The organism is Ferrovibrio sp. (assembly GCF_046297595.1).
GTDB lineage: Bacteria > Pseudomonadota > Alphaproteobacteria > Ferrovibrionales > Ferrovibrionaceae > Ferrovibrio.
Map to the genome: position 1 here is coordinate 660,361 of NZ_JBKBHT010000001.1, position 112,213 is coordinate 772,573.

The window sequence follows — 112,213 nt, forward strand, 5'->3', positions numbered from 1 at the left end:
CCGCACCCGGCTTGCAGTGTCCCGGTCCTGCCCCCATATCGGAGGACGTGGTTACCGATCCTATCATCGATCCCAATCCGCCCGCCTACCAGCTGCCGGCCGATCCGGCTCGCCTGCGCCTGGAGCAGCCGCGCCTGGCCAAACGCTTCTGGCGCAAGCTGAAACGCGTGCTGGGTCACCTGCCTTTCGCCGAAACCTTCCTGGCTGCCTATTACGCCGCCATCGATCCGAAAACGCCGCTGGGCGCCAAGGCGATCCTGCTGGGCGCGCTGGGGTATTTCGTCGTGCCGCTGGACATGATCCCCGACATCTTCGGCGCCATGGGCTATGGCGACGACCTGGCCGTGATCCTGGCCGCGATCCGCGCGGTGGAGACCAGCATCACCGAACGCCATCGCGACAAGGCGCGCGAGCGGCTCGAAGCGTTGCGTAAAGCCCCATGAGAATGGCGAGCCGCTTCTGCTAGTCTGGACGGCATGCGCCACCCCCTCGTCATCCTGCTGTTCCTTGCCGCACCCGCCGCGGCGCAAGCCCCCCCGGCCCCGCCGCTGCATTTCGAGGCCGGCACAGTGCTGGCCGGCGGCCATGTGCTGCAATCGGCCGTGACCCTGCCGGCGACAAGCGGGCCGGTGTCGCTGGCGGTACAGGACGGCAGGCTGGACTGGAGCATCCGTGTGGAGAATGGCGAGACGCGTTTACTCGACGACGCCGGTCGCTGGGCCGCGAAGGCCGAGTATCACCGCCTCATGCGGGACGGCAGCGCGGTCTGCCAGATCTACCAGACCACCATCTCGCCGGAATGGGCCCTGCAGGGCGGCGATAGGTCTGGCCGCGCCGATTACAGGCCGGCCGACGATCGCATCTACAGCTTCCGCGACGTGCCCTGCCCGTGACCGCATCCCCTTCGACTTATTCGCTTCCAGCAAACATGTTGTCGGGCACGAGATCAGGCGTAAGCGACCCATCCGCGCCACGTGAAAGCGGCATAGAACATGGTTATATCCGAAAAGCCTGCATCGCGAAGAATGGCTTCGTCCTGCTCGGGAGCAAGCATCGGCAAATGCGCGTCCAATGTCGCGATCATCTTTTCAACCTGTGCGGAATCGGCGCCTGCCTCGCGAGCGAAAGCGCCGTAACGCGACAACCAAAGGAGACGCGCGTCGCCACTCTGCGGAAAGCTGGAATGCGCCGCCACAAACGGAGCGCCGGGCTTTAGTCGTCGACGAAGCTCAGCGAGCGTGCGTCTGCGCTCTTCAGGCGCCAGGAAGTGCAGAGTCAGAAGGCAAGTCGCGGCGTCAAACGGGCCTTCGGGGGCATCATCGATATATCCCTCGCAGAACATAACGCGTGCCGCATCCTGACCGAGTGCGCGCCGGGCCTCGCTGAGCATGGCACCGGCTGGATCGACGCCGACAAAGGTCCAGTTCGGCTGCATAGTCGCGAAGACCCGCAACTCAAGACCGCCGCCAGCCCCCAGTACCAGCACACGAGCATCTTTGGGAGCACGCTCCGCCAGCAAAATCGCGGTCATGCGGTGCAGGTCGGTAATAGCCGGGACGAACCGCTGGGGGCCGTCACTGTAGCGACGCGCATGCTCGGGATCATTAAAGGATGCAAGCAGCGTCTGCATCGCACCGTTATCCGGCATGAACCCTCTCCAGATCGTAAGATTGCTTGCGATTGGCCAGTCGATTGCGAAAATCGTCGCTGAGCTGCCCGAGCGACACAGAGGCGAAATGCGACAACAACATCGCTTCGGCTTCATCGAAGGCTCGGCCCAGCGCGGCGTTCACCGCCTGCTCGATGAGGCAGCCGGGTGTTTCAGTCCTATTGCCAATCGCCAGGAGCGAAGGCTCGCCGAGTGCCTCGTAGACATCTCGCAACGTGAGCTTCGAGAGGTCGCAGGCAAGCATCCATCCGCCGCCATGCCCTTTTTCGGAATGCACATAGCCGCGCTCTCGTAGCCCCGCCATGATTCGGCGTATCACGACCGGGTTGGTCTGCATCGCTTTTGCAAGCATTTCGGAGGTCGCTGGCGCATCCCGGTGTGCCATATGCAGCAGCACATGAAGCACACCCGACAATTTGCTGTCTCTTTTCATGTAACTTATAATATTACATGAAAAGAGACGCGTCAACTTCCAGCACCAAGCTGTTTGCCGGCGCCGCTAGGCCGATGGGGACGCTTCCGACAAAAAAGACAAGACCCGCCCCCTGACGCGGGGACGGGCTCTGAACTCAACACCGCGGCTGATGCTTAACGCGCCGGATTGAGGATCACGCTGCCCGGCGGCGCCGTCGCCGGAGCAGGCTGCACCACATAGGTGCTACCCTGCGGTGCCGGCTGCACAATTACCGTGCCACTGCTGCCCGGCGCCACGGTCGTCCCCGTCGGCACCGGCGCGGGCACCACCATGGCCGTCACCTGCTCCAGTTCGACATGAATGTTGCTGGTGGGCGAGCCCTTGGTCAGCACGGCGTAGAGCTTCGCATTGCGGTACAGGATGCGGCCGCCCTGCTCCACCCAGGCATTGACCACATAGGTGGCCTGGGGGTTCACGTCATTGAGTGTGTAGGGCAGCGCGAACTGCGTCACGCCGGCGCTGTTGGGCAGGATACGCTGTTCGGCCACCACCTGCGGATAGGACTGGCCTTTGGAAATATCCTCCAGCCGCACCACCACCTGCGAATCCGCCGGCAGGATCAGCCTTTCGCGATAGGATACCGTGCCGGTGACGGCATTGCTGCGCGATGCGCAGGCCCCGACCGCCGACAACGCAATGGCGGTGGCGGCAATGCCGATGAATGAACGACGCGCGATCATGTGTCTTCTCCTCACAAGCCAGGGGGGCGCCGGAGACGGCAGTATCCTGCGCACCATCGCGGGATGGCGCGGCGGTCGGCTGTCTGTGATCCGGTCGGAGAAGAAACGCGCGAAATGCCGCGCGGTTCCGGCTTTAAAGATAGGCGATCAGGCGGCCGCCGATGATGGCCCCGCTCCAGGCCAGCAACGACACCACGGCGCCGAGCTTCGCGGCCAGGGTCACTTCCCCCCGCTGCACCAGGCCGCGCCATGGCCCGAGATGGAACAATGCGATGTTAACCAGACCGATGGCGATACAGGCCAGTTTGGCCTGGAAGGCCGGGTTGGCGGCGATGCTGGTGGCTTCGGTGACAAACAGCAGGAATCCGCATGGAACCGCGATAGCCAATCCCAACGCCGAGAGCGGCACGACCAGGCGCGCGAATGGCTCGATGGGCAGTCGCCGGCCGAGGCCCAGCACACGCAGATCGAAGCCCAGGATGCTGCCGACCAGAACGACGAAGCCGAAGATGTGCAGGATCTCGACGGCAGGATAGAGCAGCAGGGACTGGCGCATCTGCACCCCCAGCCCCGACTGTTCCAGCGCGACCAGCCAGGGATGCGCGTCAGATCCCGCGTGTTCCATGGGAGGAATTACCGCAGCTCGACGGTGACGCCGTTATGGGTGATGCGCTCGGCGCGCATCTCGTTGGCGTGCGTCTTGCTGGCATAGCCCACCGCCACCAGACGATCGCCCACCTTGATCTCGGCAATCGCCTTGCCGCGATTGGCCATGCGCGAGGGCGGCGACAGGATCACATGCCAGACCTTGCCATCGGCCTTCAGCATCAGCTCACCATGGGGATTGTCGGGGTTCACCTTTTCCACGATGCCGTCCAGGGTGAGCGTCTTGGTGGCATCGTAGGAGCCCCAGCCATGATGGGCCCAGGCCAACGGTGAAAGGCTGAAACCGATGGCGGCCAGCCCGGCGGCAAGCAGGAAACGGCGATGCAGCATGATTTCCTCCATTCGCACCATCATACCGACGATCTAGGTCGGCCCCGGACATAAAAAAGGCCCCGGCAGTTGCCCGCCGGGGCCATGTTTTTTTTACGACAAACCGCTTACTTGGCGCTGTCGGCGACGGTGTAATCCGCGCCTGTCTTGTCCCTCAGCTCCTCAAGCGACACGCCGGGGGCACGCTCGATCAGGGTCATGCCGCCCTTCTTCTTGTCGATGGTGAAGACGGCAAGGTCGGTGATCACCATGTCGACCACGCCGGCCCCGGTAAGCGGCAGGTCGCATTTCTTCAACAGCTTCTTCTCGCCGTCCTTGGAATTGTGCTCCATGACGACGACGACGCGCTTGACGCCAGCGACAAGATCCATCGCACCGCCCATGCCCTTGACCATCTTGCCCGGGATCATCCAGTTGGCCAGATCGCCATTCTCGGCCACCTGCATGGCGCCGAGGATGGAGAGATCGATATGGCCGCCGCGGATCATCGCAAACGACTGGTCGGAGCCAAAGAAGCTGGAATGCGGCAGTTCGGTGATGGTCTGCTTGCCAGCATTGATCAGATCGGGGTCTTCCTCGCCCTCGTAAGGGAAAGGACCCATGCCGAGCATGCCGTTTTCCGACTGCAGCACCACATCGACGCCGTCGGGAATGAAGTTCGACACCAGCGTGGGAATGCCGATACCGAGATTAACATAGAAGCCGTCCTTCAGCTCTTTCGCTGCGCGGGCGGCCATTTCATCGCGGGTCCAAGCCATGATCTTGCTCTCCTTCTGGCTCAGCCGCGCTTACGCACGGTGCGGTTTTCGATGACTTTGTTATACGGCGCGCCGCAGATGATGCGCTGCACGTAGATGCCCGGCGTATGGATCTGGTCCGGATCGAGCTGGCCGGGCTCGACCAGTTCCTCGACTTCCGCCACCGTGATGCGGCCGGCAGTGGCCATCGCGGGATTGAAGTTCCGCGCCGTCTTGCGATAGACGAGGTTGCCGGCGGTGTCGCCTTTCCACGCCTTGACCAGCGCGAGGTCGGCGACCAGGCCGGTTTCCATGATATAGCGCTCGCCGTTGAAGATGCGCTCTTCCTTGCCTTCGGCGATCAGGGTGCCCACACCGGTCTTGGTGAAGAAGGCCGGGATGCCGGCACCGCCGGCGCGGATACGCTCGGCCAGCGTGCCCTGCGGGTTGAATTCGAGTTCCAGTTCGCCGGCCAGATACTGCTGGGCGAAGATCTTGTTCTCGCCGACATAGGACGAGATCATCTTCTTCACCTGGCGGGTGGCGAGCAGCTTGCCCAGGCCGGCGCCGTCGACGCCGGCATTGTTCGACACGCAGGTCAGGTCCTTGGCGCCGCTTTCCAGCAGCGCGTCGATCAGCCGTTCCGGCAGGCCGCTGAGGCCGAAGCCGCCGCACATGACCATGATGCCGTCGCGCGTGATACCCTCGAGCGCGGCCTTCGCATTCGGATAAACCTTGTTCATGCCCTCTTCCTAGACCTTGGGTGCAGGGTTCAAGTCCCTGAAACGCGGGGACATTAACCGCGTGTCCGCCCCCCGGCAACGCCCGACTTGACGCCGGGGCGGCCGGCTGGCAATTTGTTGGGGATATGAACAAAACCCGCCGGCTACACACCCTCCTTCTTAGCTGCCCGATCCTGTAAGCAGGGTCGGGACGTCGCTAAGCGTGTGTGTTGTCGAACCAGCCGGTCGGTTGTCATGTCCATCCAGTTCACCTCAAAAATCATTGGTTTCCAGCGCCCCGCCACCTGCGCGGCCGCGCTCCTGACGCTTCGACTGCGACTTACCAGCGGCCGCTGAACAGCGGGCCTCTGTCAGCGGCCGTGTAACGGCCCCATCCCATATCGTCGAACGCAATTCCCTTTCGCCTCAGGAGCGAAGCCATGAACAAGATGAATTTCCATAAATACCGACCCTTCCAGCCGGTGCCCCTGCCCGACCGGACCTGGCCGAACAAAACCATCACCAAGGCGCCGGTCTGGTGCAGCGTCGACCTGCGCGACGGCAACCAGGCCCTGATCGAGCCGATGGGGCCCGAACGCAAGCGCCGCATGTTCGATACCCTGGTCAAGCTGGGCTTCAAGGAAATCGAGGTGGGTTTTCCGTCTGCCTCCGACACCGATTTCGCCTTCGTGCGCGAGATCATCGAAAGCAAGGCGATCCCGCAGGACGTTACCATCCAGGTGCTGACCCAGTGCCGGCCGGAGCTGATCACCCGCACATTTGAAGCCCTGAAAGGGGCTCGGCGCGCCATTGTCCACTTCTACAATTCTACCTCGACCTTGCAGCGCCGCGTGGTGTTCGGCCTGGACCAGGCCGGCATCACCAAGATCGCCACCGACGGCGCGGCGCTGGTGAAGCAGCTGGCCGATGCCGCGCCGGAAACCGACTGGGTGTTCCAGTATTCGCCGGAAAGCTTCACCGGCACCGAGATCGATTATTCCATCGAGGTCTGCGAGGCCGTGATGGACGTGATCAAACCCACCCGGGAGAAGAAGATCATCCTCAACCTGCCGGCCACGGTGGAGATGAGCACGCCCAACATCTATGCCGACCAGATCGAGTATTTCCTGCGCAAGGTGAAGAACCGCGACTGCATTATTTTAAGCCTGCATCCGCATAACGACCGCGGCACCGGCGTGGCGGCCGCCGAACTGGGCGTGATGGCTGGCGCCGACCGCGTGGAAGGCACCCTGTTCGGCAACGGCGAGCGCACCGGCAATGTGGACGTCGTGACACTGGCGATGAACCTGTTCAGCCAGGGCGTGGACCCCGAACTGGATTTCACCGACATCACGTCGGTTGCCCGCACGGCGGAATACTGCAACCAGTTGCCGGTGCATCCGCGCCATCCCTATGTGGGCGAACTGGCCTTCACGGCCTTCTCCGGCTCACACCAGGATGCGATCAAGAAAGGCATGGCCGCACAGGCCCAGCGCAATGACGGAGTCTGGGAAGTACCTTACCTGCCGATCGACCCGGCCGATGTGGGCCGCGCCTACGAGCCGGTGATCCGCATCAACAGCCAGTCGGGCAAGGGCGGCATTTCCTATGTGCTGGAAAACGACTATGGCCTGGAACTGCCGCGTCGGCTGCAGATCGAGTTCAGCCAGGTGATCCAGCGCATCGCCGACGGCACCGGCAAGGAGATCAGCCCGCAGCTGATCTGGGACACCTTCGAGACCGAATACCTGAAGCAGCCAGCCGGCCGCTTCCGGTTCACCGGCCACCGCACCCTGCCCGATCCGCACAAGAGCGAACAGCGCAGCCTGACCGCCAGCATCAGCGATGGCGGCAAGGCCATCGAGCTGCAGGGCCAGGGCACCGGCCCGATCGATGCCTATATCGACGCGCTGGGCCGCCATGCCGGGGTGAGCATCAACCTGGTGGATTACCGTGAGCATGCCATCGCACCAAGCGCCAGCAATGGCGGTGCCTCGTCGGAGGCGGTGGCTTATGTGGAGGTCAAGCGGGCCGATGGCTCGACCATGTTCGGCGTTGGCCGCGACCGCAACATCGTCGCCGCCTCGCTGAAGGCGGTGACCTCGGCGGCCAATCGCATGCTGGCGGCGTGATCGCGAGTCGCCACCGCAATTTGCCCAATATCAAGGAGGGGGAGCCCGCAACTCCCCCTCTTTGACTCACGTCAAAGACGGATCGGCCCCGGACTCCTACCACGCGGACAATCCTTTCCCCGTGCAGGAGCGATTGCCGTGATTGCTGTCCAGACGCCGCTGCGCCGCTTCCTGCTGCTGCCCGGCAACCGCCACCTGACCGAAAACCTGTTGAACGCGCTCAGCGCCGTGCTGGTGCGCCGCCATGGCGCGATGCTGGAACGCCTGGCCGATTTCGCCGACGCCGCCTGCCTGGTGGTGCCGCAGGACCTGCCCATGGCCTTCCTGATCACGCTGCGAGCGCCGCCGCTGGCGCCGCGCCTGCAACTGGTCGATCCGGCCAGAATGGATACAGCCAGGGTAGAAGCGCCACGCGCCACCATCCGCGCCGACATCGCCACGCTGTTTGAACTACTGGAAGGCCGCATCGATGGGGACGCGCTGTTCTTCTCGCGTGACCTGACCGTGGAAGGCGACATGGCAGTGGTGGTGGCCCTGCGCAATGCCGTCGACGATGCCGGCATCGACCTGATTGCCGACGCGACTTCGATGCTTGGCCCCTTCGCTGCGCCGGCCGAACGGCTGGGCCGCAGCATGGCCGGTTTTGCCGCACAATTGCAGCGGCGCTTCAGTCCTGCAGGGGGACGCATGGCATGAGCATGGCACCCCTTGAACTGGCCCCTCTCGAACTGGTTTGCCCGGCCGGCACGCCGGCCGCCCTGCGCGATGCCGTCGATGCCGGCGCCGATGTGATCTATTGCGGTTTCCGCGACGAGACCAACGCGCGCAACTTCCCCGGCCTGAATTTCAGCCGGCCCGAACTGCGCGACGGCATCGGCTATGCACATCAGCGCAGGCGCGAGGTGTTCGTCGCCATCAACACCTATGCCGCTGCGGGCAACCAGGCCGCCTGGCACAGCGCGATCGACGACGCGGCCGCCCTGGGCGCCGATGCGGCGATCATCGCCGATATCGGCCTGCTGGATTACGCCGCCCAGAAGCACCCGGATCTGCGGCTGCATCTGTCGGTGCAGGCGGCGGCCTCTCATGCCGATGCGATCCGGTTTTACCACGAGGCCTTCGGCGTGCGCCGCGTGGTGCTGCCGCGCGTCCTCACCGTGGCCGAGATCGCGCAACTCACACGCCAGATTCCGGTCGAGACGGAAGTCTTCGCCTTCGGCGGCATGTGTCCGATGGCGGAAGGGCGCTGCTCGCTGTCGTCCTACGTGACCGGCCAGTCGCCCAACCGCCAGGGTGTATGCTCGCCGGCCAGCCATGTGCGCTACGAGCAGCGCGGCGAGGCCCTGGTCTCCAGTCTGGGCGGTTCGACCATCAATGTCTTCGACAAGGGCGAGAAGGCCGGCTATCCGACGCTCTGCAAGGGCCGCTTCAGCGTGGGCAGCTATGCCAGTTACCTGTTCGAGGAGCCCACCTCGCTGAGCACCGGCGAAATCCTGCGCGACCTGGCCGCCGCTGGCGTGAAGGCCCTGAAGATCGAGGGGCGGCAGCGCGGCCGGGCCTATGTGGCCGAAGTGGTGCGGCAGTTCCGCACGCTGGTGGACGGGCTGGCGCGCGATGAAACCCCGAGCGCCGCTGTGGCGGCTTTGCGCCAGTTGGCCGAGGGCCAGCAGGATACCTCGGGCGCCTACCGGAAGGGCTGGCGATGACAGGCGATATTGCGGCGAAACTCGTGCTCGGCCCGGTGCTGTTCCACTGGCCGGCCGAACAGATGGCGGATTTCTATGCCCGCATCGCCGATGAGGCCGAGATCGATATCGTGCATCTGGGCGAGATCGTCTGCTCCAAACGCGCGCCCTTTTTCGATCCCTTGCTGCCCGACCTGATCGAGCGGCTGCAGCGCGGTGGCAAGGAAGTGGTGCTGGCATCGCGCGCGCTGGTGATGAGCGAACGCGAGACGAAGATGACGGCGACGCAGATCGAGGGCGCCGAGGAAACCGGCTTCATGGTCGAGGCCAACGACCTGGGCGCGGTGCGCCGCTTGGCCGGACGCCGGCATGTGATCGGCCCGTTTGTGAATGTCTATAATGAGGGCACGTTGGCCTATCTGGCCCGGCAGGGTGCGGCACGGGTCTGCCTGCCGCCCGAACTGCCGGGCACGGCCATCGCAGCGCTGGCCAAGGCATCGGATGTGCCGCTGGAGGCGCTGGTTTTCGGCCGCATGCCGCTGGCGATCTCGGCGCGCTGTTTCCATGCCCGCGCCCATGGCCTGCACAAGGATTCCTGCCGCTATGCCTGCGGGGCCGACCCCGACGGCCGCACGGTGAACACCCTGGATGGCGATGCCTTCCTGGCCATCAACGGCACCCAGACCCTGTCGCAGACCTGCCTGAACCTGAGCGGTGAAATCCCCGGCCTGCTGGCGGCCGGCATCCGGCATTTCCGCCTGTCGCCCCAGAATCTGGACATGGTGGCCGTGGCGCGCCTGTTCCGGTCCGTGGCCGAACGGCGACTGGACGCCCCCGCCGCCACCGCGCAGCTCAGCCTGCTGGCGGGGGATCTGCCGTTTTCCAACGGCTTCATCCATGGCCGCGAAGGCCGCGCCCTGATCGAGGCCCGGTTCGGTGTGCCCGACCGCGACCAGGGCGCGGCCTGATCGCTGCCTAATATTTTTGCAAAAAGCCGCGATTTGGGCAGCGAGGCCGCCCATTGGCTTCCCGCTGCGGTCGAGGGCGGGCTAAAGTGGCTGGCGACTCGCCGGATGCAACCGGCACGCTTCTTGAAGGGATGGCCGGGCGACGACGCGCCGCGCGGGAAACGACCGGTTTGCGGCCAACAATGCTGAGGAGTGACACACATGAAACTGGTCATGGCAGTCATCAAGCCATTCAAGCTCGACGAGGTCCGCGAGGCGCTTACCAGCCTCGGCGTCGAAGGCCTGACCGTCACCGAGGTGAAGGGGTTCGGCCGGCAGAAAGGCCATACCGAGATTTACCGCGGGGCGGAATACGCCGTTAGCTTCCTGCCGAAGGTCAAGATCGAGGTGGCGGTGAAGTCCCCCCTGGCCGACCGCGTGGTCGAGGCCATCCAGAATGCCGCCAAGACCGGCCAGATCGGCGACGGCAAGATCTTCGTGGTCGACCTGGAGAAGGCCCTGCGCATCCGCACCGGCGAAACCGACGACGACGCGCTGTAAGGCGCGCCCAAACATTCAGTTCCCTGACGATGGACCCGGCTGCAGATTCTGCGGCCGGGTCCATCTTTTCAGAGCCGGCTTTATCAGAGCGAGAAGACCAACTCGTCGTAGGTGATGCCCTTGTCGCCGAGCAGCTTGAGCACGGTTTCGATGCCGGCCTGCATGCCCTGCTTGCGGTCTTCGTATTTGTTCTCAATGGCGAGAAGCTGGCCATAGAGCCCGGCAGCGGCCTCCACCGCCTTGCGGTCGGGCGTGCGCCGGCTGGAGTGATAGCCGACGATCTGACCCTGTGGATCGAAGCTGGGCGTGACATGGGCGAAGACCCAGTAAAAATCGCCGCTCTTCGCCATGTTCTTCACATAGGCGAAAATCTCGTTGCCCTTACCGATGGTTTCCCACAGCAGCCAGAACACGCAGCGCGGCATGTCGGGGTGGCGCAGGATGCTATGCGGCGCATTGATCAGCTCATGCTCGGAATAGCCGGACACACGCACGAAGACATCATTCGCGTAGGTGATACGCCCGCGCGGGTCGGTCTTGCTGACGATGATCTCCTCCTCGCCGAAGAAGATCTCCTTGTTGGTCGGCACCCTGTCGTACCTGGTCATGCGGGTCCTGCGGATTGCAATTATTCAATTATTGCAAATTACGGGCAGGCGGCCCACCGCCAATTGATGCAGATCAAGTGAAACCGGCGAGGCAGGGTAGAATTACGGCGCCCTCAGCTATCGCGCCGCATGGCCTCGATCAGCCGGCTGACATTCAGGCGATACATCTTCACGAAGCTGTCGGCCTCGCCGCCCGGCGGCGAGAGGGCATCGGAATAGAGCCGGCCGCCGACCTTGACCCTGGCCTCTTTGGCGATCTGTTCGATCAGGCGGGGATTGACCACATTCTCGAAGAACACCGCCTGGATGCGCTGGCGCTTGATCTGCCGGATCAGCCGGCCTACGGCCTCGGCCGAAGCCTCCGATTCCGTACTCATGCCCTGGGGGGCCATGAACTCGATCTGGTAACGGTCGGCCAGATAGCCGAAGGCATCATGCTGGCTGATCGCCTTGCGATGGGCCTTGGGCAGGCGGGCGAATTCGGTGGCGGCCCATTGATCGATCTGCTTCAACTGCGCCGCATAGGCCATTCCGCGCGCCCGGTAATACTCGGCATTGGCCGGGTCGGCGGCAGCAAGGCCGTTGGCAATGTTGGCCACATAGGCCTGCATGCGCTGCAGGTCGTGCCAGACATGGGGATCGTCCCGGGCATCGTCATGATCGTCATGGTCGTCATCGGGCGCACCGCCTGGCCCGTGCGCATGACCATGACTGTGACCATGATGATCGCCGAGCTGGCGCGGCCTGATTCCCTCCGCGGCGACGATACGCCGGCCCTTGAAGCCAGAAGCCGCCACCAGCCGGTCGAGCCAGGTCTCGAAATTCAGGCCATTGGCGACCAGCAGGTCCGCACTGGCCACGGCGCGGGCATCGGCGGGGCTGGGCTGATAGACATGGGCATCCCCCATGGCCGGCACCAGCGTGGCGACGGACACCTTCTCGCCACCGATCTCGGCCACGATGTCGGCCAGGATGGAGAAGCTGGCGATGGCTTTCAGCTTCGGCGGCGCGGTCTGAGCCTGCACCGGCGCGGCCAGGCACAAGAAGACAAAGAGCGCGGCAAGCAGGCGGATCATGTCAGGCCTCCAGATGGCGCCGCTGGCGCCAGTGCAGCATCAGGCCCTGCGGCCCCAGGGCGAGCGACAGCAGATAGCCGCCGCCGGCGAACAGCACGATGGACGGGCCGGACGGCAGGTCGGCATGGAAGGACAGCAGCAGGCCGCAATAGCCGGATACTGCCGCGATCAGCACGGCCACCGCCATGGCGGAGATCAGCGAACGGCTCCAGTAGCGCGCGGCGAGCCCCGGCAGCATCATCAGGCCCACGGCCATCAGGCTGCCGAGTGCCTGGAAGGCGGCCACCAGGTTGACCACCACGAGGCCTAGGAACACGAAATGATACAGCGCGCCGCCGCCGCCTACGCTGCGCAGGAATTCCGGGTCGAACCCATCTGCCAGCAGCGGACGGTAGATCGCGGCGAAGATCAGCATGGTCAGGCTGGCCACCGCGCCGAGCAGCAGCAGGGCGGCTTCATCCACCGCCAGCACCGAACCGAACAGGATATGCATCACATCCACCGCCGAACCGCGCGTGGAGATCAGCGTGACGCCGAGCGCCAGCGCGATCAGGTAGAAGGCCGCGAAACTGGCATCCTCGCGCTGGTCGGTGGCGCGTGTTGCCGCGCCGGCGGCCAAAGCCACGATCAGGCCGGCGACGATGCCGCCCAGGCTGATGGCGGGCAGAGAAAAACCGGCCACCAGAAAACCCACTGCGGCACCGGGCAGGATGGCGTGGCTCATCGCCTCGCCGAACAGGCTCATGCGCCGCAGCATCAGCACCACGCCAATCGGTGCGCCGCTTAAGGACAGCGCAAAGCAGGCCACCAGCGCGCGCCGCATGAAGGCGAACTCGGCGAAAGGGGCGAACAGGAAATCGACTATGGCGGCGCTCATGCGCGGCTCCGGTGAGCAGGCGGAAAAGGATCAGGCCGCGTGGCCGTGATGACCGGTATGGTCGTGATGCCCTGAATGGCTGTCATGATTGTGGCCGGTATCGCAGAACGGCGCGGTGTCGTCCCAAGATTCGGCCATGCGACGCGCGGCCAGCTGGTTCTCGGGGGTCAGCACCTCGTCGATGCGGCCCCAGGCGATCAGCCGCCGGGCCAGATAGAGCGCCTCGGGGAAATGCTGTCGGACCAGGTCGAAATCGTGCAGCACCGCGATCACGGTGCGCTTTTCGCCATGCCAGCGCTGCAACAGAGCCAGAAGATCAGCCACCGTGCGGGCATCCAGCGCATTGAAGGGCTCGTCCAGCAGGATCACGCGGGCATCCTGCACCAGCACGCGGGCGAACAGCGCGCGCTGGGCCTGGCCGATGGAGAGCGTGGCGAGCGGACGCTGCTCGAAGCCTTCCAGACCAACAGCCGACAGCGCCTCGCGCGCCGCCCGGATACCATCGCGCCCGATATGACCGAAAGCGCCGACCCGCTGCCAGTGGCCGAGCAGCACGACTTCCAGCACCGAAATGGGATAGGCGCGGTCCAGGCTGGCCTGCTGCGGCAGGAAGGCGATGTCGCGCGGTTTCAATGGGCCGCGTTCGATGCTGCCATCGGCGACGGGAAGCTGGCCGACGATGGCCTTCAGCAGGGTGGATTTCCCGGCCCCGTTGGGTCCAACGATGGCGGTGAGCGATCCGGTGGTGAACCGACCGCTGACATGATGCACCGCCGGATGCCGGTCATAGGCCACGGTGACGTTGTCGAGACGGATTTCCCCGGCAGGAGCAGAAGCGATCATGCGGTTCAATCCATCGCCATGGCCCACCAGATCGCGGCCCAGAGGGCAGCGATCAGGGGCAGCAGGGCAACCATGCGCATCCACCACGACGCGGTGAGTACCGCGATCGGCAGATCGGAAAAGATTAGGCGGCGCTGCATGGGGAGCGGTTCCAAGTAGACGTTATTATATAACATACAATCCATTCACCGCACGTCAACCCCGATGCCCTAAACCGGTCACATTCGGCTGCCACACCGGCCGCGCCGGTCGATCCCGCCGGCCCACGAATCCTTGAAAGAAAAAGCAGTATCCTTAGCGCCATGGCCCGCCAGTCCCGCCCATCCAAAACTACGGCCAAAAGTTCGGCCAAGTCCAATTCGGGCAAAACCGGGCCCGCACGTTCCGCAGCCGGCCGCAAACGGCGCCCACGGCCCGGCTTTCTGGGGGCGGGCCTGTTCGGCCGCCTCTCCCGCCTGGCCCTGCTGGTCGGAATCTGGGGCATGGTTGCCGGCGGCGCGCTGTTCGCCTGGTATGCCTATGACCTGCCGGATTTCGACGAGCTTTATATTGTCGAGCGGCGCAGCTCGGTCACGCTCAAGGCCGCCGACGGCATGGTGCTGGCCACCTATGGCGACCTCTATGGCGAACACCAGGCACTGAAAGACCTGCCCCCTCACCTGCCGCAAGCCCTGATCGCCACCGAGGACCGCCGTTTTTACAGCCATTTCGGCATCGACCCCATCGGCCTGGCGCGCGCCACCCTGGCCAACCTGCGTGCCGGCCGCGTGGTGCAGGGCGGCTCGACGCTGACGCAGCAGCTGGCCAAGAACGTGTTCCTGGAGCGCGACCGTACGCTGAAGCGCAAAGTACAGGAACTGATGCTGGCCTTCCGGCTGGAGCAGCGCTTCACCAAGGACCAGATTCTGGAGATGTATCTCAACCGCGTCTACTTCGGTGCCGGCGCCTATGGCGTGGAGGCGGCGGCCCAGCGCTATTTCGACAAGCCGGCGACCAAACTTTCGCTTGGTGAGTCCGCCATGCTGGTCGGACTGCTGAAGGCGCCGTCGAAACTGGCGCCCACCGGCAATATCAAATCTGCCCAAGCGCGCGCCGCGCAGGTGCTGCGCAACATGGCCGATGCCGGCTTCATCACGATCGAAACCGCCGAGGCCGCGATCGCGAAACCAACACAGCTTGCCCGCTCGCGCCTGCCCCTGCCCAATGCACGGTATTTCGCCGATTGGGTGATCGAGGAAGTGTATCAGCTGGTCGGCCGCGACCACGCCGACCTCACGGTCTACACCACCATGGATAGCCGCCTGCAGGGTGGCGCCGAGCGCGCCGTCGACAGCCTGATGGACCGCGACGCACAGAAGCTGGATGTGGGTCAGGCGGCCCTGGTGGCACTGGCGCCCGATGGCGCGGTGCGCGCGATGATCGGCGGTCGCGACTATCTCGACAGCCCCTTCAACCGCGCGACGCAGGCACGCCGCCAGCCCGGCTCGGCCTTCAAGCCCATCGTGTTCCTCACCGCGCTGGAACAGGGCATCACGCCCGACGACCAGTATGTCGATGGGCCGATCGAGATCGGCAACTGGAAACCGCGCAATTACGACGGCCAGTATCACGGCACGATGCCTCTGCGCGAGGCGGCGGCCCGCTCGATCAACACCATCGCCGTGCAGGTTTCCGAGCGCGTCGGCCGCGACAAGGTGATCGAAACGGCGCGCCGGCTGGGCATCACCAGCGACCTGAAGCCGCATCCCTCGCTGGCGCTAGGCTCTTTCGAAGTCGGCGTTCTGGAACTCACCGCCGCCTACGCGGCTTTTGCCAATGGCGGCTATGCCGTGCAGCCCTATGGCGTGATCGAAGTCCGCGACCGCAACAACGCCGTGCTGTTCCGCCGCGATACCGGCGGCGCATACGCCCACATGATCGCACCGGAACCGCTGGGCGAGTTGAACGAGCTGTTGCGCGGCGTGATCGCGACGGGAACCGGCCGTGCCGCGCAGATCGGCCGGCCGGCGGCGGGCAAGACTGGCACGACCTCGGATTACCGCGATGCCTGGTTCGTCGGCTACACACCCGATCTGGTGACTGCGGTATGGGTCGGCAATGACGATAATTCGCCGACCAAGAAGGTGAGCGGCAGCGGCTTGCCGTCGCAGATCTGGCGCAGCTTCATGACCGATGCCCTGAAGGGCCTGCCAGCCAGCGAATTGCCGCAGGCCCCCAGCCAAAACTTCAGCCTGCCTTCGCTGTGGGACCGCATCATGCGCCAGTTCGGCAGCGCGCCGGCAACGGCCTCTCCCGCTTCGGTTCCGCCGCCGCCGCGCACGGTGATCGAACCCGCCGCGCCACCACCCGCGACATCGCAGGGCGAACCGCAGATGATCTGGCAGGTCGGCCCGCAGCCGGTGCAGCGATGAAACATCAGTTTATCTTCCTGTTGGCAGGATTGCTGCTATTGCCGCCAGTGGCGCGGGGAACGGAAAACGCAGTCAACCAGCAGGTTGCCATCACCTCGCGCGACGGCTCGGTTCTGGCCGGGACGCTGACCCTGCCTGCCGGGATCACGTCTCAGGTGCCTGGCCTGGTGCTGATCCAGGGCAGCGGACCGACCGACCGCGACGGCAACCAACCGCCGATCCTGCGTACCGATCTGCTGCGGCAGATCGCCGATGGACTGGCGCAGAAGGGCGTCGCGACCCTGCGTTATGACAAGCGCGGCATGCATGCCAATGCCGGCGGTCGACCGGCCAGCCAAGACGACTATGCCGAATACTTCAACTGGGGCCGGTTCGTCGACGATGCCTATGCCGCCTATGCCTTCCTGCGCGCGCAGGATGGCGTAGACCCCGGCAAGGCCGGGCTGTTCGGTCACTCCGAAGGCGGACTGATCGCCATCGATCTGGCAACCCGCCTTGTGGAAGGGGAAAGGCCGCAGGCCCTGATCCTGGCGGCGGCACCGGGGCGCCGCATGGACATCATCGTCCGCGAGCAGTTGGCCCGCCAGCTCAGCCCTCAGGTCAAGCCCGGCCAACGCCGTATGCTGCTGGCCGACAACGACCGCGCGCTGAAAGACATCCGCGAAACCGGCCAGATTCCCGAGCGATTGCCGACGGCGCTGCGCGGCCTGTATCCGTTATACAGCGGTCCTTATTGGCAGGCTCTGCTGAAACTGGAGCCGGCAGAAGCCATACAGCGCTATGCCGGTCCCGTGCTGCTGATCCAGGGCGATGCCGATACCCAGATTTCAGCCGAGCGCGATGCGCTGACGCTGGATGCCGCCCTGCAGAAACGCCAGCCCGACGATCACGCGCTGATCATCCTGCCGCGCACCAGTCACGCTCTGAAACCACTGGAAAACGACAAGGATCCTGGCTTCGAGGGCGAGATCGATCCTGGTGTGATCAGCCGGATCAGCAGCTGGCTGCTGGGGAAACTGGAAAAATAAATCACGTCTAGGCGGCCTGTCGCCGCACGACCAGAAGCCATGACAGGAATGTGGCCAGGCCCATGCCGGCCACCGTCCAACTCAGCGGCAGGGCGGTTTCGTTTAATGCATGGCCGACGAAAATGCCGGCGGCGGCGCCGACACTCATCTGCACGAAGCCCATCAGCGACGCCGCGCTGCCCGCCATCTGCGGAAAGGGCTGCAGTGCCCCGGCCTGGCCCTGCGGCATGGTCAGGCCCAGTCCCATGGTGAAGATCATCATCGGTCCGATCAGGCTGAACCAGTGCCAGTCCAGCCCGTTGGCCCAGGCCCAGCTCTGCAGCAGCGCCATGCCGCCGCCACCCAGCGCGCAGCAGGCCGCGCCCACGCCCAGCATGCGGTCCACGCCGAGCCGCAATGTGAGACGCGTGCCGATGAAGCCGCCGCACAGATACCCGAACACGATCAGCGAGAAGCAGTAGCCGAACACGGTCTCGCCCACACCGAAAACACGGCTGAGCGTGAACGACGACCCGGAGATGAAGGAGAACATCCCGCCATAGGAAAACGCCACGCAGAGGACATAGCCGCGATAGCGCGGATGACGGGCCAGGCTGGCGAAGTTGCGCAGCATCGGCCGTATCTGGGTGGCGGTGGGGTTGCGGCGCTGGTTGCTCTCGGCCAGGAAGATCAGCACGCAGATCCCCAGCAGGCTGCCGACCAGGGCCATGGCGATGAAATTCGCCTGCCAGCCGAACCAGGCATGCAGGTAGCCGCCCAGGATCGGTGCCACCGCAGGCGTTAGCCCCAGCACCATGGCCATCATCGACAGGGCCCTGGCCGCATGGGCGCCCTCGAACAGGTCGCGGGCGATGGCGCGCCCCAGCACCACGCCGGAACAGGCACCGAGCGCCTGCACGAAGCGCCAGCCGATCAGCCACTCGATGCTGGCGGCGAAAGCGCAGCCGATCGAGGCGAGCGTGAACAGGGCGATGCCAAACAGCAACGCCGGCCGGCGGCCGAACCGGTCGGAAACCGGGCCGTAGATCAGCTGCGTGACGGCGAAACCGGCGAGGAAGGCGCTGAGCGTGAGTTGCACCGCGGCCGCATCGGTGGCGTAGATCGTCGCCAGGGCGGGCAGCGACGGCAAATACATATCGGTGCTGAGCGGGCCGAGCGCGGTGGCACAGCCCAGCAGGATCACCAGCGCCGTCGAGTCACGCGGCAACGGGCGCATATGGCTCAGCCGTGAAGATGCAGGGCTGCGCCATGGCGGCGCAGCCAGGTGCGCGCCGCCCGCAACTCGCCTTCGCCGCCCAGCAACTGCGCACAGAGATGCCAGAAGGCGACGCTGTGATCCATGTGTTTCAGATGCGCCACTTCATGGGCGACCAGATAGCGGCCGATCGGCGGCGGCGCCAGCAGCAGGCGCCAGGAGAACGACAGGTTCCCGTGGGCCGAGCAGCTGCCCCAGCGGCTCTGGGTGTCGCGCACGGTGATGCGCCGTACGCTGAGCCCGATTCGGTCGGCCATTTCCCTAGCGGCAACCCCGAATTCCTCGCGGGCGCGCCGCTTCAGCCAGTCGCGCAGGCGTCGTGGCAGGTGTTCCGCCTGGCCGGTCACGTGGATTTCATTGCCCTCGATCCAGACCCCGCCGCGGGCAGCCGGCCGGTGCCGGATGATGTGCGGCGCACCATAAAGCGGCAGGCTGGCGCCATCCTGCCAGGGCAGGATTTCCGGCCGTTCCTCCTGCCGCGCCAGGATCCAGTCGACCTGCTCGGTCACGAATTTCTGGCCGGATTTCAGGCTTGCGCGGGTCGGCAGGACCAGGACGACCGCTCCGTCCCGGGGCATGACCCGGAGCAGCATGCGCCGGGCCCGCGAGTCGCGCTTGACCAAAAAGGGGAAACTGTCATTCCCGACCGTCAGCCGGTCGGCACCGATTTCGATTGTTTCAGAATAAGGCTTGGTCAACGCCCGGTCCTTGTCATATAACCGTAACAATTCTTACGCATGAACGTCATCGTAAGACACATAAAAAAGTCGGCCCTCCCGACTCTTGGGGTGGATTTCTTTAGCATTGGAGACAGCACAATGAAATCGACAGGGAAACTCGCGCGCCTTGCGCTCGCGCTGCTTGCCGGCACCGCCGTCATGGCGACCGGCTTCACGGCGCAGGCCCAGGGGAACCGCATTGAGATTCAGTGGTGGCACGCGATGACCGGCGCCCTGAACGAGCGGGTCAACGAAATCGTCGCTGGCTTCAACAAGGGCCAGGACAAGTACCAGCTTGTTGCTGTCAACAAGGGCAGCTATCCGGAAACCCTGACCGCCGCCATGGCCGCCTTCCGCGCCGGCAAGGGCCCGCACATCGTGCAGGTCTTCGAGGTCGGCACCGGCACCATGATGGCCTCGCGCGCCGCGATCAAGCCGGTCTATGAACTGATGGCCCAGAACGGCTACAAGTTCGATCCGGGTTCCTACATTTCGGCCGTGACCGGCTATTACAGCACCTCGGACGGCAAGATGCTGTCCTTCCCGTTCAATTCCTCCACGCCGGTGATGTATTACAACAAGGATGCCTTCCAGAAGGCCGGCCTTGACCCGAACGCTCCGCCGAAGACCTGGCAGGAAATGGAGCCGATGCTGAAGAAGCTGAAGGCTTCGGGCAGCACCTGCCCGTTCCAGACCAACTGGCAGACCTGGGTGCAGCTGGAGAATTTCTCCGCTCTGCATAACGTGCCGTTCGCCACCAAGTCGAACGGCTTCGACGGCTTCGATACCGAGCTGAAGTTCAACAGCCCGCTGCATGTGCGCCACATCACCAACCTGGCCAATTGGATGAAGGAAGGCTTGATGGTGTATGGCGGTCGCAAGAACGAGGCGAATGCCAAGTTCGTGTCGGGCGAATGCGCGATCCACATGGAAAGCTCGGCCGGTTACGCGACCTTCGCGCGCGGCGCGAAGTTCAAGTGGGGTATTTCCATGCTGCCCTATTACAGCGACGTGCAGGGCGCGCCGCAGAACTCGATCATCGGCGGCGCCTCGCTGTGGGTTCTGGGCAAGCACAAGGCCGAAGACTACAAGGGTGTGGCCCAGTTCTTCGACTACCTGGCCTCGACCGAGAACCAGGTCTGGTGGCACAAGAACACCGGCTACCTGCCGGTCACGCCGATGGCCTATGAAGCCACCAAGCAGCAGGGCTTCTATACCGCCAATCCGGGTACCGACACCTCGGTGCAGCAGATGATGCTGAAGACCCCGACCGGCAACTCGAAGGGCCTGCGCCTGGGCAACTTCGTGCAGATCCGCGACGTGATGGACGAAGAACTGGAAGCCGTCTGGTCGGGCAAGAAGTCGCCCAAGGAAGCGCTGGACGCTGCCGTGGAGCGTGGCAACCGCCTGCTCCGCCAGTTCGAGCGCGACGCCAAGCGTTCGTAATGGGTTAACTGTCCCTCAAACGGAAGCCCGCGCCTTGACTCTTTAAGGCGCGGGCTTCTTTTATGGCGCCCCATGGAAAAACGAGTCGTCTTTCACAACCGGTTCCTGCCGTATCTGCTGGTCGCCCCGCAGATCGCGATCACCGTGATCTTCTTCTTCTGGCCCGCCAGTCAGGCTGTCGTGCAGTCGGTGCTGCGCGAGGATGCTTTCGGCACCAGCAGCTACTTCGTCGGGATGGAAAACTTCGCCGCCCTGTTCGAGGACGACTACTACCTGAACTCATTCAAGATCACCGCGCTGTTCAGTACGCTGGTCACCACGCTTGGCCTAAGCATCTCGCTGGTGCTGGCCGTCACAGCCGACCGACTGATCCGCGGTGCGCTCGTCTACAAGACCCTGCTGATCTGGCCCTATGCCGTCGCACCGGCCGTCGCCGGCGCGCTGTGGGGCTTTGTCTTCCTGCCCGGCCCCGGCGTGTTCGCCTGGCTGCTGGCCCAGGCCGGCGTCGACTGGAACTTCCATCTCAATGGTGGACAGGCGATGTTCGTCGTCGTGGTCGCTGCTACCTGGAAGCAGATTTCCTACAATTTCCTGTTCTTCCTTGCTGGCCTGCAGGCGATTCCGAAATCGCTGATCGAGGCAGCTGCCATCGATGGGGCCAAGCCGTTCCGCCGGTTCTGGACGATCATCCTGCCGATGCTGTCGCCGACGCTGTTCTTCCTGATCGTCGTTAACGTGGTCTATGCCTTCTTCGAGACCTTCGGCGTGATCCATTCGCTGACCCGCGGCGGTCCGGCCAAGTCGACCGAAATCCTGGTCTACAAGGTCTGGTATGACGGCTTCGAGGCCCAAGACCTGGGCGGTTCAGCCGCCCAGTCGGTGATCCTGATGGCCATCGTGATCGGCCTGACCGTGGTTCAGTTCCGCTATATCGAACGCAAAGTGCATTACTGATGATCGAGCGTCGTCCCATAGCCGATGCGGTCGGCCACCTGATCATGCTGGCCGCGATCTTCATCGTCGCCTTCCCGATCTATCTCGCGGTGATCGCGGCCTCGCACACGATTCAGGACGTTTCGCAGACACCGATGCCGCTGCTGCCCGGCGCCGAACTGCTGACCAACACCGCCCGAGCCCTGTTCGACGGCCCGCAGCTGGTCGGCGTTAGCGGTGCCACGCCGGCCATCGTGCTGCTGATGAACAGCTTCATCATGGCGATTTCGATCGCGGTGGGCAAAATCATCATCTCGCTGCTGTCGGCCTTCGCCATCGTCTATTTCCGCTTCCCGCTGAAAAATTTCTTCTTCTGGATGATCTTCATCACCCTGATGCTGCCGGTCGAGGTGCGCATCATCCCGACCTACAAGATCGTTGCCGATCTGGGCCTGCTGGATACCTATACCGGCCTGATCCTGCCGCTGATCGCCTCGGCCACCGCCACCTTCCTGTTCCGGCAGTTCTTCATGACCGTGCCGGATGAGCTGGTAGAGGCCGCCCGCATCGACGGCGCCGGCCCGATGCGCTTCTTCAAGGATGTTCTGGTGCCCCTGAGCCGCACCAGTATCGCCGCCATGTTCGTGATCCAGTTCATTTATGGCTGGAACCAGTATCTCTGGCCGCTGCTGATCGCGTCCGACTACAAATACCAGACCATCGTGCTGGCAATCGGCCGCCTGATCCGCGCCCCCGATGCCTTCTATGAGTGGCCGGTGATCATGGGCATGGCCGTACTGGCCCTACTGCCCCCGGTTGCCGTGGTGGTGCTGATGCAGCGCTGGTTCGTTAAAGGTCTTGTTGAAACGGAAAAGTGAGCGCCCGTCATGGCGAAGGTGACGCTGAAAAGCGTGAAAAAGAATTACGGCCCGGTGAAGGCCATCCATGGCGTCGACATGGAGATCAAGGATGGCGAGTTCATCGTCATCGTCGGTCCGTCGGGCTGCGGCAAATCCACCCTGCTGCGCATGATCGCCGGCCTGGAAGCGATCACCGAGGGCGATATTCATATTGGCGACCGCGTGGTCAACAATATCGAACCGGCCGAACGCGATATCGCCATGGTGTTCCAGAACTACGCGCTGTATCCGCATATGAGCGTGTACGAGAACATGTCCTACGGCCTGCGCATCCGGGGCATGAGCAAACACGATATCGAAAAGCGCGTGCAGCGTGCCGCCGAGATTCTGCAGCTGCAGCCCTACCTGCAGCGCAAGCCGCGCGAACTGTCAGGCGGCCAGCGCCAGCGCGTCGCCATGGGTCGCGCCATCGTGCGTGAACCCAGCGTGTTCCTGTTCGACGAGCCGCTGTCGAACCTCGATGCCAAGCTGCGTGTGCAGATGCGACTGGAGATCAAGCGCCTGCATCAGCAGCTAGGCGTCACCTCGATTTACGTGACGCACGACCAGGTCGAGGCCATGACGCTGGCCGACCGGTTGGTGGTGATGAACCAGGGTCGGGCCGACCAGATCGGCTCGCCGCAGGAAGTTTACAACCATCCCGCCACCACCTATGTCGGTGGCTTCATCGGCTCGCCGGCGATGAATTTCATCAAATGCCGGATCGAGGGCAGCCAGGCCAAGCTGGCCGACGCCGTGATCCTGCCGCTGCCGGAAGGCTGGTCGGTGCCGACCGGGGACTACACCCTGGGCATCCGGCCGGAAAACCTGCGCATCGCCCGGGCCGGTGAAACCCCGCATGTGATGCTGGATGTCGACGTCGCCGAGGAACTGGGCGCAGACACCCTGCTGCACGGCAAGATTTCCGGCGAGGAAATCGTGGTGCGTGTTCCCAGCCATGCCGGCTTCCACGACCATTCCCGTCCGGGTCTGGTGGTCGATATCGCGCGACTGCATCTGTTCGACCGCGAGAGCGGCCTGCGCATCGCCACGCCGGCCTGAGGCCTGCCTCAGTATACGTCGATGGTGCCGGTATAACTGTCGGACCGGATCAGGTTGGGCCTGGCCTCTTCCGCCGTGCGGCTCAGCGCGCTGCAACTGTAGGTGACCCGCACCGGCGAGGCCAGGGAACAGGAATACAGGTCCGTCACGTTCCGCTTCAATTGCGGATCGCTGCAATGCCGGCGGACCAGCGCGCGGACCTGCTCCGCCGTGTGCAGGGTGCTGTTGTAGCAGACCGAGAAATACGGCCGGCCGGTCAGCGGGTCGTTGGCCGTCAGGCTGTCACCCCGTTCGTATACACCCTGATCCCCGGGCAGAAAGCGGCCGAGGTAATACGGCTCGGATGCCGTACCCGAGCAGCCGGCCAGCATCGCGGCAAGACTGAGGCCGCTAAGGGCGGTGAATGCAGGGGCGGCACGCATGGCCGCAGTTTGCCGCGCGGCGTCCCGGACCGCAAGGCCGGCTCCTGACAAAGTACGCATGTTTCAGGCATAATCAGGCTGCATATTCGGTCGCCGGCCAACTGGCGCGGGCTTATTCGAGGACAGCATGACCTGGCAAGGCGTACCGGTTGTCGTGACCGGCGGTATGGGATTTATCGGCTCCAATCTGGTGCATCGGTTGGTGGGCATGGGCGCCACGGTCACCGTGATCGACCGCGTTCTGGCACAATATGGCGCCAATCCCTACAACCTGTCGGGCATGGCGCCGCCGGTGCGACTGATCGAGGCCGATATCGGCGACGAAGCAGCGGTGACGCCGGCGCTGGCCGACGCGGCCTGCGTCTTCAACCTGGCGGGCCAGACCTCGCATATGGATTCCATGCAGCAGCCGCTGGAAGACCTGCGGCTGAACCAGGAAGCCAACCTGCGTTTCCTGGAGGCCCTGCGCCGCACCAATCCCACGGCCCGCGTGATCTTCAGCTCGACCCGGCAATTCTACGGTCCGCCGCAATACCTGCCGGTGGACGAGAAGCATCCGATCGCGCCGCCGGATATCAACGGTATCCACAAATATGCCGCCGAGGCCTATCACCTGCTGTTCGCCCGGGTTTACGGCCAGCGCATGACCGCCTTGCGCCTGACCAATGTATTCGGCCCTCGGATGCGCATTCGCGATGCCAAACAGACTTTCCTCGGCATCTGGGTCAAACATGCTCTACATGATACCCGCTTCGAGGTCTGGGGTGGCGAGCAGAAGCGCGACTTCACCTATGTCGAGGACATGGTGGACGCCTTTCTGGCCGCCGCACAGACCGACGCCACCATCGGCCATGTCTACAATATCGGCGGCTGCCCATCGATCTGCCTGCTCGACCTGGCCGACCTGCTAGTACGAACCGCAGGCAGCGGCGGCTATGACCGCCGCGAATTCCCGGCCGATCGCAAGAAGATCGATATCGGCGACTACGTTGCCGATGACAGCGCCTTCCGCACCGCCACTGGCTGGCAGCCGCGCCACAGCCTGGCCGAAGGCCTAACCAAGACTCTGGATTTCTATCGCGCCCATGGGGCGCATTACCTGTGAGCCACAGACGATGATTCCGCAGACCAACCCCAAAGCCGCCTATCTGGCCCAGCGCGACGCCATCGATGCCGCCATCGCCCGCGTGCTGGAAGCCGGCTGGTATATCCAGGGTGAGGAAGTGGCCGCCTTCGAGCGGGAATTCGCCGCCTATACCGGCAGCAAACACGCCGTCGCGGTGGCCAGCGGCACCGACGCCCTGATCGTTGCCCTGCGCGGCATGGGGGTCGGACCAGACGATGCGGTGATCACCGTGTCGCATACGGCCGTCGCCACGGTGGCTGCCATAGAACTGGCCGGCGCCACGCCGGTGCTGGTGGATATCGACGATTACTGGACCATGGCGCCCGCCGCTTTGGAAGCCGTGCTGAAAGGCTGGCCGAAACAGACGCCCAAACCCAAGGCCGTGATCCCGGTACATCTCTACGGCCAGCCGGCCGCCATCACTGATATTGCCACCATCGCAGAGCGGCACGGCCTGATCCTGCTGGAAGACAATGCCCAGGCCCATGGCGCGACACTGAACGGCCGCATGGTCGGTCGCTGGGGCAAGGCCGCGGCCTATAGCCTGTATCCGACCAAAAACCTGGGCGCCATCGGCGATGGCGGCATCATCACTACGGACGACGATGCGCTGGCCGAAACGCTGCGGGCCATGCGCGAGTATGGCTGGCGCGAACGCTATATCAGCGGCATCGCCGGCATGAACAGCCGGCTCGATCCCCTGCAGGCCGCCATCCTGCGCGTCAAGCTCGGCAACCTGCCGGCCGACACGGCGCGGCGCCAGGCCATCGCCGCGCGCTACACTGCCGGCCTGGCCGACCTCGATGGCCTGGGATTGCCGGCCGTGCGACCGGGCGCGTCACCCGTGTACCATCTCTATGTGGTGGATGCCGGCGCACGGCGCGACGAACTGCAGGCGAAACTGAAGGAACGCGGTGTGGGTACGCTGATCCACTACCCGGTGCCGGTGCATCTGCAGCCGGCCTACAAGGGTCGCGTCGCTCTGGGCCCCGGCGGCCTGCCGCGCACCGAACGGGCCGCGAAAAGCGTTCTGAGCTTGCCGCTCTATCCGCAGCTTGGCGACGCCGAGGTGGATACGGTGATCGCGGCCGTGCGGGAGATCTGGGGCTGAGCCGGGTTCAGGCCGCCAATAATCAGGCGGAGCGTGTGATCAGAAAAACCCCGGCGCAGACCAGGGCTATGCCGCCCAGCTTGGCCGGCGTGAGCGCCTCGCCATAGAGCCAGAAACCGAGCAGGGCCACCAGCACGTAGGACAGCGATACGCTGGGGAAGGCGATCGAGACCGGAATTTTGCGCAGGGCCAACATGTAACAGACGGCGGCGGCGAAATAGAGCGCAAGGCCAATGATCGATTGCGGCGAAAGGAATTGCTGCAGCAGCGTCTCGCCGCTGGCACCAGCCTTCAGCAGGATCTGACCAGCGACACCCAGCAGGATGCCCGCGGCCAGGGCAACATAGAACCAGGTCATGATACGCCCTTCTCTTCGCCGGCCCGCGCGTTGCGTTCGACGTCACGGACGATGAATTGCGGTTTCCTGTTCACGGTGAGGAACAGACGGCCGAGATATTCGCCGACCAGGCCGAGCATGATGAGCTGCACACCTGCCAGCAGCAGGATCGCCGCCATCACCGAGGCATAGCCCTGCGGTGTGCGGCCGAACAGCGCCTCGACCAGGATGATGAGGAAAACCAGCAGTCCGAGGCCGGCCATGACAAAGCCGGTGAGCGTACCGATGCGCAGCGGCATGACCGAGAAATTGAGGAACATAGACATGAACAGCCGCACCAGGCGGCGGATCGTGTAATTGCTGCGCCCACCGGCGCGCGGCAGGTGCTGCACCTGCAGTCGGCCGATCTTCTGGGTCACCTGCATGATCAGGCCATCCACATAGGGGAATGGCCCGGTATGGAGCAGGATGTTGCGCGCGGTAAACGCGCTCATGCAGCGGAAACTGGACAGATACAGGCCCTTGGGCTTGTCGAGCAGGAAGTCTGCGCACCAGTTTGTGAACCGGCTGCCCAGGTTGCGCCAGGCGGCATGCTGCTTTTCAGCATAATAGGTGTAGACGACGTCGTAATCGTTATCCCTGGCATATTGCCAGAGCCGTACGACTTCCTCGGGCGGGTTTTGCAGGTCGTCGTCCATGTTGATGATATAGGCGCCGCGCGCGTGGCTCAGGCCGGCCATCACCGCATTATGCTCGCCGAAATTGCGCGCGAGATTCACCACTGTCAGCGCCACCTCGTTGCGGCGGCAGAGCTCGCGGCAGACCTCCAGCGAATTGTCGGGGCTGCAATCGTTGACCAGCACGATCTCATGCCCGCCGGGCACGTCGAGCTTGGCCAGTGCCTCCACCAGAGTCGGCACGCTTTCGGCGCCGTTATAGACCGGCACGACGATGGACAGGGCAAAGGCCGGCGAAAAGCTTTCGGAGACTGTGGCGGCGGGATGGTTCATGACGTACGGGCCTCGACCCAGACCGAACCGCCGAAGGGCAGCCGGAGGCCATGGCGAGCCAGGCGGCGTTCGGCAGCGGTAACAGCTGTGAACAGGCTTTCCTGCCAGGCGGGGAAAGGCCGCACGTCGCTGGCGGCCTCGTCCTGCCCGGCCATCAGCCGGTGCAGCAGCATTAGCGGAAACAGCAGGCTGTTCCAATAGCCGCAGGCGATGCGGCCGAAACCGGCCTCCTGGACCAGTCGACGTGCCTGTCCAGCCGTATAGCGACGGACATTATGGACATGACGGTCATGGGCAGAGGCCAGCCATTGATAGGCCGGCAGGTTGAGCAGCAGCAGCCCATCGGGCTTCAGGCAGCGCCGGAACTCAGCCAGCGCAGCAACCTGGTCGACCCCGGCATGGCACAGCACGTCGGCGCTGACCACCGCGTCGAAGGCCTCGTCGGCAAAAGGCAGCGCGTTCACCGAGCCGGTCCGGACCGGCAGGCCGGTCTTGGCTGCGGCGATGGCTGCGGCCTCGGGGTCGAATTCCAGGCCGAACAAGGCAAGGTCAGGCCTGGCGGCCTTCAGGCGGGCCAACAGCCCACCGGTGCCGCAGCCCGCATCAAGCAGCCGGCTGCCGGCGGGAAGCCCGCCCGTGGCTCCGGCCGGGCCAAGGCGGTCGGCCAGCCCGGCATGGAGGGCGCGGTACCACCACATGGTATCCTCCAGGGTCGCCATCCGGTGGTATTCAGCCCGCTCCATTCGCCCCTGCCGGTTTTCCAATTGCTTTATAGTTAAGCGAATGATTTACCAAGTCGGCCCTAGCATCCGCCAGTCCGGAAATACACCCCTACGCCCATCATGAGCCAGTCTTCCCCGACGACAGAGGCGATCCAGCGCCGCGGCCTGGACTGGCCGCGCCTGCTCCACCTGCTGGTCCTGGCGGTCTGCACGGCCTGGATCGGCGGCTATTTCTTCCCGCCGATCAACCATGACACAGCCGTGCTGCTGTATATCTCGAAGGTCTGGCTGGGCGGCGGCAAGCTTTATGTCGATGCCATCGACATGAACACGCCACTGGTCTTCGTGGTCCATCTGCTGCCGGAGGCGATCGCCAGCGTCACCGGCCTGCCCGGCACCACAGTTCTGATCGCCCTGCTTGGCTTAGGTATTGCCGCCTCCTTCATCACCTGCCGCTGGGTGCTGGCCGCCAGCCTCGATCCCGCCCATGCCACCGCGGATGCCCTGCTGCCCTTGCTGCTGTTGTTCCTGCTGATCGTCTATCCCAACGACATGTTCAGCCAGCGCGAACACATCATGCTGGTGCTGACCATGCCCTACCTGCTGGTGGCCAGCGGGCGCGCCGATGGCGAGGCATTGTCGAACCGTCTGAAGATCGCCACCGGACTGATGGCGGGTTTCGGCTTCGCCATGAAGCCGTATTTCCTCGGGATCCCGCTTTTCGTCGAACTTTATGTCGTCAGCCAGCTTGGCCTGCGCCGCAGCCTGGCCGATCCCGCGCCATGGTCGGTCTTCGCGGTCTGCGTGGCACACGCGCTGTTCGCCGTCATCGTCACGCCGGAATATTTCACCGTCGCCCTGCCGCTGGCCCAGAGCTTCTACAGCGAGGTGAGCCAGAACAGCATCCTCGACCTAGTGCTCAGCGCCAATCTGGGCCCCCCGACCGCCATCCTGCCGCTGCTGGCCATCGCCGCCTTTCTGGCGATGCGCTCGCATCTGGCCCGTGTGATCTGCCTGGCCGGGTTCGGCGGTCTGCTCTCGGGCTACGCCCAGGGCAAGGGCTGGTCCTATCATGCCCTGCCCGCCCAGGCCCTCACCCTGCTGCTGGCCGGCGTGATCATCGCCCATGTGATGGATCATGTGGTGTGGCCGAAACGCGGCGATAGCCGGCCGGCCAAGCTGTTTGCCGCCGCCCTGATGCTTCTGATCTTTTACCAGGAAGGCCTGCACAGTCGACCATTCTTCAAGCAGATCGAATACCCAGAATCCGAATTGAAGCGCCTGATGCATGCGGTGAAGCAAGAACGGCGCAACGACTACATCCTGGTGCTGTCGCCCGGCATCTATCCGCATTTCCCGATGCTGAACTATCTGAACATGCGCATGACTATGCGCTTCGAGAGCATGTGGATGGTGCAGGGTGCCTATGCCGGCTGCGAGGAATTGGCGCCGCTGTACAACCCGCCGGACGCGATGAGCGCCGCCGAATCCTTCGTCTTCCGCAGCGTGGCCGAGGATTTCTATAAGAAGAAACCCTCGTTGCTGATCATCGACAATGTCGCCGGCATTCCGCGCTGCCAGGGCGACACCTTCGATTATCTGGAATATTTCTCGCGCAATCCGCTATTCGCCAAGCGCTTCGAGGATTACGAAAAAGCGCTGGACCTCGGGCGATTCACGATCTATCGCCGCCGCGAAGACGTCAAATAATCAGACGTGGAAACTCTCGCCGCAGCCGCAGCGGCCCTTTTCGTTCGGATTGCGGAACACGAAACCCGATTGCAGCTTGTCTTCCGACCAGTCGATCTCGGTGCCGAAGATATACATCTGCGCCTTGGGCTCGATCAGGATCGTGACACCCTTATCCTCCACCACCTCGTCGAATTTCTCTTTTTCAGTGGCGTACTGGATGTCGTAGGAGAAACCCGAGCAGCCCTTGGTCTTGATCGCGATGCGCAGGCCGATCACCGGCTTGTCGGATTGCGCGATCAGGGCGCGTACGCGCTCCGCCGCCGCATCGGTCAGGGTGACGGGCTTGAAGGCCGGACGGGCCGGCGGGGTTGCCATGTCTGTGCTCGCCATCGCGGGCAGCTCCTTACATAATCCCGAGTTCCAGCCGGGCCGCTTCGGACATATGCTCCGGCGACCACGGCGGATCCCAAACTACATCGACGGTCACCTCGCCGACGCCGTCGATGGAGCGGGTCTTCTGCTCCACCTCGGCAGGCATCGACTGGGCGGCCGGACAATTCGGCGAGGTCAGCGTCATCTCGATCTGGACGTCGCGGGCCTCGTTGACCTCGACCTTGTATATAAGGCCGAGTTCGTAAATGTTAACCGGAATTTCGGGGTCGTAGACGGTTTTCACCGCCTCGACCACCTGCTCCCGCAAGTCTTCCAGGCTGGCAGGGGCATCCTGCTTCTTGGCTTCCGCGCTCATCACCCGAAAATCTCCCTGACGCGCTGCAGACCGGCGCAGAGGGCATCCACCTCCGCCCGGGTATTATACAGACCAAACGAGGCCCGCACCGTGGCCGGCACGCCGAACCGCTCCATCAGCGGATGGGCGCAATGCTGGCCGACGCGCACGGCAATGCCTTCGCGGTCGAGAATGGTGCCTATATCGTGGGGATGGATGCCTTCCAGCACGAAGGAGATCACTCCGGCCTTGTCTTTTGCATTGCCGATGATGCGCAGGCTGTTGATCGCCTGCAGCCTCTCGGTGGCATAGACCAGCAGGTCATGCTCATGGGCCGCGATGGCCTCTAGGCCGATCGACTGCACATACTCGATGGCGGCGCCCAAACCAACGGCTTCGACGAAGGCCGGCGTGCCGGCTTCGAACTTGTGCGGGATGTCGTTGTATTCGGTCTTTTCGAAGGTGACCGACAGGATCATGTCGCCGCCACCCTGCCAGGGCGGCATCGCCTCCAGCAAGGCGGCCTTGGCATAGAGCACGCCGATGCCGGTCGGGCCATAAAGCTTGTGGCCGGTGAAGGCATAGAAATCGACATCCAGCGCCTTCACGTCGACATGCATATGCTGCACGGCCTGGCTGCCGTCGATCAGAACCTTGACGTCCTTCTCGTGCGCCACGCGCACCACGTCGGCCACCGGCACGATGGTGCCCAGCGTGTTGGAGACATGAGTGATCGCCACCAGCTTGGTCCTGGGGCCGATCAGCTTAACGAATTCGTCCCAGATCAGCTCGCCGGCATCGTTCACCGGCGCCACCTTGAGCACGATGCCGATGCGGTCGCGCAAAAGCTGCCACGGCACGATATTGGCGTGATGCTCCATATGCGAGATCAACACCTCGTCGCCGGCCTTCAGGAAAGCCTGACCCCAGCTATAGGCGACCAGATTGATCGCTTCGGTGGCATTGCGGGTGAAGACGATTTCCCGGCTGTCGGGCGTGCCGATGAAACGCGCCACGATATCGCGCGCCTTCTCGAACTGATCGGTGGCCGACTGACTCAGGCTGTAGATACCGCGATGCACGTTGGCATAGGAATGCTCCAGCAGGCGCGTCATGGCATCGATCACCACGCGCGGCTTCTGCGCGCTGGCGCCGCTGTCGAGGAAGACCAGCGGCTTGCCATAGACCTTCTCCGCCAGGATGGGGAAATCGGCGCGGATGCGATCAATGTCGAAACCGGCGGCGGGCTTCACGGCCGCGAGTGCGGTCATGGCCGGCCGCCTTTCTCCTGGGCCAACCAGGCCTCGACGAAGGCCTCGACATGGTCGCGCAACGCGCCTTCCGGCACGGCCGATACGATCTCATAGGCGAAGCCGCTGAGCAGCAGGCGGCGGGCCTCGGCGACGGGAATGCCACGGGCCTGCATGTAGAAAAGCTGCTGCGGGTCCACATCGCCGATGGAGGCGCCGTGGCTGCATTTTACGTCATCGGCCAGGATCTCGAGCTCGGGCTTGGTGTCGATCTGCGCCCGGTCGGCCAGCAGCAGCGTGCGGCTGAGCTGCTGGGCGTCGGTTTTCTGGGCATGCGGGGCGACGCGGATGCCTCCCTGGAACACCGCATGGCCTTGCTCGTCGACCACATGCTTGAACAGCTGGTTGCTGCGGCAGTCGGGCAAAGCGTGATGCAGATGCAGGGTATGATCGATATGCGCCGTGCCGTGCACCAGCACCAGGCCTTGAATATCGACTTCGGCATTGCTGCCGGCGAATTCGACCCGCAATTCATGGCGTGCGATTTTGCCGCCGGCCTGCACCGAGACATGGGCATAGCGGGCATCCGCACCCACCGACACACGGCCGAGGGCCGCGTGATACGTGGCGACAGTCTCACCCTGTAGGCGGATATGCGTAAGCTTCGCGCCCTCGGCCAGTTCGATGCCGGCTACGATGTTGCTCCAGCCGGCCTCGGCCGAACCGGCGTCGCGATAGCTTTCCACCAGCACGACTTCCGACTTTCGGCCCAAGCGCACCATATGCCGCAGGTTGACCAAAGCCGGTGCCCCGAATGCAACCAGTTCGACCGGGCGATCCAGCACCACGCCATCATCGACCTGCAACAGCAGACCGTCGCTGGCGAAGGCGGCATTGAGTTCGGCCAGGGCGGCGGCGCGGTCGTCGCCCGCCGAGGCCAGCACCGCCGGCAGTTCGGCTCCAGACTGACTGAGCGGCAACAGCCGCACCCCCTTGGGCAGGCCGGCCAGCTTCGAGGTCGCCGCGTCAAAATGGCCATTGACGAAAACCAGGCGGAAGGCGTCGGCCCTGAGCGCGGCAGCCTTCAGGCGCGCCGCATCCACGCTGCCTTCATTGGCAGGCTTCGGCGGCACCTGCCGCTCCAGGCCCGTCAGGCTGGTGAATTTCCAGGTTTCCAGCCGCGCGGTCGGCAAGCCATGACGCAGAAAGCTGTCCAGCGCGGCCCGACGACGCGCACTCACCTCGGGCAGGGCGGCGCCGGGCAGGCTGGCCGCCGCGGCCCGGTGGGCGTCGCTGAGACGGTCGATGAAAGACGGAGCGGACATCGGCGATCCCTCAGGCCGCATCCGCGACGATATCGGCATAGCCCTTGGCCTCAAGCTCGAGCGCCAGTTCCTTGCCGCCAGTCTTTATGATCTTGCCCTTGGCCAGCACATGCACAACATCGGGCACGATATAGTCCAGCAGGCGCTGGTAATGCGTGATGACCAGAGCGGAACGTTCCGGACTACGCAGGGCATTCACGCCTTCGGCCACGACCTTCAGCGCATCAATGTCGAGGCCCGAATCCGTCTCGTCCAGGATCATCAGGCTGGGTTCCAGCATTAGCATCTGGAACACCTCGTTGCGCTTCTTTTCGCCGCCCGAGAAGCCGACATTGACGGCGCGCTGCAGGAATTTCTCGTCCATCTGCAGCTGCTTCATCTTAGCCTTGGCGGTCTTGAGGAAGGTCATGGCGTCCATGTCGGCCAGGCCCTTGTGCTTGCGCACCGCATTCACCGCCGAACGCAGGAAAGTGGCATTGGCCACGCCCGGAATTTCGACCGGATACTGGAAGGCCAGGAAGATGCCTTCGCGGGCACGCTCTTCCGGATCCATCTCCAACAGGCTCTGGCCGTTCAGCAGGATGTCGCCCTCCGTGACCTCGTAACCGTCGCGGCCGGCCAGCACATAGGACAGGGTGGATTTGCCCGAGCCGTTCGGGCCCATCACCGCATGAATCTCGCCCGGTTTGATAACCAGGTCGATGCCGTGCAGGATTTCCTTGCCGTCGACTTTGGCGTGCAGGTTCTTGATCTCAAGCATGGGGGCAGGTCCTTGTGTATTCTTTTTTCGCTCAGCCGACCGAGCCTTCGAGGCTGACGCCGAGCAGCTTCTGCGCCTCGACGGCGAATTCCATCGGCAGCTTCTGCAGTACTTCCTTGCAGAAACCGTTGACGATGGTGGAGACGGCATCCTCCTCGGACAGGCCGCGCTGGCGGCAGTAGAAAAGCTGGTCGTCGGAAATCCGCGAGGTGGTGGCCTCGTGCTCGACCTTGGCCGAGCGGTTCTTCACCTCGATGTAGGGAACGGTATGGCCGCCGCAGCGGTCGCCGATCAGCAGGCTGTCGCATTGCGAGTAGTTGCGCGCGCCGGCAGCGCCCGGCATCACGCGCACTAGGCCGCGATAGGTATTCTGCGCCTTGCCGGCCGAGATGCCCTTGGAAATGATGGTCGACTTGGTGTTTTTGCCCAGGTGGATCATCTTGGTACCGGTATCGGCCTGCTGGGCATTATTGGCAACCGCGACGGAATAGAATTCGCCCACGCTGTCGTCGCCCTGCAGGATCACACTGGGATATTTCCAGGTGATGGCCGAGCCGGTTTCCACCTGGGTCCAGGAAATCTTCGACCGCGCGCCACGGCAGGCGCCGCGCTTGGTGACGAAATTGTAGATGCCGCCACGACCTTCCTTGTCGCCGGGATACCAGTTCTGCACAGTGGCGTAGCGGATTTCCGCATCCTCCATGCAGACCAGCTCGACCACGGCGGCATGCAGCTGGTTCTCGTCGCGCATCGGCGCCGTGCAGCCTTCCAGGTACGAGACATAGGCGCCCTTGTCGCAGACGATCAGGGTGCGCTCGAATTGGCCGGTCTTGGCCTCGTTGATGCGGAAATAGGTGGAGAGTTCCATCGGGCAGCGCACGCCCGGCGGCACGTAGACGAAGGAGCCGTCGGAGAACACCGCCGAATTGAGCGTGGCATAGAAATTGTCGGTGATCGGCACCACTGAGCCGAGATATTTCTGCACCAGATCGGGATGCTCGCGCACGGCTTCCGACATCGAGCAGAAGATGATGCCAAGGTCTTTCAGCTTTTCCTTGAAAGTGGTGGCGACCGAGACGCTGTCGAACACGGCATCCACCGCCACGCCAGCCAGGATTTCACGCTCCTTCAGCGGGATTCCCAGCTTCTCGTAGGTGGCGAGCAGCTCTGGATCGACCTCATCGATGCTTTTCAGCGTCTTCTTTTTCGGCGCGGCGTAGTAGTGGATATCCTGGAAGTCGATCTCGGGATAGCTGACCTTGGCCCAGGACGGTTCGCCCTTCTCTTTCGCCATGCGCAGCCAGGCGCGATAGGCCTTCAGTCGCCAGTCGAGCATCCATTGTGGCTCACCCTTCTTGGCCGAGATGAAGCGCACGGTGTCTTCGCTCAGACCCTTGGGCAGGATTTCGGATTCGATGTCGGTGACAAAGCCGTACTTGTATTCGCCGGCCAGGCTTTCGACGGTTTCGATGGTTTGGGCATTGGCAGCCATGGGGCAGCTGTCCTTCGTTACTCGGCGTTGTCGGTCACGCCCGCATCCGCACGCGGCGGATAGGGGCCGAAGAAATCGTAGGGCCGGGCCAGTTCGGCCAGGGTCACGCTTTCCAGCGCGGTGCGGATGGCCGTGTTGATACGGTTGATGCCACGGCGCGACACGCAGAGATTCTCACGGTCGCAGGCGCTGGGCTGGTGGTTGCTGGAGCATTGCGTCAACGCGATAGGGCCATCGAGCGCGGTGACGATGGCAGCCACCGAGACGTCCCCGGGCTTGCCGGCCAGACGATAACCACCGCGGGCGCCGCGCTGAGACGAGAGCAGGCCGGCCCGAGACAGCCTGGCCATGATCTTGGCAACCGTCGGACCCGGCAGGCCGGTAGCCGCGGCCGCGTCGCCGGCGTTATGCACGCCGTCCGGTTCGGCCGCCACATGGGCCATCACCATCACGCCGTAATCGGCCAGGCGGCTCAGACGCAACATGTTGCAAATCCTTCGCAATTACGAAACCAGACCGGATCGGTCTGATTCCCCGGCGGCAAATAAGACCATTCCGGTCTGGTTTGCAAGATGATTTCCGGAAACCGGAAGTCAAGGCGATGTGGGCGGACTTTAAACCCGTTTTAAGGGCTGCCGGTGCAAAGGTTAATATTCCCGGATCTTCGGAGGTGGCAGTGAATCGTAAACAACGGCGGGCACAGGCAAAAATGGCCAGTACACCCAGTCCGGCGGGGGCCCCGCCGGCAACGGGGCAAATGGAAGCCAACCGCCTGAACGATCAGGCGCTGCGGCTGCATGCCGCGGGCCGCACGACAGAGGCGATCCCCCTGCTGCGCCAGGCCATCACCCTGAATGGCCGCCAACCCCTCTATCACAACAATCTGGGCGAATTGCTGCGCCTGAATGGCGATGCCGATGCGGCCCGCGCCAGTCTGGCCCAGGCCATTGCCCTGGCACCGAACTATCCCGAGGCCCATAACAACTACGGCAACCTGATGGGCCAAGTCGGCGACCTGGATGCCGCCGTCAAAGCCTATGAAACCGCGATCCGGCTGAAAGCCGATTACGCCGAGGCCATGAGCAACCTGGGCGCTGCACTGATCAACCGGCATGACCATGCCGGAGCGGTCGCGATCCTGCGGCGGGCCATCGCGCTCAATCCAGGCATCGCCATGTTCCACAAGAATCTTGGCATTGCACTGACAGCATTGGGCGATGTGACCGGCGCCGAAGCCGCCTTCAAGGCTACCTTCGAGGCACCCGTCAAACTGCCGGGCGACAACGTCGAACTGATGATCGCCTTGGGCGACGTGCAGCGCTACAACGGCGATATCGAAACCGCCCTGCACTGGTATCACCGCGCCTGGCAGACCAAGCCCGGCGACGGTGAGGCGCATATGCGCTATGCCGTGGCGTTGATGGTGAAAGGACAGTATCGCGAAGCCTGGCCGCATTTCGCGGCACGCTGGAGCCTGGCCGATACGGAGGTCGACAAGCGCCCCTTCACCCAGCCGTTCTGGCGCGGCGAAAACCTGCCGCCGGATGGCAAGATGCTGCTGTTCACCGAACAGGGCGTGGGCGAGTCGCTGGTGCTGTGGAGCCTGATGCCGGAACTGCAGCAGCGCAGCATCGCGCCGGTGGTGGAATGCGATCCGCGCATGATCCCAATTCTGCAGCGCAGTTTTCCCGGCATCGAGACCTATGCCCGCACCAACCCGCCCCATGCCCGGCTGCGGGAACCCGATCTTGTCGTGCAGGCCACGTTGTTCGACCTGGCCCAGGTTTTCCGGCAATCGCCGGCCGATTGCACCGGTGTGCTGCCGCTGCGGGCCGACATGGCGCGCGCCGAGGCCCTGCGGGCGCGATACCGCGCCGGACACGATGGCCCGCTGGTGGGCCTGGCCTGGCATTCCGCCAATCCGAAACTGGGTGCGCCCAAATCGGCCCAGCTTGCCGATTTCGCGCCGTTCCTCTCCCTGCCCGGCTATCGCTTCATCGACCTGCAATATGGCAACCGCGCAGCCGACCGCGCAGCCCTGAAGACTGCCTGCGGCGCCGAACTGCTGGTCGACGCGGAAATCGACCAGCTCAAGGACCTGGATGCCTTCGCCGCCCAGGTGGCGGCCATGGACATTGTGATCACCACCAGCAACACCACGGCCCACATGGCCGCCGCGCTAGGCAAGCCGACATGGGTGCTGCTGCACAAAGGCATTTCGCCGCACTGGTACTGGGGCCTGGAAGGAGAAACCACGCCCTGGTATCCGACGGCCCGGCTGTGGCGCCAGCCGGCGGCCAATGACTGGCGCGGCCTGGCAGAATCCGTGGCCGCGGAATTGAAGCGGACCCCACTCTCCACTACATCTTAGCGGCCATGGATTCCACGCTACATCCCGCCGCCGAGCCAGCCATCCCGCTGGAAACCGCTTTCCGCGCCGCCATGCGCCGGCTGGCCGCCACCGTGACGGTGATTTCCACCCGTTCCGAAAGCGGCCTGCGCCACGGCATGACGGCCACGGCGGTCACCTCGGTTTCGGCCAATCCGCCTGCCGTACTGGCCTGCGTGAACCGCTCGGCGGCTTTGCATGCCCAGCTCGGCCTCGGCCGGCGGATCTGCATCAACCTGCTGCATTGCAGCCAGCAACGCCTGTCGGAAGTCTTCAGCGGCGCGCTGGATGGCGAGGCGCGGTTCTCGGAAGGGGAATGGCTGAGCGATTCCGACGGCGTGCCCTATCTGGCCGATGCACAGGCAAATATCTTCTGCGAGGTCGAGGCGCTGCATGCCTATGGCACGCATTCGGTCTGCATCGGGCGTGTGGTGCGGGTGGAATGCCGTTCGGATGTGGCGCCGCTGGTCTATCAGGACGGCGCCTACATGTGCACCGGACCGCTGGTAACCCCGCAGGAATAATTTCAGGAATAGAGCGCAACTGTACGCAGCAGGCGGCGGAATTCGTCCACGACCTGGCGTTCCACCGTCTCGTTCAGCGCCACCGCGCTGCGCAGCTTGCGCGGCCGCAGTGGCACCACCTGCGCCGCCGCATAGGCGGCTGGCCTGGTCGCCGGGCTGTCGGGCAGCCGTCGCGGGCGTGGCGGCAAGGGCGTGACCTTGGCGGCAGGCCGCGGGGCAGGTTGGGCCTTGATCTCGGGCAGCAGCGGTCCGAGTTTCAGTTTCGGATGCTGCTTGAAGCCCGCCGAGGCATAGACGGCGATCTGCAGCTTGCCATCGGGCATTTCCTCGATCAGCAGCAGATTGGGAAACCGCGCCGCGAGCAGTGCATAGGTCTCGTCGGCCAGGAAACTCGGCTCGGGAACCGCGCACCAGCGTTTCTGTGCCTCGAAACCCAGCGGCCGGCCATGGGCGCGGTAGAGCCGCTGCATGGCGTCGGTGAAGGGACCATCCTTGTGGAAGACCACCACGATCTGGCGATGCACATCCTGCGGATTGTGGCGACGGCAGACCAGCAGGGCCAGTTCATCGGGCCGCGCACCCAAGGCTGCGGCCGCGCTGAAAAAACCCAGCACGGTACCGGCCGCCCGCACATCCTGGGTCAGGAAGCCGAGGCGGTCGGCATGGGGCAGCGTGCCGATGGGGCTGAAGAAGCGCGGTTGCAACGTCATGCCGATATCCTAGCCGCTTCCCCCGCCCGCGTCTTTGGTTAACCGCCGAACAGGCGGGCGAACCAGCCGTAACGCCAGCCGGCGATACCCACGGCGACTACCAGAGCGAGCAGCAGATACCAGCCCCAGGGCTGCCGCTTCTCGGCGAAGGGATCTGTCAGGGCGCGTTCTGAGCCGGGCGGCAGTTTCGCCAGCTGCGTCAGGCTGCCGCCGAAGGGGATGTTGATGAGCGCGCGTGCGTTCACCGCCCAGCCATTGGCATCCAGCAGCGGGCCGAGATTCCGCTGGCGCAGCTTCATCGCCGCGATCACCATCGAGGGGCCGGAGATCAGCAACAGGACGCCGATGATCGCCAGGGGAATCTGCCACCAGGCCAGATTGAGGAAACCGGTGACCACCGAAGCCAGCGCGGTGCCGATGGCGCCGATGGCGAGGCCAATGGCGGCGAAGATGCCGGCAAATTTGGCGACATCGAAGGCCGGCGGCGGCGGTGCGGCGGCGGCCGGTGCGGCGGGCGCGCCGCCCAGGGCCTGGCTGCCGGTTTCCAGCAGTTTCTGGGTCATCTGCGTTTCGCTCGCCTTGCTGCGTGCGGCAGCGAATTTTTCGATCTGCTCGCCGATGAATTTGCCCACCTTCTTGAACGGCAGCCAGAACGCCTCGCGGATGCTGATCGGATGGCTGACGATCTTGACCACCACGGCATCCCAGTCGCGGCCCTGGCGGTCGTAGAACACACCATTGCGACCGACCATGAGCTGGTCTGCATCGCCGCCGGTGATGGCGGCAGCGATGGTCATCTTCTCGTTGCTGCCACGCCGCACGCAATCGCAATAAAGCAGATAGATGCGGCTGAGCGTGGCCAGCGTGGCATGCCTGGCAGGGTCCTCCACCCGGATGCAGAGGTCGCAGGAACGGCCATCGATATAGAGCGTGCCGACCTGGAAGATCGCCTTGCCGCGCCGCGTGTAGAAATCGCGGAAGGAAATGAAGTTGTTCAGGAGCGGCACCAGGTCGCGCAAGTATCGCGCCAGCGTCTCGACGGCGGCGATAGCCTCGAATTCCGGTGCCAGCGCGGCATCGGCCGCGATCAGCGCCGCCACCTTCTCCTTCACGCCGGATGCAGCGATCTCACGCACCCGGGCGGCACCCAGTTTCTCGACCAGCCCGCTCTGCTTGCGCGCCAGCCAGCCGATGGCCGGGCCGAGACGAGCCTGCAGGTCGCGCCATTCCGCCTCGTTCAGCATCTCGCGCGGACCGAGCAGGGGCAGCACCGTCGCCTCGCGCAGCTTTGCCACCGCATCGGCCCAGGCCGGATTGACGCCGTCCCGCAACGGCAGCGGACGTTCTGCCGCAACGCGCGCCAGTGGGAAGGCTGCGACGGCCGCAGCCCCGGCCGACAGATTGCCATCGGCTATGGCCGCAAAATCCACGGCATCGGCATTTAGCGCGGCACCGGCCTGCGGATCGTAGGCCGCCAGGCGGCAGCGGAAAAAATAATCGTCGGCCTTTGCCGATACTGCCTGCAAGGCCTCGACGGCCGGCAGTGTCGCCTCGCCGAGCGGCAGAATTTCCGGCTTCGCATGGGCCTCGTCCCACCAGGCGAGATAGGCATCGATAGCAGTGAAGAAGGCTTCCGCCTCCTCCTTGCTGATTCCGGTCTCGCCGCCACGATCGGGCCTGGCGCCAGCCAGCGCCATGATCTCCTTGAGTACCGCGACTGTCTCCGGCTCCTTCGCCGCGCCGGGCGGCACGATGCCGTCGCCATTCAGCGTGGTGCCGGCCAGGATGCGCTGCACATCGGCAGCATCCTCGGGCGTGATTGCTGCCGCGCCGGGTCTGCCGATATTGGTGAGAATGCGTTTTGCCGAAGCAAGGATGCGGGCGCCTTCGGCATGGCTGTCGTCGATCAGGGCCAGCGGCAATTCGGCATGGCCGGCGAACAGCGCATCGGCATCGCGCAGCAGACCGCAGACCCAACGCACGGCTTCCAGCAATTCAGGCACACGGATACGGCCATCATGGTCGCTGTCGATCAGGTCGAGCGTGCGACGGTCGAACTCGACGCTGCCGGTGGGGCAACTCAGGGCCAGCCAGAGTTTCTGGTCGAGTTGCGACAGGTGGCGCAGGTCTTCTGCTGTCTCGATGCGCACCTGATCGAAACCGCCGGCACGAAAAAAGCGCCAGCGATGGCGTGGCGATGCGGTGTCGTTGTCCTGGGCTGCCATGGCGTTCCTCATCCTGCGGTGGTCAAGGCGGCCTGCTTGTCCCCCTTTGATAATATTAGCGGCTGTGGGCAGCCCCGACGAGGCCGATCCAGCCGGAACGGGAGACGAACGAAACTAGGGTCTGGCCATGATGGCGCCGAACCTGCTAGCCATGCTGCGGACAGGGGGAGTGGAATCCGATGCTGATCAATTGCGTCGCTTATCGCCAGGGCGAGAAACTGGCCGACCTGCCAATCCAGAAGATCAGCGATTATATCGGCCGGCCCGACACCGTGGTCTGGGTCGCGCTCAAGGACGCCACGCATGACGAGCTGGCCGAGATGCAGACCGAATTCGGCCTGCATGACCTGGCCGTCGAAGATGCCCAGCACGGCCATCAGCGCCCCAAGATCGAGGAATACGGCGATTGCCTGTTTGTGGTGATGCAGCTGCTGACCATCGTGAATGGCGAGCTGGAAGTGGGCGAGGTGGATGTTTTCGTCGGTCGCGACTTCGTGCTGTCGGTGCGCAACCGCAGCAGCCAGACCTTCCTGGGCGTGCGCGACCGCTGCGAACGCGAGCCGGAACTGCTGAAGCTGGGCTCGGGCTTCATCCTCTACGCCCTGATGGATGCGGTGGTGGACCGTTATTTCCCGGTGATCGATGCCTTCGAGACCGAGCTGGAAGAGATCGAAGACCAGATCTTCACCAAGGGCGCGGCAAGGCAGAATATCGAGCGGCTGTATGATCTCAAACGCAAGGTGATGCAGCTCAAGCACGCCGTGGCGCCACTGATGGAAGCGGTTTCCAAGCTGCATGGCGGCCGGGTGCCGCGCGTCTGCGGCAGCATGCAGGAATATTTCCGCGATGTTTCCGATCACCTGGTGCGCATCAACGCCTCGATCGACAGCATCCGCGACACCATCGGCACCGCGATCCAGGTGAACCTCGCCATGGTGACCATCGAGGAAAGCGAAGTGAACAAGCGGTTGGCGGCCTGGGCCGGCATCTTCGCCGTGGCCACCGCCTTCGCCGGCATCTGGGGCATGAATTTCGAATTCATGCCGGAACTGAAATGGCAATATGGCTATCCCGCCGCGTTGCTGGTGATGGGCGGCATCTGCGGCCTGCTCTACTGGCGTTTCAAGAAGAGCGGCTGGCTGTAAGCGGGATTTGATTCGGCAGGTGGAGGAAAAATGGTGGGCGCACCAGGGCTCGAACCTGGGACCCGCTGATTAAGAGTCCTGACAGGGCTACTTTCCCAACCGCTTGACGTTGCTGCGAAGTATTAAGTGCCCCAGCAACTTAGCGCAAGAACAGGATCGCGTTCGTTGTCACTCAAGTTCACTCGCTCTCACCTGTGTCCGACCCGATTTCGGACACAGGACGGACATGGCGCGACAAAAACTGAACGAACAGCTCGTCAAAAAGCTGGCTCCTCCCCAGAAGGGGAACATCCGAATTCACGACACCGACGTGGTCGGCTTCGCGGTCAGGATTACGGCTCAGTGCGCCGTCAGTTTCGTGCTGAACTACACGGTCTCTGGCGTGGAGCGGCGGCTCACACTTGGCAAGTGGCCGGCATGGTCCGTCACGGCTGCCCGAGACGAGGCGAAGAGGCTCCGGCGCCTAATCGACCAGGGCCACGACCCAATGCAGGAGCGAATTGAGCAGCGGGAAGCCGTTACGGTAGCCGAGTTCTGGAAGCGGTACGAAGAGGAGCATGGCCCTAAGCTGGCCGACAAAGGGGCCAAGGATCTGGCCAGGATCGGTTCACAGATCCTGGTCCCACGGCTGGGGACGCGGAAACTCCGCGACATTAAACCGACCGACTGCGACGAGTTGCATCGCTGGGTCAGCCAGAATAAGGGCCAAGTTCGCGCCAATCGCGTCCTTGTCCAGTTGCGACATGCCTTCGGACTGGCGATCCGATGGGGATTGATCGACAAGAATCCCACCATTGGCTTTCACCGCCATGCTGAACGAGGAAAGAACCGCTTTCTCTCAGCAGATGAGCTGAAGCGGCTCAATCCGGTCCTGGACCAGTTCCACAATCAGACTTCAGCGAACGTCATTCGGCTGCTGATTCTAACGGGCGCACGGCGCTCAGAGGTGTTGGGAGCGCGATGGCATGAGTTCGACCTTGAAGCCGGCGTATGGAGCAAACCTCCCACTCGAACCAAGCAAAAGCGGGAGCATCGCGTTCCGTTGTCGGCGCCCGCGGTACAGGTTCTAGCCCGCATGAAGCAGGACCGTACATCGGAGGAGTTTCTGTTCCCGACCACGAAGGGAGACGGCTGGAAGACTGAAATAGATGTCCACTGGCAGGCTATTCGGGAAAAAGCCGGATTAACTGACGTTCGGATGCATGATCTGCGACACAGCTTTGCAAGCTTTGCTGTTTCGAGCGGCTTGTCCTTGCCAGTCATCGGCAGCTTGCTGGGACATAGCCAGGCTGCAACAACGATGCGGTACGCCCATCTGCATGACACTGCGCTGCGCGCTGCCGTCAATGTGGTAGGGCGTCAAGTCGTAAATCGCAAGATCACACGTAAGTAAATTGAGATGAACCGGATTTCACCAAAGCTCAACGATACGATTTTCGCCCTCGTTCAGAGGCCCTAACGTTCAGCCATCGCAATCAGTCAAGGAGCCTCTGCGATGGACAAACTGAACTACTACTCCGCCGACGAACTGGCCCACCTTCTTGGCGTGAGCCTCTGCACGCTATGGCGTTGGCATGCGCGGCGCATTGGCCCCGCCCGTACCAAGGCCGGGCGACAGGTCTTCTACCGGCGCGAAGCAGTGGAAACCTGGCTGAAGCGCAACGAAACGGCAGAGGTGCGTTGATGCCGACATGCCTTGAGTTCATCGCGAAACTACGGCTGAACCAAATTCCAGGTCATATTGTCGGCTTAGAACTACCTTCCAAGACTACTTTTTCGTTTCCCTCTAACGAACTCAATCGGCTCGCCGAACGCGCAGAAGCCGTTGGGCTTACGTCCCAGATCTACTACGCGCCCGGAATCCAAGCTGTAGCTCCGGGACCGAGGCAGCGGGGAGGCTCAGCAAGCGTCTGCGGAATTCCGGGGTTCTGGTGGGATGGCGATATTCTTGGTCCCGGGCACAAGCAAACGGCTTTGCCGACTGAGAAGCAGATAAAAGGCTTCATTATCTCTCTGCCGATGAAGCCGTCTGCGGTCGTATGGACTGGGGGCGGAGTCCATTGTTACTGGTTATTTGAAAAGCCGTGGGTATTCAGCGATGAAGCAGACCGCCAAAAGGCTGCCGCCATGCTGGCTGGGTGGCAGCGTCGCATCATCGAACTGGGAAGTCGGCACGGCTGGAAATTTGATTTCACCGGCGACCTGGCGCGAGTTCTGCGGTTACCTGGAACTTGGAATTTGAAGATTCCGGGCCAACCCCGTCCTGTGACTGTTGAATACTGGAGCGACGAAAATGCGCTACAGCATTGAGCAGTTTGTGCCCCATCTCGCGGCCTCAGAAACTCCGAAGCGGAAACAGACGGGTAAAGCTCAGCACACCGAAAGGCGCGGGCCTGACGACGGCCAATCAGCCAAAGGATTGGAGCACTGTGCCTACATCAAACGAGTTTGCATCGACGGCGCAGCAAGCCTTACTGAACCAGGCTGGAAAGCTTTGGCTACGCTCTTGTCCAAGTGTGACGACGGCCGAGAGTTCATGCATAAATGGTCGGCTCCATACTCAGGGTACGACCCCGAAGAAACGGACGCCAAGTTCGATCACGCCGCCAAGTATGGCCCGGCTACCTGCAAGCGGATTGCGGACGAGCTGGGCGGTACAGAACACTGCGCAGGTTGTCCCTACGCAGGGAAGATTCGCTCCCCAATCCAACTCACTGATCCAGTTGTGCGGTTGAGTTGCCGCTTTGCTTACGTCATTTCGACAGGGGAGTTTGTCGAGCTATGAGCAAACTTCGACTATCGAAAGAGCAGTTCGGCGACCTGTTTTCCGGAGAGATCAAAAACAGTGCCGCCCCAAAAAAGCTCTTGAACTATGACAGGGTAATTCGGGCCATCGATTTCGTGTGTGAGCCGGGAATGAGTAGAATCGTTGAACGCCCTGATGGCACCTACATCAACAACTGGGTAAATGATGGAGCTGCGCCGGTCGAGGGCGATCCGTCAATGGGCTTGCAGCATATTGAATACCTCGTTCCCGATGCGTCTTATCGCAGATATCTGATCCAAGCTCTTGCGTACTTGATCCAGAATCCCGGCAAGCGGCTCCGCTTTGTAATCCTCATTACCGGCAAGCCGGGAACTGGAAAATCCCTGCTCGGTCGGTTGATGAAGTTGATCATTGGTCCGAGCAACTGCCGCGAAGTCTCAACCGAAGAACTGCGCTCCGGGTTTCAAGATTATATCGAGGGCGTATTGCTCTTGATTGTCGAAGAACTTATGGCAGCAGGGCGCCTCGAACTCGGCAACACGCTGAAGTCCCAGATCACGGCTGACGAGCAATGGGTGAACATTAAAAATCAGCGTCCGCGTAGAGTAAAAGTTCTATTTAGTGGCCTTGCGTTCTCGAATCACAGACATGCCATCCACGTTGAGCCAGGCGACCGTCGATGGTTTGTGATCGACAGCCCTGCGGAACCAAAGGAGCCGGCCTACTACACCGTCCTAGCCGATTGGATTGAACAGAATGCCGGTGTCTTCCGGCGACACCTCGAAACCGTAGATCTGACGGGCTTCAATCCGGCAGCACCGCCCCCAATGACAAATGCAAAGGCGGAAATGATCGAGGACAGCCGAACGCCTATGGAGTGGGCCATCCGCCACATGCTGACTGAGGGTGTGTCTCCCCTCGACGGTGATGTCGTCACCCTGGAGGCCGTCCTACAGGCTGTGCGGCAGGACGTGCCCAGGGCAACCACCCAGGCGGTTTTGGGCGTCCTGAAGGGCCTGGGAGCGGCGAAGCTACCCCGCATCCGGCTGGGCCAAGGAATCCAGGTTAGCCCCTGGGCGATCCGGCGCCCAGAACTGTGGCTCCAAGCCACGCCGGAAGCCATCCGGGAGGCCCTACAGGGGCAACGGAGGGTCGCCTGATGACATACAGGCTGGAAAGATGGGATGACGCCCCGCCCCTCGTACAGGTGAGTGAGTGTGCAGGGTGTCAAAACCTCTTCCCTAATTTCTCTCTATCCCACCTCTCACGCTCCTACTTCCTATTCCATTTTTTCTCTCGCGTAGTTTTTTGGGGATGCACACCTGCACACTCACTCACCCCTGAATGGGGTTGTTATTACGACGTTAAGAAATTCCGGGCGGGCCGATGAACAAGAAAATGGTCCCTATCGCCCTTCGGAACCTGAATCGAGATTTCTCGCCCTGGTGCTGGATTACCAGCTTCGAGTTGTCGGCAATGACTGACCGCAGCCTGGTCAGTCTTCGCAACTGGCGCCTAAGAGGCACTGGGCCGGAATGGTCCCGAGATCAGAAAGGGAAGGTTTGGTATCGGCTGGCTGATGTTTTGAGTTGGGCGAGCGATGGCCAGAAAACACCCGATGAAATTATCGATGACTTCCTGCACCGCTCACCCGAGTTCGCCGAACTAACCGAGGGACTTGGAAAAGAACATATGATGGCATCGCATCGTAAATGGCTTGGGCGCCCAGATCCGGATCTGGTGCCTCCCTCTCAGAAGTTCGCCCTCAAGTCGTGCTCCCCTATCCGCATGGAGAATCCCTGATGTACATGAACCCAACGACATGGCCTGCCGAGACTTTAAAAGCTTTCAATTTCAAAGCTTCAAGCCCTTTAATACCCGTGGCCGAGAGCTACCAAGCCGATAACTATGACACTTGGGCCAAATGCCCTCGTTGCGGGCGGTATCACCTGCATACCGCTGAGGAATACACACAAGGATTACTTGCAGCAAAGTGCGAAGCTGACGATCCGCTCATCAACCCTAAAATTCCTCCATTCTATTTCATCCACATCGAGGGGCTTGCCACATCTGCCGATGTGGCCCGCTTCCTGAAATTCACAGCCAAGCGCAAACGCGAAAGCGATGCCGGTCGAAAGTCGCTCGCCAAGCAAGAAGCCTTCCGGCTGAAGATCGAAGCCAGCAGGAGGAAGTGATCATGGCCCGCAAACGTGTCATCCTGCATGGCTACCTCGCCGATCTATACCGAGGGCCACTTCCAGAATTTGAGGCCGAAAGTGCGGCCGAAGCGATCTATGCCTTCACCATGCAAACCAAGGCGCTCAATCCCAAGCCGGGCCAGCAACGGCATTGCGTCCGCGTGGTAGGCTTTGAGGACCCTGGCCTGCTTTTCCATCCGACCGAGGTCGAGGACATCCATCTGGTCCCGGACTTCTCCGGGGGCGGAGGCGGTAATGGCGGTTTCTTCAAGATCGTGCTGGGAGCTGTGTTGGTCGTCGCCGCGTTCGCCTCAGCAGGAGGGAGCCTCGCCGCAATGGTGAAGGCCGGGGCGCTGAGTGGAACCGGCCTCCTCACGAGCCTGGGCATGAGCCTGATGCTAGGAGGCGTGATGGAACTGATCTCTCCAGCGCCAAAACGAGACACCGGAGGGATAGGCCCGCAGGCAGATGTGCCAGCTTCAAGATACCTGGGCGCCCCGAAGAACACGGTGAAGATCGGAACCCGCATCATCTTGGCCTACGGACGCAACCAAGTTTACGGTCATTTCCTTAGTTTTGATATCAACGCCAAGCAGATCCCGACGTAAGAATTTGACGGTGTGATTCCGGTCGCACTGAAACTTACGAGGGGGTTGCATAAATGCGTATTCTGATGGCTTGCGCCTTCGGTCTCAGCTTGGCTGCCTGCACCACCGCTGAGCAATCGGACGTATATGTTGCTGGCTTTACCGCCGCCAACGCCGGACCTCGGCACACGGTCATAGTCGATGGCAAGGTAGTTCGCGTCTATGGCTATGACGGCAACAAATACGACGCCTATTCAGTCGATGGCCTGGATGTCAGCAGCATCAAACTCAAGAGGCGGTACATCAGGGCCATTGAGCAGCACAGCGGCTGCAAGGTGGTCGAAGCTGAGTTCCAGATTCAGATGCCGATTTTGCAGACCGAGGTTAAGTGCTGACGATATCACAAAGTGGGAATACATACGTATGCAAATGGTTAATCCCGCCCTGCTGTGCGGTTGAATAGGTCCTCATTTACTTTGCGCCAACTGGTAGTATAGGACTCTTTGGGGCGGCAGATTGTAGGGTGGGGGCCCGCGGGATTGAACGACAATAAGCATAACGCAAGCGCATCAGTTACCGGATATCTGTATCAGTGCCGATACGCGCTACTGGCAGGCTTGCGGGCCATACCAGCCACACCTGAACTACAATTATCTATCGAGAAATTTGACGACGTTGCATTTGAAAACGCGGGCGAACCCGTCCAGTTGATCCAAACAAAACATCACATTGGAAGCTCGGGAAGCCTCACGAATGCCAGCACTGATCTATGGAAAACTCTCCTCATTTGGGCGAATAAGGTGGCCCAGGATGGAGATGCAGTTCTCCGTACAAACTTCTTACTCATAACGACAAGCACAGCACCAACTGGATCTGCTGCCTCCTATTTAGGAATACAAGGTCGCGATGAATCGCGAGCCGATGATCTACTGATTGAAACTGCCAACACTTCCACTAATAAAGACAATGCCAACGCCTACGCAGCATACAAGGCTTTGCCTCTGGACATTCGGTTGGCTCTGCTCCGAGCCATCCAGATTTTGGATAGCTCACCAAATATATCGGATTTATACGATGAGATCGTCCTGGAACTGCACCATGCAGTGAGCCGTGAGAACATCCACAAGCTTGCCGAGCGGCTTGAGGGATGGTGGTTCAACATCGTTATTGCCGCACTCTCAGGAAACAATACACCAGTATCAGTGTTGGCAATCGATCAACGATTGGATGACTTACGAGAGGAGTTCAAGAAGGCTTCGTTGCCGGTAGATTATGCTGGCGCAGTGCCATCGCCCGAGGTCGTTGCTGAATTAGACAAACGCCCTTTTGTACGACAGTTGCGCAAAATCGAAATTGGCAGAAGCCGCGTTGAATACGCAATTCGCGACTTCTACAGGGCTTCCGAACAGCGGTCCCGTTGGCTTCGAGAAGACCTAGTTGATGGAGAAACTCTCTCAAACTATGAGCGGCAACTCATCGAAGCTTGGCAGCCCCGCTTTGCCTCCATGATTGAAGAATTACCGAATCCGTGCGATCCGAACGTCAAAATCCAAGCTGGAAAAATATTGTATAAGTGGGTGGAAACAGAAGCTGACTTCCCTTTGCGCTCCGTCCGAGAGCGGTTTCTAACACACGGCAGCTATCACATCTTGGCCAATAACAATACGGTGGGATGGCATCCTGACTACACGTCCACCACAAAGCCCGACGACTCAGAGGATTGACAAGGATGCGCCTCTGGTCGGATCGCGTTACTGAAGAAATCAATCTATTCAACCCCGCATTCTGCTCAACGCTACTGATTGAAGCCGTTGAGAAGTACAACAAAAGGGCGCCGCAGACATTTCCGTTCGCTTTGTCATTCTTGGTGCTGCCTATCGTACTTCATCGCGGCACACGCTCATCTCTGCCTCGCTCAACTGTTACCTCACTATTGTCTTGGGTTCAGGACAACAAAGAACAGTTGGTAGATTTTTCCAGCAGAGTACAGCGGCTCGATCAGATCACACGAGAGACTATTACCTTTGCTATTCAGCATGAGGCGTTGAAGTTTGATAATGGAGCATCTCTGATTACAGGAGACGGTCGGATGGGAATTACGCCTAAGCGGACTCCCCTGTTTACTGAGGAAGCCAAAGAATGTACCGAGCGGGCCGGCTTTCTCGGTAGGTGGTTTGCAAGCGCCGGCACAACAGCAACGATATTTTCTGCATGGGGAATTAGACCGTGAGCCTGCAAATTCTGAAGCTGGTGCTCTACAGCCATCGCGGAGAAATCCGTGAATTAGAATTTACCCCAGGTGCATTAAATATTCTAACTGGCGCATCCCAGACAGGTAAGTCCGCGATCATCGATATTATCGATTACTGCACAGGCAGAACCGAGTGCAATGTCGCCGATGGCGTCATTAGAAAAAAAGTATCCTGGTATGCGATACTGTTTCAACTTGGGGAAGGACAGATCTTTATAGCTCGGCGCAATCCTCAGCCGGGAGAGAAAACAAATCCCGATGTCTTTATGGCGCGCGCAAGCATCATCGACATCCCTTCAATCGAGCAACTCGTAAAAAATACTACACTTAACGCCTTGGAGAAGTTTCTTAGCGCCATAGTGGGCATAAGTGAAAATGAGCATCGCCCAGAGCATGGCACGCGGGAGCCGCTGGAAGCGAATTTTCGGCATGCACTGCTGCTGTCGATACAAGATCAAAATGACATCGATAGCCGGACTCGACTGTTTCACCGTCAAGGAGAGGATTTTATAAGCCAAGCAATTAAGGACACGCTTCCATACTTTATTGGCGCCATAGATGAAGACAGGCTGCTAAAGCAATCTCAGCTTGATCAGGCTAGACGCCGATTGAGGCAACTTGAAAGACAGCTCAGAGAGATTGAGATTTCAGATAAAACAACATACCCGCGTGGTCAGCTTCTTCTAGATGAAGCTAGGCAACATGGCTTAATCAGTGAGCGAATAGTCGCCATTGATTACGAGACGTTGATTTCAGTTTTAGGCCGCGCGGTCAGAGACTTTCAGGTTCGTGATAATTTAGGGATGATCGACGGTGAAGATCTGTTAGCTGAGTTACGCGCAGAGCGTCAAAGATTGAGATCAGAAGCAGAAAAAGTCACCGCCGAAATACGCGCTACACGCACGTTCACTTCGGACACTACTAGCTATGAACGTGAAGCGAAGGAGCAACGAGCAAGATTAAGCGCAGTTGGTCTGTTTAAATCTCACGAACACGACCCGAATGATTGCCCCCTCTGCAATAGTCCACTAACCAATCCGCCACCTCCCGTAAGCGAAATAAATCGATCGCTTAGAGACTTAAGCCAGCAATTGGAGGCGGTCGAGGCTGAGAACCCGCGGCTGTTGACCCGCCTAGCAGCTTTAAATAAGGAGGAGGCCAGACTGCAGGAACTCCTACGGGAGAACCAAGCTTCTATTTCCGCACGGACACGGGAAAACGAAGTTATCCGCGCGCAGCAGGAGAGCTTCATTATGCAGGCTCGAACTGCAGGAAAAATTACGCAGTATCTTGACACAATTTCTGCTGCCGAAGGGGAGTCATCGCTAAAACAAGCGGTTGAAAGCTTGAGAATTAGAGTCGCCAATTTGGAGCGTGAGCTTGACCCCGACGCCATCAAAGAGCTTCTTAATACCTTCCAGAATATCATTGGAAGATATATGACAGAGTACTCCGAAGCATTGGAGTTGGAACACCAAGGCAGTCAACTAAGACTGGATCTAAAAAACCTCACCGTTATTGCAGACACTTTGGATGGCCCTGTCCCACTCTCTCGGATGGGAAGCGGAGAGAACTGGGTTGGGTACCATATTCTGGCCCACTTGGCTTTGCACAAATGGTTTAGGCAAAAAGGGCGCCCTGTTCCAGGATTCATCGTTTTCGACCAACCATCGCAAGCACATTACCCCCCAGAACAAGATGCTGAGGGATCGCTGGATGGACTTAGCGATGAGGACCAATCGGCGGTGCAGCGCCTTTTCAAGCTAATCGCGGATGCAGCAAAGGAAATGACACCCAATCTGCAAATTATCGTACTGGACCACGCCGATTTAAAGCACGAGTGGTTTAGTGACGCGGTGATCGAGCGGTGGCGGCGCGGCACCAAACTGATCCCGGAGTCTTGGCTCAGCTAAGCCGACTCCGCTCTCCGACTTTGGTCCTCCCAAAAATCGAAAAAATTTCTGGGAAAAAAATCGCGAACTATCGCCGCCTGGTTCTTTGTTATTACTCAGAATATCGTGGTACCCTTCTGCTAGGGCACTCATCCCCACCTGATAATGTCGAGTTGTCTCTGAACTTCTCACATTGGGGGATGACAAATGGAAAAGACCACTCAACCGAAGAAGCGGAAGCAGAACCCGCTCTACCAACAGCGCAACGAAGACATCCGGCATCGCAGCCTCGTCTTGGGGCAGTCGGACGCTGACATAGCGGTGGCATGGGGGATGAGAGAACACACGGTTCGCACCGTGCGCTGGGAGCTAGGCATCCGATCTTCCCCAGCAGACGCCCCGAAGAACCTAAACAAGCGTTGCCATCGGCTAATGACGCCGGTCTCAACACTCCATCAGCAGATCGGCGTGAAGCTCGACGCCCACCGGAACTTTGTCGCCAAACAAGCACCCGTAGAGTTCTCGCATCAGATGCGGATGAGCTATATGCGGCTTCGGAAGATGGAGCTGGGAGCTTGGGACTTCACTCTGTCCGAACTGATCAAAATCGCGGACACGGTCGGCATCCCTCTTGAAGAACTTGTCCGCCAGGCGAATCATCCGACATGGGAGCCGCCGAAGCAGACACGCAAGGTTTCCACCCATTAAGCAGGCGGACACGGGACGGACACAGGAAGAGCGAGAAGAGTGGGCGGCTGACTTAGGTACCGCTAAGTGCTTTCGCGATCAGGAGGAAAATGGTGGGCGCACCAGGGCTCGAACCTGGGACCCGCTGATTAAGAGTCAGCTGCTCTACCAACTGAGCTATGCGCCCATTTTTCCTCTGGCGACGCAGGGCCGCCGAAAGCCGCGTGAAAATATCCGGATTCGCCGGAATTGCAAGCGCTTCGGGCTGGGGAAAAAGATTTTTCCGGTCAGGGGTTTAGCCTGTCCTTGCCGAGCCTCGGCGGGGCCGATGGCTACAGCCCGCTCATATGGCGGGGAATCTCCACGTCGCGGTGGACATAGACGTTGATCAGCAGCCCCAGCCCCACCATCAGGGTCATCATCGCCGTGCCGCCATAGGAGACCAGCGGCAGCGGCACGCCCACCACCGGCACCATGCCCGACACCATGGCGATGTTGATGAACACGTACAGGAACAGCATGGTGGTGAGGCCGCCGGCCAGCAGGCGGCCATACTGGCTGCGCGAGCGCAGGCTGATGGCATAACCATAGGCGATCAGCAGGATGTAGAGCGCAATCAGCACCAGGGCGCCGATCAGGCCGTGCTCCTCGGCCAGCATGGTGAAGATGAAGTCGGTCTGCTTTTCCGGCAGGAAGCTCAGATGGCTCTGGGTCCCCTGCATGTAGCCCTTGCCGGTGAAGCCGCCCGAGCCGAGCGCGATCTTGGATTGCAGGATGTGGTAGCCCGAGCCGAGCGGGTCTTCCTCGGGATTCATGAAGGTGAGCACGCGTTTCTTCTGGTAATCGTGCAGGAAATTCCAGGCCAGCGGCAGCGCGGCGCCGCCGGCCGCAATCACGGCGATGAATTTCCAGGCGCGCACGCCGGCGAAGAAAAACACCGCGCCCGACGAGGCCAGCAGCAGCATCGCCGTGCCCAGGTCGGGCTGTTTCATCACCAGTCCCACCGGTACCAGCACGATGGCCAGCGGGATGAACAGCCAGCGGATGCGGCCGACCTCTTCGTAGGACAGGCCGTGGAAATAACGCGCAAGCGTCAGGATCAGGGCGATCTTCATGATTTCGGACGGCTGGATATGGAAAACGCCGAGGTCGAGCCAGCGCTGCGCTCCCATGCCGACCCGGCCGAACAATTCCACGGCCACCAGCAGGACCACGCCGATGGCATAGACGGCATACGAAAGCCGCATCCAGACACGGATGTCGGTGACCGCGATGGTCACCATGATCACCAGGCCGATGGCGAAACGCACCATCTGCCGGTCGGCCCAGGGATCGATATCGCCGCCGGCGGCGGAATACAGCGTGGCGAAACCCGTGCTGGCGATCAGGGTGATCAGCAGCACCAGGCCCCAGTTAATGTCGCGCAGCTTGCGGCCGAACGTGAGGTCGTTGCCCCGGCTGGACCAGTGCGGCATGTCAGCTGCCTCCCCTGGCCGGCGCCGCCGAGGCCGTGGTGGGACCCGGCGGCGTACGCGACTTGCGCGAGGGGTCGAGGCGCTGGGTTTCCAGCATGATGTCGCGGGCAATCGGCGCGGCCGCCTTGGACCCGGAACCGCCATGTTCGACGATCACCGCGCAGGCATAGCGCGGCGCCTGGATCGGCGCATAGGCGACGAACAGCGCGTGATCGCGCTCCTCCCACGGCTTCTCCTCGTTCTTGCGCACACGGGTCTCGCGTTCCTGACGGCTGATGCGACGCACCTGGCTGGAGCCGGTCTTGCCGGCCATGGCATATTGCGCCAGCGTGATCCGTGCGCCGGCGGCCGTGCCACGCGGCGGCGAGGTGACGCGAATCATGCCCTCCAGAACCTGATCGAGATGCTCGCGCTTCAGGCCCACATGCGGCCAGCGCTGGGCCGCCATGCGCGGGTCAGTCGCCGGGCCCAGGACAGAATCCTCGCGCACGATACGGGGCGAAACGGCATAGCCGCCATTGGCCAGCCGCGCCGCCATTACGGCAAGCTGCAGCGGCGTTGTGGTGACATACCCCTGTCCGATGCCGATCACCAGATTCTCGCCCTGTGCCCAGGGCTGGCCCAGCACGGCCTGTTTCCAGGCCCGCGTCGGGATCAGGCCCCTGCGCTCGCCGGTCAGGTCCACGCCCGTCGGCTCGCCCAGGCCAAGCCGCTTGGCCATTTCCGCCACCTTGTCGACGCCGGTACGCCGTGCCGCCTCGTAGAAATAGACGTCGCAGCTTTCCTCGATGGCCGACACCAGGTTCATCGTGCCGTGGCCACCCTTCTTCCAGCAATGGAAGGTGTTGTTGCCGAATTCCATGTGGCCGGGGCAGAAGACGCGGGTATCGGGCGTGATCGTGCCGGCCTCCAGCGCCGCCAGACCCACCAGCATCTTGAAGGTAGACCCGGGCGGATACTGGCCCTGGATCGCCTTATTGATCAGCGGTTTGTATTTGTCGCCATTGAGCTGGCGCCATTGCGCCTGGGTGATGCCGACATTGAACCAGTTCGGGTCGTAGCCCGGGTTGGAAACCAAGGCGAGGATTTCGCCGGTATGGATGTCCAGCACCGCGGCGGCGCCGCTTTCTTCGCCGAAACGCTCCATGGCGAAACGCTGCAGGTCGGCATCGATGGTGAGCACGATGTCGTCGCCCGGCTGGCCGTTGTTACGCCGCAATTCGCGGATGGCACGGCCAGAGGCATTGACCTCGATCTCGCTGTGGCCGGCGCGACCGCGCAGCCGCTCATCGTAAACCTTCTCGACGCCGCTTTTACCGATGCGGAAACCCGGCAGCTCAAGCAATGGATCGTCGCCCAGTTCGTTCTCGGCCACGGCACCGACATACCCCACCACATGGCTGAACATCGGGCCGTAGGGATAGTCGCGCGTTTCGCCCACATCGAGCTGAACACCCGGCAGGTCGGGACTGTGCAGGTTGATCTTGGCGAAATCATCCCAGGACAGGTTCTCGGCCACGACTACAGGCACGAATTTGCGCCGTCGCTCGATCTCGCGCTTCACGCGCTGCTTCTGGCTATCGTCGACCTGGATCAGGTTCGACAGCGCCTCCAGCGTGGCATCCACGTTGCGCGCCTGCTCGGCGACGATCAATACGCGGTAATTGCGGCGGTTCGAGGCCAGCTCATGGCCGAAGCGGTCGAGCACCCGGCCACGCCGCGGCGGCAGCAGACGCATGCTGATGCGGTTTTCCTCGGCCAGCAGGGCGTATTTGTCGGATTCCATCACCTGCAGGTAATACAGTCGCGCCGCCAGAGCGCCGAACAGGCCAAGCTGGGCTGTGCCCAGCAGCAGGGCCCGGCGGGTAAACACCCGCTGCAGGTCGTTGTCGCGCCGGTTGATCGCCATGACCGCCTCAGGCCGTGACGGAAGCGCGCAGCCAGCGGCGCTCCAGGCGACTCAACAGCCAGTAAACCGCCGGATACAGCGCCAGCGACAGGGCAAGCTGCGCCAGCAGCGGAGCCACAGGCAAAACCTGCCAATGCAGCATCGACATCAGCGCCCAGCACAGCGGCAGCACCACGCCGACCACCAGAGCGAAAGCCGCCCAGTTGACCAGGAAGGACGAGCCGAGAAAGACGCGGCGCTGCGATACGCCCAGTTCATGGGCCAGCAGGAGGACCAGTGCATTCAGGCCAAGCGGGCCGCCGCTGAGCAGATCAAGCAGCAGCCCGATGGCGAAGGCGCCCACCATGGTCATCAGGTCGGAACGGAAGATGCTCCAGTAGAACACTGCCATCAGGGCGAAGGCGGGGCCGACCACGTCGAAATGCGGCAAGCCGAGCGGCAGCAAACCGAACAGCACCAGCGCCAGACTGCTTAAGATGGGCAGCAGGGCACGGATGCGGCGGCTGGCCTGTCGGAGCAGCGCAGACATCCCGCGCCCTCCTACGGGGCCTTGGGCGGCAGCGGCGGCGCGAGCGGCATGACCTGGGCGGTCGGGTCCTCGGCGTCGATCCGCGTTTCATCGAACTGCATCACGCGCAGGAAGCCGAGACGGCCAAGATCAACCAGCGGACGGACGCGCACGACGCCATCCATCTCGGCTATCTCGCCGACCGGAATGCCGGCGGGAAACTGCCCGCCATCGCCCGAGGTGACCACCTGCATGCCGATGGCAGGCTTGGCGGCACCCGACAGGTATTCCAGACGCGGCAGCGGGGAATTGTCGCCGGCCAGAACGGCGCGATGACCGCCTTCCTGCAGCATCACAGGCAGGCGCGAATTCAGGTCGGTCAGGAGCAGGATGCGCGAGGCGCGGTGGCCGACCTCGGCGACGCGGCCGACATAACCGCCCTCGCCGATCACGGCCTGGCCCTTCCTGATGCCATCCTTGGCGCCGACATTAAGCAGCGCGGTGCGTACGAAGGAACCGCCGCCATCGGCGATCACACGGCCGGTCACGTATGTCTGGCTCAGGTCGGGTCCGGCGGCCAGCAGGCGACGCAGAGCAGCATTGTCCTGCTCCAGCCGGCGCGCCACCTCCTGCCATTGCAGCAGGCGTGCATTCTCGGTGCGCAAGCGGAAGTTTTCTTCATGCACGAAGAGGATGTCGTCGACCCAGCCGACTACAGCATTCACGGCCGCCACCGGCTGCGCCACCGCGGTCAGCACGGGCTCGACGATATCGGCAACCAAGGCGCGGGCGCGCTCCACGACCGGGCGGTCGATACGGCTGATCAGAACGAGGCCAACGGCGGTTGCCAGCAGCAGAAGGAACGCAAAACGCTGCAGCAGCGCGCGAAACGGCGCTGCGATCCAAATGCTGCGTCCCGACCGTCTTGCCATGCGCCCCCGTCAATGCCCTCCGCGCCGTCGCACCGTCTCAATACGAAGGATTGTACAGAACGTGCTTCAGCGTCTTCATTTCTTCCAGCGCGCGGCCGGTGCCCAAGGCCACGCAGGACAGCGGCTCGTCTGCGATCGAGACCGGCAGGCCAGTCGCATGCCGCAGCACCAGATCCAGGTTGCCCAGCAGCGCGCCGCCACCGGTCATCACGATACCCTTGTCGACGATGTCGGCAGCCAGTTCCGGCGCGGTATGCTCCAGCGCGACCTTCACGGCCTCGACAATGGCGCCAACCGGTTCGGCCAGGCTTTCGGCGATCTGGCGCTGGTTGATCACCAGTTCCTTCGGCACGCCGTTCATCAGGTCGCGACCCTTGATCTCCATGGAGAGGCCGTTGCCGTCTTCCGGCGGGGCGGCCGAGCCGATCTGCTTCTTGATGCGCTCGGCCGAGGCCTCGCCCACCAGCAGGTTATGGTTGCGGCGGATATAGGCGATGATCGCCTCGTCCATCTTGTCGCCGCCGACGCGCACACTGCGCGAATAGACGATGCCGCCCAGCGACAGCACGGCCACTTCCGTGGTGCCGCCGCCGATATCCACCACCATCGAACCGGTCGGCTCGGTGACCGGCAGGCCGGCGCCAATCGCGGCTGCCATCGGCTCCTCGATCAGGAACACCCGGCGCGCACCGGCGGATTCGGCCGAATCCATGATGGCGCGGCGCTCGACCGCCGTTGAGCCCGACGGCACACAGATGATGATCTGCGGCGAAGCGAAGCTGCGGCGGTTGTGTACCTTGCGGATGAAATGCTTGATCATTTCCTCCGCCACCTCGAAATCGGCGATCACGCCATCGCGCAGCGGGCGGATCGCTTCGATATTGCCCGGCGTACGGCCCAGCATCTGCTTGGCCTCGTCGCCGACCGCCAGAACCTGCTTTTTGCCGCGATTATTGGTGATCGCCACAACCGAGGGCTCGTTCAGCACGATGCCTCGGCCCTTGACATAAACCAGCGTATTGGCCGTGCCGAGGTCGATGGCCATATCGGCCGACATAAAACCCATCAAACGCGAGAACATCCAGTAAGATCCTCACCAACGAAATGTCGCGCCGTTATCGCCTCGGGCACCGGTGCCGCGCAACCCCCAGTCCCCCATATTTTCAGCCCCACGCCGTTCACATGCCGAATGGCGCGGTTTCAGCCCTCATCACGCACTGAGGGCCGCCGGCGCGGTCTTTTCCCGCTTCACCAGCAGCTTGTTGAGCGCGTGGATATAAGCCCGGCAGCTCGCCACCAGCGTATCGGCGTCGGCGGCCTGTCCGTTCACGGTTTTGCCACCCTCTTCCAGGCGCACGGTCACCTCGGCCTGGGCATCGGTGCCCTGGGTCACGGCATGCACCTGATAGAGCTGCAGGTTCGCGGTATGCGGGAACAGGGCCTTGATGGCGTTGAAGCTGGCATCGACTGGGCCGTTGCCGGTGGCCTTGACCGATTTCGCCGCGCCGTCGATCTCCAACTCCAGCTCGGCGCTCTGCGGCCCCTTCGAGCCGGCGATCACCTGCAGGCTGACGAAGCGGATGCGTTCGTTGCCGCGCGCCATCGTGTCGTCGACCAGGGCGACAAGGTCCTCGTCGAAGACCTCCTTCTTGCGGTCGGCCAGGTCCTTGAAGCGGGTGAAGGCGTCGTTGAGCTGGTTGTCGGCGAGATTGAAGCCGAGCTCCTCCAGCTTCTTGCGGAAGGCATGGCGGCCGGAATGCTTGCCCATCACCAGCGTCGAGCGGTTCAGGCCGACCGATTCCGGCGTCATGATCTCGTAAGTGCCCGCATGCTTCAGCATGCCATCCTGATGGATGCCGCTTTCATGGGCGAAGGCATTGGCACCGACGATCGCCTTGTTCGGCTGCACCACAAAACCGGTGACCGCGGAAACCAGCCGCGAGGCTTTCATGATGTCGGTGGTCTTGATGCCGGTCTCGTAGGGCATCGCATCGCCGCGTGTGCGCAGGGCCATGACGATCTCTTCCAGCGCAGCATTGCCGGCGCGCTCGCCCAGGCCATTGATGGTGCATTCCACCTGGCGCGCACCGCCGATCACGGCAGCCAGCGAATTGGCCACGGCCAGTCCCAGATCGTTGTGGCAATGCGCGGAAAACCTGGCTTTATCGCTGTTCGGCACGTTTTCGATCAGGTAGCGCATCAGCCGGGTATATTCCTCCGGCACGGTATAGCCGACTGTATCAGGCACATTGATCGTGGTGGCGCCAGCCTTGATCGCACTCTCGATCAGGCGGCAGAGGAATTCCGGATCCGAGCGCGTGCCATCCTCGCAGCTCCACTCAATGTCGTCACACAGGTTGCGGGCGTAGCTTACGCTGTCGATCACCGCCTGGTGCACCGCTTCGGGTTCCATCTGCAGCTTGTATTTCATGTGCAGCGGCGAGGTGGAGATGAAGGTGTGGATGCGCGCACGCTTCGCCGGCTTCAGCGCCTCCCAGGCACGATCGATATCCTTGCGGCCGGCACGGCTGAGACCGCAGACAGTCGACTCCGTCACACGCTTGGCGATCTCATTGACGGCTTCGAAGTCGCCGTTGGAGGCGATCGGGAAACCGGCTTCGATGACATCGACACCCATGCCTTCCAGCACGGCGGCGATCTTGAGCTTCTCTTCCAGATTCATCGACGCACCGGGCGACTGCTCGCCGTCGCGCAGGGTGGTGTCAAAAATGATGACGCGCTCGCGCGCGGATTGGTTGGTGGCGCTCATGTCACATATCCCTCGCCGGGCAATCCGGCAGTGCCGTCTGCCGGGTCGTCCGATTCTGCCGCAGTTTCCGTGCTTTAACCATAGTGTACACGCTTCGGCCCAATTCGATCAAAGGGCGAAAAGCTTCGCCGGGACATGAACTTACGCCTGCACTCTGGGGCAGCATGCTTAATACTCAGTGAATTCCCCGAATTACCGGGAAATTTCTCCAATAAGTTGAAAAGACGGCATTATTCGGGCAACCGGTCTGGCCGCCCTACCCTGGTTAGGTCAGCACCCGCTCTGCCAGGGCCTGCATGTCAGGCGGCAGCGGATACATATGCGCATACTGGAGTATCTGTTTGGCAACCAGCCGCAGACGATTCTCAAAGCTCAGCAACGGCATGGCCCCCAGGAGCGGGGTGTTGAACGGGGCGATGTCGCCACGCTGGAATTCCAGCGCCATGCTCATGCGCGGCTTCTCGGCGAAGGGGCTGGATTGCGCGCCCCAATGCAGTACCGCCTGGTTCCATATGAAGAAATCGCCTGGTCGCCCCGGCAGGGCGCGGATCGACTGATAATCGACCTGCAGAGCCCCCTCCTCGGCCGTGCCGTAAACCGGGTCACGGTTCGCCGGCAGGATGTACATGCAGCCATTGAGCGGCGAAGCATCGCTGAGCGGCACCCACATCGTCAGCGATAGCGGCGAACCATCGGCCGCCAGCGCCCGGCGGCCCTTGTCGCGATGTGGCCGCCAGCCGGCCTGACCGGCCTTGGGGTCGACATGCCAGACCCAGAAATCCGGCATGACCTGATAATCGGCCCCAAGAAACATCGCGATCAACTGATGCTGGCGATAAAACGCTGCCCAGGCTTCGTCGAAGAGAAACATGAACACCGGCGGTATGTTCAGCGCGACGCAGCGTTCGATGGCGCGCGACAGGCGGCCTGCAAGGTCGACCAGTTCCTCGTCGCGCTCCTGGAAGTATCCTTCCAGCTTCATTTTCTCCGCCGCCAGCACTGCCGGCTCATTGCCCAGCGACTGGATCTTGAACGTGCCTTTCAGGCGCTCGCGGATGGTCAGTTCGGGAAATGTTTCGCGCCAGAAGGCTTCGCGAGTCATGTCCCCGGCAAGTTTCAGTGTCGCGCCATCGGCTGGCGGAATGGCGGTATCGGTCATAGGCAGCGCAACCAAAGTTGTGCGCACAGCCTACGCCAGGCGCCAGCCTCTTGCCAGCGGCTTATCCGCGACACTCCATCACACCTGACGATAGAGCGTTACCACGCAGGCGCCGCCCAGACCCAGATTGTGCTGCAGGGCGATGCGGGCGCCTTCCACCTGCCGCGCTTCGGCCGTACCGCGCAACTGCTGCGTCAACTCGTAGCACTGGGCCAGGCCAGTGGCGCCGAGCGGATGGCCCTTGGACAGCAGGCCACCGGAAGGATTGGTGACGACCCTGCCGCCATAGGTGTTGTCGCCATCCATCACGAACTCCTCGGCCCCGCCTTCGCCGCACAGGCCAAGCGCTTCATAGGTGATCAACTCGTTATGGGCGAAGCAATCATGCAGTTCGACGACATCCACGTCATCCGCCCCGATGCCGGCCTGCTCGTAGACCATGTCGGCCGCTGCCCGGCTCATGTCGGCGCCGACCAACTGCATCATGTCGCGCGCCTCGAAGGTGGAAGGATAATCTGTCGTCATCGCCTGGGCGGCGATTTCAACGTCGCGACGCAGGCCATGCTTCACCGCGAATGAGTCCGACACCAGCAGGGCCGCCGCTGCGCCGCAGGTGGGCGGGCAGGCCATCAGACGCGTCATCACGCCTGGCCAGATCGCCGGCGCCTGCATCACGTCGTCAACGCTCACTTCCTGGCGGAACAGGGCCAACGGGTTGTTCTTCGCGTGCCGGCTGGCCTTGGCGCGGATGCGAGCAAAGGTTTCCAGTTTCGTGCCGTATTTCTGCATATGGCTTAAGCCCGCGCCGCCGAAATAACGCAGGGCCAGCGGCACATCGGGCATGCCGACGATCTCGTCACAGACCGTGTCGAAATCCTGAAACGGACTGGGGCGATCCACATAGACCGATCCCAGCGCGCCAGGCTTCATCTGCTCGAAGCCCAGCGCCAGCACACAATCGGCCGCGCCGCTCTGGATCGCCTGCCGCGCCAGGAATAGCGCGGTAGAACCAGTGGAGCAGTTGTTATTGACATTCACCACCGGAACACCGGTCATGCCGATGCGATAGAGCGCCTTCTGGCCGCAGGTGCTGTCGCCATAGACATAGCCGGCATAGGCCTGCTGCACGGCATCGTAGCCGATGCCCGCATCTTTCAGCGCCAGCACTCCGGCCTCGGCGCCCATCTCGTCATAGGATTTGCTGCTGCCCGGCTTGGCGAACGGGATCATGCCGACGCCGGCGACGAAGACCTTGGCCATGTCGTTTCCTCCTGATTTACCGGGGATGATAGGCGAAAGCGACGGAAAGCCGGAAACGAAAACGGCCGCCGGATTTCTCCAGCGGCCGCTGACGCAACGTTTGTGCAGACTTAGTTCGAGCGGGCCTTGTCGACCAGCTTGTTCTTGGCGATCCAGGGCATCATGGCGCGCAGCTTGGCGCCCACTTCCTCGATCGGGTGCTTGGCCAGGCGGGCGCGGGTCGCCTTGAACGAGGTCTGGTTCACCTTGTTCTCCAGCATCCAGTTGCGGGTGAAGCGGCCCGACTGGATATCTTCCAGCACGCGCTTCATCTCGGCCTTGGTTTCCGGCGTGATGATGCGCGGACCGGTGACGTATTCGCCATACTCGGCCGTGTTCGAGATCGAGTAATTCATGTTGGCGATGCCGCCTTCGTAGATCAGGTCCACGATCAGCTTCACCTCATGCAGGCACTCGAAATAGGCCATCTCGGGCGCGTAGCCAGCCTCGACCAGGGTCTCGTAGCCGGCCTTGATCAACTCGACCAGGCCGCCGCAGAGCACCACCTGCTCGCCGAACAGGTCGGTCTCGCATTCTTCCTGGAAGGTGGTCTCGATGATGCCGGCCTTGCCGCCACCGTTGGCCGAAGCATAGCTGAGCGCGATTTCCAGCGCGTTACCAGAGGCATTCTGGTGCACGGCGACCAGCGACGGCACACCGCCGCCCTTCAGGTATTCCGAGCGCACAGTGTGGCCCGGGCCCTTCGGCGCGATCATGAACACGTCGAGGTCCTTGCGCGGCTCGATCAGGTTGAAATGAATGTTCAGGCCATGGGCGAAGGCAAGGGCCGCGCCTTCTTTCATGTTGTCGCGCAGGTCGTTGTTCCACAGGTCGGACTGGCCCTCATCCGGGGTCAGCACCATGACAACGTCAGCCCACTTGGCGGCCTCGGCAGGCGTCATCACCTTGAAGCCAGCTTCCTCGGCCTTCTTTACGCCGGCCGAGTTCTTGCGCAGCGCGACCGCGACGTTTTTCACGCCGCTGTCCTTCAGGTTCATCGCATGGGCATGGCCCTGGCTGCCATAGCCGACGATGACAACCTTCTTGCCCTTGATCAGGTTCAGGTCCGCATCGCGGTCGTAGTAAACGCGCATGATCGTATCTCCTCGGGACTGCGTCGTTGTTTATGGAATGGTTCAGAGGGGCTTCGGGCCGCGGCTGATCGCCACCACGCCGGTGCGCGACACGTCGATCAGGCCCAGCGGCTTCATCAGCTCGATGAAGGCTGTGATCTTTTCGGGTGCGCCGGTCAGCTCGAAGATGAAGGATTCGATGGTGCTGTCCACCGCGCGGGCGCGGAAGATGTCGGCAATGCGCAACGACTCCACGCGCTTCTCGCCGGTGCCGGCCACCTTGATCAGCGCCAGTTCGCGCGCCACATGCGGACCCTCAACGGTCAGGTCGTGCACGTTATGCACCGGCACCAGACGACCGAGCTGGGCCTTGATCTGCTCGATCACATTGGCCGGACCGGAGGTGACCACCGTGATGCGCGACAGATGCGCGGCATCCGATACCTCGGCCACCGTCAGGCTTTCGATGTTGTAGCCACGGCCCGAGAACAGGCCGACCACGCGGGCGAGGATGCCGGGTTCGTTATCGACCAGAACGGACAGGATATGGGACTGGATCGGCTGCTGCGGCGCAGGCATGGGACGGAACTCTCTTTTCGTTATCCGGCGGCGTCAGACCAAGGCCATGCCGTCTTCGCTGACGGCGGCATTGTTGGGGTCGGCCGGCTTGTCATCCGCCAGGATCATCTCGTTATGCGCGGCACCCGAGGGCACCATGGGGAAGCAGTTCTCCGCCTTGTCGACGGCGACATCCACCACCACCGGGCCATCGATGGCGATCATCTCCTTGATGACGCCGTCGAGATCGGCCGGACTGGTGCAGCGCAGGCCGGTGCAGTGGAAGGCTTCCGCCAGCTTGACGAAATCGGGCAGCGATTCCGAATAGCTCTGCGAATAGCGTCCGCCATGCAGCAATTGCTGCCACTGACGCACCATGCCCATATATTCGTTGTTCAGGATGAACACCTTCACCGGCAGGCGGAACTGCGCCGCCGTGCCCAGCTCCTGGATGTTCATCAGGATCGAGGCCTCACCGGCGATATCCACCACCAGCTTGTCGGGATGACCGAGCTGCACGCCGATGGCGGCCGGCAGGCCATAGCCCATGGTGCCCAGGCCACCCGAGGTCATCCAGCGGTTCGGCTTGTCGAACTTGTAGAACTGCGCAGCCCACATCTGGTGCTGGCCGACTTCGGTGGTGATGAAGGTGTCGCGATCCCTGGTAAGCTCATAGAGCCGCTGGATGGCATATTGCGGCTTGATGATCTTGTCGTCCTGCTTGAACTTCAGGCAGTCGCGGGCGCGCCACTGGTCGATCTGCTGCCACCACTTGTCCAGCGCCTTCCGGTTCGGCTTGTAGCCGCCCTGCTTCCAGGCCGCAATCATCTGCTCCAGTACGCGGCAGGCATCGCCGACGATGGCGATATCGCAATGCACCGTCTTGTTGTGCGAGGACGGGTCGATATCGACATGGATCTTTTTCGAGCCCGGCGAGAAGGCATTCAGGCGCCCGGTGATGCGGTCGTCAAATCGCGCGCCGATATTGATCATCACGTCGCAATCGTGCATGGCGTGGTTGGCTTCCCAGGTGCCATGCATGCCCAGCATGCCGAGGAACTGCTTGTCGGTGGCGGGATAGCCGCCCAGGCCCATCAGCGTGTTGGTGATGGGAAAGCCGGTCAATTTGACGAATTCGCGCAGCAGTTCGGACGCACGCGGGCCGGCATTGATGATGCCGCCGCCGGTGTAGAAGATCGGGCGTTCGGCCGCGGCCATCAGCGCCACGGTTTCTTTGATCTTGGCCTCGTCGCCGTCCACGCGCGGACGATAGGTCTTGTGGCGGATATTGTCCTTGGCGGTGTAGCGGCCCGCCGCCACCTGCACGTCCTTGGGCAGGTCGATCACCACCGGCCCGGGCCGGCCATTGGTGGCGACGTAAAAAGCCTCGTGCACCACGCGGGCAAGATCGTCGACGTTCTTCACCAGGTAATTATGCTTGGTGCAGGGCCGGGTGATGCCGGTGGTATCGCATTCCTGGAAAGCATCGGTGCCGACCAGATGGGTGGCAACCTGGCCCGTCAGGCAGATCAGCGGGATCGAATCGAGCAGCGCGTCGGTCAGGCCGGTAACGGCATTGGTGGCGCCGGGACCAGAGGTGACCAGCACCACGCCGGGCTTGCCGGTGGAACGGGCATAGCCTTCGGCGGCATGCACCGCGCCCTGCTCGTGGCGCACCAGGATGTGGCGGATGGCGTTCTGCTTGAACAGCGCGTCATAGATGGGAAGGACGGCGCCGCCAGGATAGCCGAATACGACCTCGACGCCCTGGTCGACCAGGGCCTTGATCACGATTTCGGCGCCGCTCATGTGCTGGGTCGGCGCGGCCTGCGCTCCGGACTGCATGACTCTTCCCCTGAAACCTGCTGCGGGAGGACGAAAATCGGCCGGAACAACGTGCCCCGGCCGTCGAAAAGCGCGCCAACCTAAACGGCGCCTCAGCGCATGGTCAATAGGTATTCCACAATGTTTGGAAAGATTACCGCCTCTGGGTTGAAATTTTCTTGCCGGGAAACATCATTTTCCACAACCCGGTCGGCAGCAAACTGATGCCGGAACCAGGTTGTCTGCCGCTTAGCGTAATGCCGGGTGTTGAGCTGGCCAATCCGGATCGCCTCGTCGAGGCTGATTCTTCCATCAAGATATTGAATCAGTTCAGGCAATCCATGGGCCTTGCGGATCGGGGCATCGGCTGGGACGTCGCTGCGGTCGCGGAAGGCCCGGGCCTCGTCCAGGGCGCCGGCCTTGATCATCGCCTCGAAGCGCCGGTCGATCCGGGCATAAAGTGCCGCCCGGGGCGGCTGCAACAGCAGGCGATAGACCGGATTGGGCAGAGGCGGCGCAGAGGCCCCGGCCTGCCAGTCGGCCAGCGACCGCCCGGTGCCCAGCCGCACCTCATAGGCCCTGACCAGCCGCTGGCTGTCGCCGGGTTTCAGCCGTTCGGCCATGGCGGGATCAAGGGCGGCCAGCGCGGCATGCAGGCCGGCAGGGCCGTCGCGTTCCAGACGGTGCCGCGCTTCGCTGCGGGCTTCTTCCGGGATCGGCGGCAGGTCGACCAGCCCCTCTGTCAGGGCTTTCAGATACAGCCCGCTACCGCCCAGCAGGATAGGCACCCGACCAGCATGGATCGCCTCCGCTATGGCCTCCAGCGCCATGCCGCGCCACAGGGCGGCGGTGCCATGCACCGCGCCATCCAGCACGCCGTAGAGCCGGTGTGGCGCCCGGGCTATCTCGTCGTCGGTGGGCCGGGCGGTGAGGATGCGCAGGTCGCGGTAGACCTGCATGCTGTCGGCATTGATCACCGTGCCGCCGATTTTCTCGGCCAGCGCCAGCCCAAGCGCCGACTTGCCGCTGGCGGTGGGGCCGGCGAGCAGGATCACGGGGGCGTGGCTGGTATCCATGACAGGCAGATGGCGGGCAGTTGACGGGGGGCGACATTCAGGGCGGGTTGCGCCGCCCCTTCTACAGCCCTAGAACAGGCGGATGCAAAACATTCTCACCCTGATCACCGCGCCCCACAATGCCGTGCTGACGCCCCGGGTGGCGAATGCGGTACGTGACGCCCTGGCGCTGGCCCGCGGCAAGGTCGGCCCGGCCGACTGGCTGGAACCCGGCATAGCCTGCGACATCCCCTTCGACAACGTGGCACCCGACGAAGCCGCCAAGGCCGCCCGCATCGCCCTGCGGGCCACGCCGGTGGACGTACTGGTGCTCAAGCCGGAAAATCGGCGCAAGAAGGCGCTGGTGGCCGACATGGAATCGACCATCATCCGCAACGAGATGCTGGACGAGATCGCCTTTCTCGCCGATATCGGCGAACAGGTAGCCGATATCACCCGCCGCGCCATGAATGGCGAACTGGATTTCTACGAGGCGATCCGCGAGCGCGTCAGCCTGCTGAAAGGCCAACCGGCCAGCCTGCTCGACAAAGCGGCCGAGCGCATCAAGCTGATGCCCGGCGCCGCTGCGCTGGTGGCGACGCTGAAACAGAACGGCGTGCATTGCGCGCTGGTCTCCGGCGGCTTCGACTACTACACGCAGCCGATTGCACAACAGCTTGGTTTCGACGAACAGCAGGCCAATCACCTGATCCTAGAAAACGACGCCATCGCCGGCATCCGTGAGCCGATCCTCGGCCGCGAGGCCAAGCTGGAAGCCCTGCAGCGCGTGGCGCGCGAGAAGGGCATCGCCGTCGAGGACTGCATCGCGGTGGGCGACGGCGCCAACGACCTTGCCATGCTGGGCGCGGCGGGACTGGGCATCGCCTTCCATGCCAAGCCGAAGGTGCAGGAAGCCGCCCGCTTCAACATCCGCCACGGCGACCTGACCGCCCTGCTTTACGCGCAGGGCTATCGCCGGGATGAAATATTCGGGCGGTAGGCCACCCTAATGCGGCCGCTTCCGCTGGTTGCTGGCTTTTCTCTTATCCTGATATGGAGCAGCGCGTCTTTCGCCCAGTGCATCTTCTCTAGGGCCGTTTATCGGCTGCCTGACAACACATCATGGGAACTCATCATCCCGCACCCTCGCGACGAGGCGTTTATCACCGACGTGGTCGCCACACTAAAATATACAGATACAGGCAAGGCATACTCATTCGGCTGGTCGGTATCTAATGGAGTCGGCGCCGAGTTCCTGCTCCCGTTGCCATTCAAAGATGAGCATGTCCATCTGGTGCGAAACGCTCACTTGCGTCTCTAAACTTTGGAGAAGGGGGCTATATTGAATGGCCTGCCGGGCGCGAGCGATCCTGCGCCTGAAGGATTGTTCATCGAAGGCTTGGATATCCATATCCATTACGCCGATATCGACCAACTGGAATTGCCGGTAGGCATCTGGCAGTTCGCCAGATGCCAGTAATTTAATTGCCCTGCTGCATCTGCAGGGCTACCGCGCCGTCGAGATTTTCAGTCGGGGGATAGCCCCAATCGTCACCCCGGCCTTGAGCCGGGGTCCCATTAAATGGGATGCCGGGTCAAGCCCGGCATGACGGAGTAAAAGTCAACGTGCCGTCCAGCCGCCATCGATGGCAATCGCCGTGCCGGTGATGGATTTCGCCATCTCGCCGCACAGGAACAGCGCCAGCGCCGCCACTTCCTCGATCTCGATGAAGCGCTTGTTCGGCTGCGAGGCCAGGATCACCTCGCGCACCACGCGGTCGCGCGGCATGTTGTGCACCTTGGCCTGGTCCTCGATCTGGCCTTCCACCAGCGGCGTGCGCACATAGCCCGGGCAGATCGCGTTCACCGTGATGTTGGTTTCCGCCACTTCCAGCGCGACCGACTTGGTGAAGCCGATCTGGCCGTGCTTGGCCGACACGTAGGCCGACTTGAACGGCGAGGCGACCAGGCCATGGGCCGAGACCAGGTTGATCACCCGGCCCCAGTTCTTCTGTTTCATGCCCGGCAGGGCCGCCTTGGTGGCGTGGAAGGTGGAATTCAGGATGATGTTCTGGATCGCATGCCACTTGGCCTCGGGGAACTCGTCCACCGCCGAGACGAACTGGATGCCGGCATTGTTGACCAGGATATCGACGCCGCCGAAGGCATCCTCGGCCTTCTTCACATGGGCGGCGACGGCCGCACCGTCGGACATGTCGGCGCCGTCATACAGCACCTTCACGCCGGTTTCGGCGGCCAGCCCGGCCCGAATCTTCTCGATGGCGGCGGCATCGCCAAAGCCGTTCAGCATCACGTTGACGCCCTGCCCGGCCAGCGCCCGGGCGATCCCGAGGCCGATGCCGCTGGTGGAACCGGTGACGACGGCGGACTTGCCTTTCAGCATGGCGCGACCTTTCTTTAAGGGAGGCGGAAAACCGGCCGGAGCCTAGCGGAAAAGGCCGGGTTCTGCCTAGCGCCCGGCGAGCATCCCCGCCACCGCCGGCCCCTGAGCCTTGCACCCCCTCCCACCCCGTGGGAAAAATGAGATCACGAGTCGAAAGCCTGTAAGGAACCTTCTGGCATGCTGAATCGCATCACCCACCTGGACGACGAGCCCGACCAGCCGGAAAAGAACGGCGACGCCGAGGCCAAGGCGAAGGACAAGTCGCCCGGTATCGAGGAGCGGCTGTTCAAGGCCCGTACCATCCTGATCTATGGCGGCATCGACCAGAAAATCGCCAAGGAAGTCTCGGCCCGCCTGCTGGCCCTGCAGGCCGCCGGCGACGAGCCGATCACCATCTTCATCAACAGCCAGGGCGGCCATGTCGAATCCGGCGACACGATCTATGACATGATCAAGTTCGTGAAGCCGGACGTGCGCGTGGTGGGTACCGGCTGGGTCGCCTCGGCCGGTGCGCTGATCTACGCCGCGGCCAAGAAGGAAAACCGCTTCAGCCTGCCCAATACACGCTTCCTGCTGCACCAGCCGTCGGGCGGCGCGGGCGGCACCGCCTCGGACGTGGCGATCCAGGCCAAGGAAATCATCCGCATGCGCAAGCGGCTGAACGAAATCTTCGCCCGCGAGACCGGCCAGCCGATCGAGCGGATCGAAAAGGATACCGACCGCGATTACTGGATGAGCGCGGAGCAGGCCGTGGAATACGGCCTGGTCGGCAAGATCGTGCAGAACGCGGCCGAAATCGGCTGAACTTAAAGAAAACCAGAATGAAAAAGGCCGGCTTTTAGCCGGCCTTTTTTGTTAGTTGCAATCCAGATCATGACTTCAGGGGCACCGGCACAAAGCGAGGCTCGCCGCCACGCTGTATCTGCAGCAAGGCCACCTTGCGCTTGGCATCCTTCAGGGCTTTCAGCATTTCGACGGCATCGTCCGGATTGCGCACTTCCGACTGGGCCATCTCGATGATCACGTCACCCACGCGCACGTCGCGCTTTGCGGCCGGGCCCTCGGGGTCAACATCCGTGACCACGACGCCCTTCACGTCATCCTTGATGTCGTGTTTCTGACGCAGTTCCTTGGACAGCGGCGCAACACGCAGGCCCAGATCGGCCAGTTCGGTTTCGTTGCGGCCGGGCTTGGCTCGGTTGGCGTCGGCCTTCTGGGTGTTCTCGGCCTTGGCCGAGGCCATGGCGGCTTCCAGCTCGCCCAGCGTGGCCTTCACGGTCTGCTTCTTGCCCTTGCGCATGATTTCGACATTGACCGTCTTGCCGACCGGCGTTTCCGCCACGCTGCGCGTCAAAGCATTGGTGGTGGCGACCGACTTGCCGTCGAAGCTGACGATCACGTCGCCGGAATCGATGCCGGCCTTCTGGGCCGGGCCGCCGGGCACCACCTTGGCGACCAGCGCGCCACGAGCCTGGCTGAGACCCAGCGCCTCAACCATTTCGTCGGTGACCGACTGGATCTGCACACCGAGCCAGCCGCGCTTGGTGCGGCCGAATTCGATCAGCTGCTGCACCACCGGTTTTGCCAGGTTAGCCGGCACGGCAAAGCCGATGCCGATGGAGCCGCCGGTCTGCGAGAAGATCGCCGTGTTGATGCCGATGACATTGCCACTCTTGTCGAACAGCGGGCCACCCGAATTGCCCTTGTTGATCGAGGCGTCGGTCTGCAGGAAGTCGTCGTAACGGCCCGCATTGATGTCGCGCCCGCGCGCCGAGACGATGCCGGCGGTGACGGTGCCGCCAAGGCCGAAGGGATTGCCGATCGCCAGCGTCCACTCGCCAACACGGATCTTGTCGGAATCGCCCCATTGTACGGCGCTGAGCTGGCGCCCGTTTTTCATCTCGATCTTCAACACCGCAATATCGATTTCCGGATCGCGCCCCACCACCTTGGCTTCCAGCTCGGTGTTGTCATGCAGGATGACGCGTACCTGATCGGCCTCGGCGATCACGTGGTTGTTGGTCACCACATAGCCGCGGGCATCGACAATGAAGCCCGAACCCAGCGAGGAAACCTGACGTGGCGGACGGTTGCCCTCGCCGCGCTGCTGGCGGTCGAAGAATTCCTTGAAGAAATCCTCGAACGGCGAGCCCGGCGGGAATTGCGGCATGCCCTCGGGCAGTCCGCCGCGATTCTGCACCGTCTGAGTGGTCGAGATATTCACCACCGAAGGCAGCAAGCGCTCGGCCAGATCGGCGAAGTCGCCTTCCGGTGCCCGCGCCTGCGCGGCAACAGCGAGACCGATGACGACGAACAGCGCCGCCGTCAGCGCCGTACCAGCGCGGATCAGGCGAGTATGCAACATGGCATTCATGACTTACCTCCACGCCGCCACTGGCGGCGATCGCAATCGGTCCTAGCGCTGGCCCGGCCGGCGCGGCGCGCCTGTCGGGCTGTCGAAATAGCGGAAGAACTCGGAATCCGGTGACAGCACCATGGTGGTGTCGCTCTGCTGCAGGGACTTGGTATAGGCCTGCAGAGAGCGATAGAAACCATAGAACTCGGGATCCTTGTTCGCCGCTTCGGCGAAGATCTTGGTCCGCTCGGCATCGCCCTCACCGCGCAGGATTTCCGAGCGGCGGCGCGCATCGGCCAGCAGAACGGTGCGCTGACGCTCGGCCTCGGCGCGGATTTTCTCGGCCAGCTCGAAACCTGTTGCACGCTGCTCGTTGGCTTCACGCTGACGTTCGGTCTGCATGCGGCGGAAAATCGCCTGGCTGATGGTATCGGGGAAATCGGCGCGCTTGATGCGCACATCGACCAGTTCGATACCCAGACGGCGCGAATCTTCCTGCAAGGTGGTGGTCACCTGCTGCATCGCCGACGGACGATCGCCCGAGATGATGCTGGTGGCATCCAGCTTGCCGAAGGCGCCGCGGAAGGCATTCGCCACCGACGGCGCCAGACGACCGCGCAGGCCGAGTTCGTTACGGACGGTCTGATAGAACAGCAGCGGATTGGTGATGCGATAGCGCACGAAGCTGTCGACCACCAGGCGGCGCTGGTCGGTGGTGAGGATTTCCTCCGGCTGGGCATCGAGGCCGAGGATGCGCTTGTCGAAATAGACCACATCCTGGATCAGCGGGATTTTCACATTCAGGCCGGGATCGGAGATGACGCGGCGCGGATCGCCGAACTGCACCACCAGAGCCTGCTGGGCCTGATGGACGGTGAACAGCGAGGCCTTGACCAGGAAGCCGGCGCCGACCAGGACGACGACGATGACGGTGAGGAGCGTGCGGTTCATGATGGCATCCTCCTCAGCGCTGCTGCTGTTTTTTCTGCAGCTCTGGCAGAGGCAGGTAGGGCACCACGCCCTGGCCGGTCGAACCTTCGATGATCACCTTGTTGGTGCCGCGCAGGATTTCTTCCATGGTCTCCAGATACATGCGTTTGGTGGTCACGTCCTTGGCCAGACGGTATTCATTGTAGACCTGGGTGAAACGACTGGCGTCACCCTGGGCATTGGCGATCACTTCCTGCTTATAGGCTTCGGCCTGCTGCAGCATACGCTGCGCCTCGCCTCGGGCGCGTGGGATGATGTCGTTACGGTAGGCCTCGGCTTCGTTCTGGGCGCGTTCGCGGTCGGCCTGGGCCGCCTGCACGTCGCGGAAGGCGTCGATCACCGATGCCGGGGGCTCGGTGCGCTGCAGGGCGACCTGTGTGATGACCACGCCGGCATTATACCCGTCGAGCACCGCCTGCATCACACGACGTGTATCGTCGGCGATCTTGGTGCGGCCTTCGGTCAGGATGAACTGGATGTTGTTCTTGCCGACCACCTCGCGGATGGCGCTCTCGGCCACCTGCTTGATGGTGCGGGAGGGGTCGACCACGTTAAACAGATACTGGCCGGCATCCTTGACCTGCCACAGCACGGTGAAGTCGATATCGACGATGTTCTCATCGCCGGTCAGCATCAGGCTTTCCTCCGGCACGTCGCGCTGCTGCGCGCCGCGGGTGGGAGAATCCCCCAGACTGCGGAAACCGATTTCCTCGCGGTTGACGGTGGTGACCTTCGGGGTCAGCACGCTGTCGACCGGCCAGGGCAGGCGATAGCGCAGGCCGGGCTCGGTGACCGAATGCACCTTGCCGAAGCGCAGCACCACACCCTGCTCGTCGGTATCGACGCGGTAAAAACCGGTGCCAAGCCAGATCGCCAGCGCGACCAGGATCAGCAGGAGAATGCCGCGACCGGATACGTCGCCGCCGGGCATGAGGTTACGGAACTTGTCCTGGCCCTTGCGCAGGATGTCTTCCAGATTGGGCGGATTGGGGCCACCGAAGCCCCCGCCACCGGGGCCGGACGGACCGCTGCCGCGAGGTCCCTGTCCCCAGGGTCCGCGACCGCCACCGCCGCCACCTTGCCAACCCCCACCTTGATTGCTCCAGGGCATCCTGTTGTCCTTCTATACCGGGCCGACCGCCGAACCGCCGATGATCGGGAATTTCCGGGCGAGGCCGGGAAATGGCTGTGCCGCCCGGCCGTGTGCCTCAACCTGTTTACCTTTTGGGCTGGCGAATTGCCGTTCCCGCGCCATCGCGATATATCACCCGCAGGGCCATCGGCCATTTCGCCTGCCAACAGCCGACAATATTGGAACGTTTACAGGGATTTCAAGCATGACCGGGGTGACGGAAGCGCAGATCATGGACGCGCTGCGCGGTGTGGTAGACGCGGATCATGGCAAGAATGTGGTCGAACTCGGCATGGTTGCCGGGCTTGTCATTAAAGGCGGCAATGTCGGCTTCGTGCTGGAGGTCGATCCGCGTACGGGCGCCACCAAGGAACCTCTACGCAAGGCCTGCGAGCAGGCGGTGACCAAACTGCCCGGCGTGACCTCGGCTACCGTGGTCCTTACCGCCGAGCGGCAGGGCGCCAAGAACCAGCCCGCTACCGCGCCCCATACTCATGCGCATGCGCACGACCACAGCCATAATCCGCCTCCCAAAGCTTCCGGCAAACCGGGCGCGGCACCGGAAGTCGGCCCGCGGCCGGCCATCCCGGGCATCAAGTCGATCATCGCCGTCGCCTCGGGCAAGGGCGGCGTCGGCAAATCCACAACAGCGGTCAACCTCGCCCTGGCTCTGGCGCAGGCGGGCAAGAAGGTCGGTCTGCTGGATGCCGACATCTACGGCCCCTCGCTGCCGCGCATGATGGGCATCACCGGCAAGCCCCATTCGCCGGATGGCAAGCGCCTGCATCCGCTGCAGGGCTGGGGCATTCCCTGCATGTCGATGGGTTTTCTGGTGCCGGAAGATACGCCGATGATCTGGCGCGGCCCGATGGTGATGAGCGCGCTGGAGCAGATGCTGCGCGACGTGGCCTGGGGCGAACTGGACGTGCTGGTGGTCGACATGCCGCCGGGCACCGGCGACGCCCAGCTGACCATGGCCCAGCGCGTGCCGCTGGCCGGCGCGGTGATCGTCTCGACGCCGCAAGACATCGCCCTGCTGGATGCCCGCAAGGGCCTGAACATGTTCCGCCGTGTGGACGTGCCGGTGCTCGGCATCGTCGAGAACATGAGCTATTTCTGCTGCCCCAATTGTGGCCATCGCAGCGAAATTTTCGCCCATGGCGGCGCTCGCAAGACGGCCGAGGAACTGGGTTGCGACTTCCTCGGCGAATTGCCGCTCAACATCGCGATCCGCGAGACTTCGGATGGCGGCACCCCGATCGTGGCTTCCCAGCCCGATAGCGAGGAGGCTAAGGCCTATCGCGCCATTGCCGCCAAGGTCGCTGAAAAACTGGACCGCGAGGCCGGTGCCAGCCGGATGCCGAAGATCACGATCCAGTGAGCCATCGCAATAGGGGCACAAAAAGCCGAGCCAAGAAATATTTCCGGGCCCGGCCTTTTCGTTTCCAGAATTGTCGAGGATCAGGCCTCGCTGGCCTTTTCCTCGCTGATCGCGGCCTGAGCGGCGGCTAGGCGAGCAATCGGCACGCGGTAAGGCGAGCAGGAGACATAATCCAGTCCGGCTTTGTGGCAGAAGCGTACCGATGACGGGTCGCCGCCATGCTCGCCGCAGATGCCAAGCTTGATGTCCTTGCGGGCGCCACGGCCACGCTGGGCGGCGATCTTCACCAGCTCGCCGACGCCTGACTGGTCGATGGTCACGAAGGGATCGCGCTCGAAGATGCCGGCCTTCAGGTAATCTTCCATGAACAGCGCGGAATCGTCGCGGCTGATACCGAGCGTGGTCTGTGTCAGGTCGTTGGTGCCGAAGGAGAAGAACTCGGCCGTCTCGGCGATCTCGGCGGCGCGCAGGGCAGCCCGCGGCAGCTCGATCATGGTGCCGACCAGATACTTCACCTTCTTGCCCTGCTCCTTGAACACGGCGGCGGCAACAGCGTCAACCCGACCCTTCAGGATGTCGATCTCGGCCTTGGTGGCGACCAGCGGGATCATCACTTCCGGCTCGACCGGCTTGCCGCCAGCCTTTGAGACCTGCACCGCCGCCTCGAATATGGCGCGGGCCTGCATCTCGTAGATTTCCGGATAGCTGATACCGAGGCGGCAGCCGCGATGGCCCAGCATCGGATTGGTCTCTTCCAGAGCCTTCTTGCGCTCCTTCAGCGCGGCCACGCTCAGACCCGTGCCCTTGGCGACAGCATCGAAATCAGCCTCGGTCTTGGGCAGGAATTCATGCAGCGGCGGATCGAGCAAGCGGATCGTGACCGGACGGCCGGCCATGATCTTGAACAGCTGCGAGAAATCGTCGCGCTGCATCGGCAGTATCTTAGCTAGCGCCTTGCGACGGCCCTCGGCATTGTCCGACAGGATCATCTCGCGCACGGCCGTGATGCGGTCGGCATCGAAGAACATGTGCTCGGTGCGACACAGGCCGATGCCCTCGCAGCCAAAGCGTACCGCCGTTTCGGCGTCGGCCGGAGTCTCGGCATTGGTGCGGACCTTCAGCTTGCGCAGCTTGTCGGCCCAGGCCATCAGCTGGCCGAAATCGCCCGAAAGCTGCGGCTCGATCATCGGCATCAGGCCGAGGATCACTTCGCCGGTCGAACCGTCGATGGTGATCACGTCGCCCTTGCTGACGACCAGATCGCCGATGGTCATGCGGCCGGCATTGTAATCGATACGCAGGCTGCCGGCGCCCGACACGCAGGGCCGGCCCATGCCGCGCGCCACCACGGCGGCGTGGCTGGTGGTGCCGCCGCGTGCGGTGAGGATACCCTTGGCGGCATGCATGCCGTGGATATCTTCCGGCGAGGTTTCGACGCGGCAGAGGATCACGGCCTCGCCCTTATGGGCCATGGCTTCGGCTTCATCGGCCAGGAAGACCACCTTGCCCGAGGCGGCACCCGGCGAGGCGGCCAGGCCCTTGGCGATCACCTTGCGCTCGGCCTTCGGGTCGGGCGTCGGGTGGAGCAGCTGGTCCAGCGAGGCCGGATCGATACGGTCGACCGCCTCGGCCTGGCCGATCAGCTTTTCCTTCACCATGTCGACGGCGATCTTGATCGCGGCCTTGGCGGTGCGCTTGCCCGAACGGGTTTGCAGCATCCACAGCTTGCCCTGCTGGACGGTGAATTCGATGTCCTGCATGTCGCGGTAATGTTTTTCCAGCTTCTGGAACACCGCGACCAGCTGCTTGAACGTGGCCGGCATCGATTCTTCCATCGACGGAAGCTCGTTGCCAACGGCCAGGCGGGCCGACTTGGTGAGTTGCTGCGGCGTGCGGATGCCAGCGACCACGTCCTCGCCCTGGGCGTTGATCAGGTATTCACCGTAATAGATCTTCTCGCCGGTCGAGGGATCGCGGGTGAAGGCCACGCCAGTGCACGAAGTCTCGCCCATATTGCCAAACACCATGGCCTGCACATTCACAGCCGTGCCCCAGGATTCGGGGATATGATGCAGATTGCGATAGGTGATGGCGCGCTGGTTCATCCAGCTTGAGAACACGGCGCCGATAGCGCCCCAGAGCTGGTCGCGCACATCCTGCGGGAAGGGCCGGCCCAGCTCCTGCTCAACCTTCTTCTTGTAGGCGGCAACGAGCTGCTTCCAGTCGGCGGCCTTCAGCTCGGTGTCGAGCACCAGGCCGTATTCCTCTTTGTGCATCTCGAGGATTTCCTCGAAATGCTCATGGCCGACACCAAGCACGACGTCGGAATACATCTGGATGAAGCGGCGGTAGCTGTCCCAAGCGAAACGCTCATTGCCGGACTGTTTGGCCAGCGCCTCGACGGTCACATCATTGAGGCCCAGATTCAGTACGGTGTCCATCATGCCGGGCATCGAAGCCCGCGCACCCGAACGCACCGAGACCAGCAGCGGCATCTTCGCGTCGCCGAATTTGGCGCCGACCAGCTTCTCGACCTTCGCTAGAGCGGCATCGACCTGGCCGGTCAGTTCCTTCGGATATTTCTGCCCGTTTTTGTAATAGGCGGTGCAGACCTCGGTGGTGATGGTGAAGCCCGGCGGCACCGGCAGCCCGAGGTTTGACATCTCAGCCAGGTTTGCGCCCTTGCCGCCCAGCAGCTCGCGCATGTTGGCACGGCCCTCGGCCTTGCCATCGCCAAAACTGTATACCCATTTGCCCTTGATTGCGGTCTGCACCTTCGACGCAGCATTGCGGGCGGGGGTCCGTTTTTTCGCGACCTTCTTGGCGGCGGGCTTCTTCGCGGCCTTCCTGGCCTTCACGGTCTTGCGCGCTGCCGCGGCCTTCGGTTTGGCCTTGAGCTTGGTCTTGGCTTTCTTCTGTTTCGGCTTGGCCATAGCTCTGTCACCCCTCGATCTGGGAAAAGTCGGCGATACGATCCATGCTTCCGACCGCGGCCGAAAGCAAACTCAGGCGATTGCGCCGCACGGCGGCATCGTCGCTATTCACGGTTACCTTGTCGAAGAACACGTCGACCGGCTGACGTAGCCGCGCCAGTGTGGCGAGATAATGGCGGAATTCCGCCTCATCCTCGATTTTTCCGGCGACGCGGTCCAACTCGGCCAGGGCAGCGACCAGCGCCAGTTCCTCGTCCTGGGCAATCAGCTTGCTTTCCACGGCACCAAGTTTCAGTTCGGGCGTTTTCTTCAGTTCGGCCCGCACGATGTTGTTGGCACGGCGATAGGCCGTCAGCAGATTGCCGCCATCGGCCTCGCTTAAGAATCCACGCAGGGCATCCACCTTCGCCAGCACGCGCACCAGATCATCATCACCGCCCTTGGCGAAGACGGCGGCGATCAGGTCGTGGCGCACGCCTTGTTCGCGCAGATGCACCTTCAGGCGGTCGACGAAGAACTGCATCAGTTCCTCGACCACATTGCGCGAACCGTCAGCTTGCACGATCTGCAGCGACAATGCCGAGCGGAATAGCGGCCGCAGCGGCAGGGTCAGCCTATTTTCCAGCACTAGCCGGATCACACCCAGGGCGGCACGGCGCAGTGCGAAGGGGTCCTTCGAACCGGTCGGCTTCTCGTCGATGGCGAAGAAACCGGCCAGAATGTCGATCTTGTCGGCCAGAGCGACCGAGATGGCGACCGGATCGGTCGGGCAGCGATCGTTCGGACCCTGCGGCGCATAATGCTGGGCAATCGCCTCGGCAACTACCGAATCCTCGCCGTCATGCAGAGCGTAATAGCGCCCCATGATGCCCTGCAGTTCAGGGAATTCGCCGACAAGCCCGGTGACCAGATCGGCCTTGGCCAGCTTGGCGGCGCGGCGTGCCTGCCTCGCATCGGCATGCAGGGCCGCCGCGATCTCGTAGGCCAGGCGCTCCACGCGCTCTACCTTCTGCGCCACGGTGCCGAGCTTGGCGTGGAACACGATGTCCTTCAGCGCCGGCAGGCGGCTTTCCAGACTCTGCTTGCGGTCCTGGTCCCAGAAGAACTTGGCATCCGACAGACGCGCGGTCAGCACGCGTTCGTTCCCGGCAACCACCTGCTTGCCGCCATCGTCGGTCAGCGTGTTGGCGATGATGACGAACCGCGGCGCCAACTGACCGTTCTTGGTGTTGAGCGCAAAATACTTCTGATGCGCCCGCATGGTGGTGGTCAGCACTTCGCGTGGCACATCCATGAACTGCTGCGGGATGCTGCCCAGCAGCACCACCGGCTGCTCAACCAGGCCGGTCACCTCGTCGGCCAAGCCGGGATCATCGACCAGAACCAGCCCCTCGTTGGCGGCAGCGAAGCTAGCGTCTTTCAGCACTGCAGCGCGCCGGGCGGCAAAATCGGGCTCGACATAGGCTGCCCGCAGGCGGCGCAGGTAATCGGCGGCATCGCGCACGGCAAAACGTTCCGGCGCCTGAAAACGGTGACCGGCCGTAGCATCGCCAGCGACGAGGTGGCCAAATTTGAACGGCACCACTTCGCCCTCGAACAGGCACAGGATGGAATGCAGGGGCCGCACCCAGCGCAGGCTGTGGTCGCCCCAGCGCATCGATTTCGGCCAGGGCAACTGAGCCAGTGCCTCGGGCAAAATGCGGGCCAGCGCATCCTTCGTGGCTTCGCCCGGCTTCTCGATCACGGCAAACCAGAATTCGCCTTTGCCGGTATCGCGTTTTTCGCACTGATCCAGTGACGTAAGCCCTGCACCGCGCAAAAAGCCCTGTACGGCTGCATCGGGCGAACCCACACGAGGCCCCTTCTTTTCCTCGCGCAGATCCGCCTGCATGCGCGGCAGGCCCTTCACCACCAGCGCTAGGCGGCGCGGCGTGACATAGGGCGTGATGCTTTCGACATTCAGCGCGGCCTTTTTCAGGCCCTCGCCTACCAGGCGTGCCAAATCCTCGGCGGCACGCTGCTGCATGCGCGCGGGAATCTCTTCCGAATGCAGTTCGAGCAGAAGTTCGCCCAGCATCTCAGGCACCCTCGACCACGTTGTGGCCGCGTGACTTCAGCCATTGGGCGCAGCAGGCCTTGGCCAGCGCACGCACCCGACCGATGTAGGCGGCACGCTCGGTGACGCTGATGACGCCGCGTGCATCCAGCAGGTTGAAGGTGTGGCTGGCCTTCATGCACTGATCATAGGCTGGCAGAGCCAGCCCCTGGGCGATCAGCGCATGACATTCCTTCTCGACATCTATGAAGCGGCGAAAAAGCTGCTCGGTATCGGCGTGTTCGAAATTGTAGGCCGAGAATTCGCGTTCGGCCTGGTGGAAGACTTCGCCGTATTTCACGCCACGGCCGTTGAAATCCAGGTCGTAGACATTCTCCTTGCCCTGCACATACATGGCCAGGCGTTCCAGACCGTAGGTGATTTCGGCCGAGACCGGGTCGCAGTCGAAGCCGCCGACCTGCTGGAAATAGGTGAACTGCGTCACTTCCATGCCGTCGCACCAGACTTCCCAGCCCAGGCCCCAGGCGCCCAGAGTGGGGCTTTCCCAGTCATCTTCGACGAAACGGATATCGTGACGCTTTGGATCGATGCCCAGCGCCTTGAGCGAGCCGAGATAAAGCTCCAGCACATTCGCCGGGCTCGGCTTCAGGATTACCTGGAACTGATAGTAATGCTGCAGGCGGTTGGGGTTATCGCCATAGCGGCCGTCCTTGGGCCGGCGCGAGGGCTGCACGTAGGCGGCATTCCATGGCTCGGGGCCAAGGGCGCGCAGGGTGGTAGCCGGATGGAAGGTGCCCGCCCCCACTTCCATGTCATAAGGCTGCAGCAGCAGGCAGCCCTGGCGCGCCCAGTAGGTCTGCAGGATGAGAATCAGGTCCTGGAACGACGAAGCCGCGGCGATTCCGGTGGGCGCCATCGCAGGATCCTTTGCGCTCTCGCCTTATGCGTTGGGGGTGGTCGAAAATCGGGCGGACCTTAACCACCGACCGCCATGGGGTCAAGCCATTGAGACCCGGGACTTAAGGCCAAAAATGTCGCGGCAAAACCCTAGGCCTGGGCGGGCGGATGGGGGCAGTCGGCACAGCCGCAGGATTTCGCCGTGCCAGTGGCGACATAGGCCCCGCAGACCGGGCAGGCGGCCAAATCTTCGGCCTGCCCCGGCGGCGATTTCACCTGCGGCGGCGGGGCCGGCGGGGCGACAGGCGGCTTGGGCTTGTTGACGTAGCGAAAGCCGTACCAGACGGCGGCAATCACCAGAATCAGCAGTAAAAATTTGAGCATCGGGGGCTGGGTACCGGGCTGGCTGGATTAGACGGCGGAAGGCCGTCACGCTGGTTAATATAGTGGGGCCTGCAGACCCAAGCCGCAAGACCGGCCCTTGTCAGGCCGGAAAAGCCGCCCCCGCCCGGAGCACGGCATCCACCTCGGGGAAATAACTGCCATCGGGCTGATGCAGCAGTACGCCGGGATCAAGGGTGAGCGGCGCCCTGCTGCCCTTGATCGCCCGCACGATGACCCGCTTGGCCGGCTGCCCGGCTTTGGACCAGAGCGGAATCACCCGAATCGCTCCGGCTTTTGGATCCAGCGCCGCCAGCAGATCGGCCAGGCGATCGGTCTTGTGTATCAGGGTCAATCCTCCACCCGGCTTGGCATGCCGCAGCATGGCAGCGATCCAGTGCCCCAGGTCGGCCTCGTCCGCTTCCGAGCGGGCGGTGGCACGGCCGGCATGGGGGGAGGCGCGATGCCGCAGACTATCGAAATACGGCGGATTGGCGAAGACATGGTCATAGCTGTTCGGCGTGATGCCGCTGACTCGCTTGCGGATATCGCCGGCCGCCACGCGCAGGCGATCCTCCATGTCGTTGGCGGCGATATTCCGCGCACAGAGCGCGACCAGATCGGATTGCAGTTCGATGCCGTCGATCCTCGCCTTCGGCACGCGCGCGGCCAGGCACAGCATGCCCACGCCGCTGCCGCAGCCCAGTTCCAGCACCTGCTGGCCCGCCCGGGCCGGCACGGCGGCGGCCAGCATCACCGCATCGGCGCTGGCGCGCTGGCCCCTGCGCGGCTGTTCCAGGTGGATCAGGCCGCCCAGTAGGGCATCGCGGGTGTGATCGGTATCAAGCATGTGATCTGAAACAACGGCTTAACGGGGGGCGGCGCTTGACCGGGTCGAGCATCCCACTATGCTCCAGCGGAACCGCTTAACACAATCACGGGCATCATCCGCGCGATGCAGACGGCATCAAAATCCCAGTTCGACAGCCGGCCGGTGGCCAAATCCCCGCCCAGCATAGAACCTTTGCGCGCCCTGGTAGCCGACGACATGGCCGCGGTGAACCGCGAGATCATCGCCCGCATGGCCAGCGATGTCAGCCTGATACCCGAACTGGCCAGCCACCTGATCGCCTCCGGCGGAAAGCGCATCCGCCCGCTGCTGACGCTGGGAGCGGCCAGGCTGTGCGGCTATGGCGGCGACAGGCATGTGCTGCTGGCCACCTGCGTAGAATTCATCCATACCGCCACCCTGCTGCATGACGACGTGGTGGACGAGAGCGACCGTCGCCGCGGCAGCGCCACAGCCAACGTGCTGTGGGGCAATCAGCCCTCCGTGCTGGTGGGCGATTTCCTGTTCAGCCGAGCCTTCCAGCTGATGGTCGAGACCGGCTCGCTGGAAGTGCTGCGCATCCTGGCCAATGCCTCGGCGGTGATCGCCGAAGGCGAGGTGCTGCAGCTGATGACGGCGAACGACATGGATTCCTCGGAAGCCGATTACCTCAAGGTGATCGAGTCCAAGACGGCAGCGCTGTTTGCCGCCGCCTGCCGCGTTGGTGCGGTGATCGCCGACCGCCCGGAGGCGGAAGCCCAGGCGCTGGACGACTATGGCCGCTATCTGGGCATTGCTTTCCAGCTTGTAGACGATGCCCTGGACTATGCCTCCGACGCTGCGACCCTGGGTAAGAATACCGGCGACGATTTCAAGGAAGGCAAGGTCACCCTGCCGATCGTTCTGGCCTTCAACAAGGGCAGCGCGACCGAACGGGAATTCTGGCGTCGCACCATCGAGCAGCCCGAACAGCAGACGGCGGAAGACTGGCCCCTGGCCCTGGGTTACATCCAGCGCCACGGCACCATTGAGGAAACCATGGCCCGCGCCCACCATTATGGCCAGAAGGCCCATCAGGCCCTGGCTGCCTTCACCCCCGGCGCCATGCGCGACGCGCTGGCCGAGGCGGTCGATTTCGCCATCGAGCGGGCCCTCTAAACCCCTGATCGGACAGGCAATCAGTCAACAGCCGATTTCTGGGGATTGATCTGGGATTCGGCGGCCGGGCCGCTTGCGGGGCGGTCGCCCAGGCGCTATACAGGCGCCCGCGCCGGTGTCGGAGTGTAGCTCAGCCTGGTAGAGCACTAGCTTCGGGAGCTAGGGGCCGGAGGTTCGAATCCTCTCACTCCGACCAGCGCGCATAACCTCCCGACAATCCCTCTGCCCTACTCCGTGATCAACGGTGGCACCGGTGCGCGCTTCATCGTCTCGCGCCACAGGATATAAAGCCCGCTGGCCACCACGATGGCACAGCCGATCCAGGTCTGCGCATCGGGAAAATCGCTCCACAGATACCAGCCGAACAGCACCGACCACAGCAGGTGCGTGTAGTCGAATGGCGCCACCACGGCAGCCGGCGCCAGGCTGTAGGCCCGCGTCATGAAGAGTTGGGCGGCACCGCCGAACAGGCCAACCCCCAGCAGCAGCGGCAGGTCGCGCCAGTCCGGCGTGATCCAGACGAATGGCAGGGCCAGTGCGGTGGCGACGGTGCAGAAGGCGGTGAAATAGAAGGCGATGGCCGTGGAAGGTTCGGTGGTGCTGAGCTTGCGGATCTGGATCATCGCCAGCGCATACAGCAAAGTGGCAGCCACAACGAGCAGTGCACCGTTCTGCACCATGCCGGGCCCCGGCCGCACGATGACCAGCATGCCGATGAAGCCGACCACGATGGCCGACCAGCGATGCAGGCCGACGCGTTCGCCCAGCAGCCAGACCGACAGGCCGGCTATGAAGATCGGGCCGGAGAAGGCAATCGCCGTCACGTCGGCCAGCGGCATGAACTGATAGGCCGAAAAGAAACCAAACATCGCCGCCAGCCCAAAGCCTGAGCGCATGGCATGCGCGCCGAGCCGGCGTGTGCGCAACACGGCGAATCCGCCGGTGCCGCGCGCCACCATCCACAGGATCGGGATGAGGGCACAGAGACTGCGGAAGAACATGATCTGCAGCACCGGATAGCCGGCGGTGAGCCATTTCACCAGGGCATCCATGCAGCCGAACAGCGATACGGCCAGGATCATGAAACCTATGCCGCGCGAGGCTTGCGGCAGAACGGCAGAGGGCGGCAGGACGGACATAGATACCAGACGATGGAAAGCGTTATGGAGTGTTGTGCCATGCCCGCGTGCCGATTGCACCTCACCCGCCACGCGGCCGTAAAAAAACCGCAGCCGGCCAATGGCCGGCTGCGGCATGAAGCGGAAGGTTGGTTCAGCTGCCGTAATTGACCGGGCCGGCGATCATGACGAAGCGGCCCTTCTGCACCTGAAACAGAAAGCTTTCATCCGATCCCTGATGCTTGTCGGGGCCATAGCTCACGACCGGACCACCAAAGATGTCGCGATAACCCTTGATGCTTTCCATCGCGGTGATCAGCTTGTCGGTGGTCAGGTCCTTGCCGGCACGCTCAAGCGCAAAGATCAGTTGATCCATCAGGGCGTGACCATAGACGGCGCCGATATTCGGATCGTTGCCGTATTTGGCCTTGTAGCGATCCATCCAGGCGACCACGGTGGGGCTGGCCGTATCGCGATAGGGCAGAATGGTGCCGGCCATGGTGTAGAGGCCTTCGGTGGCGCCCCCCGGCGCACCGGCCACGATCTGGTCGTAGTTCGCCGACTGACCCAGGAAATCCACATTCCATCCCATCTTACGTGCCGTGGCATAGGGCACGATGGCATCGCGGATGATGGTGCCCATCACCACGAGATCGCAATTCGCGGCCCGTAGTTTGGATATCTGAGCCGTAAAGTCGGTATCGGCAGGCTTGTTCGTAGCCGTCTCGACCAGCGGCAGCTTCATCGCCTTGGTCTGGTCCTGCACCGCCTCCAGGATTTCCTTACCGAAATCCGTGTCCTGATACAGCGTGCAGATCTGCTTGCTGCCCTTGTTGGCGACCATCCATTTGATGCCGGCGCGAATCTGGTCGTAATAGGTCGAACCGCCGGCGAATTTCAGGCGGTGGAACGGCAGGTACATCTGCCGCGCGGCCGTGATCGGGAAGAAATTCGGCACGCCGGCTTTCAACTGGTCGGGCAGCACGGCATTGTTCATCGGCGTGCCCAATGCGCCAGCCATCAGGAAGATGTTGTCGCGGTTGATCAGCTTGTTGGCTGCCTGCACTGCGCGCGGCACCTGGTACTGGTTGTCTTCCACGATCAGGCGGAGCTTGCGGCCATGTACGCCACCCTGCGCATTGATCTCGTCGATGCGCAGCCGCATCGCATTGGCGGAATTGACGCCATAGGATGCCGCCACACCGCTGAGATCGGTGTGCATGCCAATGACGATTTCAGTCTTGGTGACGCCCCGGACTTTTCCGGCCTGCGCCTGAGCGCTGCCGGCAAAGCTTGTGGCGGCAATCGCAATAATAGTGGTCGCCGCAGCGACCGTGAGTACAGATACCCTACGCATGCGGACCTCCCCATGGGTGTTATTGTTTTACGGCTGAAGTCTAGCCGGGAAACACATGGAGCAGCAGCGCAAAGTTACGTTACGTCAATCTCGCTGACCTATCTGCCGCAGCGCAAAAAAACGCCCGCGACAATGTCGCGGGCGTTCAGCGTTAAAGATTCCGGATCAGTACTTCAGCGGGCCGGCGATCTGCACGAAGCGGCCCTTCTGGATCTGGAAGAACAGGACCTCGGTAGTGCCCTGGTGCTTCTGCGGACCGAAGCTGATCACCGGGCCGCCGAAGATGTCGCGATAACCGCTGATGCCTTCCAGACCCTTGAGGAACTTCTCGGTGGTGACGTCCTTCCCGGCGCGATCCAGCGCCGTGATGATTAGGTCGGCGATGTTATGACCATAGACAGCGCCGATATTCGGATCGCTGCCGTACTTGGCTTTATAGGCATCCCACCAGGCAGCAACCGCGCCAGTGGCCGTGTCGCGATAGGGCATGACGGTGCCCGCACCAACATAGAGGCCCTCGGTCGAACCGCCCGGAGCGGAGGCCACGATCTGGTCGAAGCTGGCTGACTGCGCCACGAAGTCAACGTCAGTCCAGCCCATCTTGCGCGCCGTGGCATACGGCACGATGGCATCACGCACGATGGAGCCCATAGCCACCAGATCACAGCCGGCCGCACGCAGCTTGGCGATCTGCGCAGTGAAATCGGTGGCGATCGGCGTATTGGTGGCCGTTTCCACCACCTGCATGTTCATCGCCTTGGCCTGATCCTGGGTAGCTTCCAGGATTTCCTTGCCGAAGTCGGTGTCCTGATACAGCGTGCAGATCTTCTTGCGGCCATTCTTTTCGACCAGGTATTTGATACCCGCCCGGATATGGTCGTAGTAGCTTGAGAAGGTCTGGAACTTGAGCGGGTGGAACGGCTCGCTCATCGAGCGGGCAGCGGTCAGCGGCGCCAGATTTGGCACGCCGGCCTTGAACTGTTCCGGGAACACCGCGTTGTTATGCGGCGTGCCGAGCGCGCCGGCCATCAGGAAAATCTTGTCGCGGTTGATCAGCTTGTTGGCCGCCTGCACCGCGCGCGGCACCTGATACTGATGATCCTCGACAATCAGGCGGATCTTGCGGCCATGCACGCCGCCCTGCGCATTGAGTTCCTCGAACTTGAGCCGCATGGCATTCGAGGAACTGACGCCGTAGGACGCCGCCGGACCGCTCAGGTCGGTATGCATGCCGATGACGATCTCGGACCTGGTAACGCCGCGTACGCTCTGCGCGTTCGCTGCACTGATCGCCATACCGGAAGCCAGAACTGCAATGGCGCTCGCCGCAGCGACGCCGAACCCTGTTACCCCACGCATTCCACTCTCCCTAATAAGTTTATTAGTTGCCTCAACAGATTAACCGGATGCTGCATGACAGGATAGAGGATTTATCACGCAACCCCGGCTGACATCTTGCCTGCCCGATACTTCAGCCTGCTCAGTATTTGTGCGGACCGCCGAAATCTCGCGATCGCAGGCAATGCCTCGGGCAGCCGACTGACCAGAATGAGTAGACTCATTCGCCGCCGGCATACATCTCGTCGATCATCACCTTGTATTTTTCATTCACGAACTTGCGCTTCAGTTTCATGGTCGGCGTCAGTTCGTCGTCTTCGGCGGTCAGCTGCTGGTCGATCAGGCGGAACTTCTTGATCGTCTCGACCCGAGCGAAATTCTTGTTCACCCTCTCGATCTCCTGCCAGATCAGGTCCTGCACTTCCTTGGCCCGACACAGCGAGGCGAAGTTGGTGAACGGCACGTTCAGGTCCTGCGCGTATTTCACGACGTTGTCATGGTCGATCATGATCAGGCAGGTCAGATACTTCCGACGGTCGCCGATCACCACCGCGTCCGAGATATAGGGGCTGAATTTCAGCTGATTCTCGATCTCGGATGGGGTGATATTCTTGCCGCCCGCGGTGATGATGATGTCTTTCATCCGGTCGGTGATGCGGAACCAACCCTCATTATCGACAGTGCCGACATCGCCGGTATGCAGCCAGCCATCAACGATGGTCTCGGCCGTCTTGGCTGGGTTGTTGAGATAGCCCATGAAGACATGCGGGCCTTTGAGAAGTATCTCGCCCTCCGGGCTCAGCTTCACCTGAGTATTGGGCACGGCCTGACCAATGCTGCCCAGCTTCACGCGGTATTCCGGCGGCGAGGTGGCGAGGCCGACATTCTCGGTCTGGCCATAGACCTCGCGCATGTCTTTGCCCAATGCCAGATACCATTTGATCAGGTCGGGCGAGATCGGGGCGGCGCCGGTGACTAGCCATTTGCAACGGTCGATGCCGATGATGCGCTTGATATTGCGCAGCACCAGCTGGTCGGCGAACCAGAAGGCGATCTTCAGTCCCTGGCCAGGCTCCTGTCCTTCCAACCGGGCCTCGGCGACGCGATAGCCAATGCCGATCGCCAGCTTATATGCCAACTTGCCCAGGCCGGTGGCATCCTTCATGCGGATGGCGACGCCGGAATAGAATTTCTCCCACAGGCGCGGCACGGCGAAGAACACCGTCGGCTGCACTTCCTGCAGATTCTGCGGCACGGTTTCAGGACTCTCGGCGAAATTCACCGTCGAGCCGGAACGGATCGGCCACAACAAAGTGAAGCCGCGCTCGGCAATGTGACAGAGCGGCAGGAAGCTGAGCTGTTCGTCCTCTTCCATCTGCTCCAGCAAGCGGCCGGCATTCTCCATCTGGAACAGCAGGTTGCGATGGCTGATCATGGCGCCTTTGGGCGCGCCGGTGGTGCCGGAGGTATAGATCAGGATCCCCAGGTCGTCCGATTTGCCGAGCTTGAGCTGCTCTTCCCAGAAACCCGGATTGGCCTTCTCGAAATTGCTACCCTGGGCCAGCAGGTCGTCGAAGGACAGAACCATCGGATCCTGGAAATCCGACAGGCCTTCCATGTCGATCACGACGATCTTCTTCAGCGTCGGACAACGCTCGCGCACCTCGAGAATCTTGTCGAGTTGCTCTTCGTTTTCGGCGATGTAGACCACCGTGCGGCTGTCATTGACGATGTATTCCACCTGCTTGGCGGAATCGGTGGTGTAGATGCCATTGGTAACGCCGCCGATGCCCTGGGTGCCCAGATCGGCATAAAGCCATTGCGGATTGCCCTCCGAGATGATCGAAACCACCTCGCCGCGCTTCACGCCCAGCGCCGCTAGGCCAAGGCCGGCATGCTTCACGTTCTCGCCATATTGCCGCCAAGTGATCGAACCCCAGATGCCGAGGTTCTTCTCCCGCATCGCCACCTTGTCGCCACGCTCACCCACCTTACGCCAGAAATAACGTGGCAGCGTGTCGCGCTCCATGATCTCCAGGATGTCGGAGTCGACTTCGACGCCGGTCTTGCTGTCGATGGCCTTTTTGATCTGCGCTTTGTTTATCTGCGTCTGTGCCATGGCCGTCCTCCCGAGCCAGCGCCTACCCGTATTGCCGGGCTAGCGCCAGGTCTTGCGTTTCTTCCAGCGACGCTTGCCGCGCACGCCCTGTTCCTTCATGCCGAGATAGAATTCCTTGATGTCTTCCTTCTCGAGCAGTTTTTCGCAGGTATCGGCCATCACGATGCGGCCGACTTCCAGCACATAACCGTAATGCGCGGCATGCAGTGCCACGTTGGCATTCTGCTCGACCAGCAGAATGGTGGTCTTCTGCTCGGCATTGATGCGCACGATGATCTCGAAAATTTCCTTCACCAGCTTGGGCGACAGGCCGAGCGAGGGCTCGTCCAGCAACAGCAGCTTGGGCCGGCCCATCAGGGCGCGACCGATCGCCAGCATCTGCTGTTCGCCACCTGACATTGAGCCGGCTGGCTGGTTCTCGCGTTCCTTCAGGCGCGGGAAATAGCGGTAGACCATCTCCATGTCTTTGACGACGCCATCCGCATCCTTGCGGGTGAAGGCGCCCATCATCAGGTTCTCCTTCACCGTCAGGAACGGGAAGGTCTCGCGGCCCTCGGGCACATGGCCGATGCCGAGCCGCATCACCTTGTCGGGATCCATCTTCTGGATTTCCCGACCCTCGAAGATAACGCTGCCCTTCTGCGGATCCATCACACCGGAGATCGTCTTCAGGATCGTGGTCTTGCCGGCACCGTTGGCACCCAGCACGGTGACGATGGCGCCGCGCGGGACTTCCAGGCTGACGCCACGGATGGCCATGATCGGGCCGTAGAAGGTCTCGATATTGCTCAAGCGAAGAATGACATCGCCCTGGGTCTGCTCGGTCACGGGCTCAGCCTCCCAGATAGGCTTTGACGACTTCGGGATGGCTCTGGACTTCCTGCGGGGTACCAAGCGCCAGAACGCGGCCATAGTTAAGCGCCAGAACGCGATCCGACACTTCGTTCACCAGCCCCATGTCGTGTTCGACCATCAGCACGGTGATACCGAGGTCATTCTTGATATCCTGAATCCACCAGGCCATATCCTCGGTCTCTTCGGTATTGAGGCCCGAGGATGGTTCGTCCAGCAGCAACAGCTTGGGCTCACTGCACAGCGCGCGGGCCAGTTCCACCACTTTGCGCGCGCCATAGGGCAGGTTCACGATCATGGTATCGCGGTAATGCTGCAGATCGAGAAAATCGATCACATGCTCGACCTTCTCGCGGTGCGCCAACTCGCGCCGGCGCACGCCGGGCAGAAACAGCAGGTCGGCGAGCGGATTGCCGCCGCGATGGGCATGCCGTCCCAGCAGCAGATTCTGCAGCACCGTGGCATGCTCAAAGAGTTCGATATTCTGGAACGTGCGCGCGATGCCAAGCGCCGCGATCTCGTGCGGCGGCACCTCGGTGATGTCCTGGCCTTCGAAGCGCAGCCTGCCTTCGGTAGGATTATAGATACGGCTGATCAGGTTGAACACCGTGGTCTTGCCGGCGCCATTCGGGCCGATGATGGTGAAGACCTGGCCCTTCTCGATGGCGAAGCTGACGCCGTCGACCGCCTTGATGCCGCCGAAGTTGATGGCGATGTTGTCTGCCTGGAACAGCGTCACCGGAAGCGCTCCGACTTGGTGTAGGTCTTCTGCCGCTTGAACGTCGCTTTCTTGTAAAGCGGGAACAGCGAGAAATAGAGCTTGATCTTCAGCCAGCGGCCATAGATGCCAAGCGGCTCGAACAGGATAAAGAAGACCAGGATGATCCCGAACAGGCCCGGTTCCAGACCCGGCTGGCGAGCGACCTGCTCGGGCAGATAGTCGCGCAGGATGGCAATCAGCTGCGGCAGCGAGCCAACGAAAATCGCACCAAAGATGGCGCCGTGGATCGACCCCAGGCCGCCCACCACCACCATAAGCAATAACTGGATCGAGAGCAGAATATTGAAGGCATCAGGCGCCAGGTAGCCGATCTTGTGGGCGAACAGCGTACCGCCAAAGCCGGTGAAGCCGGCCGAAACGGCGAAGGCCAGGGTTTTATAGGCAGCAAGGTTGACACCCATCGACTGTGCGGCGATCTCGGAATCGCGGATGGCGATGAAGGCACGGCCGGTGGGCGAGCGCAGCAGGTTCAGTGCTGCCAGCACGGCCAGCACCAGAGCGCCGAAACACAAATAGTAGAAGAAGCGGTCGTCCGTAATGCTGTATCCGAATATCTCCGGCCGCTCGACCGGAAAGCCCTTGAAGCCGCCGGTCACCGATTCCCAGCGGATCAGGATCTGCTCAATGATAAAGGCAAAAGCCAGGGTGGCAATGGCAAGGTAGATACCGGTCAGGCGAAGGGCCGGGAATCCGATGATGGCTCCGATCAGCGCCGAGAGCACCGTTGCCGCGAAGACCGAGACTACGAAGGGCACACCTAGGCCAAGAAGCACGGCATGGGTGTAAGCACCGATGCCGAGGAAAGCGGCATGGCCGAGCGATACCTGTCCGGTATAGCCGGTCAGCAGCATCAGGCCGATGCCGACGATGGAAAGGATGAGTACGTAGGAAATCTCGCCGAGCCAGAAATCCTCCAGCACAAACGGCGCGCCCAGCAAAGCCAGCAGCAGCAGGCCGTACCAGAACCGGTCCACGCTATCGCGGAACAGGTTGATGTCCTGGTTGTAGTCGGTCTTGAAAAAGAAGCGCATCTTGTTGAGACCCCTACACCCGCTTGCGGCCGATATTGCCGAACAGGCCCTGCGGACGCAGGAACAGCACAGCCAGGATCACCACATAGGCGGCCACATCCTTGAAGCCTTCCGGCAGATAGACGCCGGAGAACTGCTCGATCACCCCGATCACCAAGCCACCAATCACGGCGCCCGGGATCGAACCGAAGCCGCCCAGGACGGCGGCGGCGAAGGCCTTCAGGCCCAGCAGGCCGATGGTGACGTCGATCAGCGACACCGGCGCCAGCAGGATACCGGCCACAGCCGCCACCGCGGCCGAGATCGCCCAGATCAGCGAGAAGACCATCTTCACCGGGATGCCCATGTAATAGGCCGCCAGCTGGTTCTGCGAGGCAGCTTGCATGGCCACACCTATGCGGGTGTAACGGAAGAAGGCGAACAGCACGCTGCAGAGAATGGCGGTGCCGGCCACAATGGAGACATTCACATCGGCGATCACGAAACTACCGATATTGCTGACGCCATCGGTGAACGGTGTGGCGAAGGCGCGCGTCTCGGTGCCCCAGATCATCGAGGCGGCGGCACGGAAGATGAAACCAAGGCCGATGGTGAGCATGACCACGGAGAATTGCGGCTGGCCGATCACCTGGCGCAGGATGATGGTATCGAGCAGGTAGCCAAATACCGCCATGAACAGCACGGCACCGAGGAAGGCGAGCCAGTAATTGAAGCCCATCATCTCGATCAAGGTGAAGGCCACAAAGGCTCCCAGCATCAGCAGATCGCCCTGGGCAAAATTCACCATTTCGGTGGCTTTGTAGATCAGTACGAAACCGAGCGCGATGAGGCCGTAAATACAGCCTGCCGCCAACCCGTTCAGCAGCAACTGGACTATCTCAGACAGCTTGCCGTCCTCCCAGATAGAATTTATTGCCGGCGATTCTTGGTGCCGCCCTGGCGTGGTGGCACATTAAGGAAGCTATGCGGGTACGGTCAATCGGATTCACGCTCGGCTGAATGCTAATCACTTGACGTAACGTCAATTTTTGCGAGGCTGCTGATATGTCAGTCCCCTTCGTCAAGACCCTGGATTTCAGTTACGGTGCCGTCGCGGAATTGAGCCCCCTGGTACGCCGGGTGGTGGCGCGAAACCCCTCCGCATTCACCTTCCACGGCACCGGTACTTACATAATTGGCCGGGGCAAGGTGGCGGTGATCGATCCCGGCCCGGCCGATCCGGCGCATATCGATGCCCTCACCCACGCCCTGCGTAACGAAAGCGTCAGTCATATCCTGATCACCCATACCCATCGCGACCATTCGCCCGGCACTGCCGAATTGCAGCGCCGCACCGGCGCGCCCAGTTTCGCCTTCGGCCCACATCCGCTGCCCAAAGGCGCGCTGACGGTGGAGGAAGGCGGCGACCATGATTTCCGTCCCGATGAGATCATGGCCGATGGCGATACGCTGGACGGTCATGGCTGGACGCTCTCGGCGCTGCACACACCTGGCCATATCTCGAACCATCTGTGTTTCAGCTTAAGCGAAGAACAGGCGCTGTTTTCAGGCGATCATGTGATGGGCTGGTCGACCACCGTGATTTCGCCGCCCGACGGCAACATGACGGATTATTATGCCTCGTTGCGCAAACTACTGCCGCGCGATGAACAACGCTATTACCCCACCCATGGCGCGCCAATCGACGAACGCAGCACCGGCGCCAACCCGCAGCATTTCGTGCAGGCCCTGTTGCAGCACCGCGCCGCACGCGAGGATCAGATCATGCATTGCCTGGCCGCCGGCCCGCAGACCATCCCGCAGATGGTGACGACGATGTATCACGATGTTCCATCGTATCTTCACCCTGCAGCGGCGCGTTCGGTGCTGGCGCACCTGATCCACATGACAGCAGAAGGGCGGGTCGTCAGCGACGGCCCGCCCGATGAAACGGCCGTATATCGGCTGGCGTAAACGTCAAGCGCCCGGCGTCGGCAGCTTGTGGTCCCTGAACTGCTCGCGCAGCTTGGTTTTCAGCAGCTTGCCCGTGGCGGTATGCGGCAACTCGGTGACGAACACGATGTCGTCGGGCAGCCACCACTTCGCTACCTTGCTTTCCAGGAAGGCCATCAGTTCTTCCTTGGTGGTTTCCTGACCGGCCTTCTTGATCACCAGCAGTAGCGGGCGCTCCTGCCATTTGGCATGGAATACACCGATCACGGCGGCTTCCTGCACGGCCGGATGGCCCACGGCGGCATTTTCCAGATCGATCGAGGAAATCCATTCGCCGCCTGACTTGATCACATCCTTGGCGCGGTCGGTGATCTGCATATAGCCGTCAGGGTCCAGTGTGGCGACATCGCCGGTGGTAAACCAGCCGTCCTTGTCGAGCACATTGCCGCCCTCGCCCTTGAAATAGCCAGCGGTAATCCAAGGGCCACGCACCTTCACGTTGCCGAAAGCCTTACCATCGCGCGGCAGTTCATTGCCGTCGTCATCGGTGATCTTGATCTCGACACCATAGACGGTGCGGCCCTGCTTGGACTGCACGTCGAGCCGCTGCTCCAGCGGCAGCGTTGCATGCTTCTTCAACAGGTTGCCCGTAGTGCCGAGCGGCGACATCTCGGTCATACCCCAGGCATGGATGACGAAGCAGTTGAACTGCTTGGCGAAGCGCTCGATCATCGCACGCGGCGCCGCCGAGCCACCAATCACGCAGCGTTCCAGCTTGATGTCGGTCTTCAGGTCAAGGCCCGGATTGGCATCCACATGCTGGAAGAAGGCAAGCCACACGGTGGGTACGCCGAGCGAGAAGTTGCATTTCTCGTCGCGCAGCAGATCGTAGACGCTCTTGCCGTCCAGCACCGGGCCGGGGAAAACCAGCTTCGCGCCGCTCATGCAGGCGCCATAGGGCACGCCCCAGGCATTGGCATGGAACAGCGGCACGATCACCAAAGCAGAGTCAGCCGAGCCGAGATTGAGGCCATCGCGCTGGCACACGGCATAGGAATGCAGCACGGTGGAACGATGCGAATACAGCACGCCCTTCGGGTTGCCGGTGGTGCCCGAGGTATAACAGAGCGAAGACGCCGTCTTCTCGTCGAATTGCGGCCAATCGTAATCGGCGCTTTCCTTGCCGATCAACTCCTCGTAGACAATCAGGTTCGGAATCTTGCAATCAGCCGGCACATGAGCCCGGTCGCTCATCAGCACGAAGCCCTTCACCGTCTTGAGTTGCGGCGCCAGCTTTTCCACCAGCGGCGCGAAGGTGAGATCGAAGAACAGATACTGGTCTTCGGCGTGATTGACGATGTAGTCGATCTGCTCGGGGAACAAGCGCGGGTTGACCGTATGCAGCACCGCACCCATGCCCGAGACGCCATAATACAGCTCGAAATGGCGATAGGTGTTCCAAGCCAGCGTGCCGATGCGGTCGCCCATCTTGACGCCCAGCCGGGTCAGCGCATTCGCCAGCTGCTTGGAGCGGCTGCTCAGGTCGCGGTAGGTGTACCGGTGGATCGGGCCTTCGACGCTGCGGGTCACAATCTCGGTATTGCCGTGATACAGCGCGGCAAACTCGATCAGCGACGAAATCAGCAACGGACGGTCCTGGATAAGGCCCTGCATGCGCTTCCTCCCATTCACAAAAGCGGCGCGGTTATTTAAGGCGGGCGCAGTCTAGGAGCGCGGAAAGCCGGCTGCAAGCCGGTGCGGCATGACGGCGCGCACACTTCCCCTGCGACACCCCACCACGGCAACCTGCAGTAAGGCTTCAGCGGCCCTTGAACACCGGCTTGCGCTTGGCGAGAAAGGCATCGCGCCCCTCGGCGAAATCCTCGCTGTTGAACAGCAGGGCCTGGTTGTCGGCTTCCAGCGCCAGCAGAGCTTCCAGCGGTTGCGGCCCGCGGGCCAGCGCCGCCTTGGTGAACGTGATCGGCAGCGGTGCCTGGGCCGCAAAGCGCGCGGCCAGCGCCAGCGCCGCATCCAGCGCCTTGCCGGGTTTCGCCACCTGGTCCGCCAGACCGATACGCACGGCCGTTTCGCCGTCGACTTCCTCGGCCAGCATCAGCAGGCGCCTGACCCAGCCGGCATCGACCCGCTGCGGCACGGTCCACAGCGCGGCCATGTCGGGCATCAGACCGACCTTGCCGAACGAACAGCAGAATTTTGCGTCGCTGGCTGCCACAATCTGGTCGCAGAGCAGCGCCAGTGACATGCCGGCACCGTATGCGTACCCTTCCACCGCGGCGATCACCGGCTTCGGCCCCGCCACCAACAGACGCACCAGGCGGTGCAGGTTGGCCAGCCGCTGCCTGCCGGCAACGCCGCCGGCAGTCTGCATCGAGGAAATGTCGCCGCCGGCGCAAAAGGCCCCGCCGCTGCCGGTCAGCACGATAGCGCGCACCGCATCCTCGGCCATGGCGTTTTCCACCGCGGCCAGCAATTCCGCCCGCAATGGCAGCGACAAGGCATTGCGCTTGGATGGATAGTTCAAGCGAATGACGCGGATCGCCCCCTCCGAATCAGCCGGAGTTTCGCTCAATATCAGGGGTTCACTTGTCGCCATACCCGTTCCTCGTGATGAAAAGCCGCAAAAATACGCAGTTTCTGCACTTATTTTGCCCATGCGAAATAAAATTTCCCAAAGGCGCTTGCCCAGATTTTGGTCACCCTGATTACTTCCGAGCACGACTGTAACCAAAGAGCCACAGTCGGATTTGACAATTGTCATTTTAGCCCAGAAGCATTTGTTGCACAGGAACTTGTCTGCTTATTGTCGTCCGGGTTTCGACATTTTTGGATATTCGGAGGGAAGTTCCCATGAAAAAGTTTGCCCTGCTTGCCGCTCTGGCCCTGACGGCCGCCGCAGCCCCGGCTATGGCCGAGGATCGCCTGAGCCTGAGCCTGACCCCGGCCTTGGTTTCGGAATATTATTTCCGCGGCATCAGCCAGACCGACGGCCATCCGGCCTTCCAGCTCGGCGGTGAAGGCGCTTTCCAGATCAACGAGACTTTCGCCGGCTACCTCGGCTTCTGGGGCAGCAACGTCGACTTCAACAACAGTGTCAGCACTGAAATTGACCTGGTGGGCGGTTTCCGCGCTACCTTCGACAAGCTGAGCCTGGACCTCGGCCTGATCCGCTATAATTACTTGGATCAGCCCAGCACGGCCAACACCTACAATTTCACCGAAGGCAAGCTGACCGCGGCCTATGACTTCGGCTTCATCATCCCGAGCGCCGGCATCTACTACAGCCCGCAATTCCAGTTGAAGTCCGGCGACGCGACCTATTTGACCGCCGGTGTCACCGTGCCGCTGCCGGTCACCGAGTTCGAGCCGAAGATCGTGGCCAATATCGGTCAGCAGTCGATCGACAAGCCGCAGAACTTCTTTGGCGCTGGCAACACCGACGACAAGTACCTCGACTGGAATGTCGGCCTGTTCGCCTCCTACTGGGGCTTCACCGCCGGTGTGCAGTATGTTGACAGCGACCTGAAGAAGACCCATTGCGCGGGCGGTTCCAACTGCGGCCCGGCGGCGGTCCTTTCGCTCAGCTACGCCTACTCGTTCTGATCCGATCCTATCGGACGGCATCAAAGCCGCCGCCATCTTCGGATGGCGGCGGTTTTTTTATGACGCGATGCCGCTGATGCCGGCGATACCAGCGATGGTCACCGCCTTGAGACGGCGCGAGGTCGCTGCGTTCACCCCCCCCAAGGCATAGACCCGCAGGCCCTTGCGCCGCGCCTTATGCGCCAAGGCGCTGAAGCGCACCACCCCCAGTCCCTCGGCCTCGGGATGACTGGCCGTGCCAAAGACCGGGGAGATCAGCACGGCATCGACCTTCGCCCGCACCGCCCGCGCCACCGCGCCGGCATCATGGGCAGCCGCAGTCACCAAACCGAACCGCCGCCGAAGTCCACCAGCCAAAGGCAGCAATCCCTGCGGCAGATGCACACCTGCCGCACCCACCGCCCGGGCCAGCCGCGCATCGCCGGCCACCAGAAGGATCAGGCCGCGCTGCCGGCACAAATCGGCCAAGGCGCGCGCCAGCGCCAGACGCCGCGCGTGGGGCCATTCGTAATGCCGCAGAATCACCACGCTGCCCCGCGGCAAGCGGCGCAGCGCCGGCAATGGATCGGGTTGCCGCCGGGCATCGGTGAGCAGGATCAATCCCGGCCGCGATCCGGATCGGCTGCGGGGCTTTCGTCCGATCGGCCGGGTTGCTAGCGTGCGGCGATGTCGATTCATTGCCGCAGCCTGCCATGACCGTATCCCTACCGGAAGCCTCTCTCGCCCAGCGCCTTGCCGCAGTGCGCGGCCAGATCGCAGATGCCGCAGCCGAAGCCGGCCGCAATCCGGCCAGCGTGACCCTGATTGCCGTGGCCAAAACCTTCCCGGCCGAAGCCGTGGCCGAGGCCCTGGCGGCCGGCCAGCGGCATTTCGGCGAGAACCGCGTGCAGGAAGGCACGGCGAAATACCCGGCCCTGCGCGAGACGCATCCCGACCTGGTACTGCATCTGATCGGTCCGCTGCAGACCAACAAGGTGAAGCAGGCGGTCGCCCATTTCGACGTGATTCATACGCTGGACCGCGACAGCCTGGCGAAGGAACTGGCGAAAGAGTTTGAGAAAAGCGGCCGCCGCCTACCCTGTTTCGTGCAGGTGAATACCGGCGAGGAGCCGCAGAAGGCCGGCTGTACGCCACAGGAGGCCGATGCCTTCATTGTCGCCTGCCGCGCGCTCGACCTGCCGGTGATCGGCCTGATGTGTATTCCACCGGCCGAGGAAGAGCCCGCGCCGCATTTCGCCCTGCTCAACAAGATCGCGAAACGCAACGGGCTGGATCAACTCAGCATGGGCATGAGCGGCGATTTCGACACGGCGGTGATGCTGGGCGCCACGCATGTGCGCGTCGGCAGCGCGATTTTCGGCGGGCGGAGCTACGGCCCTACCGCCTGACTAAGGGGTTCAATTCTTTTTTGTCGTGCCGCCCGAGGCGAGCGTCACGCTGTCGCCGGCTATGACGAACGTTACCGAGCCATCACTGGTCTTGTAGCTCCACTGTTCCAGCGGGCCGAGTTTCTGGATTTCGCTCGGTCGACCAAGGGCCTTTTCCAGTTCAGCCTTCGTACCGGCTTTCTCAGCCTTGCGGAGAGCCTCGTCGGTCGAAGGCGGGCCGCAGGCAATCAGGGCCAGCGGCAGGATCAGGGCAAAAACAAAGCGGAACGGGCGGGCCATGGCAGGCTCCCTGTTACGGAGAGGCATTGCCAGTAAAGCGCCCCGCCCGACCCGCGTAAAGCGGCGAATCGTACTTGGCGGACTCAGAACTGCAGCGGGGTGGCCTGCCGCACGCCGGGAATTTCCTTCACCTTGGCGGCGACATCAGTCGGGATCGGACCATCGACCTCGACCAAGCAGATCGCTTCCTGGCCGCGCGCGGCACGACCGAGGTGGAAGGTGGCGATGTTGATGCCGGCATCGCCCAGTACCGTGCCCAGCCGGCCGATGAAGCCCGGCTTGTCCTCATTGGTAACGTAGAGCATGTTCGGCCCGAGCTCGGCGTCGATGTCGATACCCTTGATCTCCACCACGCGCGGCCGCTTGTCGGCAAACAGCGTGCCCGACAGATGCCTCACCTTGTCGGCGTGGATCGTGACCCGCATCAGCGTGTGGTAGTCGCCCTCGCGGTCATGCTTCACCTCGGAAACTTCGATATTGCGCTCCTTGGCCACCAGCGGGGCATTGACCATGTTGACGCTGTCGAGCTGGCGGCGCAGCAGGCCTTCCAGCACGATGGCCGTCAGCGGCCGCGTGTTCAGCGTCGCCACATGGCCTTCATACTCGATCATCACCTTGGTCAGGTTAGCTTCGGCCAGCTGACCAACAAAGCTGCCAAGCTGCTCAGCCAGCTTCATGTAGGGTTTCAGCTTCGGCGCATCTTCGGCCGAGACCGAAGGCATGTTCAGCGCGTTGGTGACTGCGCCAGAGATCAGATAATCGGAAATCTGCTCGGCCACCTGCAGGGCGACATTCTCCTGTGCCTCATTGGTCGAGGCGCCCAGATGCGGCGTGGCGATGAAGCGCTCGTGGCCGAACAGCACGTTCTCCTTGGCTGGCTCAGTGACGAACACGTCGAAGGCGGCACCCGCCACATGGCCGCTGTCCAACGCCGCCTTCAGATCGGCCTCGTTGACCAAGCCACCGCGCGCGCAGTTGACGATGCGCACGCCCTTCTTGCACTTGGCCAGCGCCTTGGCATCCAGGATATTCTTGGTCTGCTCGGTCAGCGGGGTATGCAGGCTGATGAAATCGGCGCGAGCCAGCAGCTCATCCAGCTCGACCTTTTCGATGCCTAGAGCGGTGGCGCGCTCGGGCGTCAGGAACGGGTCGTAACCCACCACGCGCATCTTCAGACCCTGCGCCCGGTCGGCGACGATGGAGCCGATATTGCCGCAACCGATCAGGCCCAGCGTCTTGCCGTACAGCTCGACGCCCATGAAGCGGTTCTTTTCCCACTTGCCGGCCTGGGTAGAGCGGTCCGCCTGCGGAATTTCGCGGGCCAGCGCCATCATCATGGCCACGGCATGCTCGGCGGTGGTGATCGAATTGCCGAACGGCGTGTTCATCACGCAGACGCCGCGCGCAGTGGCAGCCGGAATATCAACGTTGTCGACGCCGATGCCGGCACGACCGACAACCTTCAGGTTTTTCGCCGCTTCTAGCACCTTGGCGGTGACCTTGGTGGCCGAGCGGATCGCGAGGCCATCATACTCGCCGATGATGGCGAGCAGTTCCTCGGGCTTCAGGCCCGTCTTGATATCGACCTGCACACCGCGCGACTTGAAGATGTCGACGGCGGCGGGGCTCAGTTCGTCGGAAATCAGAACCTTTACCATGGGATAGTCCTCGAATTTCGGATGGAAGAAAAACGGGCGCCGCAAAGGCGACGCCCGCTCAAAGCGTGATCAGGCGGCTGCGGCCGGCTTGTAGGTAGCCTTCACCTCGGCGAAGGCCCAGTCCAGCCAGGGGCAAAGCGCAGCCACATCGGCGGTTTCCACCGTGGCGCCGCCCCAGATGCGCAGGCCTGGAGGCGCGTCGCGATAGGCGCCGATATCCAGCGCCACACCCTCTTTCTCCAGCAGGCTGGCGATCTGTTTGGCCGCCGCCTCCTGGTCTTTCGGACCCAGGGCGGTGAACCACGGATCGACCACCTTGAGGCAGATCGAGGTGTTAGACCGCACCGCCGGATCGGCGGCCAGGAAACCGACCCAGTCGGTCTTGGCAGCCCAGTCGGCAATGACTTTCAGGTTGGCTTCCGAACGGGCGATCATGCCCTTCAGGCCGCCGACGCTCTCGCCCCATTTCAGGGCGTCGATGATATCCTCGACGCAGAGCATGGACGGCGTGTTGATCGTCTCGCCCTTGAAGATGCCTTCGATCAGCTTGCCGTCTTTCGCCATACGGAAAATCTTGGGCAACGGCCAGGCCGGGGTATAGGTCTCCAGGCGCTGCACCGCGCGCGGACTCAGCACGATCATGCCGTGGGCCGCCTCGCCGCCGGTCGCCTTCTGCCACGACCATGTGGTGACATCCAGCTTGGACCAGGGCAGGTCCATGGCGAACACCGCCGAAGTGGCGTCGCAGATCGACAGGCCTTCGCGGTTATCCGCGATCCAATCGCCGTTTGGCACCTTCACGCCCGAGGTCGTGCCGTTCCAGGTGAAGACAACGTCGCGGGTCCAATCCACCTGTTTTAGGTCGGGAATCTCGCCATAGCCGGCCTTGAGCGTACGGACATCCTTGAGCTTGAGTTCCTTGGAGATGTCGGAACCCCAGCCGGAGCCGAAGCTTTCCCAGGCCAGTACATCGACGCCGCGCGGGCCAAGCAGCGACCACAGCGCCATCTCGACGGCGCCGGTATCGGAGGCCGGCACAATGCCGATCCGATAATCGGCCGGAATGCCCAGAATCTTGCGATGCAGCTCGATCGCCTCGACCAGACGGGCCTTGCCCTCTTTCGAGCGATGCGAACGGCCGACCAGGGCGTTTTTCAGGATTTCAGGGGTCCAGCCGGGGCGCTTGGCGCAGGGGCCGGAAGAGAAATGCGCACGGACCGGTCTTGCGGTTGGGCGCGCGGCAGGCTTGGTCATCGTCTATCCTTCCAGATAGTAAGCGCCCCGTTGGGGGGGCGTGTCCCGCCGCCCTTCTACTCGGACTCAGGGCAGGGGCGCAATGGCCATTTCGCCGCAGTCACCGGAATTTCATGCCCATGATTGTCCGGACACAACTGCTGGCCCGTCAAATCAGCATGTTGGAGGCCCTGTCCGCCCCCCTCGGCGTGCCCATTCATGTTTTTTGCCGTAAGCTGTCGGTAAGCTGCCCGGCTGAGACTTCCTGGCTCACCACAAACTGTCGGTACCGCGTCCCGCCTGCCATCATGCGCCTGCTTTTGATCGAAGACGAAACCAGCCTGCTTGATCTGATCCAGCGCAGCCTGGCCCGGACGGGTTTCACCGTGGATGCCGTCGGCACCGTGGAATTGGCCCGAACGGCGCTGGCTACGTCGCGGTACGATGCCATCGTGCTGGATCTTGGCTTGCCGGATGAAGACGGCCTCGTCATCCTGCGGGAAATGCGGACCCGGCGCGATACCACGCCGGTGCTGATTCTCACAGCGCGGGACGAAGTGGAAGACCGTGTCACTGGTCTAAATAGCGGTGCCGACGATTATCTGCTCAAGCCGTTTGCCATGCCGGAATTGATCGCTCGCCTGAAAGCGCTTCTACGCCGGCCAAGCGGGGCGCTGGGTGTGGTGCTGGAAACCGGCAACATCCGCTTCGATACTGCCGGGCGTGAAGTGACGGTGGCTGGCAAACCGCTCGCCCTCACCGCACGCGAAATGACGTTACTGGAAAATCTCCTGCGACGCAGTGGCCGCGTGGTGCCCAAACGGCATCTGGAGGAACGCGTCTATGGCTTTGACGACGACGTGACGCCGAACTCGCTTGAAGTTCTGCTGCATCGCCTGCGCCGCAAGCTGGCAGGCGGCGGGTTCTCGGGCGAGATTCATACTGTTCGCGGTGTCGGCTACATGCTGGCGGACAGCACGACATGACAGATACCCCGCAGAACACAGGCTGGTCCCTGCAGGCGCGGCTGGCCTGGCGGCTGGGCGCAGTGCTGCTGGGATCAATGCTATTGGTCGCTCTGGTCATCAGCCAGTATGCGTGGTTTGCCCTCGACAATCTGGACGATGCCGGTCTGCAGGTTCAGGCCAGCCAGATCGCGCGCCACGCACAATTCCGCGATGGCCGGCTGGTCATTGATCTGCCAGCGTCCTTGCAGCAGGCGTATCGCGAATCCGGCGATGGCTACATGTATGCCGTTCTGGATGCACAGGGTGGAATTGTTGCAGCCTCCAGCGACAAGGCGCGGCGAAGTGTTTCGGATATCCCCCCTGCCATACGAATGACGGGGGGCACCGTTTTCCGGCTGCTGGACGCCGATGGCAAGGAGTCTCCCTATCACGCCTTGCTCGACGATGCCGATCTGCCCACCGGTTATCGCATCTTTGTCGCTCAGGGTCGCATTCACCCCGATGTATTCGTCGACACGCTGCTGAGCGAATTCGCCAGCCGCATCGGCTGGACCCTGCCCGTCGTTCTGGCGGCGGCACTGTTCATAGCCATCTGGACCATCCGCACCAGCTTGGGACCCATCCGGGAATTATCGCTGCGTGCCCGGCAGATCGGCCCGGAGACACGCAACCTGCGTCTGCCCACGCACGGTGTGCCGGAGGAAATCCTGCCCCTGCCGGTGGCGATCAACAGCGCGCTCGACCGTCTGGAACAGGGCTTCGAGATACAGCGCCGCTTCACCGCCAATGCGGCCCATGAACTGCGCACGCCCTTGGCCGTTCTGACTGCACGCCTGGCGGAACTGCCCGACGACGCCAATACCCGTCGTCTGGCCGAGGATATCGGCCGCATGAACCGGCTGGTGAATCAGTTGCTGCAGGTCTCGCGGCTGGAAGGCGCGATGCTCAAAATCGAACCCACAGATCTGAACTGGATCGCCGAGACCGTGGTGGGTTTCCTGGCGCCGCCAACCATCGGCGCTGGCAAATCCGTGGCGCTGACTGCCAGTTCCAGTCCGGTGCTGGTGAATGCCTCGCCCGATGCACTGGAAAATGCCTTGCGCAATCTGGTTGAAAACGCCATAGCCCATACCGCTCCAGGCACCGAAGTGATGGTGATCGTATTGCCTGACGGCAGTATCGCAGTGCGCGACCATGGACCAGGCGTACCGGTTGAGCAGCGCAAACATATATTCGAACGCTTCTGGCGCGGCCGCGACCGACAGCATCCCGGCGCCGGCCTGGGGCTGGCTATCGTATCCGAAACCATGCGCAGCCATGGCGGGCAGGTTTCGGTGAGCGACGCACCCGGCGGAGGCGCCGAATTCATCCTGCGGCTTCCCTTGCAGGTTCAGCCGGGCACCCATTAGCCAATCACATTGTTTGTCCCGAGCGTAAGCTTGCTGTAAGTCGACCCCGCTACGGAAGCGGGCATGATTTCACGCATCCCGCCCCGCCTTCGTTTCTGGCTGATTTGCCTGGTTGTCTTTCTGGGTTTGGCCGCTATTGTGCGTCTGGTTTTGACCATCTGGGTCGCACTCGATACCCCAGCCGACATTGCACCATTCATCGCCGCCTGGCTGATCGGCCTCGCCGACGACGTCGCCACGGCAATCCTGCTGGGACTGCCTTTCCTCGCCGGCCTGTATTTGCTGCGCCGGCCCTTCGGCTGGCGGACCGGACAGGTTGCCGCCCATCTCCTGCTGATCCTTCTGCTCGGCGTAGCGGTGTTCAGCGCTGTGGCCGAATTGTTTTTCTGGCAGGAATTCAACAGCCGCTTCAATGGTATCGCGGTCTACTACCTGATCTTCCCCAAAGAGGTGATCGGTAATATCCGCGAGTCCTTCGATCTGCGATATTACCTGCCGCCGATCGGGCTGGTCGTGCTGCTGATCTACTGGTTGCTGCGCCGGCCATTGCAGGCCGCGCTGAAGGCACCGCCAATGGCAGGCGAATGGCGGCGCGCGCTGGCCACTGGCGTACTCGCCGCCACGCTCGCCCTGCCCTTCGTCCTGCGCGGCCCCTACGAACCCGCCCTGCATCGCACGATCAACGAACTGGCGGTGAATGGCCTGCATAGCCTGTTCAACGCATATTTCACCAATGACAGCAAATATGATGGCGTCTATGCCGGCATCCCGGAAGACCAAGCCATTCCGCTGCTGCGCGCCATGGTGCGGCAGGACAACACCACCGATCTGGCAGCCCCCGGCGAGCGCAGCTTGTGGCGGCATGTCGATAACGGGCCTGCGCCGGCAAAAAAACTAAACGTTGTTCTGATCCTCGAGGAATCCTACGGCTCGGTCTATTTCGAGGATGTCTTCACCGAGAAGCAAAAGGATTACTGGCAGACGATGTCCCCAAACTGGCATCGTCTGGCGGAAGACGGCCTGCTATTCACCAACATCTATGCCACCGGCGACCGCACAGTGCGCGCGCTGGAGGCGATCTTCACATCCTTCCCGCCAATCCCTGGGATCTCGACGGCGCGGCGCGCTGGTTCGGAAGGCATGAATTCGCTGCCCTTCCTGCTGAAGAAATTCGGCTACCAGACGGCATTCCTCTATGGCGGCCCAACTGCCTTCGACAATATGGGCCATTTCTGGAAAACCATCGGCTTCGACCATGTCTGGGGCGAGGGAGACATCGCCGATCGCAGTTTCAAGACCATTTGGGGCGTGGCCGATGAATACCTGTTCAAGGAAGCGCTGAACCGGATCGACACGCTCGCCGCTGGCCCCGAGCCATTTTTCTTCTCGGCGCTCACCGTCACCAATCACCGGCCCTTCCTTTATCCGGAAGGACGGATACCTTTCAAACCGGCCCCCAATAAACGCGACCACGCCGCCGCCTATGCCGACTGGGCCTTGGGCCAGTTCATTGATGCGGCCCGCCGGAAACCATGGTTCGACGACACCATCTTCGTGATGATCGGGGATCATGGCCCGAAAGTGTGGGGTGCTGCGCAGATTCCGGTGCAGGCCTTCCGCGTGCCCCTCCTGTTTCTGGCGCCGAAACATATTGCCGCCGAACGCCGCGCCACCCTGGGTTCCAGCATGGATGTCGGACCAACCCTGCTTGGTCTGCTCGGACTGTCATACGATAGCCCGTTCTTCGGCGTCGATCTGCGCCGCGTGCCCGAAGGCGGTGGTCGGATCGCCATGGCCCATAATTTTGATGTTGCAGTAGGCGATGGTCGCCATGCCGTGATTCTGACCCCGAAGAGCGATCTACTGGGCTATGGCATGAAGATCGGCCCTTACCAGCTTGAAGCCCTGTCCGAAAAACAGCTTCCGGACACGATCCGCCAGCAGGCCGTGGCCCTGACGCAGTCGGCACATCACATGTTCTACGCCCGCCAGTATCACGAGCTTTCGCAGCCTTGAACCCGCAGGATCAAACCTGCCTGCCCTCCTGCTCGGCCAACTCCATCAGCTTCGGCGCCCGTTCCGACACTTCGCGCAGGATCGTTTCGGCCACCACTAGGCGCTTGCGGGCATCATCATCGAGCACACCCTCGATATGCTCGCGGTCGATCCGCTCGACGGTTTCGCGCAATTCCCAGATCGTGGCGAGAAACACCTTCTGCGTACCGATAGGCAGCACCTCGGTCTCCTCCAGCGCCGGAAAGACCCGCAGCACCACATCGATCTTCATGCGCAGCAGGTCGACGATGAGCTGGCTGTGATAGTCCCGCAGCTTGACCAGGGCATCGGGCTCGGCGTGTTCCATACGGTCTTCGATCAGCACCAGCACGCCTTCGATCTCGGTCAGAGAGTCGCGATAATCATAATAAGGTTCATAGGTGGCGTGGCCGATTCGTGCGATGGCCTCTTCGGCCATCTTCCGTGCCCGCTTGGTCTGACGCTTCAAAGCGTCGAGCAGGGTCTCGATTTCGTCGGTCTTGTAGCGCTTGCCGGCAATCTTGGTCATGTTCGATCACTTGGATCCAGGACTGGAGACATATTACCCGGTCCGCGCGCCAAAAAAACGGCTGGCGTTTCCGTAAATGGTAGAACGGCAGCGCCCGCTATGCCCTTATCCGCCCAAAAGCACCACCAGCCCAAGCATCGCGAAGGCCAGAGCGGCGATGAAGCGGATCGGTTTCAGCGGCAGATGGGCCACCACCCGGTTGCCCAGCACCACCACGGGCGCATTGGCCAGCAGCAGGCCAAGCGTACTGGCCGCCGTGATCAGAAACACCGAATCGAAACGGGCGGCGAGCGCCGTGGTGGCAAGCTGGGTTTTGTCGCCGATCTCAGCCAGGAAGAAAGCGACCAGCGTGGTAACGAACACGCCGTTGCGCGTTTTCGGCGCATCATCCTCGTCCAGCTTGTCGGGGATCAGTGTCCACGCCGCCATGGCAAGGAACGAAGCCGCCAATGCCCAGCGCAGCACCTTAGGCTCGACCAGCCCCTCGACCCACACGCCCAAAGCCGCCGCCAACAGATGGTTGGCCACGGTGGCGCAGAGTATGGCACCCAGGATCGGCAGCGGTTGGCGGAAGCGAGCTGCCAGCAGCAGGCTCAGGAGCTGCGTCTTGTCGCCGATCTCGGCAATAGCGACAAGACCAGTGGTGGTGAGGAAGGGCGACAGGAAATCAGGGTTCAACATGGGGGCGGCTCGCAACGGACCGGGCGGCGGACAGGGCCATAGGCTGCGTTTCCCGCCGCCCGGTCCGGGCTTCGGAAAAGCAAGCCTAAGGTCTCGCCAGGTTGGTCCGGAGCAGGTGCCCGAACCGGCCGGTCAGCGCCAAGCCGTCGGGGCTGGTCTCCCGGCGGCTAGTCTGTTGACGCTGCCCCCGCTCTGGCGGCCGCGATGGCGGCCGGGCGGGCGGCTACTCCCCAAAGGGTGCGCCGCCTGTTTAGCCCGGATTGGCCTGCCGGACAAGCCGGCATTCTGCCGCTCCGGCCTGACGAATAGGTTCCCCTAGTCATGAATTGATTGGAGATTTATCACAAGTTTGACACAGCGCCTGTCTTAGTCTGCCTCTGCCCTCCTGGTCCGCTCCCACGGTCCGCTCCCGCCAAATTCTGGAAAGCTGGCATGATCATCACGCAAACCCTCCGTCGGGCATTTCTGCTGTCTGCAATGGTTTTGACGCTCACGGCCTGCGAAACCCGCTCGATATCAGACTCAGGCTACCGCGCCGACAACGGCCGTGCATCCAATCCATTCTATCGAGGCGAGTTATCTGCCCACGACATTCTCGGAATTGATCCCGAGCGCCAGATCTCGGAAGAAGATATCCGTAAGGCACTGGCAACCAAGCAACGACTGTCGGTGCGTAAAGGATCGGCCGTGATGCTGGTGCAATCGGGTACGCCTTTCCCTGACCATGACATGGTTGCTGCGATGGAGCGCTACTACACGGTTGCGGTCTTTTCCGGCGTGCCACTGCCGAATGCACGCTCGGCCGCAGCAAATTCCGAGGCCGCGAGTTATGCCCAGATTTTCCGCCTTGCAGCAGCGAAGGGTGGCTATGAGACCATCATGGTTTATTGGGGAATGTTGGAATCCGCCACCGAGGGATCCGGCGGCAAAGCACTATCCTGGCTACCGATCATCGGCGGTTCGATCCCGGATCAGTCGCAGTTGATGCGGATCCGATTGATGGTCGCGGTCATCGACGTGGCCAGTGGTCAATGGGAGACCTTCACACCCGAACCCTTCGTAGACTCAAGCAGTAGCGCTGAACGGCGGCGCGCCATTTCCGATCAGGAACAGGTCGCCATGCTGAAAGGCAAGGCCTATAAGGCCGCGGCGGATACCCTAGTGCAGCGGTATAGCCGCTGAGACTGTACTGGCAGGATTGATCCAGCGCAGGGAAATCATCGGCTGCGCGTGGATAATGATGCCCACAGCCTGGAGCCTCAGCCATGTCGACCCGATACCCAATCGCCCTGATCCTGCTGCACTGGCTGATCTTCCCGCTTATGCTGAGCGCCTTCATCCTCGGCGAGGTGATGGAAGATTTGCCGCGTGGTGACATCCGGATCAGCGAGATGGGCTGGCATATCCTGGCCGGCCTGGCCATGGCCGCCCTGCTGCTGCCGCGCATCGCCATCCGGCTGCGCGGCGTGCCACCGCTGCCGGCTGCAACACCTGTGCTGGAACTATGGCTGGCCCGGCTGGCGCATCTGGGCCTGTATGCTGTGATGCTGGTTCTCCCCATCACCGGCCTCGCCTCCATCCTTGCTGGCAAACGAACGGTTTCGGTATTGGGCCTGTTCGACCTGCCGAGCCTGACTTCGCTGCCCTGGCTGCACGAGGCAGCCGAGGCAATCCACGAAGGCGCGGCCAAGGTGTTCCTGCTGTTGCTGGCCCTGCATGTCGCAGCCGCATTCTGGCATGCCCTGATCCGGCGCGACGGCGTTTTCCGGCGCATCCTGCCCTGACAGTTCGAACCCGGGCCGCCCGCCCCCCTTTACCCGGCGGAACATAAATAGAATTTGCAATCTCCGGTAAATGATCGTACCGATTCCAGAGGTCGGATTAAACCGCATCGGGAAAACCGGGCATGGTCGCGCGCTGCAGAACCGTGGCGTTTCAGGGCATCGACGTCATGCCCGTGGATGTTCAGGTCCAGCTCTCCAACGGGCTGCCGGCCTTTGCTGTGGTTGGCCTAGCCGACAAAGCCGTCGGCGAAAGCCGTGAGCGCGTGCGCGGCGCTCTGGGCGCCCTGGGCCTATCGCTGCCGGCCAAACGGATCACCGTCAACCTCGCCCCGGCCGACCTGCCCAAGGAAGGCAGTCATTACGACCTACCCATCGCGCTGGCGCTGCTGGCCGCGATGAACGTGCTGCCGCCCGATGCGCTAGAAGGTTTTGTGGCTCTGGGCGAACTCGGCCTTGATGGCGCACTCGGCACGGTAAGTGGCGTGCTGCCGGCGGCGATCGCGGCCCATGGGGAGGATCGCGGCCTGATCTGTCCGGCCGCGCAGGGCAGCGAGGCGGCCTGGGCCGGCGATGCCGAACGCGTCGTGGCCGCCCCCACATTGCTGGCCCTGATCAATCATTTCCGCGGCAGCCAGGTGCTGTCCCCGCCCTCGACACGCAGCGTCGAACCGGCCAGCGAAACGATCCCAGACCTGCGCGACATCAAGGGACAGGAAAGCGCCAAGCGCGCGCTGGAGATCGCCGCTGCCGGCGCCCATAACCTGCTGTTCATCGGCCCGCCCGGCGCTGGCAAATCGATGCTGGCCCAGCGCCTGCCCGGCATTCTGCCGCCGCTGGATGCCAGTGAAATCCTGGAGGTGAGCATGATCGCGTCGCTGGCCGGCCAGATCAGCGAGGGACGGCTCACCCGACAGCGGCCCTTTCGTAACCCGCACCATTCCGCTTCGATGGCAGCCCTGATCGGCGGCGGCCATCGCGCGAAACCAGGCGAGGTAAGCCTGGCGCATCTGGGCGTGCTGTTTCTCGACGAACTGCCCGAATTCAACCGCCAAGCCCTGGATGCCCTGCGCCAGCCGCTGGAAACCGGACAGGCGGTAGTCGCGCGTGCCAACGCCCATGTCAGTTACCCTGCGCGTATCCAACTGGTGGCGGCGATGAATCCCTGCCGCTGCGGCCATCTCGACGATCCGGCGCTGGCCTGCAGCCGCGCGCCGAAATGCGCCGGCGAATACCAGGCCCGCCTGTCCGGTCCACTGCTCGACCGCATCGACCTGACTCTGGAGGTGCCTGCCGTCAGTCCGGCCGACCTGAGCGCACCATCCACAGCGGAACCTTCTGCCACCGTGGCCGCCCGCGTGGCGATGGCACGCGATATCCAGCGCGACCGCTATGCCCATACCGGAAGCGGCGGCCTGTCGCGCGATGGCCGTCGCGTGGTGCGTACCAACGCCGAGGCCGATGGCGAATTGCTGGAACGTATCGCCATGCTGGACGCCGCCGGCCGCGAATTGCTGACCCAGGCAGCCAGCGCCATGCATCTCACCGCGCGCGGCTATCACCGTGTGCTGCGCGTGGCCCGTACACTGGCCGATCTGGAAGGGGTGGAGGCCGTGCGCCGCCCGCATGTGGCGGAGGCGCTGAGCTATCGCCGACTGGCCTTCGTCAGATAAATAAAAAGAGCGCCATGAAGGCGCTCTTTTCCTGTTTTATTGCCGGCCGATCAGGCGGCCAGCAGCGGTGTTTCGATTGCCTCAAGCGTCCGGCTACCAACCAGAAGGTCGAGATCGAGCAGAGACACCATCCGCGTGTCGCGCGCCAGCAGGGCGGTAAGGAAGGCATGATCCCCATCCATCCCGGTCTGCGGCACCGGTTGCAACTCGCGATCGGCCACCGAAAGAATGTCTGAGACCGC

The 112,213-nt window shown here is 62.5% G+C and carries 111 protein-coding genes and 2 tRNA genes (1 of these 113 cut by a window edge); 47 read left to right on the plus strand and 66 right to left on the minus strand.

What is annotated here, in order from left to right:
* Positions 1-47 precede the first annotated feature (47 nt).
* The gene (locus ACK4FJ_RS03325; protein WP_409763996.1) at positions 48-443 is read left to right on the plus strand and encodes a YkvA family protein; all 396 of its coding nucleotides are present in this window, start codon (positions 48-50) and stop codon (positions 441-443) included.
* 33 nt (positions 444-476) lie between these two features.
* Positions 477-893 (plus strand): hypothetical protein, encoded by a 417-nt coding sequence (locus ACK4FJ_RS03330; protein ID WP_409763999.1) that lies wholly within the window; start codon positions 477-479, stop codon positions 891-893.
* Between the two features lie 53 nt (positions 894-946).
* Here the strand turns inward: ACK4FJ_RS03330 and ACK4FJ_RS03335 are convergent, their stop codons facing one another.
* From ACK4FJ_RS03335 to ACK4FJ_RS03365, 7 genes are all read right to left on the minus strand, one after another.
* Complete coding sequence (locus tag ACK4FJ_RS03335) at positions 947-1,648, minus strand: class I SAM-dependent methyltransferase (protein WP_409764002.1); 702 nt, start codon at positions 1,646-1,648, stop codon at positions 947-949.
* Positions 1,638-2,102, minus strand: a complete 465-nt coding sequence (locus ACK4FJ_RS03340; protein WP_409764005.1) for an RrF2 family transcriptional regulator — start codon at positions 2,100-2,102, stop codon at positions 1,638-1,640. The genes ACK4FJ_RS03335 and ACK4FJ_RS03340 overlap by 11 nt, the downstream gene beginning before the upstream one ends.
* A gap of 155 nt (positions 2,103-2,257) precedes the next feature.
* A complete protein-coding gene (locus tag ACK4FJ_RS03345) occupies positions 2,258-2,824 on the minus strand; it encodes a YbaY family lipoprotein (RefSeq protein WP_409764007.1) in 567 nt (188 codons plus the stop codon).
* A gap of 133 nt (positions 2,825-2,957) precedes the next feature.
* Positions 2,958-3,449 carry a hypothetical protein gene (locus tag ACK4FJ_RS03350; protein WP_409764010.1) on the minus strand — a complete coding sequence of 164 codons (492 nt, stop codon included), beginning with the start codon at positions 3,447-3,449 and terminating at the stop codon, positions 2,958-2,960.
* Between the two features lie 8 nt (positions 3,450-3,457).
* Positions 3,458-3,820: a DUF6152 family protein gene (locus ACK4FJ_RS03355; protein WP_409764013.1), complete on the minus strand. Its 363-nt coding sequence runs from the start codon at positions 3,818-3,820 to the stop codon at positions 3,458-3,460.
* A 107-nt stretch (positions 3,821-3,927) separates the two neighbouring features.
* Positions 3,928-4,578: a 3-oxoacid CoA-transferase subunit B gene (locus ACK4FJ_RS03360; protein ID WP_409764016.1), complete on the minus strand. Its 651-nt coding sequence runs from the start codon at positions 4,576-4,578 to the stop codon at positions 3,928-3,930.
* Between the two features lie 20 nt (positions 4,579-4,598).
* On the minus strand, positions 4,599-5,300 hold the full coding sequence (locus ACK4FJ_RS03365; protein ID WP_409764019.1) for a CoA transferase subunit A: 702 nt from the start codon (positions 5,298-5,300) through the stop codon (positions 4,599-4,601).
* A gap of 419 nt (positions 5,301-5,719) precedes the next feature.
* Between ACK4FJ_RS03365 and leuA the strand changes: the two genes are divergently transcribed.
* The 5 genes from leuA to ACK4FJ_RS03390 all read left to right on the plus strand — a co-directional run bounded on the left by leuA (position 5,720) and on the right by ACK4FJ_RS03390 (position 10,604).
* The gene (gene leuA / locus ACK4FJ_RS03370; RefSeq protein WP_409764022.1) at positions 5,720-7,411 is read left to right on the plus strand and encodes a 2-isopropylmalate synthase; all 1,692 of its coding nucleotides are present in this window, start codon (positions 5,720-5,722) and stop codon (positions 7,409-7,411) included.
* A 138-nt stretch (positions 7,412-7,549) separates the two neighbouring features.
* On the plus strand, positions 7,550-8,107 hold the full coding sequence (locus tag ACK4FJ_RS03375; protein ID WP_409764025.1) for an SCP2 domain-containing protein: 558 nt from the start codon (positions 7,550-7,552) through the stop codon (positions 8,105-8,107).
* Entirely contained in the window at positions 8,104-9,117 is a 1,014-nt protein-coding gene (locus ACK4FJ_RS03380; protein WP_409764028.1) for a peptidase U32 family protein, read from the plus strand. Before ACK4FJ_RS03375 ends, ACK4FJ_RS03380 begins: the two co-directional genes overlap by 4 nt.
* Positions 9,114-10,064 carry a U32 family peptidase gene (locus ACK4FJ_RS03385; protein WP_409764031.1) on the plus strand — a complete coding sequence of 317 codons (951 nt, stop codon included), beginning with the start codon at positions 9,114-9,116 and terminating at the stop codon, positions 10,062-10,064. The genes ACK4FJ_RS03380 and ACK4FJ_RS03385 overlap by 4 nt, the downstream gene beginning before the upstream one ends.
* 201 nt (positions 10,065-10,265) lie before the next feature.
* Positions 10,266-10,604, plus strand: a complete 339-nt coding sequence (locus ACK4FJ_RS03390; protein ID WP_409764034.1) for a P-II family nitrogen regulator — start codon at positions 10,266-10,268, stop codon at positions 10,602-10,604.
* Positions 10,605-10,687: 83 nt separating this feature from the next.
* On the opposite strand, the gene ACK4FJ_RS03395 is transcribed toward ACK4FJ_RS03390, so the two are convergent.
* From ACK4FJ_RS03395 to ACK4FJ_RS03415, 5 genes are all read right to left on the minus strand, one after another.
* The gene (locus ACK4FJ_RS03395; RefSeq protein WP_409764037.1) at positions 10,688-11,212 is read right to left on the minus strand and encodes a PAS domain-containing protein; all 525 of its coding nucleotides are present in this window, start codon (positions 11,210-11,212) and stop codon (positions 10,688-10,690) included.
* Positions 11,213-11,325: 113 nt separating this feature from the next.
* Positions 11,326-12,288, minus strand: coding sequence for a metal ABC transporter solute-binding protein, Zn/Mn family (locus tag ACK4FJ_RS03400; RefSeq protein ID WP_409764040.1), 963 nt, complete (start codon positions 12,286-12,288; stop codon positions 11,326-11,328).
* 1 nt (position 12,289) lies between these two features.
* A complete protein-coding gene (locus ACK4FJ_RS03405) occupies positions 12,290-13,165 on the minus strand; it encodes a metal ABC transporter permease (protein ID WP_409764043.1) in 876 nt (291 codons plus the stop codon).
* A 30-nt stretch (positions 13,166-13,195) separates the two neighbouring features.
* Positions 13,196-14,008, minus strand: a complete 813-nt coding sequence (locus ACK4FJ_RS03410) for a metal ABC transporter ATP-binding protein (protein WP_409764046.1) — start codon at positions 14,006-14,008, stop codon at positions 13,196-13,198.
* 5 nt (positions 14,009-14,013) lie between these two features.
* On the minus strand, positions 14,014-14,148 hold the full coding sequence (locus ACK4FJ_RS03415) for a hypothetical protein (protein WP_409764049.1): 135 nt from the start codon (positions 14,146-14,148) through the stop codon (positions 14,014-14,016).
* Positions 14,149-14,490: 342 nt separating this feature from the next.
* Between ACK4FJ_RS03415 and ACK4FJ_RS03420 the strand changes: the two genes are divergently transcribed.
* On the plus strand, positions 14,491-16,419 hold the full coding sequence (locus tag ACK4FJ_RS03420) for a transglycosylase domain-containing protein (protein WP_409764052.1): 1,929 nt from the start codon (positions 14,491-14,493) through the stop codon (positions 16,417-16,419).
* Positions 16,416-17,447, plus strand: coding sequence for an alpha/beta hydrolase family protein (locus ACK4FJ_RS03425; protein WP_409764055.1), 1,032 nt, complete (start codon positions 16,416-16,418; stop codon positions 17,445-17,447). Before ACK4FJ_RS03420 ends, ACK4FJ_RS03425 begins: the two co-directional genes overlap by 4 nt.
* Before the next feature lie 7 nt (positions 17,448-17,454).
* On the opposite strand, the gene ACK4FJ_RS03430 is transcribed toward ACK4FJ_RS03425, so the two are convergent.
* Entirely contained in the window at positions 17,455-18,663 is a 1,209-nt protein-coding gene (locus tag ACK4FJ_RS03430) for a multidrug effflux MFS transporter (protein ID WP_409764058.1), read from the minus strand.
* Positions 18,664-18,668: 5 nt separating this feature from the next.
* Entirely contained in the window at positions 18,669-19,280 is a 612-nt protein-coding gene (locus ACK4FJ_RS03435) for a M48 family metallopeptidase (protein ID WP_409764061.1), read from the minus strand.
* Positions 19,281-19,520: 240 nt separating this feature from the next.
* On the opposite strand from ACK4FJ_RS03435, the gene ugpB reads away from it, so the two are divergent.
* The 4 genes from ugpB (at position 19,521) to ACK4FJ_RS03455 (ending at position 23,761) form a co-directional block, all read left to right on the plus strand.
* A complete protein-coding gene (gene ugpB / locus ACK4FJ_RS03440) occupies positions 19,521-20,867 on the plus strand; it encodes a sn-glycerol-3-phosphate ABC transporter substrate-binding protein UgpB (RefSeq protein ID WP_409764064.1) in 1,347 nt (448 codons plus the stop codon).
* Between the two features lie 72 nt (positions 20,868-20,939).
* Positions 20,940-21,821, plus strand: coding sequence for a sn-glycerol-3-phosphate ABC transporter permease UgpA (gene ugpA / locus ACK4FJ_RS03445; protein WP_409764067.1), 882 nt, complete (start codon positions 20,940-20,942; stop codon positions 21,819-21,821).
* Complete coding sequence (ugpE, locus tag ACK4FJ_RS03450; protein WP_409764070.1) at positions 21,821-22,678, plus strand: sn-glycerol-3-phosphate ABC transporter permease UgpE; 858 nt, start codon at positions 21,821-21,823, stop codon at positions 22,676-22,678. The genes ugpA and ugpE overlap by 1 nt, the downstream gene beginning before the upstream one ends.
* A 9-nt stretch (positions 22,679-22,687) precedes the next feature.
* A complete protein-coding gene (locus ACK4FJ_RS03455; RefSeq protein WP_409764073.1) occupies positions 22,688-23,761 on the plus strand; it encodes a sn-glycerol-3-phosphate import ATP-binding protein UgpC in 1,074 nt (357 codons plus the stop codon).
* A gap of 8 nt (positions 23,762-23,769) precedes the next feature.
* On the opposite strand, the gene ACK4FJ_RS03460 is transcribed toward ACK4FJ_RS03455, so the two are convergent.
* The gene (locus tag ACK4FJ_RS03460; protein WP_409764076.1) at positions 23,770-24,183 is read right to left on the minus strand and encodes a hypothetical protein; all 414 of its coding nucleotides are present in this window, start codon (positions 24,181-24,183) and stop codon (positions 23,770-23,772) included.
* A gap of 127 nt (positions 24,184-24,310) precedes the next feature.
* On the opposite strand from ACK4FJ_RS03460, the gene ACK4FJ_RS03465 reads away from it, so the two are divergent.
* Together ACK4FJ_RS03465 and ACK4FJ_RS03470 are read left to right on the plus strand one after the other, a co-directional pair.
* Complete coding sequence (locus tag ACK4FJ_RS03465; RefSeq protein WP_409764079.1) at positions 24,311-25,288, plus strand: NAD-dependent epimerase/dehydratase family protein; 978 nt, start codon at positions 24,311-24,313, stop codon at positions 25,286-25,288.
* 10 nt (positions 25,289-25,298) lie between these two features.
* Positions 25,299-26,420, plus strand: a complete 1,122-nt coding sequence (locus tag ACK4FJ_RS03470; RefSeq protein ID WP_409764082.1) for a DegT/DnrJ/EryC1/StrS family aminotransferase — start codon at positions 25,299-25,301, stop codon at positions 26,418-26,420.
* Positions 26,421-26,442: 22 nt separating this feature from the next.
* On the opposite strand, the gene ACK4FJ_RS03475 is transcribed toward ACK4FJ_RS03470, so the two are convergent.
* The 3 genes from ACK4FJ_RS03475 to ACK4FJ_RS03485 are packed head-to-tail and all read right to left on the minus strand — an operon-like array spanning position 26,443 to position 28,486.
* Positions 26,443-26,778, minus strand: a complete 336-nt coding sequence (locus ACK4FJ_RS03475; protein ID WP_409764085.1) for a DMT family transporter — start codon at positions 26,776-26,778, stop codon at positions 26,443-26,445.
* Positions 26,775-27,767, minus strand: coding sequence for a glycosyltransferase family 2 protein (locus ACK4FJ_RS03480; protein ID WP_409764088.1), 993 nt, complete (start codon positions 27,765-27,767; stop codon positions 26,775-26,777). The genes ACK4FJ_RS03475 and ACK4FJ_RS03480 overlap by 4 nt, the downstream gene beginning before the upstream one ends.
* Entirely contained in the window at positions 27,764-28,486 is a 723-nt protein-coding gene (locus ACK4FJ_RS03485) for a class I SAM-dependent methyltransferase (protein ID WP_409764091.1), read from the minus strand. The genes ACK4FJ_RS03480 and ACK4FJ_RS03485 overlap by 4 nt, the downstream gene beginning before the upstream one ends.
* A gap of 123 nt (positions 28,487-28,609) precedes the next feature.
* Here ACK4FJ_RS03485 and ACK4FJ_RS03490 point away from each other — a divergent pair, with 123 nt between their 5' ends.
* Complete coding sequence (locus ACK4FJ_RS03490) at positions 28,610-30,199, plus strand: hypothetical protein (protein WP_409764094.1); 1,590 nt, start codon at positions 28,610-28,612, stop codon at positions 30,197-30,199.
* Here the strand turns inward: ACK4FJ_RS03490 and ACK4FJ_RS03495 are convergent, their stop codons facing one another.
* The 7 genes from ACK4FJ_RS03495 to ACK4FJ_RS03525 are packed head-to-tail and all read right to left on the minus strand — an operon-like array spanning position 30,200 to position 36,220.
* Positions 30,200-30,571 carry a HesB/IscA family protein gene (locus ACK4FJ_RS03495; RefSeq protein ID WP_409764097.1) on the minus strand — a complete coding sequence of 124 codons (372 nt, stop codon included), beginning with the start codon at positions 30,569-30,571 and terminating at the stop codon, positions 30,200-30,202.
* Between the two features lie 13 nt (positions 30,572-30,584).
* Positions 30,585-30,929, minus strand: coding sequence for an SUF system Fe-S cluster assembly protein (locus tag ACK4FJ_RS03500; RefSeq protein WP_409764100.1), 345 nt, complete (start codon positions 30,927-30,929; stop codon positions 30,585-30,587).
* Positions 30,929-32,179, minus strand: a complete 1,251-nt coding sequence (locus ACK4FJ_RS03505; protein WP_409764103.1) for a SufS family cysteine desulfurase — start codon at positions 32,177-32,179, stop codon at positions 30,929-30,931. The genes ACK4FJ_RS03500 and ACK4FJ_RS03505 overlap by 1 nt, the downstream gene beginning before the upstream one ends.
* Positions 32,176-33,483, minus strand: a complete 1,308-nt coding sequence (sufD, locus tag ACK4FJ_RS03510; protein ID WP_409764106.1) for a Fe-S cluster assembly protein SufD — start codon at positions 33,481-33,483, stop codon at positions 32,176-32,178. Before sufD ends, ACK4FJ_RS03505 begins: the two co-directional genes overlap by 4 nt.
* A gap of 10 nt (positions 33,484-33,493) precedes the next feature.
* Entirely contained in the window at positions 33,494-34,243 is a 750-nt protein-coding gene (gene sufC, locus ACK4FJ_RS03515; protein WP_409764108.1) for a Fe-S cluster assembly ATPase SufC, read from the minus strand.
* Positions 34,244-34,274: 31 nt separating this feature from the next.
* Positions 34,275-35,735: a Fe-S cluster assembly protein SufB gene (gene sufB / locus ACK4FJ_RS03520; protein ID WP_409764111.1), complete on the minus strand. Its 1,461-nt coding sequence runs from the start codon at positions 35,733-35,735 to the stop codon at positions 34,275-34,277.
* Positions 35,736-35,752: 17 nt separating this feature from the next.
* Entirely contained in the window at positions 35,753-36,220 is a 468-nt protein-coding gene (locus tag ACK4FJ_RS03525; protein ID WP_409764114.1) for an SUF system Fe-S cluster assembly regulator, read from the minus strand.
* A 272-nt stretch (positions 36,221-36,492) separates the two neighbouring features.
* Between ACK4FJ_RS03525 and ACK4FJ_RS03530 the strand changes: the two genes are divergently transcribed.
* Positions 36,493-38,106: a tetratricopeptide repeat protein gene (locus ACK4FJ_RS03530; protein WP_409764117.1), complete on the plus strand. Its 1,614-nt coding sequence runs from the start codon at positions 36,493-36,495 to the stop codon at positions 38,104-38,106.
* 5 nt (positions 38,107-38,111) lie between these two features.
* Entirely contained in the window at positions 38,112-38,648 is a 537-nt protein-coding gene (locus ACK4FJ_RS03535) for a flavin reductase family protein (RefSeq protein ID WP_409764120.1), read from the plus strand.
* Positions 38,649-38,650: 2 nt separating this feature from the next.
* On the opposite strand, the gene ACK4FJ_RS03540 is transcribed toward ACK4FJ_RS03535, so the two are convergent.
* Both ACK4FJ_RS03540 and ACK4FJ_RS03545 read right to left on the minus strand, forming a co-directional pair.
* Positions 38,651-39,358 (minus strand): hypothetical protein, encoded by a 708-nt coding sequence (locus tag ACK4FJ_RS03540; RefSeq protein WP_409764123.1) that lies wholly within the window; start codon positions 39,356-39,358, stop codon positions 38,651-38,653.
* Positions 39,359-39,396: 38 nt separating this feature from the next.
* The gene (locus tag ACK4FJ_RS03545) at positions 39,397-41,583 is read right to left on the minus strand and encodes a hypothetical protein (RefSeq protein ID WP_409764126.1); all 2,187 of its coding nucleotides are present in this window, start codon (positions 41,581-41,583) and stop codon (positions 39,397-39,399) included.
* Positions 41,584-41,762: 179 nt separating this feature from the next.
* On the opposite strand from ACK4FJ_RS03545, the gene corA reads away from it, so the two are divergent.
* From corA to ACK4FJ_RS03615, 14 genes are all read left to right on the plus strand, one after another.
* Positions 41,763-42,728: a magnesium/cobalt transporter CorA gene (corA, locus tag ACK4FJ_RS03550; RefSeq protein WP_409764129.1), complete on the plus strand. Its 966-nt coding sequence runs from the start codon at positions 41,763-41,765 to the stop codon at positions 42,726-42,728.
* A gap of 226 nt (positions 42,729-42,954) precedes the next feature.
* Positions 42,955-44,121 carry a tyrosine-type recombinase/integrase gene (locus tag ACK4FJ_RS03555; RefSeq protein ID WP_409764132.1) on the plus strand — a complete coding sequence of 389 codons (1,167 nt, stop codon included), beginning with the start codon at positions 42,955-42,957 and terminating at the stop codon, positions 44,119-44,121.
* A gap of 102 nt (positions 44,122-44,223) precedes the next feature.
* A complete protein-coding gene (locus tag ACK4FJ_RS03560; RefSeq protein WP_409764135.1) occupies positions 44,224-44,412 on the plus strand; it encodes a helix-turn-helix transcriptional regulator in 189 nt (62 codons plus the stop codon).
* Positions 44,412-45,038 carry a hypothetical protein gene (locus tag ACK4FJ_RS03565; protein WP_409764138.1) on the plus strand — a complete coding sequence of 209 codons (627 nt, stop codon included), beginning with the start codon at positions 44,412-44,414 and terminating at the stop codon, positions 45,036-45,038. Before ACK4FJ_RS03560 ends, ACK4FJ_RS03565 begins: the two co-directional genes overlap by 1 nt.
* A complete protein-coding gene (locus tag ACK4FJ_RS03570; protein WP_409764141.1) occupies positions 45,022-45,513 on the plus strand; it encodes a hypothetical protein in 492 nt (163 codons plus the stop codon). The genes ACK4FJ_RS03565 and ACK4FJ_RS03570 overlap by 17 nt, the downstream gene beginning before the upstream one ends.
* Positions 45,510-46,655, plus strand: a complete 1,146-nt coding sequence (locus tag ACK4FJ_RS03575) for a primase-helicase family protein (RefSeq protein ID WP_409764144.1) — start codon at positions 45,510-45,512, stop codon at positions 46,653-46,655. The genes ACK4FJ_RS03570 and ACK4FJ_RS03575 overlap by 4 nt, the downstream gene beginning before the upstream one ends.
* A 226-nt stretch (positions 46,656-46,881) precedes the next feature.
* A complete protein-coding gene (locus ACK4FJ_RS03580) occupies positions 46,882-47,298 on the plus strand; it encodes a hypothetical protein (protein WP_409764146.1) in 417 nt (138 codons plus the stop codon).
* Positions 47,298-47,690, plus strand: a complete 393-nt coding sequence (locus tag ACK4FJ_RS03585; RefSeq protein WP_409764149.1) for a hypothetical protein — start codon at positions 47,298-47,300, stop codon at positions 47,688-47,690. The genes ACK4FJ_RS03580 and ACK4FJ_RS03585 overlap by 1 nt, the downstream gene beginning before the upstream one ends.
* 2 nt (positions 47,691-47,692) lie before the next feature.
* A complete protein-coding gene (locus tag ACK4FJ_RS03590; protein WP_409764152.1) occupies positions 47,693-48,301 on the plus strand; it encodes a hypothetical protein in 609 nt (202 codons plus the stop codon).
* Between the two features lie 53 nt (positions 48,302-48,354).
* The gene (locus ACK4FJ_RS03595) at positions 48,355-48,675 is read left to right on the plus strand and encodes a hypothetical protein (RefSeq protein ID WP_409764155.1); all 321 of its coding nucleotides are present in this window, start codon (positions 48,355-48,357) and stop codon (positions 48,673-48,675) included.
* 144 nt (positions 48,676-48,819) lie between these two features.
* A complete protein-coding gene (locus tag ACK4FJ_RS03600) occupies positions 48,820-50,004 on the plus strand; it encodes an ABC-three component system protein (protein ID WP_409764158.1) in 1,185 nt (394 codons plus the stop codon).
* A gap of 5 nt (positions 50,005-50,009) precedes the next feature.
* Positions 50,010-50,510: a three component ABC system middle component gene (locus ACK4FJ_RS03605; protein WP_409764160.1), complete on the plus strand. Its 501-nt coding sequence runs from the start codon at positions 50,010-50,012 to the stop codon at positions 50,508-50,510.
* Positions 50,507-52,444: a DUF3732 domain-containing protein gene (locus ACK4FJ_RS03610; RefSeq protein WP_409764163.1), complete on the plus strand. Its 1,938-nt coding sequence runs from the start codon at positions 50,507-50,509 to the stop codon at positions 52,442-52,444. The genes ACK4FJ_RS03605 and ACK4FJ_RS03610 overlap by 4 nt, the downstream gene beginning before the upstream one ends.
* A gap of 186 nt (positions 52,445-52,630) precedes the next feature.
* Positions 52,631-53,131 (plus strand): hypothetical protein, encoded by a 501-nt coding sequence (locus ACK4FJ_RS03615; RefSeq protein ID WP_409764166.1) that lies wholly within the window; start codon positions 52,631-52,633, stop codon positions 53,129-53,131.
* Positions 53,132-53,221: 90 nt separating this feature from the next.
* Here ACK4FJ_RS03615 and ACK4FJ_RS03620 read toward each other — a convergent pair.
* From ACK4FJ_RS03620 to miaA, 13 genes are all read right to left on the minus strand, one after another.
* Positions 53,222-53,297: transfer RNA gene (locus ACK4FJ_RS03620), tRNA-Lys, on the minus strand.
* A gap of 145 nt (positions 53,298-53,442) precedes the next feature.
* Entirely contained in the window at positions 53,443-54,585 is a 1,143-nt protein-coding gene (gene rodA / locus ACK4FJ_RS03625; RefSeq protein ID WP_409764169.1) for a rod shape-determining protein RodA, read from the minus strand.
* A gap of 1 nt (position 54,586) precedes the next feature.
* Entirely contained in the window at positions 54,587-56,494 is a 1,908-nt protein-coding gene (gene mrdA / locus ACK4FJ_RS03630) for a penicillin-binding protein 2 (RefSeq protein ID WP_409764172.1), read from the minus strand.
* Positions 56,495-56,501: 7 nt separating this feature from the next.
* A complete protein-coding gene (gene mreD / locus ACK4FJ_RS03635) occupies positions 56,502-57,023 on the minus strand; it encodes a rod shape-determining protein MreD (RefSeq protein WP_409764175.1) in 522 nt (173 codons plus the stop codon).
* An 11-nt stretch (positions 57,024-57,034) separates the two neighbouring features.
* Positions 57,035-57,934 carry a rod shape-determining protein MreC gene (gene mreC, locus ACK4FJ_RS03640; protein WP_409764178.1) on the minus strand — a complete coding sequence of 300 codons (900 nt, stop codon included), beginning with the start codon at positions 57,932-57,934 and terminating at the stop codon, positions 57,035-57,037.
* A gap of 37 nt (positions 57,935-57,971) precedes the next feature.
* Positions 57,972-59,015 carry a rod shape-determining protein gene (locus ACK4FJ_RS03645; RefSeq protein WP_409764181.1) on the minus strand — a complete coding sequence of 348 codons (1,044 nt, stop codon included), beginning with the start codon at positions 59,013-59,015 and terminating at the stop codon, positions 57,972-57,974.
* 129 nt (positions 59,016-59,144) lie between these two features.
* Complete coding sequence (locus tag ACK4FJ_RS03650; RefSeq protein ID WP_409764183.1) at positions 59,145-60,704, minus strand: 2-isopropylmalate synthase; 1,560 nt, start codon at positions 60,702-60,704, stop codon at positions 59,145-59,147.
* A gap of 265 nt (positions 60,705-60,969) precedes the next feature.
* Positions 60,970-61,863, minus strand: a complete 894-nt coding sequence (locus tag ACK4FJ_RS03655; RefSeq protein ID WP_409764186.1) for a phytanoyl-CoA dioxygenase family protein — start codon at positions 61,861-61,863, stop codon at positions 60,970-60,972.
* Between the two features lie 78 nt (positions 61,864-61,941).
* Positions 61,942-63,123 carry a lipid-transfer protein gene (locus ACK4FJ_RS03660; protein ID WP_409764189.1) on the minus strand — a complete coding sequence of 394 codons (1,182 nt, stop codon included), beginning with the start codon at positions 63,121-63,123 and terminating at the stop codon, positions 61,942-61,944.
* A gap of 110 nt (positions 63,124-63,233) precedes the next feature.
* Positions 63,234-64,256, minus strand: coding sequence for a ketol-acid reductoisomerase (gene ilvC / locus ACK4FJ_RS03665; protein WP_409764192.1), 1,023 nt, complete (start codon positions 64,254-64,256; stop codon positions 63,234-63,236).
* A 42-nt stretch (positions 64,257-64,298) separates the two neighbouring features.
* The gene (gene ilvN / locus ACK4FJ_RS03670) at positions 64,299-64,814 is read right to left on the minus strand and encodes an acetolactate synthase small subunit (RefSeq protein ID WP_409764195.1); all 516 of its coding nucleotides are present in this window, start codon (positions 64,812-64,814) and stop codon (positions 64,299-64,301) included.
* A gap of 33 nt (positions 64,815-64,847) precedes the next feature.
* Positions 64,848-66,638 carry an acetolactate synthase 3 large subunit gene (locus ACK4FJ_RS03675; protein WP_409764198.1) on the minus strand — a complete coding sequence of 597 codons (1,791 nt, stop codon included), beginning with the start codon at positions 66,636-66,638 and terminating at the stop codon, positions 64,848-64,850.
* A gap of 92 nt (positions 66,639-66,730) precedes the next feature.
* Positions 66,731-67,693: a tRNA (adenosine(37)-N6)-dimethylallyltransferase MiaA gene (miaA, locus tag ACK4FJ_RS03680; protein WP_409764201.1), complete on the minus strand. Its 963-nt coding sequence runs from the start codon at positions 67,691-67,693 to the stop codon at positions 66,731-66,733.
* An 82-nt stretch (positions 67,694-67,775) separates the two neighbouring features.
* On the opposite strand from miaA, the gene serB reads away from it, so the two are divergent.
* Positions 67,776-68,672, plus strand: a complete 897-nt coding sequence (gene serB / locus ACK4FJ_RS03685; RefSeq protein WP_409764204.1) for a phosphoserine phosphatase SerB — start codon at positions 67,776-67,778, stop codon at positions 68,670-68,672.
* 342 nt (positions 68,673-69,014) lie between these two features.
* The gene (locus ACK4FJ_RS03690) at positions 69,015-69,152 is read left to right on the plus strand and encodes a hypothetical protein (protein WP_409764206.1); all 138 of its coding nucleotides are present in this window, start codon (positions 69,015-69,017) and stop codon (positions 69,150-69,152) included.
* Between the two features lie 141 nt (positions 69,153-69,293).
* Here the strand turns inward: ACK4FJ_RS03690 and ACK4FJ_RS03695 are convergent, their stop codons facing one another.
* A complete protein-coding gene (locus tag ACK4FJ_RS03695; RefSeq protein ID WP_374303622.1) occupies positions 69,294-70,076 on the minus strand; it encodes a 3-hydroxybutyrate dehydrogenase in 783 nt (260 codons plus the stop codon).
* A 177-nt stretch (positions 70,077-70,253) separates the two neighbouring features.
* On the opposite strand from ACK4FJ_RS03695, the gene ACK4FJ_RS03700 reads away from it, so the two are divergent.
* Positions 70,254-70,880, plus strand: a complete 627-nt coding sequence (locus tag ACK4FJ_RS03700; RefSeq protein ID WP_409764209.1) for an ATP-dependent Clp protease proteolytic subunit — start codon at positions 70,254-70,256, stop codon at positions 70,878-70,880.
* 67 nt (positions 70,881-70,947) lie between these two features.
* Here the strand turns inward: ACK4FJ_RS03700 and ACK4FJ_RS03705 are convergent, their stop codons facing one another.
* Genes ACK4FJ_RS03705 through hflK form a run of 3 tightly spaced genes read right to left on the minus strand, consistent with a single transcriptional unit; the run spans position 70,948 to position 74,533 of the window.
* Positions 70,948-72,450: a DegQ family serine endoprotease gene (locus tag ACK4FJ_RS03705; RefSeq protein ID WP_409764212.1), complete on the minus strand. Its 1,503-nt coding sequence runs from the start codon at positions 72,448-72,450 to the stop codon at positions 70,948-70,950.
* Between the two features lie 42 nt (positions 72,451-72,492).
* Positions 72,493-73,383, minus strand: coding sequence for a protease modulator HflC (gene hflC / locus ACK4FJ_RS03710; RefSeq protein WP_409764216.1), 891 nt, complete (start codon positions 73,381-73,383; stop codon positions 72,493-72,495).
* A 13-nt stretch (positions 73,384-73,396) separates the two neighbouring features.
* Complete coding sequence (hflK, locus tag ACK4FJ_RS03715) at positions 73,397-74,533, minus strand: FtsH protease activity modulator HflK (protein ID WP_409764219.1); 1,137 nt, start codon at positions 74,531-74,533, stop codon at positions 73,397-73,399.
* Between the two features lie 226 nt (positions 74,534-74,759).
* On the opposite strand from hflK, the gene apbC reads away from it, so the two are divergent.
* On the plus strand, positions 74,760-75,935 hold the full coding sequence (apbC, locus tag ACK4FJ_RS03720) for an iron-sulfur cluster carrier protein ApbC (protein ID WP_409764221.1): 1,176 nt from the start codon (positions 74,760-74,762) through the stop codon (positions 75,933-75,935).
* A gap of 80 nt (positions 75,936-76,015) precedes the next feature.
* Here the strand turns inward: apbC and ppdK are convergent, their stop codons facing one another.
* The 5 genes from ppdK to ACK4FJ_RS03745 form a co-directional block, all read right to left on the minus strand.
* A complete protein-coding gene (gene ppdK / locus ACK4FJ_RS03725) occupies positions 76,016-78,640 on the minus strand; it encodes a pyruvate, phosphate dikinase (RefSeq protein ID WP_409764867.1) in 2,625 nt (874 codons plus the stop codon).
* 235 nt (positions 78,641-78,875) lie between these two features.
* Entirely contained in the window at positions 78,876-80,942 is a 2,067-nt protein-coding gene (gene glyS / locus ACK4FJ_RS03730) for a glycine--tRNA ligase subunit beta (protein WP_409764868.1), read from the minus strand.
* A 4-nt stretch (positions 80,943-80,946) separates the two neighbouring features.
* Complete coding sequence (locus tag ACK4FJ_RS03735; protein WP_409764869.1) at positions 80,947-81,825, minus strand: glycine--tRNA ligase subunit alpha; 879 nt, start codon at positions 81,823-81,825, stop codon at positions 80,947-80,949.
* Positions 81,826-81,971: 146 nt separating this feature from the next.
* Complete coding sequence (locus ACK4FJ_RS03740) at positions 81,972-82,205, minus strand: hypothetical protein (RefSeq protein WP_409764224.1); 234 nt, start codon at positions 82,203-82,205, stop codon at positions 81,972-81,974.
* A 100-nt stretch (positions 82,206-82,305) separates the two neighbouring features.
* Positions 82,306-83,052, minus strand: a complete 747-nt coding sequence (locus tag ACK4FJ_RS03745) for a tRNA1(Val) (adenine(37)-N6)-methyltransferase (protein ID WP_409764227.1) — start codon at positions 83,050-83,052, stop codon at positions 82,306-82,308.
* Positions 83,053-83,157: 105 nt separating this feature from the next.
* On the opposite strand from ACK4FJ_RS03745, the gene ACK4FJ_RS03750 reads away from it, so the two are divergent.
* Positions 83,158-84,189, plus strand: coding sequence for a polyprenyl synthetase family protein (locus ACK4FJ_RS03750; protein ID WP_409764230.1), 1,032 nt, complete (start codon positions 83,158-83,160; stop codon positions 84,187-84,189).
* Between the two features lie 119 nt (positions 84,190-84,308).
* Positions 84,309-84,385, plus strand: a tRNA-Pro gene (locus ACK4FJ_RS03755).
* Between the two features lie 31 nt (positions 84,386-84,416).
* On the opposite strand, the gene ACK4FJ_RS03760 is transcribed toward ACK4FJ_RS03755, so the two are convergent.
* The 8 genes from ACK4FJ_RS03760 to ACK4FJ_RS03795 all read right to left on the minus strand — a co-directional run bounded on the left by ACK4FJ_RS03760 (position 84,417) and on the right by ACK4FJ_RS03795 (position 93,653).
* Positions 84,417-85,328: a DMT family transporter gene (locus ACK4FJ_RS03760; protein WP_409764233.1), complete on the minus strand. Its 912-nt coding sequence runs from the start codon at positions 85,326-85,328 to the stop codon at positions 84,417-84,419.
* A 133-nt stretch (positions 85,329-85,461) separates the two neighbouring features.
* The gene (locus ACK4FJ_RS03765) at positions 85,462-86,664 is read right to left on the minus strand and encodes an ABC transporter substrate-binding protein (protein WP_409764236.1); all 1,203 of its coding nucleotides are present in this window, start codon (positions 86,662-86,664) and stop codon (positions 85,462-85,464) included.
* Positions 86,665-86,829: 165 nt separating this feature from the next.
* Complete coding sequence (locus ACK4FJ_RS03770) at positions 86,830-88,023, minus strand: ABC transporter substrate-binding protein (RefSeq protein WP_409764239.1); 1,194 nt, start codon at positions 88,021-88,023, stop codon at positions 86,830-86,832.
* A gap of 199 nt (positions 88,024-88,222) precedes the next feature.
* Positions 88,223-90,121, minus strand: a complete 1,899-nt coding sequence (locus tag ACK4FJ_RS03775) for an AMP-dependent synthetase/ligase (protein WP_409764242.1) — start codon at positions 90,119-90,121, stop codon at positions 88,223-88,225.
* A gap of 39 nt (positions 90,122-90,160) precedes the next feature.
* Positions 90,161-90,949, minus strand: a complete 789-nt coding sequence (locus ACK4FJ_RS03780) for an ABC transporter ATP-binding protein (protein WP_409764245.1) — start codon at positions 90,947-90,949, stop codon at positions 90,161-90,163.
* 4 nt (positions 90,950-90,953) lie between these two features.
* Positions 90,954-91,712, minus strand: coding sequence for an ABC transporter ATP-binding protein (locus ACK4FJ_RS03785; RefSeq protein WP_409764248.1), 759 nt, complete (start codon positions 91,710-91,712; stop codon positions 90,954-90,956).
* Positions 91,709-92,785: a branched-chain amino acid ABC transporter permease gene (locus ACK4FJ_RS03790; RefSeq protein WP_409764251.1), complete on the minus strand. Its 1,077-nt coding sequence runs from the start codon at positions 92,783-92,785 to the stop codon at positions 91,709-91,711. The genes ACK4FJ_RS03785 and ACK4FJ_RS03790 overlap by 4 nt, the downstream gene beginning before the upstream one ends.
* A 13-nt stretch (positions 92,786-92,798) precedes the next feature.
* Complete coding sequence (locus ACK4FJ_RS03795; protein ID WP_409764254.1) at positions 92,799-93,653, minus strand: branched-chain amino acid ABC transporter permease; 855 nt, start codon at positions 93,651-93,653, stop codon at positions 92,799-92,801.
* 176 nt (positions 93,654-93,829) lie between these two features.
* Between ACK4FJ_RS03795 and ACK4FJ_RS03800 the strand changes: the two genes are divergently transcribed.
* A complete protein-coding gene (locus ACK4FJ_RS03800) occupies positions 93,830-94,738 on the plus strand; it encodes an MBL fold metallo-hydrolase (protein ID WP_409764257.1) in 909 nt (302 codons plus the stop codon).
* Between the two features lie 3 nt (positions 94,739-94,741).
* On the opposite strand, the gene ACK4FJ_RS03805 is transcribed toward ACK4FJ_RS03800, so the two are convergent.
* Together ACK4FJ_RS03805 and ACK4FJ_RS03810 are read right to left on the minus strand one after the other, a co-directional pair.
* Complete coding sequence (locus tag ACK4FJ_RS03805) at positions 94,742-96,391, minus strand: 3-(methylthio)propionyl-CoA ligase (protein WP_409764260.1); 1,650 nt, start codon at positions 96,389-96,391, stop codon at positions 94,742-94,744.
* Positions 96,392-96,536: 145 nt separating this feature from the next.
* On the minus strand, positions 96,537-97,331 hold the full coding sequence (locus ACK4FJ_RS03810) for an enoyl-CoA hydratase/isomerase family protein (RefSeq protein WP_409764263.1): 795 nt from the start codon (positions 97,329-97,331) through the stop codon (positions 96,537-96,539).
* Between the two features lie 254 nt (positions 97,332-97,585).
* Here ACK4FJ_RS03810 and ACK4FJ_RS03815 point away from each other — a divergent pair, with 254 nt between their 5' ends.
* Entirely contained in the window at positions 97,586-98,338 is a 753-nt protein-coding gene (locus ACK4FJ_RS03815) for a TorF family putative porin (RefSeq protein WP_409764266.1), read from the plus strand.
* A gap of 57 nt (positions 98,339-98,395) precedes the next feature.
* Here ACK4FJ_RS03815 and ACK4FJ_RS03820 read toward each other — a convergent pair whose 3' ends face one another.
* On the minus strand, positions 98,396-98,938 hold the full coding sequence (locus tag ACK4FJ_RS03820) for a thiamine phosphate synthase (RefSeq protein ID WP_409764268.1): 543 nt from the start codon (positions 98,936-98,938) through the stop codon (positions 98,396-98,398).
* Between the two features lie 92 nt (positions 98,939-99,030).
* Here ACK4FJ_RS03820 and ACK4FJ_RS03825 point away from each other — a divergent pair, with 92 nt between their 5' ends.
* Positions 99,031-99,726 carry a YggS family pyridoxal phosphate-dependent enzyme gene (locus ACK4FJ_RS03825; RefSeq protein ID WP_409764271.1) on the plus strand — a complete coding sequence of 232 codons (696 nt, stop codon included), beginning with the start codon at positions 99,031-99,033 and terminating at the stop codon, positions 99,724-99,726.
* Between the two features lie 9 nt (positions 99,727-99,735).
* On the opposite strand, the gene ACK4FJ_RS03830 is transcribed toward ACK4FJ_RS03825, so the two are convergent.
* The 3 genes from ACK4FJ_RS03830 to ACK4FJ_RS03840 all read right to left on the minus strand — a co-directional run bounded on the left by ACK4FJ_RS03830 (position 99,736) and on the right by ACK4FJ_RS03840 (position 102,917).
* Positions 99,736-100,005 (minus strand): hypothetical protein, encoded by a 270-nt coding sequence (locus tag ACK4FJ_RS03830; protein ID WP_409764274.1) that lies wholly within the window; start codon positions 100,003-100,005, stop codon positions 99,736-99,738.
* An 83-nt stretch (positions 100,006-100,088) separates the two neighbouring features.
* Entirely contained in the window at positions 100,089-101,663 is a 1,575-nt protein-coding gene (gene serA, locus ACK4FJ_RS03835; protein WP_409764277.1) for a phosphoglycerate dehydrogenase, read from the minus strand.
* A gap of 69 nt (positions 101,664-101,732) precedes the next feature.
* Complete coding sequence (locus ACK4FJ_RS03840; protein ID WP_409764280.1) at positions 101,733-102,917, minus strand: phosphoserine transaminase; 1,185 nt, start codon at positions 102,915-102,917, stop codon at positions 101,733-101,735.
* 113 nt (positions 102,918-103,030) lie between these two features.
* Between ACK4FJ_RS03840 and ACK4FJ_RS03845 the strand changes: the two genes are divergently transcribed.
* The 3 genes from ACK4FJ_RS03845 (at position 103,031) to ACK4FJ_RS03855 (ending at position 107,289) form a co-directional block, all read left to right on the plus strand.
* Entirely contained in the window at positions 103,031-103,882 is an 852-nt protein-coding gene (locus ACK4FJ_RS03845; protein ID WP_409764283.1) for a response regulator, read from the plus strand.
* Positions 103,879-105,273 (plus strand): ATP-binding protein, encoded by a 1,395-nt coding sequence (locus ACK4FJ_RS03850; protein WP_409764286.1) that lies wholly within the window; start codon positions 103,879-103,881, stop codon positions 105,271-105,273. The genes ACK4FJ_RS03845 and ACK4FJ_RS03850 overlap by 4 nt, the downstream gene beginning before the upstream one ends.
* Before the next feature lie 63 nt (positions 105,274-105,336).
* The gene (locus ACK4FJ_RS03855; protein ID WP_409764289.1) at positions 105,337-107,289 is read left to right on the plus strand and encodes an LTA synthase family protein; all 1,953 of its coding nucleotides are present in this window, start codon (positions 105,337-105,339) and stop codon (positions 107,287-107,289) included.
* Between the two features lie 10 nt (positions 107,290-107,299).
* Here ACK4FJ_RS03855 and ACK4FJ_RS03860 read toward each other — a convergent pair whose 3' ends face one another.
* Both ACK4FJ_RS03860 and ACK4FJ_RS03865 read right to left on the minus strand, forming a co-directional pair.
* On the minus strand, positions 107,300-107,836 hold the full coding sequence (locus ACK4FJ_RS03860) for a hypothetical protein (protein ID WP_409764292.1): 537 nt from the start codon (positions 107,834-107,836) through the stop codon (positions 107,300-107,302).
* A gap of 105 nt (positions 107,837-107,941) precedes the next feature.
* Positions 107,942-108,517, minus strand: coding sequence for a TMEM165/GDT1 family protein (locus ACK4FJ_RS03865; RefSeq protein WP_409764295.1), 576 nt, complete (start codon positions 108,515-108,517; stop codon positions 107,942-107,944).
* 432 nt (positions 108,518-108,949) lie between these two features.
* Between ACK4FJ_RS03865 and ACK4FJ_RS03870 the strand changes: the two genes are divergently transcribed.
* The 3 genes from ACK4FJ_RS03870 to ACK4FJ_RS03880 all read left to right on the plus strand — a co-directional run bounded on the left by ACK4FJ_RS03870 (position 108,950) and on the right by ACK4FJ_RS03880 (position 111,971).
* Positions 108,950-109,699 carry a hypothetical protein gene (locus ACK4FJ_RS03870; RefSeq protein WP_409764298.1) on the plus strand — a complete coding sequence of 250 codons (750 nt, stop codon included), beginning with the start codon at positions 108,950-108,952 and terminating at the stop codon, positions 109,697-109,699.
* An 83-nt stretch (positions 109,700-109,782) separates the two neighbouring features.
* Positions 109,783-110,301 (plus strand): cytochrome b, encoded by a 519-nt coding sequence (locus tag ACK4FJ_RS03875; RefSeq protein WP_409764301.1) that lies wholly within the window; start codon positions 109,783-109,785, stop codon positions 110,299-110,301.
* 122 nt (positions 110,302-110,423) lie between these two features.
* Positions 110,424-111,971 (plus strand): YifB family Mg chelatase-like AAA ATPase, encoded by a 1,548-nt coding sequence (locus ACK4FJ_RS03880; protein ID WP_409764304.1) that lies wholly within the window; start codon positions 110,424-110,426, stop codon positions 111,969-111,971.
* Positions 111,972-112,021: 50 nt separating this feature from the next.
* Here the strand turns inward: ACK4FJ_RS03880 and ACK4FJ_RS03885 are convergent, their stop codons facing one another.
* A protein-coding gene (locus ACK4FJ_RS03885; RefSeq protein ID WP_409764307.1) for a chemotaxis protein CheW crosses the window boundary here: on the minus strand, positions 112,022-112,213 show its final stretch. 300 nt of this gene lie beyond the right edge of the window; the window shows 192 of its 492 coding nt (coding positions 301-492); its start codon lies beyond the right edge, outside the window; the stop codon is at positions 112,022-112,024.

Bases quoted from the DNA above. Each gene is read 5' to 3' on its own strand.
- ACK4FJ_RS03425 (WP_409764055.1), top strand. From the start codon at position 16,416: ATGAAACATCAGTTTATCTTCCTGTTGGCAGGATTGCTGCTATTGCCG.
- ACK4FJ_RS03575 (WP_409764144.1), top strand. From the start codon at position 45,510: ATGAGCAAACTTCGACTATCGAAAGAGCAGTTCGGCGACCTGTTTTCC.
- ACK4FJ_RS03870 (WP_409764298.1), top strand. From the start codon at position 108,950: ATGATCATCACGCAAACCCTCCGTCGGGCATTTCTGCTGTCTGCAATG.
- ACK4FJ_RS03845 (WP_409764283.1), top strand. From the start codon at position 103,031: ATGCCCATGATTGTCCGGACACAACTGCTGGCCCGTCAAATCAGCATG.
- ACK4FJ_RS03500 (WP_409764100.1), bottom strand. From the start codon at position 30,929: ATGAGCGCGGAAGCCAAGAAGCAGGATGCCCCTGCCAGCCTGGAAGAC.
- ACK4FJ_RS03340 (WP_409764005.1), bottom strand. From the start codon at position 2,102: ATGAAAAGAGACAGCAAATTGTCGGGTGTGCTTCATGTGCTGCTGCAT.
- ACK4FJ_RS03480 (WP_409764088.1), bottom strand. From the start codon at position 27,767: ATGAACCATCCCGCCGCCACAGTCTCCGAAAGCTTTTCGCCGGCCTTT.
- ACK4FJ_RS03880 (WP_409764304.1), top strand. From the start codon at position 110,424: ATGGTCGCGCGCTGCAGAACCGTGGCGTTTCAGGGCATCGACGTCATG.
- ACK4FJ_RS03655 (WP_409764186.1), bottom strand. From the start codon at position 61,863: ATGACCGATACCGCCATTCCGCCAGCCGATGGCGCGACACTGAAACTT.
- serB (WP_409764204.1), top strand. From the start codon at position 67,776: ATGCAAAACATTCTCACCCTGATCACCGCGCCCCACAATGCCGTGCTG.
- ACK4FJ_RS03830 (WP_409764274.1), bottom strand. From the start codon at position 100,005: ATGGCCCGCCCGTTCCGCTTTGTTTTTGCCCTGATCCTGCCGCTGGCC.
- ACK4FJ_RS03350 (WP_409764010.1), bottom strand. From the start codon at position 3,449: ATGGAACACGCGGGATCTGACGCGCATCCCTGGCTGGTCGCGCTGGAA.
- ACK4FJ_RS03335 (WP_409764002.1), bottom strand. From the start codon at position 1,648: ATGCCGGATAACGGTGCGATGCAGACGCTGCTTGCATCCTTTAATGAT.
- ACK4FJ_RS03390 (WP_409764034.1), top strand. From the start codon at position 10,266: ATGAAACTGGTCATGGCAGTCATCAAGCCATTCAAGCTCGACGAGGTC.
- ACK4FJ_RS03475 (WP_409764085.1), bottom strand. From the start codon at position 26,778: ATGACCTGGTTCTATGTTGCCCTGGCCGCGGGCATCCTGCTGGGTGTC.
- ACK4FJ_RS03465 (WP_409764079.1), top strand. From the start codon at position 24,311: ATGACCTGGCAAGGCGTACCGGTTGTCGTGACCGGCGGTATGGGATTT.
- ppdK (WP_409764867.1), bottom strand. From the start codon at position 78,640: ATGCGCGAGCTGCTGGGCGGCAAGGGCGCAAACCTGGCTGAGATGTCA.
- ACK4FJ_RS03700 (WP_409764209.1), top strand. From the start codon at position 70,254: ATGCTGAATCGCATCACCCACCTGGACGACGAGCCCGACCAGCCGGAA.
- ACK4FJ_RS03330 (WP_409763999.1), top strand. From the start codon at position 477: ATGCGCCACCCCCTCGTCATCCTGCTGTTCCTTGCCGCACCCGCCGCG.
- ACK4FJ_RS03675 (WP_409764198.1), bottom strand. From the start codon at position 66,638: ATGCAGTCCGGAGCGCAGGCCGCGCCGACCCAGCACATGAGCGGCGCC.
- ACK4FJ_RS03560 (WP_409764135.1), top strand. From the start codon at position 44,224: ATGGACAAACTGAACTACTACTCCGCCGACGAACTGGCCCACCTTCTT.
- ACK4FJ_RS03410 (WP_409764046.1), bottom strand. From the start codon at position 14,008: ATGATCGCTTCTGCTCCTGCCGGGGAAATCCGTCTCGACAACGTCACC.
- ACK4FJ_RS03855 (WP_409764289.1), top strand. From the start codon at position 105,337: ATGATTTCACGCATCCCGCCCCGCCTTCGTTTCTGGCTGATTTGCCTG.
- mrdA (WP_409764172.1), bottom strand. From the start codon at position 56,494: ATGGCGATCAACCGGCGCGACAACGACCTGCAGCGGGTGTTTACCCGC.
- ACK4FJ_RS03345 (WP_409764007.1), bottom strand. From the start codon at position 2,824: ATGATCGCGCGTCGTTCATTCATCGGCATTGCCGCCACCGCCATTGCG.
- ACK4FJ_RS03850 (WP_409764286.1), top strand. From the start codon at position 103,879: ATGACAGATACCCCGCAGAACACAGGCTGGTCCCTGCAGGCGCGGCTG.
- ACK4FJ_RS03365 (WP_409764019.1), bottom strand. From the start codon at position 5,300: ATGAACAAGGTTTATCCGAATGCGAAGGCCGCGCTCGAGGGTATCACG.
- ACK4FJ_RS03530 (WP_409764117.1), top strand. From the start codon at position 36,493: ATGGAAGCCAACCGCCTGAACGATCAGGCGCTGCGGCTGCATGCCGCG.
- ACK4FJ_RS03790 (WP_409764251.1), bottom strand. From the start codon at position 92,785: ATGCGCTTCTTTTTCAAGACCGACTACAACCAGGACATCAACCTGTTC.
- ACK4FJ_RS03775 (WP_409764242.1), bottom strand. From the start codon at position 90,121: ATGGCACAGACGCAGATAAACAAAGCGCAGATCAAAAAGGCCATCGAC.
- ACK4FJ_RS03565 (WP_409764138.1), top strand. From the start codon at position 44,412: ATGCCGACATGCCTTGAGTTCATCGCGAAACTACGGCTGAACCAAATT.
- ACK4FJ_RS03420 (WP_409764052.1), top strand. From the start codon at position 14,491: ATGGTTGCCGGCGGCGCGCTGTTCGCCTGGTATGCCTATGACCTGCCG.
- ACK4FJ_RS03505 (WP_409764103.1), bottom strand. From the start codon at position 32,179: ATGACCGCACTCGCGGCCGTGAAGCCCGCCGCCGGTTTCGACATTGAT.
- ACK4FJ_RS03660 (WP_409764189.1), bottom strand. From the start codon at position 63,123: ATGGCCAAGGTCTTCGTCGCCGGCGTCGGCATGATCCCGTTCGCCAAG.
- miaA (WP_409764201.1), bottom strand. From the start codon at position 67,693: ATGGATACCAGCCACGCCCCCGTGATCCTGCTCGCCGGCCCCACCGCC.
- ACK4FJ_RS03385 (WP_409764031.1), top strand. From the start codon at position 9,114: ATGACAGGCGATATTGCGGCGAAACTCGTGCTCGGCCCGGTGCTGTTC.
- ACK4FJ_RS03740 (WP_409764224.1), bottom strand. From the start codon at position 82,205: ATGCTCAAATTTTTACTGCTGATTCTGGTGATTGCCGCCGTCTGGTAC.
- ugpB (WP_409764064.1), top strand. From the start codon at position 19,521: ATGAAATCGACAGGGAAACTCGCGCGCCTTGCGCTCGCGCTGCTTGCC.
- hflK (WP_409764219.1), bottom strand. From the start codon at position 74,533: ATGCCCTGGAGCAATCAAGGTGGGGGTTGGCAAGGTGGCGGCGGTGGC.
- ACK4FJ_RS03760 (WP_409764233.1), bottom strand. From the start codon at position 85,328: ATGTCCGTCCTGCCGCCCTCTGCCGTTCTGCCGCAAGCCTCGCGCGGC.
- ACK4FJ_RS03490 (WP_409764094.1), top strand. From the start codon at position 28,610: ATGAGCCAGTCTTCCCCGACGACAGAGGCGATCCAGCGCCGCGGCCTG.
- ACK4FJ_RS03865 (WP_409764295.1), bottom strand. From the start codon at position 108,517: ATGTTGAACCCTGATTTCCTGTCGCCCTTCCTCACCACCACTGGTCTT.
- ACK4FJ_RS03800 (WP_409764257.1), top strand. From the start codon at position 93,830: ATGTCAGTCCCCTTCGTCAAGACCCTGGATTTCAGTTACGGTGCCGTC.
- ACK4FJ_RS03615 (WP_409764166.1), top strand. From the start codon at position 52,631: ATGGAAAAGACCACTCAACCGAAGAAGCGGAAGCAGAACCCGCTCTAC.
- ACK4FJ_RS03745 (WP_409764227.1), bottom strand. From the start codon at position 83,052: ATGCTTGATACCGATCACACCCGCGATGCCCTACTGGGCGGCCTGATC.
- ugpE (WP_409764070.1), top strand. From the start codon at position 21,821: ATGATCGAGCGTCGTCCCATAGCCGATGCGGTCGGCCACCTGATCATG.
- ACK4FJ_RS03395 (WP_409764037.1), bottom strand. From the start codon at position 11,212: ATGACCAGGTACGACAGGGTGCCGACCAACAAGGAGATCTTCTTCGGC.
- ACK4FJ_RS03415 (WP_409764049.1), bottom strand. From the start codon at position 14,148: ATGCAGCGCCGCCTAATCTTTTCCGATCTGCCGATCGCGGTACTCACC.
- ACK4FJ_RS03555 (WP_409764132.1), top strand. From the start codon at position 42,955: ATGGCGCGACAAAAACTGAACGAACAGCTCGTCAAAAAGCTGGCTCCT.
- ACK4FJ_RS03540 (WP_409764123.1), bottom strand. From the start codon at position 39,358: ATGACGTTGCAACCGCGCTTCTTCAGCCCCATCGGCACGCTGCCCCAT.
- ACK4FJ_RS03815 (WP_409764266.1), top strand. From the start codon at position 97,586: ATGAAAAAGTTTGCCCTGCTTGCCGCTCTGGCCCTGACGGCCGCCGCA.
- mreC (WP_409764178.1), bottom strand. From the start codon at position 57,934: ATGGCAAGACGGTCGGGACGCAGCATTTGGATCGCAGCGCCGTTTCGC.
- ACK4FJ_RS03750 (WP_409764230.1), top strand. From the start codon at position 83,158: ATGCAGACGGCATCAAAATCCCAGTTCGACAGCCGGCCGGTGGCCAAA.
- ACK4FJ_RS03525 (WP_409764114.1), bottom strand. From the start codon at position 36,220: ATGTTGCGTCTGAGCCGCCTGGCCGATTACGGCGTGATGGTGATGGCC.
- ACK4FJ_RS03485 (WP_409764091.1), bottom strand. From the start codon at position 28,486: ATGGCGACCCTGGAGGATACCATGTGGTGGTACCGCGCCCTCCATGCC.
- ACK4FJ_RS03435 (WP_409764061.1), bottom strand. From the start codon at position 19,280: ATGCCCCGGGACGGAGCGGTCGTCCTGGTCCTGCCGACCCGCGCAAGC.
- ACK4FJ_RS03405 (WP_409764043.1), bottom strand. From the start codon at position 13,165: ATGAGCGCCGCCATAGTCGATTTCCTGTTCGCCCCTTTCGCCGAGTTC.
- ACK4FJ_RS03605 (WP_409764160.1), top strand. From the start codon at position 50,010: ATGCGCCTCTGGTCGGATCGCGTTACTGAAGAAATCAATCTATTCAAC.
- sufD (WP_409764106.1), bottom strand. From the start codon at position 33,483: ATGTCCGCTCCGTCTTTCATCGACCGTCTCAGCGACGCCCACCGGGCC.
- ACK4FJ_RS03840 (WP_409764280.1), bottom strand. From the start codon at position 102,917: ATGACCAAGCCTGCCGCGCGCCCAACCGCAAGACCGGTCCGTGCGCAT.
- ACK4FJ_RS03545 (WP_409764126.1), bottom strand. From the start codon at position 41,583: ATGGCAGCCCAGGACAACGACACCGCATCGCCACGCCATCGCTGGCGC.
- ACK4FJ_RS03770 (WP_409764239.1), bottom strand. From the start codon at position 88,023: ATGCGTGGGGTAACAGGGTTCGGCGTCGCTGCGGCGAGCGCCATTGCA.
- hflC (WP_409764216.1), bottom strand. From the start codon at position 73,383: ATGAACCGCACGCTCCTCACCGTCATCGTCGTCGTCCTGGTCGGCGCC.
- ACK4FJ_RS03430 (WP_409764058.1), bottom strand. From the start codon at position 18,663: ATGCGCCCGTTGCCGCGTGACTCGACGGCGCTGGTGATCCTGCTGGGC.
- ACK4FJ_RS03470 (WP_409764082.1), top strand. From the start codon at position 25,299: ATGATTCCGCAGACCAACCCCAAAGCCGCCTATCTGGCCCAGCGCGAC.
- ACK4FJ_RS03595 (WP_409764155.1), top strand. From the start codon at position 48,355: ATGCGTATTCTGATGGCTTGCGCCTTCGGTCTCAGCTTGGCTGCCTGC.
- ACK4FJ_RS03360 (WP_409764016.1), bottom strand. From the start codon at position 4,578: ATGGCTTGGACCCGCGATGAAATGGCCGCCCGCGCAGCGAAAGAGCTG.
- sufC (WP_409764108.1), bottom strand. From the start codon at position 34,243: ATGCTTGAGATCAAGAACCTGCACGCCAAAGTCGACGGCAAGGAAATC.
- ACK4FJ_RS03585 (WP_409764149.1), top strand. From the start codon at position 47,298: ATGTACATGAACCCAACGACATGGCCTGCCGAGACTTTAAAAGCTTTC.
- serA (WP_409764277.1), bottom strand. From the start codon at position 101,663: ATGGTAAAGGTTCTGATTTCCGACGAACTGAGCCCCGCCGCCGTCGAC.
- ACK4FJ_RS03380 (WP_409764028.1), top strand. From the start codon at position 8,104: ATGAGCATGGCACCCCTTGAACTGGCCCCTCTCGAACTGGTTTGCCCG.
- ACK4FJ_RS03875 (WP_409764301.1), top strand. From the start codon at position 109,783: ATGTCGACCCGATACCCAATCGCCCTGATCCTGCTGCACTGGCTGATC.
- corA (WP_409764129.1), top strand. From the start codon at position 41,763: ATGCTGATCAATTGCGTCGCTTATCGCCAGGGCGAGAAACTGGCCGAC.
- ACK4FJ_RS03645 (WP_409764181.1), bottom strand. From the start codon at position 59,015: ATGTTCTCGCGTTTGATGGGTTTTATGTCGGCCGATATGGCCATCGAC.
- sufB (WP_409764111.1), bottom strand. From the start codon at position 35,735: ATGGCTGCCAATGCCCAAACCATCGAAACCGTCGAAAGCCTGGCCGGC.
- ugpA (WP_409764067.1), top strand. From the start codon at position 20,940: ATGGAAAAACGAGTCGTCTTTCACAACCGGTTCCTGCCGTATCTGCTG.
- apbC (WP_409764221.1), top strand. From the start codon at position 74,760: ATGACCGGGGTGACGGAAGCGCAGATCATGGACGCGCTGCGCGGTGTG.
- ilvC (WP_409764192.1), bottom strand. From the start codon at position 64,256: ATGCGCGTTTACTACGACCGCGATGCGGACCTGAACCTGATCAAGGGC.
- ACK4FJ_RS03805 (WP_409764260.1), bottom strand. From the start codon at position 96,391: ATGCAGGGCCTTATCCAGGACCGTCCGTTGCTGATTTCGTCGCTGATC.
- ACK4FJ_RS03455 (WP_409764073.1), top strand. From the start codon at position 22,688: ATGGCGAAGGTGACGCTGAAAAGCGTGAAAAAGAATTACGGCCCGGTG.
- ACK4FJ_RS03590 (WP_409764152.1), top strand. From the start codon at position 47,693: ATGGCCCGCAAACGTGTCATCCTGCATGGCTACCTCGCCGATCTATAC.
- ACK4FJ_RS03695 (WP_374303622.1), bottom strand. From the start codon at position 70,076: ATGCTGAAAGGCAAGTCCGCCGTCGTCACCGGTTCCACCAGCGGCATC.
- mreD (WP_409764175.1), bottom strand. From the start codon at position 57,023: ATGTCTGCGCTGCTCCGACAGGCCAGCCGCCGCATCCGTGCCCTGCTG.
- ACK4FJ_RS03400 (WP_409764040.1), bottom strand. From the start codon at position 12,288: ATGATCCGCCTGCTTGCCGCGCTCTTTGTCTTCTTGTGCCTGGCCGCG.
- rodA (WP_409764169.1), bottom strand. From the start codon at position 54,585: ATGCCGCACTGGTCCAGCCGGGGCAACGACCTCACGTTCGGCCGCAAG.
- ACK4FJ_RS03650 (WP_409764183.1), bottom strand. From the start codon at position 60,704: ATGAGCGCCACCAACCAATCCGCGCGCGAGCGCGTCATCATTTTTGAC.
- ACK4FJ_RS03580 (WP_409764146.1), top strand. From the start codon at position 46,882: ATGAACAAGAAAATGGTCCCTATCGCCCTTCGGAACCTGAATCGAGAT.
- ACK4FJ_RS03460 (WP_409764076.1), bottom strand. From the start codon at position 24,183: ATGCGTGCCGCCCCTGCATTCACCGCCCTTAGCGGCCTCAGTCTTGCC.
- ACK4FJ_RS03825 (WP_409764271.1), top strand. From the start codon at position 99,031: ATGACCGTATCCCTACCGGAAGCCTCTCTCGCCCAGCGCCTTGCCGCA.
- ACK4FJ_RS03355 (WP_409764013.1), bottom strand. From the start codon at position 3,820: ATGCTGCATCGCCGTTTCCTGCTTGCCGCCGGGCTGGCCGCCATCGGT.
- ACK4FJ_RS03810 (WP_409764263.1), bottom strand. From the start codon at position 97,331: ATGGCGACAAGTGAACCCCTGATATTGAGCGAAACTCCGGCTGATTCG.
- ACK4FJ_RS03860 (WP_409764292.1), bottom strand. From the start codon at position 107,836: ATGACCAAGATTGCCGGCAAGCGCTACAAGACCGACGAAATCGAGACC.
- ilvN (WP_409764195.1), bottom strand. From the start codon at position 64,814: ATGCCTGCGCCGCAGCAGCCGATCCAGTCCCATATCCTGTCCGTTCTG.
- ACK4FJ_RS03570 (WP_409764141.1), top strand. From the start codon at position 45,022: ATGCGCTACAGCATTGAGCAGTTTGTGCCCCATCTCGCGGCCTCAGAA.
- ACK4FJ_RS03705 (WP_409764212.1), bottom strand. From the start codon at position 72,450: ATGAATGCCATGTTGCATACTCGCCTGATCCGCGCTGGTACGGCGCTG.
- ACK4FJ_RS03535 (WP_409764120.1), top strand. From the start codon at position 38,112: ATGGATTCCACGCTACATCCCGCCGCCGAGCCAGCCATCCCGCTGGAA.
- ACK4FJ_RS03495 (WP_409764097.1), bottom strand. From the start codon at position 30,571: ATGGCGAGCACAGACATGGCAACCCCGCCGGCCCGTCCGGCCTTCAAG.
- ACK4FJ_RS03765 (WP_409764236.1), bottom strand. From the start codon at position 86,664: ATGCGTAGGGTATCTGTACTCACGGTCGCTGCGGCGACCACTATTATT.
- leuA (WP_409764022.1), top strand. From the start codon at position 5,720: ATGAACAAGATGAATTTCCATAAATACCGACCCTTCCAGCCGGTGCCC.